Origin of the sequence: Corynebacterium heidelbergense (genome assembly GCF_028609845.1) — a bacterium.
GTDB classification, from domain to species: domain Bacteria; phylum Actinomycetota; class Actinomycetes; order Mycobacteriales; family Mycobacteriaceae; genus Corynebacterium; species Corynebacterium heidelbergense.
In genome coordinates, this window is the sequence record NZ_CP063191.1 from 173,015 (window position 1) to 288,357 (window position 115,343).

General features: G+C 64.6%; 95 protein-coding genes, 1 tRNA gene and 2 riboswitches (2 of these 98 running past the window's edge). Of the genes, 62 read left to right on the forward strand and 34 right to left on the reverse strand.

Annotation, left to right across the window (positions count from 1 at the left end; translation table 11 throughout):
- The 9 genes from CHEID_RS00700 to CHEID_RS00740 form a co-directional block, all read left to right on the forward strand.
- Positions 1 to 185, forward strand: the 3' portion of a protein-coding gene (locus CHEID_RS00700; RefSeq protein WP_238599277.1) for an alpha/beta hydrolase. 724 nt of this gene lie to the left of the window's left edge; only the last 185 of its 909 coding nucleotides appear in the window; its start codon lies off the left edge, out of view; the stop codon is at positions 183 to 185.
- Between the two features lie 398 nt (positions 186 to 583).
- Entirely contained in the window at positions 584 to 2,560 is a 1,977-nt protein-coding gene (locus CHEID_RS00705; RefSeq protein ID WP_112769194.1) for an alpha/beta hydrolase-fold protein, read from the forward strand.
- 147 nt (positions 2,561 to 2,707) lie between these two features.
- A complete protein-coding gene (locus tag CHEID_RS00710) occupies positions 2,708 to 3,268 on the forward strand; it encodes a DUF732 domain-containing protein (RefSeq protein ID WP_146743837.1) in 561 nt (186 codons plus the stop codon).
- A 127-nt stretch (positions 3,269 to 3,395) separates the two neighbouring features.
- Positions 3,396 to 4,331: a cutinase family protein gene (locus tag CHEID_RS00715; protein ID WP_112769192.1), complete on the forward strand. Its 936-nt coding sequence runs from the start codon at positions 3,396 to 3,398 to the stop codon at positions 4,329 to 4,331.
- A 146-nt stretch (positions 4,332 to 4,477) separates the two neighbouring features.
- Entirely contained in the window at positions 4,478 to 6,334 is a 1,857-nt protein-coding gene (locus CHEID_RS00720; protein WP_112769191.1) for a FadD32-like long-chain-fatty-acid--AMP ligase, read from the forward strand.
- A gap of 179 nt (positions 6,335 to 6,513) precedes the next feature.
- Positions 6,514 to 11,655, forward strand: coding sequence for a polyketide synthase Pks13 (gene pks13 / locus CHEID_RS00725; RefSeq protein WP_112769190.1), 5,142 nt, complete (start codon positions 6,514 to 6,516; stop codon positions 11,653 to 11,655).
- A gap of 101 nt (positions 11,656 to 11,756) precedes the next feature.
- Complete coding sequence (locus tag CHEID_RS00730) at positions 11,757 to 13,313, forward strand: acyl-CoA carboxylase subunit beta (RefSeq protein WP_112769198.1); 1,557 nt, start codon at positions 11,757 to 11,759, stop codon at positions 13,311 to 13,313.
- A 323-nt stretch (positions 13,314 to 13,636) separates the two neighbouring features.
- Complete coding sequence (locus tag CHEID_RS00735) at positions 13,637 to 15,370, forward strand: AMP-binding protein (RefSeq protein ID WP_112769189.1); 1,734 nt, start codon at positions 13,637 to 13,639, stop codon at positions 15,368 to 15,370.
- Between the two features lie 184 nt (positions 15,371 to 15,554).
- The gene (locus CHEID_RS00740) at positions 15,555 to 16,376 is read left to right on the forward strand and encodes an SGNH/GDSL hydrolase family protein (protein WP_112769188.1); all 822 of its coding nucleotides are present in this window, start codon (positions 15,555 to 15,557) and stop codon (positions 16,374 to 16,376) included.
- 51 nt (positions 16,377 to 16,427) lie between these two features.
- Here the strand turns inward: CHEID_RS00740 and CHEID_RS00745 are convergent, their stop codons facing one another.
- The 6 genes from CHEID_RS00745 to trmB form a co-directional block, all read right to left on the reverse strand.
- Positions 16,428 to 17,672 (reverse strand): MFS transporter, encoded by a 1,245-nt coding sequence (locus CHEID_RS00745; protein WP_112769187.1) that lies wholly within the window; start codon positions 17,670 to 17,672, stop codon positions 16,428 to 16,430.
- A gap of 98 nt (positions 17,673 to 17,770) precedes the next feature.
- A complete protein-coding gene (locus tag CHEID_RS00750) occupies positions 17,771 to 19,879 on the reverse strand; it encodes a PhoX family protein (protein ID WP_112769186.1) in 2,109 nt (702 codons plus the stop codon).
- 96 nt (positions 19,880 to 19,975) lie between these two features.
- The gene (locus tag CHEID_RS00755) at positions 19,976 to 20,473 is read right to left on the reverse strand and encodes a DUF3054 domain-containing protein (protein WP_238599276.1); all 498 of its coding nucleotides are present in this window, start codon (positions 20,471 to 20,473) and stop codon (positions 19,976 to 19,978) included.
- A 5-nt stretch (positions 20,474 to 20,478) separates the two neighbouring features.
- On the reverse strand, positions 20,479 to 21,540 hold the full coding sequence (locus CHEID_RS00760) for a lysylphosphatidylglycerol synthase transmembrane domain-containing protein (RefSeq protein ID WP_112769184.1): 1,062 nt from the start codon (positions 21,538 to 21,540) through the stop codon (positions 20,479 to 20,481).
- The gene (locus CHEID_RS00765) at positions 21,537 to 23,822 is read right to left on the reverse strand and encodes an MMPL family transporter (RefSeq protein ID WP_112769183.1); all 2,286 of its coding nucleotides are present in this window, start codon (positions 23,820 to 23,822) and stop codon (positions 21,537 to 21,539) included. Before CHEID_RS00765 ends, CHEID_RS00760 begins: the two co-directional genes overlap by 4 nt.
- A 31-nt stretch (positions 23,823 to 23,853) precedes the next feature.
- Positions 23,854 to 24,564, reverse strand: a complete 711-nt coding sequence (trmB, locus tag CHEID_RS00770; RefSeq protein ID WP_238599279.1) for a tRNA (guanosine(46)-N7)-methyltransferase TrmB — start codon at positions 24,562 to 24,564, stop codon at positions 23,854 to 23,856.
- 159 nt (positions 24,565 to 24,723) lie between these two features.
- Here trmB and CHEID_RS00775 point away from each other — a divergent pair, with 159 nt between their 5' ends.
- From CHEID_RS00775 to CHEID_RS00810, 8 genes are all read left to right on the forward strand, one after another.
- On the forward strand, positions 24,724 to 25,737 hold the full coding sequence (locus CHEID_RS00775) for a hypothetical protein (protein ID WP_273661172.1): 1,014 nt from the start codon (positions 24,724 to 24,726) through the stop codon (positions 25,735 to 25,737).
- A 118-nt stretch (positions 25,738 to 25,855) separates the two neighbouring features.
- Positions 25,856 to 26,545, forward strand: a complete 690-nt coding sequence (locus tag CHEID_RS00780) for a DUF6802 family protein (protein ID WP_112770342.1) — start codon at positions 25,856 to 25,858, stop codon at positions 26,543 to 26,545.
- A gap of 100 nt (positions 26,546 to 26,645) precedes the next feature.
- Positions 26,646 to 28,469, forward strand: a complete 1,824-nt coding sequence (locus tag CHEID_RS00785; protein WP_112770341.1) for a phosphoenolpyruvate carboxykinase (GTP) — start codon at positions 26,646 to 26,648, stop codon at positions 28,467 to 28,469.
- Positions 28,470 to 28,884: 415 nt separating this feature from the next.
- Positions 28,885 to 29,616, forward strand: coding sequence for an acetolactate decarboxylase (gene budA, locus CHEID_RS00790; protein ID WP_112770277.1), 732 nt, complete (start codon positions 28,885 to 28,887; stop codon positions 29,614 to 29,616).
- A gap of 7 nt (positions 29,617 to 29,623) precedes the next feature.
- Entirely contained in the window at positions 29,624 to 30,358 is a 735-nt protein-coding gene (locus tag CHEID_RS00795; protein WP_112770278.1) for a glutamine amidotransferase-related protein, read from the forward strand.
- A 95-nt stretch (positions 30,359 to 30,453) separates the two neighbouring features.
- Positions 30,454 to 31,152 (forward strand): type 1 glutamine amidotransferase domain-containing protein, encoded by a 699-nt coding sequence (locus tag CHEID_RS00800; RefSeq protein WP_112770279.1) that lies wholly within the window; start codon positions 30,454 to 30,456, stop codon positions 31,150 to 31,152.
- A 265-nt stretch (positions 31,153 to 31,417) separates the two neighbouring features.
- On the forward strand, positions 31,418 to 31,843 hold the full coding sequence (locus CHEID_RS00805; RefSeq protein WP_112770280.1) for a helix-turn-helix domain-containing protein: 426 nt from the start codon (positions 31,418 to 31,420) through the stop codon (positions 31,841 to 31,843).
- A gap of 46 nt (positions 31,844 to 31,889) precedes the next feature.
- Entirely contained in the window at positions 31,890 to 32,366 is a 477-nt protein-coding gene (locus CHEID_RS00810) for a PIN domain-containing protein (protein ID WP_238599428.1), read from the forward strand.
- Between the two features lie 286 nt (positions 32,367 to 32,652).
- On the opposite strand, the gene CHEID_RS00815 is transcribed toward CHEID_RS00810, so the two are convergent.
- Positions 32,653 to 34,050, reverse strand: coding sequence for a hypothetical protein (locus CHEID_RS00815; protein ID WP_112770281.1), 1,398 nt, complete (start codon positions 34,048 to 34,050; stop codon positions 32,653 to 32,655).
- A 456-nt stretch (positions 34,051 to 34,506) separates the two neighbouring features.
- Between CHEID_RS00815 and CHEID_RS00820 the strand changes: the two genes are divergently transcribed.
- The 5 genes from CHEID_RS00820 to CHEID_RS00840 all read left to right on the forward strand — a co-directional run bounded on the left by CHEID_RS00820 (position 34,507) and on the right by CHEID_RS00840 (position 38,574).
- The gene (locus CHEID_RS00820) at positions 34,507 to 35,982 is read left to right on the forward strand and encodes a YeeE/YedE thiosulfate transporter family protein (protein WP_112769788.1); all 1,476 of its coding nucleotides are present in this window, start codon (positions 34,507 to 34,509) and stop codon (positions 35,980 to 35,982) included.
- Between the two features lie 189 nt (positions 35,983 to 36,171).
- On the forward strand, positions 36,172 to 37,044 hold the full coding sequence (locus CHEID_RS00825) for a prenyltransferase (protein ID WP_112769789.1): 873 nt from the start codon (positions 36,172 to 36,174) through the stop codon (positions 37,042 to 37,044).
- Positions 37,045 to 37,068: 24 nt separating this feature from the next.
- Positions 37,069 to 37,932, forward strand: a complete 864-nt coding sequence (locus CHEID_RS00830) for a glycosyltransferase family A protein (RefSeq protein WP_112769790.1) — start codon at positions 37,069 to 37,071, stop codon at positions 37,930 to 37,932.
- On the forward strand, positions 37,929 to 38,264 hold the full coding sequence (locus tag CHEID_RS00835) for a lycopene cyclase domain-containing protein (RefSeq protein WP_112769791.1): 336 nt from the start codon (positions 37,929 to 37,931) through the stop codon (positions 38,262 to 38,264). The genes CHEID_RS00830 and CHEID_RS00835 overlap by 4 nt, the downstream gene beginning before the upstream one ends.
- A complete protein-coding gene (locus CHEID_RS00840) occupies positions 38,257 to 38,574 on the forward strand; it encodes a lycopene cyclase domain-containing protein (RefSeq protein WP_112769792.1) in 318 nt (105 codons plus the stop codon). Before CHEID_RS00835 ends, CHEID_RS00840 begins: the two co-directional genes overlap by 8 nt.
- A gap of 37 nt (positions 38,575 to 38,611) precedes the next feature.
- Here CHEID_RS00840 and CHEID_RS00845 read toward each other — a convergent pair whose 3' ends face one another.
- The 5 genes from CHEID_RS00845 to CHEID_RS00865 form a co-directional block, all read right to left on the reverse strand.
- Entirely contained in the window at positions 38,612 to 40,921 is a 2,310-nt protein-coding gene (locus CHEID_RS00845) for a 3-hydroxyacyl-CoA dehydrogenase NAD-binding domain-containing protein (protein ID WP_273661177.1), read from the reverse strand.
- Positions 40,922 to 40,988: 67 nt separating this feature from the next.
- Positions 40,989 to 42,218, reverse strand: coding sequence for an acetyl-CoA C-acetyltransferase (locus tag CHEID_RS00850; protein ID WP_112769794.1), 1,230 nt, complete (start codon positions 42,216 to 42,218; stop codon positions 40,989 to 40,991).
- A 175-nt stretch (positions 42,219 to 42,393) separates the two neighbouring features.
- Complete coding sequence (gene pgfA / locus CHEID_RS00855; RefSeq protein WP_112769795.1) at positions 42,394 to 43,620, reverse strand: cell envelope lipid trafficking protein PgfA; 1,227 nt, start codon at positions 43,618 to 43,620, stop codon at positions 42,394 to 42,396.
- Entirely contained in the window at positions 43,620 to 43,877 is a 258-nt protein-coding gene (locus CHEID_RS00860; protein ID WP_181645927.1) for a hypothetical protein, read from the reverse strand. The genes pgfA and CHEID_RS00860 overlap by 1 nt, the downstream gene beginning before the upstream one ends.
- The gene (locus CHEID_RS00865; RefSeq protein WP_112769796.1) at positions 43,877 to 44,356 is read right to left on the reverse strand and encodes a universal stress protein; all 480 of its coding nucleotides are present in this window, start codon (positions 44,354 to 44,356) and stop codon (positions 43,877 to 43,879) included. The genes CHEID_RS00860 and CHEID_RS00865 overlap by 1 nt, the downstream gene beginning before the upstream one ends.
- Before the next feature lie 220 nt (positions 44,357 to 44,576).
- Between CHEID_RS00865 and CHEID_RS00870 the strand changes: the two genes are divergently transcribed.
- The 3 genes from CHEID_RS00870 to CHEID_RS00875 all read left to right on the forward strand — a co-directional run bounded on the left by CHEID_RS00870 (position 44,577) and on the right by CHEID_RS00875 (position 47,593).
- Entirely contained in the window at positions 44,577 to 46,232 is a 1,656-nt protein-coding gene (locus CHEID_RS00870; RefSeq protein WP_112769797.1) for a VanW family protein, read from the forward strand.
- 192 nt (positions 46,233 to 46,424) lie between these two features.
- Complete coding sequence (locus CHEID_RS10515; protein ID WP_369126449.1) at positions 46,425 to 46,694, forward strand: hypothetical protein; 270 nt, start codon at positions 46,425 to 46,427, stop codon at positions 46,692 to 46,694.
- 461 nt (positions 46,695 to 47,155) lie between these two features.
- Positions 47,156 to 47,593, forward strand: coding sequence for a DUF4143 domain-containing protein (locus CHEID_RS00875; protein ID WP_202973260.1), 438 nt, complete (start codon positions 47,156 to 47,158; stop codon positions 47,591 to 47,593).
- Positions 47,594 to 47,714: 121 nt separating this feature from the next.
- Here CHEID_RS00875 and CHEID_RS00880 read toward each other — a convergent pair whose 3' ends face one another.
- Positions 47,715 to 48,305, reverse strand: a complete 591-nt coding sequence (locus CHEID_RS00880; protein ID WP_112769798.1) for a hypothetical protein — start codon at positions 48,303 to 48,305, stop codon at positions 47,715 to 47,717.
- A 177-nt stretch (positions 48,306 to 48,482) separates the two neighbouring features.
- Positions 48,483 to 49,424: an Abi family protein gene (locus CHEID_RS00885; RefSeq protein ID WP_112769799.1), complete on the reverse strand. Its 942-nt coding sequence runs from the start codon at positions 49,422 to 49,424 to the stop codon at positions 48,483 to 48,485.
- Between the two features lie 455 nt (positions 49,425 to 49,879).
- Between CHEID_RS00885 and CHEID_RS00890 the strand changes: the two genes are divergently transcribed.
- Positions 49,880 to 50,482 (forward strand): hypothetical protein, encoded by a 603-nt coding sequence (locus CHEID_RS00890; RefSeq protein WP_146743870.1) that lies wholly within the window; start codon positions 49,880 to 49,882, stop codon positions 50,480 to 50,482.
- A gap of 53 nt (positions 50,483 to 50,535) precedes the next feature.
- Here the strand turns inward: CHEID_RS00890 and CHEID_RS00895 are convergent, their stop codons facing one another.
- The 7 genes from CHEID_RS00895 to CHEID_RS00925 all read right to left on the reverse strand — a co-directional run bounded on the left by CHEID_RS00895 (position 50,536) and on the right by CHEID_RS00925 (position 56,681).
- Positions 50,536 to 52,071, reverse strand: coding sequence for a serine/threonine-protein kinase (locus tag CHEID_RS00895; protein ID WP_273661180.1), 1,536 nt, complete (start codon positions 52,069 to 52,071; stop codon positions 50,536 to 50,538).
- A 92-nt stretch (positions 52,072 to 52,163) separates the two neighbouring features.
- Positions 52,164 to 52,832 carry a hypothetical protein gene (locus CHEID_RS00900; RefSeq protein WP_112769877.1) on the reverse strand — a complete coding sequence of 223 codons (669 nt, stop codon included), beginning with the start codon at positions 52,830 to 52,832 and terminating at the stop codon, positions 52,164 to 52,166.
- A 293-nt stretch (positions 52,833 to 53,125) separates the two neighbouring features.
- Positions 53,126 to 53,704, reverse strand: coding sequence for a hypothetical protein (locus CHEID_RS00905; RefSeq protein WP_112769878.1), 579 nt, complete (start codon positions 53,702 to 53,704; stop codon positions 53,126 to 53,128).
- 10 nt (positions 53,705 to 53,714) lie between these two features.
- Entirely contained in the window at positions 53,715 to 54,461 is a 747-nt protein-coding gene (locus tag CHEID_RS00910) for a hypothetical protein (protein WP_146743876.1), read from the reverse strand.
- 172 nt (positions 54,462 to 54,633) lie between these two features.
- Positions 54,634 to 55,317: a hypothetical protein gene (locus tag CHEID_RS00915; RefSeq protein WP_112769880.1), complete on the reverse strand. Its 684-nt coding sequence runs from the start codon at positions 55,315 to 55,317 to the stop codon at positions 54,634 to 54,636.
- A gap of 110 nt (positions 55,318 to 55,427) precedes the next feature.
- A complete protein-coding gene (locus CHEID_RS00920) occupies positions 55,428 to 56,444 on the reverse strand; it encodes a hypothetical protein (RefSeq protein WP_112769881.1) in 1,017 nt (338 codons plus the stop codon).
- Positions 56,445 to 56,607: 163 nt separating this feature from the next.
- Positions 56,608 to 56,681: transfer RNA gene (locus CHEID_RS00925), tRNA-Gly, on the reverse strand.
- 144 nt (positions 56,682 to 56,825) lie between these two features.
- Between CHEID_RS00925 and dcd the strand changes: the two genes are divergently transcribed.
- The 6 genes from dcd (at position 56,826) to CHEID_RS00955 (ending at position 62,264) form a co-directional block, all read left to right on the forward strand.
- The gene (gene dcd, locus CHEID_RS00930) at positions 56,826 to 57,389 is read left to right on the forward strand and encodes a dCTP deaminase (RefSeq protein ID WP_112769882.1); all 564 of its coding nucleotides are present in this window, start codon (positions 56,826 to 56,828) and stop codon (positions 57,387 to 57,389) included.
- A 34-nt stretch (positions 57,390 to 57,423) separates the two neighbouring features.
- A complete protein-coding gene (locus CHEID_RS00935; RefSeq protein ID WP_112769883.1) occupies positions 57,424 to 58,257 on the forward strand; it encodes an ABC transporter ATP-binding protein in 834 nt (277 codons plus the stop codon).
- A 4-nt stretch (positions 58,258 to 58,261) separates the two neighbouring features.
- The gene (locus CHEID_RS00940) at positions 58,262 to 58,939 is read left to right on the forward strand and encodes an ABC transporter permease (protein WP_238599367.1); all 678 of its coding nucleotides are present in this window, start codon (positions 58,262 to 58,264) and stop codon (positions 58,937 to 58,939) included.
- A gap of 3 nt (positions 58,940 to 58,942) precedes the next feature.
- On the forward strand, positions 58,943 to 59,602 hold the full coding sequence (locus CHEID_RS00945; RefSeq protein WP_112769884.1) for an ABC transporter permease: 660 nt from the start codon (positions 58,943 to 58,945) through the stop codon (positions 59,600 to 59,602).
- A gap of 66 nt (positions 59,603 to 59,668) precedes the next feature.
- Entirely contained in the window at positions 59,669 to 60,724 is a 1,056-nt protein-coding gene (locus tag CHEID_RS00950) for an ABC transporter substrate-binding protein (protein WP_112769885.1), read from the forward strand.
- A gap of 121 nt (positions 60,725 to 60,845) precedes the next feature.
- Positions 60,846 to 62,264, forward strand: coding sequence for a UDP-glucose dehydrogenase family protein (locus CHEID_RS00955; RefSeq protein WP_112769886.1), 1,419 nt, complete (start codon positions 60,846 to 60,848; stop codon positions 62,262 to 62,264).
- On the opposite strand, the gene CHEID_RS00960 is transcribed toward CHEID_RS00955, so the two are convergent.
- The 5 genes from CHEID_RS00960 to CHEID_RS00980 form a co-directional block, all read right to left on the reverse strand.
- Complete coding sequence (locus tag CHEID_RS00960; protein WP_146743877.1) at positions 62,261 to 65,128, reverse strand: hypothetical protein; 2,868 nt, start codon at positions 65,126 to 65,128, stop codon at positions 62,261 to 62,263. The genes CHEID_RS00955 and CHEID_RS00960 overlap by 4 nt on opposite strands.
- Positions 65,129 to 65,283: 155 nt before the next feature.
- Complete coding sequence (locus CHEID_RS00965; protein WP_112769888.1) at positions 65,284 to 66,528, reverse strand: pyridoxal phosphate-dependent aminotransferase; 1,245 nt, start codon at positions 66,526 to 66,528, stop codon at positions 65,284 to 65,286.
- Positions 66,529 to 66,627: 99 nt separating this feature from the next.
- Complete coding sequence (locus CHEID_RS00970; protein ID WP_273661185.1) at positions 66,628 to 67,500, reverse strand: hypothetical protein; 873 nt, start codon at positions 67,498 to 67,500, stop codon at positions 66,628 to 66,630.
- 290 nt (positions 67,501 to 67,790) lie between these two features.
- Entirely contained in the window at positions 67,791 to 71,174 is a 3,384-nt protein-coding gene (locus CHEID_RS00975; RefSeq protein ID WP_112769277.1) for a (Fe-S)-binding protein, read from the reverse strand.
- Positions 71,175 to 71,327: 153 nt separating this feature from the next.
- The gene (locus tag CHEID_RS00980) at positions 71,328 to 72,284 is read right to left on the reverse strand and encodes an alpha/beta hydrolase (RefSeq protein WP_112769278.1); all 957 of its coding nucleotides are present in this window, start codon (positions 72,282 to 72,284) and stop codon (positions 71,328 to 71,330) included.
- 352 nt (positions 72,285 to 72,636) lie between these two features.
- On the opposite strand from CHEID_RS00980, the gene dnaK reads away from it, so the two are divergent.
- Both dnaK and grpE read left to right on the forward strand, forming a co-directional pair.
- Positions 72,637 to 74,493 (forward strand): molecular chaperone DnaK, encoded by a 1,857-nt coding sequence (dnaK, locus tag CHEID_RS00985; RefSeq protein WP_112769279.1) that lies wholly within the window; start codon positions 72,637 to 72,639, stop codon positions 74,491 to 74,493.
- Positions 74,493 to 75,263 carry a nucleotide exchange factor GrpE gene (gene grpE, locus CHEID_RS00990; RefSeq protein WP_112769280.1) on the forward strand — a complete coding sequence of 257 codons (771 nt, stop codon included), beginning with the start codon at positions 74,493 to 74,495 and terminating at the stop codon, positions 75,261 to 75,263. The genes dnaK and grpE overlap by 1 nt, the downstream gene beginning before the upstream one ends.
- A 97-nt stretch (positions 75,264 to 75,360) precedes the next feature.
- On the opposite strand, the gene CHEID_RS00995 is transcribed toward grpE, so the two are convergent.
- Positions 75,361 to 76,482: a hypothetical protein gene (locus CHEID_RS00995; protein WP_146743846.1), complete on the reverse strand. Its 1,122-nt coding sequence runs from the start codon at positions 76,480 to 76,482 to the stop codon at positions 75,361 to 75,363.
- Positions 76,483 to 76,643: 161 nt separating this feature from the next.
- Here CHEID_RS00995 and dnaJ point away from each other — a divergent pair, with 161 nt between their 5' ends.
- Together dnaJ and CHEID_RS01005 are read left to right on the forward strand one after the other, a co-directional pair.
- Positions 76,644 to 77,870, forward strand: a complete 1,227-nt coding sequence (gene dnaJ, locus CHEID_RS01000; protein WP_112769282.1) for a molecular chaperone DnaJ — start codon at positions 76,644 to 76,646, stop codon at positions 77,868 to 77,870.
- 6 nt (positions 77,871 to 77,876) lie between these two features.
- Positions 77,877 to 78,356 carry a heat shock protein transcriptional repressor HspR gene (locus CHEID_RS01005; RefSeq protein WP_112769283.1) on the forward strand — a complete coding sequence of 160 codons (480 nt, stop codon included), beginning with the start codon at positions 77,877 to 77,879 and terminating at the stop codon, positions 78,354 to 78,356.
- A gap of 35 nt (positions 78,357 to 78,391) precedes the next feature.
- Here CHEID_RS01005 and CHEID_RS01010 read toward each other — a convergent pair whose 3' ends face one another.
- Genes CHEID_RS01010 through CHEID_RS01020 form a run of 3 tightly spaced genes read right to left on the reverse strand, consistent with a single transcriptional unit; the run spans position 78,392 to position 81,585 of the window.
- Positions 78,392 to 79,921: a basic amino acid/polyamine antiporter gene (locus tag CHEID_RS01010; RefSeq protein WP_112769284.1), complete on the reverse strand. Its 1,530-nt coding sequence runs from the start codon at positions 79,919 to 79,921 to the stop codon at positions 78,392 to 78,394.
- 10 nt (positions 79,922 to 79,931) lie between these two features.
- Positions 79,932 to 81,185 carry an alpha/beta hydrolase gene (locus tag CHEID_RS01015; RefSeq protein WP_112769285.1) on the reverse strand — a complete coding sequence of 418 codons (1,254 nt, stop codon included), beginning with the start codon at positions 81,183 to 81,185 and terminating at the stop codon, positions 79,932 to 79,934.
- Entirely contained in the window at positions 81,178 to 81,585 is a 408-nt protein-coding gene (locus tag CHEID_RS01020) for a hypothetical protein (RefSeq protein WP_112769286.1), read from the reverse strand. Before CHEID_RS01020 ends, CHEID_RS01015 begins: the two co-directional genes overlap by 8 nt.
- Positions 81,586 to 81,857: 272 nt before the next feature.
- Between CHEID_RS01020 and CHEID_RS01025 the strand changes: the two genes are divergently transcribed.
- The gene (locus CHEID_RS01025; protein ID WP_112769287.1) at positions 81,858 to 82,745 is read left to right on the forward strand and encodes a carbon-nitrogen hydrolase family protein; all 888 of its coding nucleotides are present in this window, start codon (positions 81,858 to 81,860) and stop codon (positions 82,743 to 82,745) included.
- Here CHEID_RS01025 and CHEID_RS01030 read toward each other — a convergent pair.
- Both CHEID_RS01030 and CHEID_RS01035 read right to left on the reverse strand, forming a co-directional pair.
- Positions 82,735 to 83,565 (reverse strand): hypothetical protein, encoded by an 831-nt coding sequence (locus CHEID_RS01030; protein ID WP_238599293.1) that lies wholly within the window; start codon positions 83,563 to 83,565, stop codon positions 82,735 to 82,737. The genes CHEID_RS01025 and CHEID_RS01030 overlap by 11 nt on opposite strands.
- A gap of 15 nt (positions 83,566 to 83,580) precedes the next feature.
- Entirely contained in the window at positions 83,581 to 84,846 is a 1,266-nt protein-coding gene (locus CHEID_RS01035; RefSeq protein ID WP_112769288.1) for a flavohemoprotein, read from the reverse strand.
- A 204-nt stretch (positions 84,847 to 85,050) separates the two neighbouring features.
- On the opposite strand from CHEID_RS01035, the gene clpB reads away from it, so the two are divergent.
- The 22 genes from clpB to CHEID_RS01145 all read left to right on the forward strand — a co-directional run bounded on the left by clpB (position 85,051) and on the right by CHEID_RS01145 (position 110,144).
- Positions 85,051 to 87,654: an ATP-dependent chaperone ClpB gene (gene clpB / locus CHEID_RS01040; protein ID WP_112769289.1), complete on the forward strand. Its 2,604-nt coding sequence runs from the start codon at positions 85,051 to 85,053 to the stop codon at positions 87,652 to 87,654.
- A gap of 106 nt (positions 87,655 to 87,760) precedes the next feature.
- Positions 87,761 to 89,281, forward strand: coding sequence for an acetaldehyde dehydrogenase ExaC (exaC, locus tag CHEID_RS01045; protein WP_112769290.1), 1,521 nt, complete (start codon positions 87,761 to 87,763; stop codon positions 89,279 to 89,281).
- A gap of 166 nt (positions 89,282 to 89,447) precedes the next feature.
- Positions 89,448 to 90,137: a hypothetical protein gene (locus CHEID_RS01050; RefSeq protein ID WP_112769291.1), complete on the forward strand. Its 690-nt coding sequence runs from the start codon at positions 89,448 to 89,450 to the stop codon at positions 90,135 to 90,137.
- A 91-nt stretch (positions 90,138 to 90,228) separates the two neighbouring features.
- Complete coding sequence (locus CHEID_RS01055; protein WP_112769292.1) at positions 90,229 to 91,194, forward strand: ABC transporter ATP-binding protein; 966 nt, start codon at positions 90,229 to 90,231, stop codon at positions 91,192 to 91,194.
- Between the two features lie 94 nt (positions 91,195 to 91,288).
- On the forward strand, positions 91,289 to 92,122 hold the full coding sequence (locus CHEID_RS01060) for an ABC transporter permease (RefSeq protein ID WP_238599294.1): 834 nt from the start codon (positions 91,289 to 91,291) through the stop codon (positions 92,120 to 92,122).
- Between the two features lie 103 nt (positions 92,123 to 92,225).
- Entirely contained in the window at positions 92,226 to 93,386 is a 1,161-nt protein-coding gene (locus CHEID_RS01065) for a sensor histidine kinase (protein ID WP_112769294.1), read from the forward strand.
- 3 nt (positions 93,387 to 93,389) lie between these two features.
- On the forward strand, positions 93,390 to 93,998 hold the full coding sequence (locus tag CHEID_RS01070) for a response regulator transcription factor (RefSeq protein WP_112769295.1): 609 nt from the start codon (positions 93,390 to 93,392) through the stop codon (positions 93,996 to 93,998).
- A 104-nt stretch (positions 93,999 to 94,102) separates the two neighbouring features.
- On the forward strand, positions 94,103 to 94,951 hold the full coding sequence (locus CHEID_RS01075) for a sulfurtransferase (protein WP_273661187.1): 849 nt from the start codon (positions 94,103 to 94,105) through the stop codon (positions 94,949 to 94,951).
- An 11-nt stretch (positions 94,952 to 94,962) separates the two neighbouring features.
- Positions 94,963 to 95,391, forward strand: coding sequence for a hypothetical protein (locus CHEID_RS01080; protein WP_112769773.1), 429 nt, complete (start codon positions 94,963 to 94,965; stop codon positions 95,389 to 95,391).
- 73 nt (positions 95,392 to 95,464) lie between these two features.
- Positions 95,465 to 95,565: riboswitch (glycine riboswitch) on the forward strand.
- A 1-nt stretch (position 95,566) separates the two neighbouring features.
- A riboswitch (glycine riboswitch) is annotated at positions 95,567 to 95,653 on the forward strand.
- 47 nt (positions 95,654 to 95,700) lie between these two features.
- Positions 95,701 to 98,649 carry an aminomethyl-transferring glycine dehydrogenase gene (gene gcvP, locus CHEID_RS01085; RefSeq protein WP_112769774.1) on the forward strand — a complete coding sequence of 983 codons (2,949 nt, stop codon included), beginning with the start codon at positions 95,701 to 95,703 and terminating at the stop codon, positions 98,647 to 98,649.
- Between the two features lie 81 nt (positions 98,650 to 98,730).
- Positions 98,731 to 99,885, forward strand: a complete 1,155-nt coding sequence (gene gcvT, locus CHEID_RS01090) for a glycine cleavage system aminomethyltransferase GcvT (protein WP_112769775.1) — start codon at positions 98,731 to 98,733, stop codon at positions 99,883 to 99,885.
- Between the two features lie 90 nt (positions 99,886 to 99,975).
- Complete coding sequence (gene gcvH / locus CHEID_RS01095; RefSeq protein WP_112769776.1) at positions 99,976 to 100,359, forward strand: glycine cleavage system protein GcvH; 384 nt, start codon at positions 99,976 to 99,978, stop codon at positions 100,357 to 100,359.
- Between the two features lie 120 nt (positions 100,360 to 100,479).
- Positions 100,480 to 101,904: a type III secretion system chaperone family protein gene (locus CHEID_RS01100; protein WP_112769777.1), complete on the forward strand. Its 1,425-nt coding sequence runs from the start codon at positions 100,480 to 100,482 to the stop codon at positions 101,902 to 101,904.
- 76 nt (positions 101,905 to 101,980) lie between these two features.
- Positions 101,981 to 102,916, forward strand: coding sequence for a hypothetical protein (locus CHEID_RS01105; protein WP_112769778.1), 936 nt, complete (start codon positions 101,981 to 101,983; stop codon positions 102,914 to 102,916).
- 44 nt (positions 102,917 to 102,960) lie between these two features.
- Positions 102,961 to 103,491 carry an orotate phosphoribosyltransferase gene (pyrE, locus tag CHEID_RS01110; RefSeq protein ID WP_112769779.1) on the forward strand — a complete coding sequence of 177 codons (531 nt, stop codon included), beginning with the start codon at positions 102,961 to 102,963 and terminating at the stop codon, positions 103,489 to 103,491.
- A 16-nt stretch (positions 103,492 to 103,507) separates the two neighbouring features.
- Positions 103,508 to 104,176 carry a lysoplasmalogenase family protein gene (locus CHEID_RS01115; protein WP_273661189.1) on the forward strand — a complete coding sequence of 223 codons (669 nt, stop codon included), beginning with the start codon at positions 103,508 to 103,510 and terminating at the stop codon, positions 104,174 to 104,176.
- A complete protein-coding gene (locus CHEID_RS01120) occupies positions 104,173 to 104,829 on the forward strand; it encodes a TrmH family RNA methyltransferase (RefSeq protein WP_112769781.1) in 657 nt (218 codons plus the stop codon). The genes CHEID_RS01115 and CHEID_RS01120 overlap by 4 nt, the downstream gene beginning before the upstream one ends.
- Positions 104,830 to 104,960: 131 nt before the next feature.
- A complete protein-coding gene (locus CHEID_RS01125) occupies positions 104,961 to 106,175 on the forward strand; it encodes a glycoside hydrolase family 76 protein (protein WP_238599356.1) in 1,215 nt (404 codons plus the stop codon).
- A gap of 61 nt (positions 106,176 to 106,236) precedes the next feature.
- Positions 106,237 to 107,271: a class II fructose-bisphosphate aldolase gene (gene fbaA / locus CHEID_RS01130; RefSeq protein ID WP_112769782.1), complete on the forward strand. Its 1,035-nt coding sequence runs from the start codon at positions 106,237 to 106,239 to the stop codon at positions 107,269 to 107,271.
- An 8-nt stretch (positions 107,272 to 107,279) separates the two neighbouring features.
- Complete coding sequence (locus CHEID_RS01135) at positions 107,280 to 107,780, forward strand: DUF3151 domain-containing protein (RefSeq protein ID WP_112769783.1); 501 nt, start codon at positions 107,280 to 107,282, stop codon at positions 107,778 to 107,780.
- Entirely contained in the window at positions 107,780 to 108,856 is a 1,077-nt protein-coding gene (locus CHEID_RS01140; RefSeq protein WP_112769784.1) for an endonuclease/exonuclease/phosphatase family protein, read from the forward strand. Before CHEID_RS01135 ends, CHEID_RS01140 begins: the two co-directional genes overlap by 1 nt.
- A 121-nt stretch (positions 108,857 to 108,977) precedes the next feature.
- Positions 108,978 to 110,144: an FUSC family protein gene (locus tag CHEID_RS01145; RefSeq protein ID WP_238599354.1), complete on the forward strand. Its 1,167-nt coding sequence runs from the start codon at positions 108,978 to 108,980 to the stop codon at positions 110,142 to 110,144.
- A gap of 10 nt (positions 110,145 to 110,154) precedes the next feature.
- On the opposite strand, the gene CHEID_RS01150 is transcribed toward CHEID_RS01145, so the two are convergent.
- Positions 110,155 to 112,011: an acyltransferase family protein gene (locus CHEID_RS01150; RefSeq protein WP_238599355.1), complete on the reverse strand. Its 1,857-nt coding sequence runs from the start codon at positions 112,009 to 112,011 to the stop codon at positions 110,155 to 110,157.
- 297 nt (positions 112,012 to 112,308) lie between these two features.
- Between CHEID_RS01150 and CHEID_RS01155 the strand changes: the two genes are divergently transcribed.
- Both CHEID_RS01155 and CHEID_RS01160 read left to right on the forward strand, forming a co-directional pair.
- Positions 112,309 to 113,073: a hypothetical protein gene (locus CHEID_RS01155; protein WP_273661190.1), complete on the forward strand. Its 765-nt coding sequence runs from the start codon at positions 112,309 to 112,311 to the stop codon at positions 113,071 to 113,073.
- A 238-nt stretch (positions 113,074 to 113,311) separates the two neighbouring features.
- Complete coding sequence (locus CHEID_RS01160; RefSeq protein WP_273661191.1) at positions 113,312 to 113,590, forward strand: hypothetical protein; 279 nt, start codon at positions 113,312 to 113,314, stop codon at positions 113,588 to 113,590.
- 98 nt (positions 113,591 to 113,688) lie between these two features.
- On the opposite strand, the gene CHEID_RS01165 is transcribed toward CHEID_RS01160, so the two are convergent.
- Positions 113,689 to 114,585, reverse strand: a complete 897-nt coding sequence (locus tag CHEID_RS01165) for a hypothetical protein (protein WP_112769320.1) — start codon at positions 114,583 to 114,585, stop codon at positions 113,689 to 113,691.
- Positions 114,586 to 114,614: 29 nt separating this feature from the next.
- Here CHEID_RS01165 and CHEID_RS01170 point away from each other — a divergent pair, with 29 nt between their 5' ends.
- Positions 114,615 to 115,343: the 5' portion of an adenylosuccinate synthase gene (locus tag CHEID_RS01170; RefSeq protein WP_112769319.1), read on the forward strand. Its footprint extends 561 nt past the window's final position; 729 of the gene's 1,290 nt are visible here — the first part of the coding sequence; it begins with the start codon at positions 114,615 to 114,617; the stop codon falls past the right edge of the window.

A 115,343-nucleotide genomic window follows, 5' to 3' on the forward strand; every position in this document is an offset into this window, starting at 1 on the left:
CTAGCTATCCGCTGACAGGCGTACACAACTGGCCCTATTGGCGCACTGAACTACAGCGTGCTCGCCCGCAGATACTATCCGCCCTCGATGCTGGCGGGGCTCCCGCCCCCTTTGGGTGCGCCACCGGCTGCCTGGGCTTCTCCGGCCCCGTGAGCATCGGCGAAGCCTTCGCGCCGCAGTCATAGCGCCGGTACTCCAGTCCGATACCGCTCGGAGCGAGTCCTACCGCGAACCGCACCGGAAACCACGCTTGCGTCAAACTCGCGCCAATCCATTACCCCGAACTCTCAACCAAGCATTGAGCTTTGTGGAGTGTCGGGGTTATTCTCTAGCCAAAACCTGTCATACTTGGTTCTTGTAGCACTGGCCTACTCAAAATAAGGCTGTGTGGACCAGAAGCGCGAGGGGAACTCGCTTCTGCCGCAAGTGCGCCGACCGACTGCATCGCTAGACTCTCCAGGGCTGTTGCGCCGTTGAGAACGTAACGTTCAGGAGGGTGGTGGAGGTTGTAAGGGTCAGTGAAACAACCGCCCAGTCACGGCCAGTTGAACTGTGAAGACGTTGATCGAAGGAAAGTGAACGAATGCGCTTGACCGCCACATACTCCCGCTATTCTCGCCGGGCGCGAGCAGCCGCCGTCGCGCTGCCACTATCTCTCGCGCTGGCTGTTCCAATGGCGCCGAGTGCCGGAGCGCAGGCGGGTTCCTCCCGTCCTCCGGGATCTGGTACCGACTACCTGATCCCCGGCAACCCGCCGCCGCGCACCCCGATCAACACAACGGACCAGGATCTACCCGGTTTGCCCCCCGGAGTGGACGTGGAGAAAGTCGAGTGGATCACCGACCGCTGGGCCAACGTCTACATTAAGTCCGTAGCAATGCCCGGTAGTCCGATCAAGGTTCAAATGCTGTTGGCCCGTGACTGGTATTCCCAGCCGAACAAGAGCTTCCCTACAGTGTGGGCCCTCGATGGCCTCCGGGCCCGCGACGATGAATCCGGATGGACGCTGGCAACCAACATCGCCGCCTTCTATGCGGACAAGAACGTCAACGTCGTGCTTCCGGTCGGTGGACAGTCATCCTTCTACTCCGACTGGCAGCAACCGGACAACGGCAAGTTTTATAAGTGGGAGACCTTCCTCACCCGCGAACTCCCCCCGATCCTGGCCAAGGGCTGGCGATCCACCGACCAGCGGGCCATCGTGGGCCTGTCCATGGGTGGTACCGCCGCAGTAAATATTGCCGAGCGGCACCCGGAGATGTTCCAGTTCGTCGGCTCCCTGTCCGGTTACCTGGACACCACCAGCCCGGGTATGCCCCAGGCCATCGGCTACGCCACCAACGACGGCGGTGGATACGACGCCCAGAAGATGTGGGGCCCCTATGGTTCCCAGGACTGGGTGGACCACGATCCCAAGCTCGGCATCGAGCAGCTCAAGGGCAAGACGGTCTACATTTCCAGTGGTAACGGCAACGCCGGTGCCTATGACGCCCCCGGCGTGCTGCCCGGCGTTCCGGCAAACACCACGGGCATGGGCTTGGAGATCATGTCCCGGTTGACTAGCCAGACCTTCGTCAACCGGGCCCAGGGCAAGGGGTTGAACCTCGTTACCGCCTTCCGTCCTTCCGGCACGCACAACTGGCCGTACTGGCAGTTCGAGATGACCCAGGCTTGGCCTCACATTGCGGACTCTTTGAAGCTGGCACCCGAGGACCGGGGCGCGTCATGCGTCGCCGGCGGAGCCATCGGTGCCCGGGCAGGGCAGTTCCGGGATCAGATCGGCGAGTGCATCTCCCCGGAGTACGACGGTGCTCCGAACAAGACCCGCAACGAGCCCGGCAAGATCCAGGATTTCCGCGGTGGGCGTGCGTACTGGTCCCCCGCAACGGATGCGCACTTCTTGTGGGGTCGCATCGGCGCTCGCTACTCAGAGCTGGGTGCCACGACTTCTTGGCTGGGCTACCCCAAGGGCGAGGAGGTGAGCGTTGCCAACGGACGTGGCCGGTACGTTGAGTTCGAGAATGGCAACATTTACTGGACTCCCGAAACCGGTGCCGTTGATGTGAAGAAAGACATCATGGACAAGTGGGGTGAAACTGGTTACGAGAATGGACCGCTCGGTTTCCCAACCGGCCCTGAAAAGGCAGTCGAGGGTGGAGCTGTTCAGCAGTTCGAGAATGGTGTGATCGTTCGAAAGAACGGTGCCCCGGGGCAACCCGCACAGCTCAACTACGTGCAAGGCCTCATCGCCCAGAAGTACATGGAGATTGGCGGCCCGACCAGCCCGCTAGGATTCCCAACCACTGGCGAGCTCAACATCAACGGCGGCAAGTTTAGCCGCTTCGAGAAGGGCTCCATTTACTGGTCCGCGCCGACCGGTGCTCACTACATCCTCAACGGCCCCATCTACGATGCTTGGGGTAAGGAGCAGTGGGAGAACGGCCGATTCGGCTACCCGACCAATGACCAGGCCGGTGTCCCCGGGGGTGAAGAAGTACAGTTCCAGCGCGGGAAGATCCGGTTCATCAACGACCAAATCCAGCTCGACCCGCCGCGCTAAGCCACCCGGGTCCGCAAACGGGGAAGCGGCCGAGCCGCTTCGCGTGGGGGTGTGCTGCCCCGCCCCGTCGCCTGGGAATCAATGGTGCTTCTGCTCCTCGACCAGCTTTAATTAGCCCGATATCGCTCTAGGACGTGTGAACCAATCGTGACTGCCGCATCCCGCCACGCCGATCGACGTACCGCCGCTAAGGCCCTGACTGCTCTTGCCATGGGTGCTTCGCTGTTCCTCGCCGGTTGTGGCGATGGCAGCACGGTAGACAACTCCGCAAGTTCTGTCGCGTCCACTTCGGCGGCCAGCTCCGCAGCGTCCTCCGACTCGGGGAGCGCCAGCGGCTCCCCTGCCGCCCCCGAACAGAACCGTCCCACCGGCGGATCCTCCGACGCGCAGGATGGGTCTGTTTCACAGGTGGAGGCGGCCCCAGGCTCTGCGCCCCGGTCCCCGGAGGAGCGGGATTTTCTTTCCGATCTCCGCCGTGGTGGGGTGGACCTTGGAAAGGTTGAGGGTGCATCTTCTCCGGGCGGCCTAGAGGATCAGATCATCGCTTCTGGCCGCGCTGAGTGCCGTGCCAAGCAGGAGGGGTCCCCGACTATCTTCACCGGCATGGCTGCAGGCCAGCTGCAGGCTCAAGGGGTGATCCCGGATACCGAGTTCGATAAGACCCAAAAGATCCTCATGGATGCCGCGCAAGCGCATCTGTGCCGGTAGATCGTTGGCAATAACCCTGCGCCCGCCGTCCACGGTGGACCGTGATCGCTTACGAATTCGCTGACAAAACCCCCGCACCCTGCCCCGCAGCCCTGAGTTAATCCGGCCAACGGGTAGAACGGAATGCATGAAGAAACTCCTCACCGTCCTCGCCGTGGTGTTTGTGGTCCTAGTCATTCTCGCCGGGGCAGTGCACTGGGCCTCCACCCGCAACGAGCAACCCGCTGCCCCCGGCGGGCAGCCGGCGCCCCCCGGGGAGCAGGCGGCCCCTACCAATCCCCCCGGATGCGTGGATTACGAGGTTGTGGCCATCCCCGGCACCTGGGAATCCCGCGTAGATGACGATCCCAATGCGCCTAAGGCCAACCCCAACTCCCTCATGCTGGGCATCACTGGCCCACTCCAGGCAGAGGTATCCGCGGATCGGGTGAAGGTGTGGACCGTGCCATACACCGCCCAATTCCGAAACTTCAACGCTCAGCAGGAGAAGACTTACGACGAGTCCCGCGACGAGGGCATGCAGAGGGCTTCCGCGGAACTACAGGCCACGCACCAGGCCTGCCCGGGTACGAAATTCGTGTTGATGGGTTTCAGCCAGGGTGCCGTGATCGCCGGTGACCTTTCCAGCAATATTGGCAATGGTCGTGGTCCCGTCCCGGCCGACTCCGTCGCGGGTGTCTCCCTCATCGCCGATGGCCGCCAGGAACTGACAAAGGGCAAGCTGATCGGAAAGCAGGGTATCACCGGCGTGGGAGCGGAAATCGCCCTTGCCCCGGTCGGTGGGCTCATCCAGGGCATCATCCCTGGGGCCACGATGCGCGGCCCCCGCCCGGATGGTTTCGGGGAACTTAACGACCGGGTGAACAACTTCTGTGCACCAGCCGACCTTGTGTGCGACGCTCCGAGGGATGTGGGCAATGCCCTCCAGCGAGCTCAGGACCTGGTTGGAGCGAATGCTGTCCACGCCCAGTACGCCACCAACGGCACGGTGGTCGACGGCCAGACGGTACCGCAGTACGTGCTGGGTTGGGCACGAGATTTGGTCAACCAGCCGCTGCGTTAACGAAACACCGTTAACATTTAGTCGGTTACAACCATAAGTTGACGGTCTTCCCTCAGCGCTACCGCCTGACCCTCCACCTTCACCATTTTCCCCTTACACAACGTCAGCGCCGTAGCCTGTGGGAGTTTGCTCGAAAGGGAGAATGCATGGATATCAGTGCCGCAATGGGGCAGTTCTACGACGAAAAGGGCAACATCGCCGTTCCGGATCAGCTAACGCTGTCCGGCATGTGCGAGATGTTGTACACCATGGCCCAGATGGAGGGCACGGTGGACAGCCCCCTCATGCGGTACTGGGACTACTCCCGATCGCGGGAGGGTGAGCTGCGGGTGTACACCCGCCAGGAAGTTAACACCCGCATCAAGGCCGTGTGTGTGCGCCTGCAGCAGGTTGCCGAGCAGGGGGAGCGGGTGGCGATCCTCGCAAACAACTCCCCAGAGTACGTCTTCGCCTTCCTCGGCGCGATCTACGCCAAGATGGTGCCGGTGCCGCTGTACGACCCGGCGGAGCCGGGCCACGCGGACCACCTGACGGCGGTGCTGGGCTCTGCCCGACCCTCCATTGTGCTCACCAATCAGCGGTCCGCCCGGGCCGTGCGCAGCTTCTTCGCCGATCGCCCTGCCGGGCAGCGTCCCCGGGTAATCCTCGTCGACGCGCTGCCGGATTCGCTCGCGGAGGAGTGGGTGAACCCGATGATGGCGATGCTCGCCGATCCAGAGAGCGCCCCGAAGGCCTCTGACATCGCGTTTTTGCAGTACACCTCCGGTTCCACGCGCACCCCGGCGGGCGTGATCCTGACTCACCGCAGCATAGTCACCAACGTGCTGCAGATCTTCAGCTGCATCAAGCTTGTTCCTCCGCTGCGCCTATCTACTTGGCTGCCTCTGCACCACGACATGGGCATTATCATCGCGGCGTTTGTCACCATCTTGGGTATTCCCTTCGACCTCATGAGCCCGAGAGATTTCATTCAGGACCCGACGCGGTGGGTGCGCCAGCTACGTCGCCTTTACGACGAAGAGCACGTTTACGCCGTTGTGCCAAACTTCGCCCTGGAACTTGCGAGCCGGTACTCGAACCCCGCGGAGGTGGCGGAGCTGAAGGACCTAGACCTTTCCGGCGTAGAAGGCCTCATCAATGGCTCGGAGCCAGTAACCCGTGCCAGCGTGAACCGCTTTCTGGAGGTGTTTGAGCCCTACGGTTTTCGGCGCGATGCCATGCGCCCGTCCTATGGTTTGGCGGAGGCCTCTCTGATTGTTACGACGCCGCAGACCGACTCGCGGCCAGTACTGGCGTGGTTGGATCGCGAGGAGCTGGCCCAGGGAACGGCCCGCAAGGTTGAGCCGGAGGCGGAGGGCGGACTGCCCCTCATCTCGGTGGGCCAGGTGTGCGCCCCGCAGGTGATGGCCATCGTGGACCCAACCACAGGGGAGGAACTGCCGGATGGAACCGTCGGCGAAGTCTGGGCCCGCGGCGACAACATGGCCGCCGGGTATCTGGACCGTGAGGAAGAGACCCAGGCCACCTTCCACAACACCCTGCCCATGGACAAGCGCCTCAAGGAGGGCTCCCGCGCCGGGGATGCCCCGGAGGATACGTGGCTGCGTACCGGGGACCTGGCCGTGGTGGTGGACGGGGAGACCTACATCACGGGTCGGTTGAAGGACCTCATCATCGTGGCCGGGCGCAACCATTACCCGCAGGACCTCGAGGCCACTGCGGAGGCCGCCACCGACCAGGTTGCCCGCGGCGTGATCGCAGCCTTCGCCGTGCCGGGCAAGAACGTTGAGGATCTGATCGTCGTCGCCGAACGGGACGAGACCGCCGACCCAGCACGGGACGAGGAAGCCAAGACCGCCATCCGCGCTGCCATCTCCAAGACCCACGGCGTGCAGCCAGCAGATGTGCGTATTGTGTCCACTGGCGGCATCCCTAGGTCCAGTGCCCACAAGATCGCCCGTCGGGTGACCGCGAAGGCCTACACCCAGGGCAAGTTCGACTAGCCACCAATCGTCACGGGTCCACCGGGGAAGGTGGGAACTTCCGCGAGCCCAGCCCGCGGGAGTCGAGGGCGCCGGGCGCAGAGGTACTAGCATGAACCGGTGGCCGTCAGACCGACGGAAACCCCCTGGGCCACATCCCTCCCCCTAACCCCCATCGCGAGAGGACACATCGAAGACCCATGGCTGACAAGCAGGCACCGCCCACGACCGTCTCGCAGATGCGCGAGTGGTTGCGAACCTGGGTGGCGAATACCACCGGGATCCCCGTCGAAGACGTGGGGGAACACCGCCTGCTTGAGGAATTCGGCCTCTCTTCCCGGGATGTGGTGGTGCTATCCGGCGATTTGGAGCGGCTCACCGGTAAGCGCCTAGACGCCACCGTGGCCTACGAATACAACACAGTCGCGGCCCTGGCGGACTATCTCATCACAGGGGGACAAGGTGTGGGGCGCTCGGCCTTGGCGTCCAACCCCATGGGACAGAACTTAGGGGCCCACACACCGCGCGGGGGGTCGGTGGACCCGGATGACCGGGACATCGCCATCGTCGGCATGGCTGCGCGCTACCCCGGGGCCGAAGACCTCCAGCAGATGTGGGACATGTTGCTGGGATCCCGCGCAGGAATCGGTGATCTGCCTGAGGGGCGCTGGTCGGAATACGAGGGCGACGAGGCAATGCGCCGCCGCATGGCCCAGGCCAGGCTGACCGGGGGATACCTGCCGGACCTGGCGGGATTCGACGCTGAATTCTTCGGCCTCTCCCCAGTGGAGGCCACCAACATGGACCCCCAGCAGCGGATTTTGCTGCAGTTGACGTGGGAGGCACTGGAGCACGCCCACATCCCCGCCAACACGCTGCGCGGCCGGAACGTCGGCGTGTTCGTGGGAACCACCAACAATGATTACGCCATGCTCATCGCGGGGGATTCCGAGCAAGCCCACCCCTACGCGCTGACGGGCAACTCCACGGCGGTTGTAGCCAACCGGCTGTCCTACGTCTTCGACTTCCGCGGGCCCAGTGTGGCGATGGACACTGCCTGTTCCTCCTCGCTGGTGGCCATCCACCACGCCGTGCGGTCCCTGCGCGATGGGGACTCCGCCGTGGCCGTGGCTGCCGGGGTGAACCTGCTGGCCAGCCCCTTTGCAACCGTGGCTTTCTCCGAGCTGGGGGTGCTCAGCCCCACGGGCGCGATCCGAGCGTTCTCGGAGGACGCGGACGGCATCGTGCGCTCGGACGGGGCGGGGGTGGTGATCCTCAAGCGGCTGGGCGATGCCAAGCGCGATGGGGACGACATCTACGCGGTGATCAAGGGCTCCGCGGTGAACTCCGACGGCCGCTCCAACGGCCTGACCGCGCCGAATCCGGACGCGCAGGTGGATGTGCTGCGGGCGGCCTACGCGGACGCCGGCGTGGACCCGGGGACCGTGGACTACGTCGAGGCACACGGCACCGGGACGATCCTGGGGGACCCCATTGAGGCCACCGCTTTGGGTGCGGTGCTCGGGCAGGGTCGGACGGAGCGGGAACCCACCCTGCTGGGCAGCGTGAAGACGAACTTCGGTCATACGGAGGCGGCTGCGGGTGTTGCGGGCGTGATGAAAGTGGCCCTGGCTATGCGGGAGGGCCTGGTGCCGCCCTCCCTGAACTACAGCGGACCCAACCCCTACATCGACTTTGCGGGCCAGCACCTGGAGGTCGTGGAGGATGCCCGGGAATGGCCGGAATATTCGGGTCACCCCGTGGCGGGCGTGTCCGGGTTTGGTTTCGGGGGGACGAACGCGCACGTCGTGATCGTCGCGCCGGATGCTGCTGCACCGAAGACCTCGGCGGATACTGCCGCGCGGGATAGCGAGCGGGAGGATGCCGCGCGGCAGGATCGCCGCCCGGCCTTCTCCCCGGACTCGGGTGCCTCTGCCCTCCTACCCGTCTCCGGCATGCTGCCCTCCCGGCGCCGCGAGGCCGCCGAGAGCGTTCGCGACTGGTTGGCCCAGCACAGCTCTGCGGACTTGGGTGCCGTCGCCCGCACCCTCGCGGGCCGCAATCACGGGCGATCCCGGGGAGTTGTCCTGGCCACCGATCACGACGGTGCGGTAGAGGGCCTCACCCGCCTGGCGGAGGGCCGTACTGGTGAGAGCCGCTCCGGTGATGGCAGCACCGGTGAGGGCCACACCAGTGAGGGCCACCCGGCAACGTTCCCCGCCCTTGCCCTGGCTCAGGACGCCCCCGCCACGATGGGCGCGGTGTGGGTGTTCTCCGGCTTCGGCTCCCAGCACCCGGCGATGGCCACCGAGCTGCTGGCTGCCTCCCCGGCCTTCGCCGATTCGATCGCGGCCATGGACGCGATCGTCACCCGCGAATCCGGCTGGTCCATCCTGGAGAAGATCCGCGCGGGCGACCAGCGCTACGACACCGAATCGGCGCAGGTGGGGATCACCTGCATCCAGATGGCTCTGGTGGATCTGCTGCGCCACATGGGCGTGACCCCGGCCGCCGTTGTGGGCCAGTCCATGGGGGAGATCGCCGCCGCCTACGCCGCGGGCGGGTTGAGCCGCGAGGACGCGCTGCTCGTCGCCTGCCACCGCTCCCGGCTGATGGGGGAGCTGGAGGCCCAGACCCCGGAGGACAAACAGGGGGCCATGGCCGTTGTGGAGCTCAGCGCCGAACAGGTGGAGGAGCTCACCTCCCAGCACGGGGAACTGGCCGGCGTGGAGCCCGCGGTGTTCGCCTCCCCCGGCATGACCACGGTGGGCGGCCCGCGCCCGGCTGTGTCCGCGCTGGTGGAGCGGGTCAGCGAGTCCGGGTCCTTCGCCCGCATGCTCCCGGTCAAGGGGGCCGGGCACACCTCCATGCTGGATCCCATCCTGGGGGAGCTGTCCTTCGAAATCGAGGGCATCGAAGCCCTTCCCCTGCAGGTCCCGCTGTATTCCACGGTAGATCCCGGCCGCGTGTACCAGCCGGGGGAGGTCGCCCACGAGGCCGATTACTTCATTCGCTGCACCCGCCAGCCGGTCCACCTGGAGCAGGCCGTGGGTCAGCAGTTCAAGGAGGGCTACACCACGTTGGTCGAGTTCTCCCCGCACCCGGTGGCCCTCATGCCGGTGCTGCAGGTGGGTGCTGCTCACGGGGTGGTGGAGCCGACGGCGCTGCACCTGCTCAAGCGGGATGAGCCGGACGCCCAGACCGTGTTGCGCGCAGTGGGGCAGCTGTACGTCTGCGGTGCGGACGTGGACTTCACGGCCATCGCCGGGGCAGGGGAGTATGCTCCCGTGCCCGGGGTGCGGTGGCGCAATCAGCACTTCTGGACCCAAGCCCGCCCCGCGGCGCACCGCGATCGGGGGATGATCGGCAACCGGGTGGACCTGCCCGACGGGCGGGTGGCTTTCTCCGTTGCAGCGCAGAAGGTGCCCTCCCTGCTGACTCTGGCCAGCTCTGTCGCCGACGTCCTGGCGGGCGCCGATACCGCCAATGCCGCCGAGACCGCCGGCTCCCCTGTGGTCCGGGAGGCTTCCGGCCTGCCCCCGGCCGGGCAGCTCAGCGTGCTGGCTACCCCCACGGTGGGGGGCTGGGCAATCTCCGTGCATGGTGCTGCCGAGGAGGGCGCGTTCACCCTGGCGGGGGAGGCCTTCATCCCCACCTCCGGGGCATCTGCCCAGTCCGGTGCCGTGGAGTCCGGCGCCGTCGGGGGCGCTGTTTCTTCTTCGATTGGGGACGCCACCTCCCCCAGCGCCTCCACCACCTCCGCTACCAGTCCCACCTCCAGCGGGCCGGAGAGTAGCGAACCCACCTCTTTTGCGGCGAGCGCGGCCGCGGCGGAACCCGGCCGGTGGAGCCCGGAGTCCGGGGAGAGCGTAGGGGATCGCCTGCGGTCCATCATCAGCGAGTCCATGGGATACGACGCCGACGATCTGCCCGGCGAGCTTCCCCTTATCGACCTTGGCCTGGATTCCCTTATGGGAATGCGGATCAAAAACCGCGTGGAGCATGCCTTCAACATCCCCCAATTGCAAGTCCAGGCCCTGCGAGACGGGTCGGTGGACGACGTCATTCGGATGGTGGAGCAGGCCGTCGCGGAGCAGGGTGTTTCGGCGCAGACCGCCGCGGAGCAACCCGCCCCGGCACCGGCCATCACAGATGAGGGCGCAGGTGGACAGGAGCGCGAGGTCCCGGAGGTGGCGTCCCCAAGGAATAACACCGCAGGCCAGCAGCCAGAGACCACCGCCACCGCCAGGGTGGCCCCCCGGGACGCCTCCGAGCGCCTGGCCTTCGGAACCTGGGCGAAGATCACCGGATCCGCGCTGCCGGGGGTGACCGCGCCGCTGCCGGAGATCGACGAACCCACCGCCGCGGCCCTGGCTGAACGCCTGGGGGAGCGCTCCGGGGCGGACATCACCGCCGCCGATGTGCAACGCGCGGGAACACTCGCGGACCTGGCCAGCCTCGTCCGGGACAGCCTGGAAACGGAGGTGGACGGCAACATCCGCGTCCTCCGGGAACGCCGCGACGGCGGGGAGCAACGCCCCAGCCCTGCGGTGTTCGTGTTCCACCCGGCGGGCGGATCCTCGGCAGTATTCCAGCCGCTAGCCCGGCGACTACCCGCCCACGTCCCCGTCTACGGGGTGGAGCGGCGCGAGGGTGCCTTCACCGAACGGGCCGCCAGCTATGTTCCGGACATCCAACGGCTCGCTGCAGGCAAGCCGGTGATCCTCGTGGGCTGGTCCTTCGGCGGTGCGCTGGCGATGGAGGTGGCCCACCAACTGCGCGCGCTGGACGGGGCGACGCCCGTCGAGATCCAGCGGATCGTGTTGTTGGACACCGTGCAGCCACGCCACCCGGCCCCAGACACGCCGGAGGAGATGCACGCCCGCTGGGATCGCTACGCCCAGTTCGCCAACCGCACTTACGGGTTGAACCTCGCCGTGCCCCACGACCTGCTGGACCAACAGGGCGAGCAGGTGATGATGGACATGTTCCAGCAGATGCTCAGCTCCCCGGAACTGGCCGGTGGGCTGGGGCTGCCCGCAGGAGTGCTAGAACACCAGCGAGCCAGCTTCGTGGACAACCGTATCCTGGAGGGCCTGGACTTCACTAGCTGGGAAGACGTCGCCGCGCCGGTGACCCTGTTCCGAGCCAGCAAGATGCACGACGGGGCCATCGAGCTGGAACCGGCCTACCGAGACGTCGCCGAGGACGGCGGGTGGTCCGCCATCGTGGAGGACCTGGAGATCATCCACCTGGATGGGGACCACCTGGCCATCGTGGACGAACCGGACATCGGGACCATCGGAGACGTGATCACCCGCCACATCCAGGCGGGCAGCTAGGGGAGGCCGCGAGGGTGAGTAATACAAGCGCAGATAAGGACAACACGTCCGTGACGGATGAAGGAGCAACTGCCACGTCGGCTGCGGCTGGGGGCGCAGCGCTGGGAGCGGCTGCCGGCTCTACGGCACAGAAGATCGCCGAGCTCAACCGGCGGCTGGAACAGGCCCAGGATCCCGGCTCGGAGAAGGCCAAGGCTAAGCGGGACGAAGCCGGGCTGAGCACCCCCCGGCAGCGCATTGACGCCCTGGTGGACGAGGGCAGCTTCATGGAGATCGGCGCCCTCGGGCAGGCCCCCGGGGACCCCACAGCCCCTTATGGCGACGGCGTGGTCACCGGCTACGGACGAATCAACGGCCGACCCGTCGCGGTGTATGCCCACGACAAATCCGTGTACGGCGGGAGCGTGGGGGAGACCTTTGGCAAAAAGGTGTGCGAGGTCATGGACATGGCCGCCCGCACCGGGTGCCCCATCATCGGCATTAACGATTCCGGCGGTGCCCGCATCCAGGACGCGGTGACATCCCTGGCGATGTACTCGGAGATTGCGAGTCGCCAGATCCCGCTGTCCGGGCAGAGCCCGCAGATCTCCATCCTGTTGGGGCCCTCCGCGGGCGGGGCCGTGTACGCACCGATCATCACGGACTTCGTCATCGCTGTGGAGGGGCGCACCCAGATGTTCGTCACCGGGCCGGCCGTGATCGAGTCCGTGACCGGGGAGAAGATTTCCATGGAGGAGCTCGGTGGGGCCCGGCAGCAGGCCCGCAACGGCAACGTCTCTCACGTCGCGGTCAGCGAGGAGGAGGCCTTCAACTACGTGAAGGACCTCGTGGACTTCCTGCCATCCTCCGCCTTCGACGATCCCCCGGAGTTCTGGGCCCCCGGCGACGAGATCACCGAGCAGGACCTCGAGCTGAACCACGTCATTCCAGATGATCCCAACGCGGGTTACGACATCATGGAGGTGCTCACCCGCATCTTCGATGATGACAACGTGTTGGAGATCCAGGACGATTACGGGCCGAACGTCACCACGGCCTTCGCCCGTATCGACGGCAAAACCGTGGGGGTGGTGGCCAACCAGCCCATGGTCTTGGCGGGGTGCCTGGACGCGGACGCTGCGGAGAAGGCCGCTCGGTTCATTCGCATCTGCGATGCCTACAACATCCCCATCGTCTTCGTCACCGACACCCCCGGTTACATGCCGGGCTCGGAGCAGGAACGCGCGGGCTTAATCCACCGCGGGGCCAAGCTAGCCTTCGCGCTGGCGGAGGCCAGTGTTCCTAAACTCACGGTGATCGTACGAAAAGCCTTCGGTGGGGGTTACGCCGTTATGGGCAGTAAGAACATGGGGGCGGATGTGAACTTCGCCTGGCCCACGGCACAGATCGCCGTCATGGGGGCGGAGGCCGCCGTGCTCATGATGAAGGGCAAGGAGCTGGCCGCGATGCCCCCGGAGAAGCGGTCGGCGGCGAAGAAGATGTTCCTGGACTTCTACAACGCCAACATGACCAGCCCCTATGTCGCCGCCGAGCGGGGCTACCTGGACGGGGTGATCGTGCCCGAGGAGACGCGGGTGCGCCTGCGCCAGGCCCTCCGGCAATTGCGTGGTAAGCGGGTGGTGGACTCGACGAAGAAGCACAACATCCTTCCCATGTAGGTAGTGGGGCCTAGGCCGGCGTCGCATCCATCAGCGGGCGCGGATTGTCTGCGGCCCAAGTCCACTAAGGCACGGCAACACCTTGGGGGGTAGTTCCAGGCGAATGCCCCCAGTTATCCGTAACAAACCCATGAATCGAACAGTTAGTTTGTGTGAAAAATGTGAAGTCGTCCACGCCCAGGGGTCCTGTGCCCTATCGTCAGGCGTTGGAACCACTGATGGTCCGAGCTGAACAACAGCCACAGGTGTACGGTTGCTAGCTCTGAAGTCAAGACCGCTCGAGGGATTATGGGCACCAGCTCAAGAAAGGAGAGTTCTCTAGTATGCTATCGAAGGTGTTGAAGAAAAAAAGGCTGCAAGACGCGTATTACACCCTCGAAGGGCTAGCCGTAGAGGGTTACGCTATACTCACTGGCCTTTGGGGAGTCCTCAATTCGGGCATGGTGGTCCGCACGGGCGGCTTGAAGATGAAAAAGGAACTTGTCGTCACGGTTTTGCGGTATGGTTTCACTGCTGCTCGACAGGTTCGTTACGCCGCGGAAGCCGCGCCAAACAAAGTGGCGATCATCGACGACTTGGGTCAAGTGACATACAAAGAGATGCGCGATGACGTGATGGCTTTGTCTCGATCTCTATGCCAGCAGGGATATGGGAAAGGAACCAATATTGCGGTCATGCTTCGGAATAGTCGCGTGCCGATCTATATGCTTGGCGCTAAAGGCTTCATCGGGGCGAATATCTTCCTGTTCAATGTCGCCGCATCATCGAGCCAACTTGTAAAGTCCATCGAAGAATACGGAATAGACCTCCTTGTACTCGACGAAGAGTTCGTCGAGCTGCTTCCATCGGATTTCGATTACTGCAATGTGATGATCGGTCATGCAGATGATCTTTCCAACCCGCGGACTGATCATCGTGACTGGTTGACTTTTCAGCAACTTATCGAACGAGCTCCCGGATCCGGAGAACAGAAGCTGCCCATCCGGCCGAAAGAAGGGCCAATTACCATCATGAGCTCAGGCACCTCGGGCACTCCGAAGGGAGTTGTCCATCGGGAGCCGATAGCTCCCACACCTGTAGCGGATATCGCGAAAAGAATCCCGTGGCGGTCGGAGATAATCATCCAGCAATCAGCCAGCATTTTCCACTCGTGGGGCTGGGCGAATATCAACATAGCTATGGCCCACAGGGCTACAGTGATTCTGAGGCGCCACTTTAATCCGGAACAAGCAATGGATGATCTCGCGGAGTTTAGACCGGAAGGAATCGTGACCTCCCCGATTTTTATCAAGGAGCAGTTGCGAGTTGCGTTGGATCGCGATAGTGATGTTTCCAGTGTTAAGTTTGTGGTTTCGTCGGGAAACGCGCTACATGCAGATTTGGCAAGTAGCTTAATCGCCAAGTTTGGCCCGATTGTGAGCAATCTTTACGGGTCGACTGAAAACTCTGTATGTACCATTGCTACCGCGGACGACGTCGCGAATAGGCCGGAGACAGTCGGCAAGCCCTTGAGGTGCGTACGGATGAGGGTTTTGGATGACCAGGGGAGAGTCCTACCCCCGAACGTGCCAGGGAAGATTCATTGCAGAGGTGCGATGTCAATGCGTCGGTACGCCCTAGAACGCGACCGAGAAAAGATGGTCGTGAGAAGAGGATTGATGGAAATTGGCGATCGGGGCTTCATCGACGATCGAGGAAATTTGGTCGTTCTCGGTCGCATAGACGACATGATCATCGTCGGCGGAGAGAACGTCTACCCTCGCTCGGTTGAGGAAGCGCTCCACTCGATGCCAGGAATCAGGGATCTTTTTGTCCAGGGAGTGGAGGACGAGGAGACCTTCGCACGGCTGGCGGTGTGGGTAGTCAAGGACGACACCGAGGCAGGGCGCGAGCTGACCAAAGAGTCGGTTCAGCAGTGGGTCCGCAACGAACTCGCGGAGCACTCTGTACCCCGCGACGTGATCTTCATGGAATCCTTGCCTCGTAATCCAACGGGTAAGGTCATGCCACGCAAACTGCCCATGCCGGCAGGTACGAAGAAATCCGCGACGGTCTGAGCAGGAAGAATCCGGATATTCGAGGCCTCTGTGGTCCCGAGGGTAAGATTTTGGCTCTGCCAGACGATATTGGAATCAATGCCCGAGGCGCCAGCGACGGCGAAGGCCCCGTCATATGGGTAACTCGGCGTAGAGAACGGACGGCGGCAACCGGCAGTGGTCGCTACCAATCAGAAAGAAGAACATGAAGAAGTTTTCCAGGATTTTGACTGCGGTTGTCGCTACGGCCACAACTGCTGCGACTACGTTCGCCGCCGCCCCGGCAGCGCAGGCCGCGAGGGGCAACACCGTGCTGTTTGGCGACAGCTACTTCGCCAACACCTCCATCGCCCAGCTCATCGATACTCGGCTCAATGGCGGCCCGCAGTGCATCAGGGGCGACTACCGCGTTGCTACCGAAATCAGCGCACAGTCCGGCGGAACCCAGGTGGATGACTACTCCTGCAACGGGACCCAGCTTTACCTGCCCGGTTACACGCTAGAAAACGAGATTGACCAGGCCATCGCAGACGGCAAGCTGAACGGAAACACGCTAAACGTTCCCATCATGATCGGTGCGAACGACACGTACCGCACCCCCGCCCCGATCGATAACGTCGCCGCTGCGCTGTCCTACGACCGGGCTTTCGACAAGATCAAGAAGGCCGCCCCCGCCGCACGGGTCATCTTTACCTCCTACCCTTCCATCACCAACGACCGCGCCGGGCTGTGTGCCATCCGGATCAACGGCCTGCCCCCGACGGAACTGCCGTTCCCCATCGTGCAGGAGGCCGAGCGCCAGTTGTTCGAGCAGTCCCGGACTGCGGCGGAGCGTCACGCCGGGGCCGGTGCAGTGTTCCTGGACCTGCGTAACCAGACCAAGGGTCATGACACTTGTGCCCCCGGTGGCGAAGCGTGGGTGGCGGGCGTGCTGGATAACCAGACCCCGCAGTACAACTTGACGATGCACATGGCCCACCCGGGCGTGCGCAACGCTGCGCAGCAGATCGTCTCCAAGATGCAGTAGCTGGGGCGCGGCGGCCGTGTCAGCTTACGGCTGGCTAGCCTCCACGCGCCCTCAGGCGCCCGCGTTACCAGCGGGCGCCGTTTTGCGCGCAGCGGCGGAGGCGCGCCGCCACACCCCAGTGGCGAACACAAAGGCAACGGCCGTCAGTCCCGCCAGCCAAGCCACAAAGGTCCCCCACCCGAGCTGGAAGAACTCTCCGGAGAGACCCCCCAGGAAGCAGGAGCCCAGGTAGTAGCTCAGGATGTACGTGCTGGAGGCCTCCGCTCGATCCTTCGTTGCCGCGGCCCCAACCCAGCCACTGGCCACGGAATGCGCGGCGAAAAAGGACGCGGTGAAGAGGAGCGCGGCTATCAGCGTCGTCACCAAAAAGGGCGGCAACAACGCAACCAAGCCCACTACGCTAAGAAGCGTGGAAAGGGCCAGCACCTTCCCGCGCCCCCACTTCTGCACCATCACGCCAGCCCGGGCGGAAGACCACGTGCCGGAGAGGTATAGCAGAAAGGCAAAAGCGGCCAGGGAAGGAGCCAAGCCAAATTCCGAACTTAACCGGTAGCCCAAGTAGTTATATAGGGAAACGAAGGTCCCCATGATGAGGAATGGGATGAGGAAAAGCCGCAGCAAAATCGGGTTGGCGAAATGGCCCTGAAACGCGGCGAGCTCGTGCAAAATGGTGATCTTCTTCGGCCGAAAATTGGCGGATCGGGGGAGAACCCACGCGGTAAGGGCGGCCGTTGCCACAGAAAAGAGCGCGCTCGCGGCGACGGCCACCCGCCAACTGGCGAATTCGAGGAAAACGCCGGGGATGATGCGCCCCAGCAGTCCGCCAATGGTCGTCCCCGCGATGTAGAAACCCATCACCCGCGGCAGGTGTTTGGAGTGGATCTCCTCCGCGAGATAAGTCATCATGACCGCCGGGACACCGGCCACGGCAAGCCCCTGAACAGCGCGGATGGCGATGATGCTGCCCATCCCGGGGGCCACGGCCACCAGAAAGCTCAGCAGGGTGGCAACGAGGACGGAGATCTGCAGAACCCGATAGCGGCCGAAGCGTTCGGAGATGATGCCCACCGGGATCACCGCCAGCGCCAGGCCGCCGGTGGTCGCGGAGACGGAGAGCGCGGCAATGGTGGGGGATACCCCGAAGTCCTGGGAGAGACTAGGTAGGACCGCTTGGGTCACGTACATCGCATTGAAGGATGCCAGCCCGGCACATAGGGCAGCAATCAGCGCCCGTGCATAGCCGGATTTTCCGGAGGCAAGGCCCTTGGGATTGTGCTTTTGGGCTGAAACGGGCATAGCCCCATTGTGGTGAATTGGTGCGCAATCGGGCAAACCGAAAGGGCCTGCCCGCCGAAAGGACCCGCCCAGCAAAGTGGCGGACCCTGCGGTAGGACTTAGGCGCCGATGGTGCCCATGTCGTTCTTCCACGCCACGACGGTGGCGGGGCGGGCCAGGGAGTTGCCGCCATCCGGCCAGTGGGAGGAGGTGCTTTCCACGCTGGCCTCTTCGTCCTCACCGGGGTGCTGCACGTTGACTAGCACGCGCTTTTCGAACACGAGGGGGCCGCAGGTCTCGGCGTCCTTCGGCACGGTGAGGAACTGCTTGGTCATGCCGCGCGCGTTGCCTTCCAGCGCCACGGCGAACAGGCCGTCGTTGGACTCGAGGGCGTTGCCGTCGGTGGCGATCCACAGGTTGCCGAAGCTGTCGAAGGTGACGTTGTCCGGGCAGGAGATCGGGGAGACCTTGCTCTTGTCGAAGCCACCGAAGTAGGTCTCGGCTTCCTTGGGGTCCCCGCAGACCAGCAGGAGGTCCCAGGTGAAGTCCTCCCCGGCGAAGTTGTCGGTGAGCTCCAGTACGAGGCCGTTCTTGTTTTCCTTGATGGGAGCCCATTCGGCGATGTCTGCATCGTCTTTACCGGGGCGGGCGGCACCGCGGTACTTGTTGTTGGTCAGGGCGGCGTAGACCTTGCCGGTCGTGGGGTGTGGCTCGACGTCCTCCGGCCTGTCCATCTTGGTGGCGCCTACCTTGTCGCCAGCCATGCGGGTGAAGACCAGCACCTCTTCGCCGCTCATGCCGTCCACGTGGGATTCCACGGTGCCATCGGCCTTGGAGGTGGCCAGCTTGATCCACTTGCCGGTGCCGTCGTACTTGCCGTCCTCCGGCAGCTTGCCGGACTCCTTGAAGTCGTCGGAGTTGCCCTCGAAGGTGGCCACGTACAGGGTGCCCTGGTCCAGCAGCTTCATGTTCTCTGCCCGGTCCTCGGCGGTATTTCCGGACCGCATCTTGCCGGAGGAAACGAACTTGTAGAGGTACTCGAAGCGGGAATCGTCCCCGGAGTAGGCCACGACGGTGCCGTCTCCGGTGACGTGGATGTTGGCGCCCTCGTGCTTGAAGCGGCCCATGGCGGTGTGCTTCACGGGGGTGGAGTTGGGGTCCCAGGGGTTGATCTCCACCACGTAGTTAAAGCGGTGCGGCTCGTTGGGCTCCTTGGTCACGTCGAAGCGCTTGTCGAAGCGCTCCCACTTGCGGTGGGTTTCGGCGTCCTCGATGCCGTAGCGCTTGTAGCGCTTCTTGGCCTTCTCATCGCTGACCTTTTCGCCCCCGGCGAAGTACTGGTCCACGTTTTCCTCACCGGACAGGATGGTCCCCCAGGGGGTCACGCCGCCGGAGCAGTTGTTGAGTGTGCCGATGACGGTCTGGCCGCTGGGGTCGGAGCTGGTCTTCACCAGGTCCTTGCCAGCCAGGGGTCCGCCGATGCTGAAGGGGGTCTTCATGTGGATGCGCCGGTTGTACTGGCCCATCACGGGCCTGAGGCGGCCGTCCTTGTCGTTGCCCTCCACTTCCACAATGGACAGGCCGTGGCTAGCCCATTCGATGCGGACCTGCTCCTCGGTGGGGTTCTTCGCGTCGTAACCCTTGAACATCTGCTGGGGCGTGGTGTACTCGTGGTTGCTCACGAGCAGGAACTTGTTGTTCTCGCCGGGGATGGGCAGCAGGGCGGCGAAGTCGTTGTTGAAGCCGAACTGCTTTTCGGCGTCCTCCGGCGTCTGCTTGTCCACGGACCACTCGCCGGCCCCCTCCACGACCGGGTCGCCCCACCGGATGACAACGTCGGAGGAGTAACCGTCGGGTACAACGACCTTGTCCTCCTTGTTGGGCTTGACCATGTCGAAGTTCAGGCCCTGCGGCGTGGCGACGTCCTTGCCCGCCGCGGAGGAGGAGGATCCGCTGGCCGCCTCGGAGGAGGATCCCCCGGAGCCCTTGTCATCCGAGCATGCGGCCAGGAAGCTGGCGCCGCCCACGGTGACAACTGCGGCCCCGCCGGCTTGCAGTGCGGCGCGGCGGGAGAAGGCCTTGCTGACGATGTCCCCGAAGTATGGGTTATCGGATTCGTTCGGGATTGGCTTGGAACAGGCATCGCCGCACTTGTACACGCAGGTGCGGTGCGAGCGGCTGGACGTGAAGTCCATGTTCTTCAGCAGGTTGCGGCCAATGAGACCCATGAGTGCTCCTCTTCGTCGCGGCGTCGAGGATCACGCTAGCCAGCCCGTCCTAATTCGCGGTGGCCGTCGGGTGTACTCCGTGTGAACGCTGTGGAATTACCGGTTGCGCCGCAGCAGTGAGGCCCCCAGGCGCCAGCCCAACAGCAGCAGTGCGCTCATTACCCCGGCCACGACGATGAAGGACCAGTGGGGGATCCGGTGGTTGCCGATGCCCCAGATCACCAGCCCAGTCACGAGGGTGGCGGCCCAGATCGTCGCCGCGGAGGAGAGGTCGAACCCGCTGCGTCCGCGTGCCCCGCTGAACCACAGGATGCCCCAGCCCAGCAGCGTTCCGAGCATGAAGGGCCAGGCCGTGTTCAGCCAGCCCAGGACGCTCAGCGGCATCTCGGGGGAGTTGTGCGCGATGCGGGCCATCAGGGCGAAGAGGGCCACAGCGATGAGATCCGCGACCAACGCGACGCCCGGGGCAGGGTGGTGTGCACTGGACCCGGCGGAGCGTTGGGGCCGCGTCCGGTTTTGCGCCTTGGCCGCGGTGCGACTGGTGCCGGCGGTGGGGTGGTGTTGGCTATGGCCGGGGGTGGGGCCCATTGTCATACTCCCTAATTGCTGCTGAGGGTCGTTTTTTCCTTGGGGACGCCACCAACCTCCGCGTTGTCCTCATGCACGCGCGGGGTGGCGAGCTTCGTAGCGAAGAAGACCAGCCAACCAATCGCCACGAGGCCGACGAAGGAGAGCATACGGAAGACGATGACAGCGGCGAATGCCTGGGCGGAGGTCAGCGCGGCGAAGGCCACCAGGGAGCTGGTGAGCGCGAGGTCCACGGGCCCGAGGCCGCCGGGGGTCACCTGGGCTTGCCCCGCGACCTTGGCAGCGATGAAGGACAGCACTACACCCGCGACGGGGGGCTCCCCTCCGATGGACATCACGCAGGCCCATAGGCAGATGATCTCGAAGATCCAATTCCAGAGGGACCAGTTGATAGCCAGGCCCAGGCGGGGTAGAGGCAGGTCCACTGCGGAGAGTTGATCCGCAAAACCGTGCACGGCGGCGGTCCAGCGGTCCTCCGGCCTGCGGCGCCAGCGGTTGATGGCCCGCAACCGGCACAGCAGCCACTGCTCTACGGTCTTGGGGTTGCGTGCACACCAGTTCGTAGCGATGGCTAGCAGAATGAGCACGGCAATAGAGATCGCCAGGGTCACCGGTTTCACCCGCAGCCCCAGGAAATACACCGACCCGAGGGCCAGGATGGCCAAGCCGCCCCCGGATAGCGCACCTGAGATGACCATGTACCAGCTCGCGATTACCGGCGTGGCACCCCACTTAATCTGCTCGCGAAAGATCATCGCGGCGGAGAGTGCGGGCCCACCGGGGAAAGAAGCGGACCAGGCGTTGGCCGCCAGGCCCAACGTGTTCGCCGTCCAGCGGCGAACCTTCACCCCGGCGGAGCGCAGCAGTACCACCATCACCTCCGCCTGTGTGGCCATCGTCAGCGCTTGGGCGATCACTGCGGGAATCAGCCACCGCGGGTCCGCCTGGCGCAATTCCGCCCACCCCTCAGAGATGAAGTGCAGGTGGTTGCGGGCGAAGAAGGCCAGGACGGCGAGGACCGCAAGGGCGAGCGCGATGCGGACGCGACGGCTGCGCAGTGATGGGCGGGTCACTGGTGATGGCGCTCCTCGTCGTAGTCAGGCGCGGGCAAGGCGGCGGGTTCGGGTGCCGGGGGGAGCTCGGGGCGACGCCCCAGCCGCTCCATGAGCTCCTGGAAGGGTACCGCGCCCTCGGTGTGCTCGTGCCGTCCGCCACTGGCGATGGCGACGGGCAGGGTCTCGTTGTGGCCCACCTTTTGGCTGAGGCGGTGGACCCACTGGGGTGCCCACCAGTTGTCTTCCCGCAGGAGGTGCATCACGGCCGGGACTAACAACATGCGAATGATGGTGGCGTCCAGAATAAGGGCAATGACCATCCCGAACGCTATGTATTTCATCATCACAATATTGGAAAAACCGAATGCGCCGCACACCACGATCATGATGAGGGCCGCAGCGGTGATGATGCCGCCAGTGGTCGCCGTGCCGAATCGAATGGACTTATCCGTGCTCAGGCCATGGGCGCGGGCCTCCACCATGCGGGAGACGAGGAAGACCTCGTAGTCCGTGGACAGGCCGAAGATGATCGCCACGATAAGCACCAGCACCGGGCTCATGAGCGGCCCGGCGGTGTACCCGAACAACCCGGAGCCCACCCCATCGACAAACAACAAGGTGAGCATCCCCAAGGTGGCCCCGGCCCCCAGGATGTTCATGATCACGGCCTTCGCCGGGATGATCAGCGAGCCGAAGATGAGGGCCATGAGCACGAAGGACACGGCCACGATGTAGGCGAGCATCCAGGGCAGCTTGTCCACCATGGCCCGCAGGGATTCCACCTCCATGGCCGGGGTGCCCGCGACGAGCACCTGGGTGCCGTCGACACGAATATTCTCCAAGTCGGAGACGACGCGCTCGTAGTCCTTGCGCTCCCCGATGCCGGCGGAAAGCACCGTCACCCCGTCCTTCGTGGGTCGGCTGACCTGGAAGGGGCCCGTAAGGCCGGAGACCTTGTTGGCCTTCTGGTACACCGTGCCCACGGCGCTTTGGCTGCCGGTGATGACCAGCTTGACCGGATCCGTGCGGAACTGGGGGAAGGTCTCGTTGAAGTGCGCCTGGGCCACGCGGGTGGGTTCCTTCGGCGGCAGGTAGGTCTCGTTAATACCGCCGAACTTGATGCCCGCGATGGGCAAGGTCAGCGCAATGAGGCCGGCGACGACGGCGAGGGTGACCAGGCGGGCGTGGCGCATCGCGAAGGTGGGGATCTTGCCCCAGCGGCTGTTCACCACCTCATCCCGGGTGCGCGGGGTGCGCCGCCGCAGGGCCCCCTTGTCGATGTTGGGCCCGAGCAGCGCAAAGATACTGGGCAGTACGGCCACGCTGAGCAGCGCCGCCAGGGCCACGGCGCTCATGGCCCCGAAGGCCACGGACTTGAGGAAGGCCTGCGGGAAGATCAACAACCCAGACAGGGCCACCGCCACCATCGCCGCGGAGAACACCACCGTCTTGCCGGCCGTGGCCGTGGTGTTGCGCACTGCCTGGCGTACGGGCATGTCCTCCGCCATCTCCTCTCGGAACCGGGAGACCATAAACAGCCCGTAGTCGATGGCCAAGCCCAGGCCCAGCAGCGTGACCACGGACTGCGCAAAGACGTTGATCTGGGTGTACTGCGCCAGAATCGCCAGCACGCCCATCGACCCGCCGATGGACAGCACGCCCACCAGCAACGGCATGCAGGCCGCGATGAGCCCGCCGAACACGATGAGCAGCAGCAGCCCCACGGCGGGCAGTGCGAAAATTTCGGCGCGGTGGACGTCCTCCGTCATGCCCTGGTCCAGGCTGTCCGATACGGCGGTGGCGCCCGCAATCTCCACGGTGGCGCCGGGGACGGAAATGCTGCGCAACTCCGGTTCGATGGCCCGGTAGTTGTTCATCACGTCTTCCTTAACTCCGCGCATGCCCAGGGTCGCGAAGGCGGAGGAGCCGTCGGCCGAGGCCATCTGGCGTGGCCCGCCGTCGAAGAAGGACGTCACGGAGGCGATGTTGTCCGGGTGGGCGGCCTGCAGTTCGCGGAGTTGCCGGGTGATGGCGTCCCGAATTCGCGGGTCCATGGCCCCATTGGGCTTGCCGGTGGAGACCAACAGGATCACATCCCCCCGGCTATCACGGCCGAAGGTGTCCTCCTCGATCTGGGCGGCGCGGGTGGATTGGGAGTGCGGGTCGTCCCACCCCTCCTGGCTCATCCGCTGGCCCAACTGGGTGCCGAAGATGGCAAACAGCGCGACGATAGCGGCGATCACCACTATCGGGATTATTTTCCGCCAGCGAAAGGCGATATCGCCCCAAGCACTAAACACTGCTAAATTCGCCTCCTCTCAACATCCTGCCCTATGGGCGCTTTCTCCAAAGGTAGTCCCGAATAATGTGTTCTTTACTCAGGCCCTTGCCTTCGAATTTGGTGAGGACCTGCCGGTCCGTCAGCTGCGGCACCTCCGCCGGCCAGCCGAGGTACTCCAGTTGGGGTTCGCTGGCCACGAGCCCGTCGATCCATTCGGCGTAGTCCGCGTGATCCGTGGCGACGTGAAGCACGCCGCCGGGGCGCAGGCGGGTGGCGATGAGGTGCAGGGTCCCAGTTTGGATGATGCGGCGCTTGTGGTGGCGCGCTTTGGGCCAGGGATCCGGGAAGAAGATGCGCACCCCCGCCAGCGAGTTCGGCGCGAACATGCGGGCCAGAACCTCCACCCCATCGCCTTTGATCATCCGGATGTTAGTGATGCCCCCGCGCACCACCGCGCCGAGGAGCTTGGCCAGGCCCGGGCGGTAGATTTCCACAGCGACAACATTTTTCTCCGCCTCCAGGGGTGCCATGGCAGCGGTGGAGGTGCCGGTGCCGGAGCCGATTTCCACGATGGTGTCGGCTTCGCGCCCAAACCATTCTTGGAGGTCAACGACGCAGTCTTCGGTCTCGGGGAGGTCTGTGCCCAGGTGTGGCCAGTGCTCCTCCCACAGTCGCTGCTGGTTTTCGGTGAGGGTTCCGCGGCGGAAACTGAACCGACCCAGTCGCGGATAGTCGCGTCCGTCGTTAAACTTTGTTTGCAGTGGGCGCCCCGGGGGAGTGGCCGCCGAGTCTGCGGGGGGTTCCGCCGATGGGCTACCGGGGGTGGCGCTGTCAGTCGGCTCCGCTGGCTGGCCGCCGGGGGTAACGCCGTTGTCACTGTGATCCTTCACAGTGACTCATTGTGACATGGGGGAGTACAGGTGAAGACAATTGCCGTGATCGGGCCGGACGCCCATCTCGTGGAGAACATCGCCGCGCGCCTGGTGCGGTGCCGGGCGCTAGCCGGTGGGGGGCCGAAGGATCGGCCGGACGGGGTGGTCGCCGTCGCGCCAGGGTGGGAGGAGTCCGCGGGGGAGATCGTCTCGGCCGTGGTGGGCAACCAGGGCGGGGTGCTGGTGTACACGCCGGGGGAGTGGCCGGCCGGCCCGGGGGTGCATGTGTGCCCCGTGGAGCGCGACTTCCTCGACGAGGGCGACCTGGAGCAGTTGCAGGGCTGGGTGGATGAGCTGTGGGTCGATCGGGTGGCCTGGCAGGCCGGGGCCGCGCGGGCCGATGTGGAGCGCGCGGAGCGGGTGAAGATTTGGGTGCGGTTGCAGGCGCAGAGGGTGGCGTCCCAAATCATCGGAACGCCGCAATTGAACACGCCGACAGATGACGAACCAGCGCCGGAACGGCAGGCCGCGGGGTGGTCGGCGGGGGACGTGAGCAGCCATCGGGGCCGTGGTGAGGGGGATGCCGATGATGGGGTGGGGACGCCAATCCCTCGCGACACCCGAGAGTATGTCCATTGGGCCCATGAGCGATTCGTGTCCCGGATGAGGATTGCCGTGCTGCGGCAGGGAGTGTTGTTCCCGCATGTGGACGTGACTCCGCCGGACGTGGCGGGGATAGGGGAGCCGGGTGCTGGCGTTTCTGGGCGGGCCGGGGCGGCGCTGGTAGGGGCCGTGGGTGCGGTCGCGCTGGGGCTGGGAGTGGGACTCGGGGTCGGGCGCGTGCTTGGGGCGCCTGTGCCGGGGCTGGTGCTGGGGGTGATGCTGGGGCTGGCGGTCGTGGTGCTCCGCGGGCGCATGAGCAAGCGCGGGGCGGCGGAGGTTCACCGGGAGCGGGTGCATCGGGTTCTGCGGGAGCACTGGGCCGTGCTAGCGGGGGAGATCGTGGCGCGCATGCAGATTCCGCGCGTTGCGGCCGGGGATGTGGCGGAGGTGAGGCGTTAGTGCGGGGTGAGCGGGCGGTGACGGGTGACCACGACGGACAACGGGTGAGTGGGCGGTGACGGGTGACCACGACGGGCAACGAGTGAGCGGGAGATAACGGGGAGGAAGGCAAGACGTGATGGATGAGGCAATCGGGCTGGGTGGAGATTGGTGGGACGATCCGAGTGCTGGGCTTGGTTGTGCCGGGTTTGGCGGTGGCGCAGATTTCGGTGGGGATTTCGGTGGGGCAGGGGGTTTCGGTGAGGGCGTCCCTGATCTGCTGGACAAGATCGCCGGGCTCGCTGGGGAACGGCTGGAGATTGCCGACGGCAGCAGCGGAGGGCTCCTGTTCACGGTGGGCGGAGTGGAGTATCAGATCAGCGACTCCGCAGATGGGCAGACGGCGACTTTCGCCGACGACCGGGGCATAACAATCCTCAGCGACCTCGACGGCGATGGAAGGGTGGACTATGTATCCGATGTCACATTCGAGGGGCAGTGGAGCGCCTGGCGGTGGTCAGAGGGCCCCGAGGGTGGCCCGCACGATACCCCGCAGGATGAGTCGGCCCGGGGGTCCCGGCTAGGGTCCTGGGGCTCTCCGGATGCGTGGACTCGCCGCGTGAGCACTCACGATGAGCCCCCCGCCTCCCCCCAGTTGAGGTCCGGCCAGGAGGGCCAGGGGCAGCAGAGGGAGGCCCCCGGGGGCTTTCACCGCGACCCGGCTGGGGATGAGCTGGAGAACCCGGAGGGGGCTGGCGGCTCGGGTTCGGGGCAACACAGCTGGCAGGGGGACCTTTGGGAGTGTGTGGAAAGCGGCAGGTGGGGCTAATCTGAAACTGCTACTTAAAGCTTGTTCCCCATCACTGCTAACCGGGGCTAAAACCGTTTAGGGTGGGGATAAGAGTTACCCAACAGTGAGGGAGATTTAGATGACCATCCGAGGGCTTGTTGGCGAAACACCGACCGACAACCAAAACCTGCTCGAGTGGATTAGCGAGTCCGTGGAACTGTTCCAACCGGACTCCGTGGTCTTCTGCGACGGCTCCGACGAAGAGTGGGAGCGCCTGGCCGATCAACTGGTCGAGGCCGGCACCCTCGTCAAGCTCAACGAGGAGACCCAGCCAAACTCCTTCCTGGCCCGCAGTAACCCGGCCGATGTGGCCCGTGTGGAATCCCGCACCTTCATCTGTTCCAAGAGCGAAGAAGATGCCGGCCCCACGAACAACTGGATGGACCCGGAGAAGATGCGCGCCGAAATGCGTGAACATTTCTCCGGGTCTATGCGTGGGCGGACCATGTACGTGGTCCCCTTCTGCATGGGGCCCATTACGGATCCGGATCCGAAGCTGGGTGTGGAGCTCACGGACTCCCCCTACGTGGTCATGTCCATGCGCATCATGACCCGCATGGGTAAGGAAGCCCTGGACAAGATCGGCAAGGACGGCGAGTTTGTCCACGGCTGGCACTCCGTCGGAGCTCCGCTGGAGCCCGGGCAAGAGGACGTCCCCTGGCCCTGCAATGACACGAAGTACATCACCCACTTCCCCGAGGATCGGGAGATCTGGTCCTACGGCTCCGGGTACGGTGGCAACGCCATCCTGGCGAAGAAGTGCTACGCGCTGCGCATCGCTTCCGTCATGGCCCGTGACGAGGGCTGGATGGCCGAGCACATGCTGATCCTCAAGCTGGTCAGCCCGGAGAAGAAGCCCTACTACATCTGCGCTGCCTTCCCCTCCGCCTGCGGCAAGACCAACCTGGCCATGATCCAGCCCACCATCGAGGGGTGGACGGCGGAGGTCGTCGGCGACGACATCGCCTGGCTCAAGTTCGGTGAGGACGGCCGCCTGTACGCCGTGAACCCGGAGAACGGCTTCTTCGGCGTAGCACCCGGCACCAACTACAGCTCCAACCCCGTTGCCATGCGCACCATGGAGCCGGGCAACACGCTGTACACTAACGTTGGCTACACGGACGATGGCGGCGTGTGGTGGGAAGGCCTGGAGAACAAGCCGGATCACCTCATCGACTGGCTGGGCAACGAGTGGACCCCGGACTCCGACGCGAAGTCCTCCCACCCCAACTCCCGCTACTGCTCCCCGATCGCGCAGTGCCCCGCCGCCGCCCCCGAGTTCAACGACCCGAAGGGCGTGCCGGTCTCCGCGATCTTGTTCGGTGGACGCCGTCCCGACACGGTGCCGCTGGTTACGCAGGCGCACGACTGGAACCACGCCACCTTTATCGGCGCGACGCTGTCCTCCGGCCAGACCGCAGCCGCTGCGGAGGCCGCCGTGGGTTCCTTGCGCCACGACCCGATGGCCATGCTCCCCTTCATCGGTTACAACGCCGGCGATTACTTGCAGCACTGGATTGACATGGGCCGCAAGGGTGGCGACAAGATGCCGGCCGTCTTCCTGGTCAACTGGTTCCGGCGCGGCGAGGACGGGCGCTTCCTGTGGCCCGGGTTCGGCGAGAACTCGCGCGTGCTGAAGTGGATCGTCGACCGCATCGAGGGCAAGGTAGAGGCCGACGAAACCGTCGTGGGCCACACCGCCCGCTTTGAGGATCTCGAGACCGATGGTCTGAAGGAGACCGAGGACGACATCCGCGAGGCCCTGTCCACCAACCCCGCTGATTGGAAGCGGGACCTCGCCGACAACGAGGAGTGGCTGAAGTTCCTCGGCCCCAAGGTGCCCCAGGAAGTGTGGGATGAGTTCAACGCACTGAAGGAGCGCGTCGAGGCCGCGACCGCGTAGGGCGGTGACCGGGCCTGGCGGTGACCGGGCCCGGTGACGGTGCTTGGCGGTGACTGCGTAGGGCGGTGAACGCGCCGGGCGGTGACGGCGCCCCGCTAGAAAGCCCCGCTTTGAGCGGGGCTTTTTGCGTGCCCGCAGCAACTTTCCGGGTGCTGCGATGGTGGACTGGCCGTACTCCGATTGTTCCGGGGGTTGGAGCGCGGGGTGGGTGGGGTGGTCGGGTAGCGCGGTGCGGTCAGTGGGGTCGGTGGGGGGCTGATAGCGCGGTGAGGCCTGGGTGGGGCTGGGTTCTTACCGGTTGGCTGCGGAGGTGCTGGTGGCGGGATGGCGGCGGTTTTCGGCACAAAAGCGGTAAAAACGGTGGCTGCGGTTATGCTGCCGGACCCCGGCGAAAAATTGCGCAACAATGGGCCCCATGACCAAACAACCGGTAACCCGGCACACCATCTTCCAGTACTCCCTCATGTCCGCCCTCCTGGACGGCATTTACGACGGTGAGCTCAGCGTCAACGAGTTGCTAGGGAAAGGCAACTTCGGCATCGGCACGTTCGACGCGCTCGACGGCGAGATGGTCATCCTTGATGGTGAGTGTTTCCGCCTCGACCACACCGGCCGAGCCTCCCGCCCAGACCTCGACAAATGCACTCCCTTCGCCGTGGCCACGAATTTTGTACCCCGCCTCCACCGCAACGCCCCGGTAAACACGACGCGCGAGGCCCTGTCGGAGGTCATCGACGAGATGCTCCCTTCCTCTAATTACATGTACGCCCTCAAAATCACCGGACGATTCTCCAGCGTGCGCACACGGACGGTGGTGAAGCAGGAGCGGCCTTACCGGCCGATGGCGGAGGTGACCGAAGATGATACCGAGCACACATTCGAGAACATTGAGGGCGTGGTGATGGGCTTCCGTACTCCCATCTACGAAAAGGGGATTGGCGTCCCCGGTTGTCACGCGCACTTCCTCGATAAGAAACGCGAGCTCGGTGGCCATGTTCTGGACTTCACGATTGCTGAGGGAACGATCGAGTTATGCGTCGGAACAGATCTGGAGCTCCGGTTACCGCTGACCGGTGAATTTGCCGGAGCGGATTTGGATCCGGACGACCTGGATGAGCAGATCCAAAAGACCGAGGTTAAGGAGTAAGCCCACCGTGCATGTGCATTTCGTTACTCACATGGAATTCGAGCTACCCGGCGCTATTCAGACATGGGCGGCATCCCGGGGGCATAGCATGACGTTCAGCCGCGTTTTCGCGGAGGAACCCCTGCCGCAGGAACGTGATATCGAGGGCATCAACATGCTCGTAGTTATGGGTGGCCCGCAATCTCCATCGACAACGAAAGCAGAGTATCCGTTCTTCGATTCTCCGGCGGAGCAAGAGCTCATGGCACAATGCGTGCGGGCAGGGAAAAAGGTGTTGGGTGTGTGCCTCGGCGCGCAATTGTTGGGGGAAGCGCTCGGAGGGAAAACGGAGCGTAGCCCGCACAAGGAAATTGGCTGTTTTCCGATTAGCCTGACTGAACCCGGCCGGGTGGATCCAATGGTTGCGCATTTTGGAGAGAAGCTGACGGTGGCGCACTGGCACGGGGACATGGTCGGTCTGCCGGAGGGTGCCGTTGTGCTGGCCGGAAGCGAGGGCTGCCCCCGTCAGATCGTGCGTTTTGCACCGCATGCCTATGGTCTGCAGTGCCACATGGAGTTCACCCGGGACCTCGTGGGCCTCATGACGGATGCGGACGAAAACGAACTCCGGGAGGGTGCTGACCTGCCGTTTGTGCAGAGCGCAGAGGAGCTGCACGCTTACGACTACTCCGAGATGAACGCCGCCCTGGAGGGCTTCCTGGACCGATTTGCCGCCGCCAACGGGGCCGAGGAGTTGCTCTGATTGGCGAACAAGATCTGCTGACCGGGAATGTGTCCGGCGCACTGGCGTTGCACGCTGTGTACGTCACCAGTTTCCCCAAGGAGTGAGCACCCCCAATGAGCAAGGTTCTATTTGTTGTTTCTGCTGCAAACGTGTGGACGTTGAAGGACGGTTCGGAATATCCCACCGGTTACTGGGGTGAGGAGCTAGCGGTCCCGCACCGTTTGTTCCGCGAGGCTGGGTGGGATATCACTATCGCTACCCCGGGTGCTGTCGCCCCGACTTTGGACGAAACGAGCATGGGTATTGCGGGTGGTCTGCCGAAGAAGCGGAAGGAAATTCGCGAATACCTGGATTCCATTCAGGTCGAGTTGGACAGCCCCGTGGATTTGGCAGATGTGAATGCGGATGATTTTGATGTTGTTTTCTATCCCGGTGGGCACGGTCCGATGGAGGATTTGTCTCAGGACGCCACCTCCGGCGCGCTCCTGGCGCGCCGCGTAGAGACGAACAAGCCCGTGGGCCTGCTGTGCCATGCCCCGGCGGCGATTCTCGCGGCGAAGAAGGAGGACGGCACCAACGTATTCGCCGGCCGTAGGATGACGGGCTTCTCCAACTTGGAGGAGAAGGCCAACAAGGCCTCCGCCAAAGCGAAGTGGCTGCTAGAGGATGAAATGAAGGCCGCCGGAGTGGACTACAGCTCTGGTGTACCGATGATGAGCCATGTTGTGGAAGATGGCTCGGTTTTCACGGGGCAGAATCCCGCGTCTTCGGAGAAGCTAGCGAAGCGGCTCATTGAGGTTGCCGGAAACTAGGTAACTGAGGTTGCCGGAAACTAGGTAACCCCGTGAGCCGGGTCCCCTGGGGCTCGGGGCCCGCGCAGATCTACTAGAGGTCGGCGACCAAGGGTAGGCCTCGGGAGCTGGACAGGGCAGGGAAGCGGTAGCTGGCACGGGTTTGAGGCAGGCCTACGGCGCTCTCGGCCGCCAACGGTTGCACTTGTAAGTGAAGCGCTGTACGCTTTGACTCGCCAGGGGGAGCTACGCCCGCTTGGCCACGAGTGGCGGAAGGAGCCGGATTATGAACATTCAAACCGGGAACAAGACCATTCTGTTCACTGTCCAAGAGCAAGAAGCAGCCGCCCGCTACATTTCCACCGCAGGTGACCAGCTCTCTAATCTGCAAACCCCGGAAGCCGGACAGCTCCCAGAGGAGCTCAGAGCTGTCGTAATCAATGTTCTAGAAGCCATCCAGCAGGGATCGGCCATCACGGTTTCGTCCGTTCCCAGGGAGGTAACCACTACGACGGCTGCCTCGATGCTGGGTATGAGTCGTCCGACTCTAATGAAGCATGTACGCAATGGGCGGATAGCTGCTCACATGGTGGGTAGCCATCACCGCCTGCTCACAGACGACGTCTTGAAGTTTCAGGCAGAGTTGAAGGAAGAGAAGCGACGGGCGGTCTTCGGGTTGATGGATCTGGAACGCGAGCTAGGCGAAGCTTAAGGTCGGTGCGCGCGACTGGGGCGAACGGCTGCGTTAATCTAAGCGCATGGTGAAGCGCCAGGGGGCTGTAATACTTCCGGACTCCAACGTTTGGGCGTCCGCTACGCTACACAGTTGGTTTGGGTTGATTGCTGCCGAAAGTCTGGGTACGTGGTCGTTTCTTTGGACAGAGGATATCGTGGCGGAGGCGGTTCGAGCTCGGCGTAGGAGGTTCCCCAAATCATCCAGCAGGCAAATGGAAGCCGTCAGAGATCGCCTCGTTGAAGCTTTGGGCTCTGATTCCAGAATCTCCAATTTTCCCCACGACGCCACTGTTGTATACACGGATCCTGACGACGCTCACGTGCACTCGGCTGCGGTCTACGCAGAAGTCGATTACCTTGTGACGGGAAATATCAAACATTTCAGAAATTTGTACCAAAATCCGGGCCGCTGTCCATACGATTTGATGACTCCAGATGAGTGGCTCTGTCTAGCTGCCCAATCTGCTCCCGGTCTCATCGACCGGGTCATTTTGCAATAAGATGTTTACCACCGTAAAGTTACTAAGAGGTTCAATTTGCCAGAGAAATTGGCTAATGCGGGTTGTCCGGATTTTGTCGACTATGTCGCAGTTAGGCTTCAACGGTTGATTTGACCTTCCTCATTCATCACGCAAGCCGCCCTTTTCATCGAGAGTAGTTAGACCTCTTTGTGTCAACCCAGCGCCGTGGGAATTGCGGGCATCGCCGGAGGCGTATCAGGGGCAATTCGGATCAGCGCACCGAGGTGAGATCAAGCTAGGGGGGTTAGGGGCGGGGGCACCGTGACTAGTAGTTGAGTGCATCGATGCGGTCGACCGCGCGAGAGCGGGCCGATCGCAACGTCGCGTAGTCCACAAGGTTGTTGCAGGACAGCGTGTAGTTCCTACTGGAAGCGGGCACCAGTGCCTGGTCTAGCAGCATGAGCCGCACCTCATCCTTGAGTTCGGGCGGGGCAACCGCCGTCAGCGCGGCCAACCACTCCTCCATCTTCCGCACGATGACAAGCGGGGGGTTTCCGGCCGTGGCCACCAGAACTTCTAACACCGACTCCGCCGTCACCCGCACAGACGGGGGAAGGTCCTGCGGAACCCGCGCTTTTCGGACCGCGTCTACTGCCACCCGCGGCAGCCCAGCAGCACTCTTCGTCCGCCAGGGGTACAGCTCCATCCGCAGAACGTGATCCGCCGTGAGGCCGGGGCCGTTGGGGGTTGAGGGGCGGTTGGTGAGGCGAAAGGTGTTGGCGTCGAAAAGACAATCACGATGCCACGTTTCCACGTACCGGTGCCGCAATTCCCAAGACGGCACAACATGTGGATCAGAATGGTCTTGGATAAGCATCCGGTATTGCTGATCGCATAGGTCTATGGCCTCGGCTAGGCCAATGATCTCACGGGGGAACTCGTCGTAGATACTGTGGTATTGCGGGGTATGTAACTCGTTGCGTAGGCGGTTTGCGCATTCGTTAACTTGCGCGATAACAGAACCAAAGCTTCTGTGGATGATAATTGCTCGTCGCAACCATTCGGAGATGGGTTGGGCTCGCGTTAGGGGGCGGACGCGCGAACCATTGCTGGCCGAATTGCGAGAAGCCGTGCCCTGGACGGTCGCATTGATACCGAGCCAGAGGATCCGAGTTTGGTGCAAGGGCACCGGGGGTCGGTCGAAGAATTGCGGGGTGATCCGGTCGATGAGGGTGAGGGGAGTGGGGGCGTCCGGAGGCTGCGGGCGGGTGCGGCTTGGTGCGGGAATGTCCCCGGCCAGCGGCCCCGGGAAAGCTCGGCCGCCCAGGGTGAGTCGGCCGTGTTGGTCCACCTCGGGGAGGTGGCCGCGATCGGTGAACCACTGGGCGTCGAGTGGGTGGATGACTGCGGTGGGGTCTAGGGGAAAAGTGGTGGGACCCTCGGAGTTTGGTGCGCTGTCGGCATCGTCGCCGGTTGTGGGAAGGCAGCGGAAGATGTCCTCGGCGCGAACGTGGGGGCCGAGCCCAGCCAGCGGGTGCGCGGGCGACGGGCCGGTGCGTGGGGGGTGTGCGGGCGACGGGCCGCCGGTCGAGGGGTGTGCGGGCGACGGGCCGTCGGTCGAGGGGTGCGCGTCACCGGAAAAGGCGCCGGTGAGAGTCCAGAATTCCCGGAGTTGCTGGAAAGGGCCCGTGGTGCTCGCGCGGCCCGAGGTGTCGTTTCGCATGTGCCTCGCCAGTGTAGTGATTCCGCTAAGGCGAGGATCCCGCCGACGCCGGGGATGTGCCGGATAGGCGGCAGAGACGCGGCCGCAGGGGAGAGGGAGGTGAGGGGAGAGGGGGCAGAGGAGTGAGGCCGGGCGGCCCGCGAATGCCGAATGCAGACAGATCGGTCTACTGCGACCAGGCATTTCTCTCCGATTCCGCTGTTTTATTTGTCAGCAGGAATAGAAGACCGTAGCTTGGGCCTTCCAGGTAGACAGATCGGTTCACGGTGCTTCTCACGATAGTTGCCCCGTCCAACCCGCCAGTCACCTTCCATCCAGCTCACCCTCCAACCCGCCAGACACCGTCCAACCCGCAACCCGCTCACCCGTCTCCCCACTCACCCACGCCCAACCCGCCAGTCCCCGTGTAACCCCCAACCCACCCCCACTCCACGAGAAAGGCCCCACACCCCCGCCATGATCCTCACCGGCCTCATCCTCGGCGCCGCCCTCGGCTTCGTCATGCAGCGCGGCCGCTTCTGCGTCACCGGCATGATCCGGGACATCTTCACCCTGCGCTCCTGGCGCGGCTTCACGGCCCTGCTCATCGTCATTGCCGTCCACGCTCTCGGCCTCGCGCTGCTCACCTCCACGGGTGTCATCGCCCCCTCCGTCAAGCCCTTCGCCCCTATCGGCGTGGTCCTCGGCAGCTTCGTCTTCGGCCTGGGCATCGTCCTGGCGGGCGGCTGCGCCTCCGGGACGTGGTACCGCTCCGCCGAGGGCTTGGTCGGTAGCTGGATCGCCCTGCTCATGTACGGCCTGTCCGCCGCCGCGATGAAGTACGGCGCCCTATCCTGGCTGCAGAAAGACCTGACCAGTTACCGCTGGAACGTCACGACCCTCCCGGCCCTGCTGAACGTCTCCGCCTGGGTCTTCGCCGTCCCGCTCGCCCTCGGCGCCACCGCCGCGGCGATCCACTACCTGCGCGACGAAGCCTCCCGGCCCGCAGTCGCCCAGTTCACGCCACGCAAATCCGGCATCGCCCACCTGCTTACGGAACGCCCCTGGCACTTTTACCCCACGGCCGTCATCATCGGCGTGCTGGGAACTCTCGCGTGGCCGCTGTCGGCGGCGTCCGGAAGAAACGCGGGCCTGGGAATCACCACACCCAGCGCGGATCTGACCACCTTCCTCACCACCGGCAACACCGCCCGAATCAACTGGGGCGTGATGCTCGTGCTCGGGCTGCTGATCGGGGCGTTTGCCGCGGCGAAGGCCTCCGGCGAGTTCCGGGTGCGCGTGCCCTCGGGTACGCAGGCGGTGCGCAGCGTCGTGGGCGGGGTGTTCATGGGCGTGGGTGCCTCCCTGGCCGGCGGCTGCACGGTGGGCAACGGCATGGTGGAGACCGCCCTGTTCAGCTTCCAGGGGTGGGTGGCCCTCGCCGCCATCGCCGCGGGGGTATGGGTGGCCGCCAAGCTGTGGCTGAAGCCGCAGGGTGCGCAAGGGTCGCTTGTGGCGTCCCCCGGCCCTTCTTCCCTTTCGGACGCCACCCCCACCCAGCGCACCACCGAGGATCTCCTCGGCGGGATTCAGGTGGCACCGGCTGGACTGCTGGGAGGCTCCGGCGGCGTAGGATTGCTGAGTGACAAGCGAGCCCCCGCCGCGCACACCGCGCAGACCCCGCGCGCCCTCGGAAGCACCCCGGAGGGCCGGCGCCAGTTCACGCTGGACACGCTCGGCGCGGTGTGCCCCTTCCCCCTCATCGAAGCGAAAACCGCGATGCAGCAGCTCCGCGACGGCGACGAGCTGGTCATCAACTTCGACTGCACGCAGGCCACGGACGCCATTCCCCGCTGGGCCGCCGAAGACGGCCACGCCGTGCGCAACTTCGAGGCCACCGGGAATGCCGCCGGGTGGACGATCACGCTGGAGAAGGCCGGGGCCGCCCAGTAGGGGGCGCCGACTAGGAGGCGCAGCGGCCACGCTGTAAAGGCCCAGCGGCTGCCCGCCGCATTTCCCCACACCGGCCGCGGCCCGCCCGGTAAGCTGAAGCCTGCTGTTGTGCTCTGTCAAGGATGCGGCAAATTTCCCGCAGGGCGGACGAGACTCATTGCCTCCGTGGCGGAAGGATTATTTACGCACATGACGGGGAAACGTTCCACCCTTCCCATGCTGTTCAGCGTCTCGCGGCCGCTATCGTGGGTTAACACGGCGTATCCATTTGGTGTGGCTTACGCCTTGGTCACGCGGGAAGTGAGCTGGACCCTCATCCTGGGCACTCTCTTCTTCCTCATCCCCTATAACCTGGCGATGTATGGCATCAACGATGTCTTCGACTATGAATCGGACTTAGTGAACCCCCGAAAAGGGGGAGTGGAGGGTGCGGTCGCGCCTCCGGATAATCACCGGACAATCCTTATCGCCTCCGCCGTAGCCACCATTCCCTTCCTCGTCTACTTAGTGGCGGTTGGGAATCTCAGCGCGAACCTGGTTCTGGCGTTCAGCGTGTTCGCGGTCATCGCGTATTCCGCCAAGGGCCTGAGGTTCAAGGAAATCCCCTTTGTGGATTCCGCGACGTCCGCCGTTCACTTCGTGTCCCCGATGGTCTACGCGTTGGTGCTCGCGGATGTGCACTGGTCTGCGCAGCTCGTGGCTGTGTGCGCTGCCTTCTTCTGCTGGTCCATGGCCTCCCAGGCCTTCGGGGCTGTGCAGGATGTGGTGGCGGATCGGGCAGGTGGGCTGCGCTCCATCGCCACCCAAACGAGTGCCGCCTTCACCACGAAATTCTCCGTGGTGATGTATGTACTCAGCGCTGTTTTGCTGTTGCTGTCCCTGCCCTCTGCCCGGATTGTCGCCATTCTCCTGGTGCCCTATATCGCCAACATAGCGCCCTATTGGAATGTGGCGGAGCGAAATGCCGAATCCGCCAACCGAGCATGGCGTCGTTTCTTGTGGCTCAATTACGTCACCGGTGCCCTCATTTCCATGTACATCATCGCCCTGCAGGTCTTTTAGGGGCGAGGCGGAATAGATCCCACTATGTCGCAATCCCAGCCGCACATCTGCGTAGTCATTCCCGTCCTCAATGATGCTCCCCTGCTGCGCACATGCCTGCACGCCCTGGCGAAACAAACCCTCCCCGCGACCCGCATTATCGTCGTGGACAATGGATCCACCGACAACATTCGCGAAGTCACCGAGGCCGCCATTCATCGCGGCCTGCCGTTGAGTGTCATCCAGGAGCCAAAAAAGGGCATTCCCTTCGCCGCGGCTCGCGGATACGATGCCGCCCTCCGCCTCGCCGCCGGTCCCGTTCCTGCCCACTGCCCGTCCGGTCTTTCTTCTTCGTCCTTGGGGACGCCCCCAACCCCGCGCCTCATCATCCTGCGCTGCGATGCCGATAGCACCCCCGCCCCCACGTGGATCGAGCGCCACTGCCGGACCCTCCAAGCCCAGGCCGAGCGGGGATCCCGCCGAATCATCGCCGTCACCGGGGTACCCCAGTTCCCCACCCGACCGGGGTGGCTCGGACGCGCCATCGGCGCGGCGTATATCGGGTCCTATCAACTGTCCTGCGGTTCCGCCCTGGGCCACCCCGCCTTGTACGGGTCGAACTTCGCCATGGATGGGGCCCTGTGGGCCCAGGCCCGTGAGCGGGTGCACTTGAGCAAGTGGGTGCACGACGATTACGACCTGAGCTTCCAGGTACTCCCCGGGCAAACGATCGCCGTGGACTGGGGTAGTGCCATGCCCGTGTCCTGGCGGGCGGCCGTGACGCCCCGGCGAGTGGCCCGGCAGGTGGTGCAGACCTTCGTGACCCTCGGTTACAACTGGCGGGTGGAGAACCCGGGGGAGCGGCTCCGGTCTCGCATGCGTGAGCTGGGGAGGATGGAATCGCGATGAACTGGCTATACCTGCTCAGCGTTGTGGTCAGCGCCGGGTGCATGGCGACCGTGGACCACCGGTGGAAGCTGTGCATGTTTGACGAGCGGTACGGGGTGGGCCGAACCCTGGTCGGGATCGGCGGGATCTTCGTGCTGCTGTTCGCGGCCGATTGCGTGGGCATCCGGTGGGACGTGTTCCACAAGGGGGATTCCCCGTACATGAGCCACGTTCAACTGTTCCCGCACATGCCCCTGGAGGAGATCTTCTTCCTCCTGTTCCTGGGGTACTTCACACTCATCATCGTGAGTGCGGCGGATCGGCTGCTGGGAAGGGAGGGGTCAGATGCCTGAGTATGTTCTTCTGGCCGGCGCGGTGTTGGTGGCGTCCGGAATGATTTTCTGCGTAAGCACCGGAATGTCGGCGGCGCGGCATGGGCACCAGGAATGGAGCAGGCGCGTGCGGGCCGCAGCGGTGGGGGCCGCGGTGCTGCTGGTGATCACCGCAGTGTTCGACAACATCATGATCGGGGTGGGCTTTGTCACCTACCGGGAGGAAGCGCTCGCCGGGCTGCGGCTGGGGTACGTGCCCGTGGAGGATTTTTCTTACTCCATAGCAGCGGCCCTCCTCGCAGCAGCGATGCTGCCGACAAGAAGGGCCTAGCGGGGCTCACCCCCGGGCAGGGGAGCGCCGCGTGGGGTTAGTTCCGCAGGGAGTCCACCGGGGTGAAGCGCTCGCCGTACTTGGCGGCCAGCTCCTCGGCGCGGGCCACGAAACCTGCGACACCGGTGGTGGGGTAGTCCCCGCCATCGGTATCGGCGACTTTGCCCTCAGGCAGCTCAGCCTCGGCGGGGCGGGCGTAATTCCTGATGTACTGGCGGGTGCCACCGGTCCAGGCCGGGAAGCCGATGCCCATGATGGAGCCGATGTTGGCGTCCGCATCGCTGGTCAGCACGCCTTCGTCCAGGCACTTCTGGGTCTCCAGGGCCTCCGCGAAGAGCATGCGCTCGATGAGGTCGATGAGCTTCGGCCCCTCCTGCTTGCCCTGCTGCGGCCGACCGCCGCTACCCGCAGTAGCCAGGCCGGAGCCGGAGGTCGTGGTCTCCGCATCCGGCACGGCGACGGTGCCTGCGCCGAGCTGATCCCACAGGCCGCGCCACAGCCCGGTGCGCTTGCCGTTCTCGTCGTACTCGTAAAAACCCTTGCCCTCCAGCTTGCCGGGGCGATCGTACTCGTCGAGCATCTTGTCCACGAGGCCGGTGACACCGCCATCGTCGACGGACTCGCCGGCGGCCTCCTGGGCGGCCTTCGTTTCCGCGCCGATCTTGCGAGCCAGCTTGAGGTTCAGCTCGTCCTGTAGCTGCAGCGGCGGTGCGGGGTACCCGGCCTGACGGCCAGCGGCCTCGATGACGGCCGGGTCGATGCCCTCCACCAGCATGCGCATCGCCTCGTTAAGGAAGAAGCCGATGACGCGGGAGGTGTAGAAACCGCGGGAATCATTGACCACGATCGGGGTCTTGCGGATCTGCGCGGTGAAGTCCAGAGCCTTTGCCAGCGTGGCCTTGTCGGTCTTCTCACCGGAGATGAGCTCCACGAGCGGCATCTTGTCCACGGGGGAGAAGAAGTGGATGCCGATGAAGTCCCCGGCACGCTTCACGCCCTCCGCCAGGCCAGTGATCGGCAGGGTGGAAGTGTTGGAGCCCAGCACGCAGGTCTCCGGCACGGCGGCCTCGATCTCTGCCCACACCTTGTGCTTGAGCTCGGTGTTCTCGAACACGGCCTCGATGACGATGTCGCAATCGGCGAGGTCCGAGTAGTCCACGGACGGCTTGATCCGGTCCAGCAGGGCCTTGGACTTCTCCTCGGTGGTCTTGCCGCGCTTAACGGCCTTGGCCTCCAGGCCCTCGGAGTAGGACTTGCCCTTCTCCGCAGCCTCCATCTTGATGTCCTTGAGTACGACCTCCATGCCGGCCTTGGCGGCGACGTAGGCAATGCCCGCGCCCATCATGCCGGCGCCGACCATGCCCAGCTTCTTGAACTGGGTGCGCTCGAAGTCGCTGCCGTCCTCCTGCTTGGGGCGGGAACCGCCACCGTTGATGAACTGCAGGTCGAAGAAGAAGGCCTGCATCATGTTCTTCGCGGTGGGGCCGGTGACCAGGTCCACGAAGTAACGGGTCTCAACGGCGGTCGCATCCTCCACCCGCTTGAGCTGCGCGCCCTCCACCGCGGCCTTGAGGATGGCCTTCGGTGCGGGCATGGGGGCGCCCTTGATTTGCTTGGTCACGTTCGCGGGGAAGGACGGCAGGAACTGGGCCAGCGCCGGGGTGGAGGGGGTTCCGCCGGGCATCCGGTAGCCCTTGCGGTCCCAGGGCTGGCTGGCCTCGGGGTCGCTGGCGATCCAGGCGCGAGCGGCATCGAGGAGCTGGTCGGCCGGAACGACCTCGTCGATGAGGCCGGCTTCCTTGGCAGCCTCCGCGCTGAACTGGCGGCCAGTGGCCAGCACCTTCATGAGGGCATCCTGCAGGCCCAGCATCCGCACGGTGCGGGTGATGCCGCCGCCACCGGGGAGCAGGCCCAGGGTGACCTCGGGCAGGCCGAACTTCGCGCCCTTGGTATCCGCGGCGATGCGGTGGTGGGCAGCGAGGGCCACTTCGAGGCCGCCGCCGAGGGCGGTGCCGTTCATCGCGGCGACGAAGGGCACGCCCAGGGTTTCCAGGGTGCGCAGGTTGGCCTTCATGCCGTCGATGGTGCGGGTGAGTTCCGCCGCATCGGCAGGGGTGGCCTTGATCATGGACTTGATGTCCCCACCGGCGAAGAAGCTCTTCTTGGCGCTGGTGAGGATGATGGCCTTTACCTCCCCGGCGGTGACCGCGTCCTGGACCTTCTTTGTGGTCTCGGTGAGGGCCTCCTGGAAGGTGGTGTTCATGGTGTTGACCGGGGCATTCGGGTCATCCATCGTCAGGGTGAGGATGCCGTCCGCGTCGGTCTCCCACGTGAACATGTTGCTCATTGTTTCTCCTGCTTGAAGTTGCTTGCGTGTGCGAGTTGGGAAAGAAGGGGTGGGATGGTGCGACGCGTTAGACGCGCTCGACGATGGTGGCAACGCCCATGCCTGCTGCCACGCAGAGGGTGATCAGCGCGTAGCGCCCGCCAGTGCGGTGCAGCTCGTCGATGGCGGTGCCCGTGATGATGGCGCCGGTGGCACCCAAGGGGTGGCCCATGGCGATGGCGCCGCCGTTGATGTTGAGCTTCTCATCGGGGATGTTCAGGTCCCGCTGGGCGCGCAGGACGACGGAGGAGAAGGCCTCGTTGATCTCCCACACGTCGATGTCCTCCGGGGTCAACCCGGCCTTGTCCAGGGCGGCGCGGGCGGCGGGGGCGGGGGCGGTGAGCATAATCGTGGGCTCCACGCCGGTGGTGGCCACGGAGACGACCCGGGCGCGGGGGGTAAGGTCCATGTCCTGACCGGCCTTCTCGGAACCGATCAGCAGCAGCGCGGCGCCGTCTACGATGCCGGAGGAGTTACCGGCGTGGTGAACGTGGTTGATCCGCTCCACCTGGGGGTACTTGGTCTGCGCGACGGCATCGAAACCGCCCTCCTCCCCGATCATCGCGAAGGCGGGCTTAAGCCCGGACAGGGATTCGACGGTGGTCCCGGGGCGAATCGTCTCGTCGCGGTCCAGGAGGGTCAAACCGTTGCGATCCTTGACGGGGACGACGGTCCGGTCGAACCGGCCCTCCTCCCAGGCCTTGGCGGCGCGCTCGTGGGAGCGGGCGGCGTAGGTGTCCAGGTCCTCCCGGGTCTTGCCATCGAGGGTGGCGATGAGGTCCGCGGAGATGCCCTGCGGGACGAAGTCTGCGGAGAAGTTGAACTCCGGGTCCATGGCCATGGCGCCACCGTCGGAGCTCATAGGCACGCGGGACATGGATTCCACACCGCCGGCGATGACCAGCTCGTCCCAACCAGAGCGCACCTTCTGGGCGGCGAGGTTGAGGGCGGTCAGGCCGGAGGCGCAGTACCGGTTGATCTGCAAGCCGGTGGCGCTGAAGGGTAGGCCAGCGGCGAGGGCGGCGGTGCGGGCGATGTCCATGCCCTGATCCCCTACGGGGGTAACGCAACCGGCGATGACATCCCCGACGCGGTCTTCCTGCAGGCCGGGGTTGCGGTCCCGCAGGGCCTCGATGAGGCCGGTCAGCAGGGAGGCGGGCTTGACGGTGTGCAGGGATCCACCGGCTTTGCCCTTGCCGCGGGGGGTGCGGACGGCGTCGTAAACGAATGCCTCGGGGGCACCAGAAGTACTGGTCATGACAGTCCTAGGTTTCCTAACGTTGTTGGCCTTGGTTCGAACCGATGTACCCGAAGGGCCATCGATGTGTCTCAAATCACTGTACCGAAGGGGTGGGACAAGGCCAGGTGGCGTTAAGCGCCCCTTGGTACGTCACTGTTCACCCTAGCCCCTTGGCAAGCCCGCCAGGGGTGGCTCAACCCGCTATCGGGGGCCTTGGCTCAGTCGCAGATTCCTTGGCCTGGCGCCGCAGCAACCACAGGCCCGCGAGCAGTAGTCCCGCCCCCAAAGCCCCGCAGATAGCAGGGGCGATTACACCGAGGATTCGGGTACTGCGAATCTGTTCCTTGGCGCGGGCCATGTGGTCCCGCTTGGAGGCCTCGTCCCAGCCCGCGGCGAAGTGCAGCGCCGTGCGGGTGGGGTGCGCTAACTCGGTTCGCCGACTATCGGGCTGCGCGAGGTTGCGGGCGTCCTGATCATCCCTGGCATAGAACATCCACGTATCGGAGAAGCTATCCACCACCACCCCGGTAGACGGTTCCACAAACAGCACCCGGTGGACGGTGTAGTAGCGGCTCATCTGTACATCGTTGTCCCCAGAGCTGAGCCCCCAGGATCGCGCGGGCATCGTCATCTTCAACGAGGAGAGCACGGCCTTATCGGATCCGTCCAGGGTCCCGTCCGCGTTGAGCATCGCCTGGACCCGGGGGTAGAGCTCCGTCGGCCCGACGGTCTGCTCGAAGCGGTAGATCTTCTCGCCGTCGCGCTGGAGCTCGCCGACGAATTCCATGGGGTTACTTTCCAGCGTGTGAATGTCGTAGAAGGGGTAGGAGGCGCGGTCCGTGCCCATCGGGAACTGGTATTGCACGCCGTCGCGGACGAAGGGGGACACGGATTCCACCGCGCCGGCCTTGCGCGCCGGGGGGTACAGCTTGAGGGTGCTCACCGGATCCGGAACGGGCATCTGGGTTTCCCGGTCCAGGGTGACGTGGTCCACCGTCGCCGCCACGGGGGAGACGCTTCCATCCGCGTCGCGTTTGCTTGAGGGGTCGGAAAGTTGATCGCCAACTTCTATCGTGACCGTTTTGCTGTCCGAGGGTTGCTGAGCCACCGTGTAGCTGCGGGATTGCAGCATGGCATCGGTGCGGATGAAGCAATCGAGGGGTTTGTTCGGGCCCTGGCACTCTGGCCTACCCGCCGCCCCGGGGACGGGCGCGTTGGCTTCCAGCGCGGCGGAGTCTAGCCACGTGCTGCGGGTGGGGGCGGTGGAGTTCCCCATCATGAGGTTGAGGGGCAGCACCCGCCACGCGGGGACGACGTAGGCCGGCAGGGAGAGGGCCAGCACCAGCGCGGCGACGCCGAGGAAGATGGCGATGAAGGGGCTAGGCCGGCGTTTCGCCCCGGCTGTTGTTGAGCTGCGCATCAGTTCCGCCCCGGGGTCTCTCCGCCCGCGCCCTCTCGGCCGTCGGTGCGGTCGGCGTCTTGGCCGGCGGTGCCGTGGCCGCCTTCCTCGATGCTGCTGCGGCTGTTGGCCACCTCCTGGGCAGACGGGAGGGACGACAAGCTCCCCACGGCACCAATGCCGGCGGCCACCAGGGCCCCGAAAACAGCCCCGGCCAGCCCCGCCTTGATGGCTGGCCGGGTGTACCGGCGGGGGATGCTGCGCGGTTGAAAGGGCATTAGGTCGCGGTTTCCTCGCCAACCGGGGGAACGATGAGGACGGGGCGTCCGGCATTCTTCACAATGCTGTCCGAAACACTGGTCTGCACCAGGCTCTTCCACCCCCGCAGCGCCCGGGTGCCGGTGATAATGACGTCCGCGTTGACCTCCTCCGCGCTATCCACGATGGCGGTCCACACCGCAGTGGCGCACTTCACGAGCAACGGCTTGGCGCTCAGCCCGTGCTCAGTGCACAGTTGGACCCCGTCCGCGCAAGTCGCGCTAGCTTCCTGGTACGCCGGATCCTGCTGTTCATCGAGGTCGCCGTGGGCCGTGCGGGTGCCGTGGCTGCCGTGGCTATTGTGCAGCGGTTCCCACGCGGTGAGGACGAATACCTCGTCCACGCCGAGGACCCCGGCGGCGGTAACGACCGCAGCTCGCGATTCCGCGGACCCGTCGAAGGCAATCAACCCGGTGCTTTTCTGGCCTGTATTGGGCATTGTTGCGCCTTAACCTTTCCAGCACGCGGGTGTTCCTCGATGTAGTCGTAGCGTGCCGTTCCCCTGTGAGGGTATCAAGCCCACGGGACAGGGGTTCTCACCTGCCACTAAGGGCAGACAAACGTGTTCGGGCCCACCCCTAGCCGTTAAACTATGCCCCGTGAGTAAACACGCAAAGCCCCGGGCGCGCCGCAGACGGCGTATTCCGGTGTGGGCTTGGATGCTGGTGGCGCTGGCGGGGCTCGCGGGCATTCTCTACGGCGTGGATTACGTGATGTCCGAGGGCAAGGTCCCCCGGGGCACGTCGGTGGGAAAGGTGGACATTGGGGGTTTGCCGCTGGAGCAGGCGGAGCAGCGGTTGCGCAATCAATTGGGGGAATCGACCCGGGAGCCGGTGGTGGTGAATGCCGGAGATATGTCCAGCACGGTGGACCCGAGCCCTTCCGGTTTGCGCGTGGATTGGCAGCGGACGGTGGAGCAGGCAGGTCGCCAACCACTGAATCCGATTACCCGTGTCCGCTCATTCTTCGAGACCCGCGAGATGGGGATTGTCTCGCAAACCAATGGGATTCTGTTGGACCCGGTGGTTTCCCGGGTGCAGGGGGAGTTGCAGCGCCAGCCGAAGGATGCGGCGTTGAGTGTGGACCCTGCGGGTAAGGCGCATATCGACCCGGATGTGACCGGCCAGGCAGTGCCGATCGATCGGCTGCGCAAGGAGATCGAAGACAATTGGCTCAATACCTCCCACGTCGTGCCGGTGAAGGCGGATATCACCGAGGCGAATCTGCGGGAGGCGGCCGCGCACGATGCGGCGAAGAAGTTCATCGATCCGGCAACGTCGGCCCCATTGGTGTTCAAGGGCCGTGACAACGCCCAGGGGGTTATTCGCCCGGAGGATATGGGCAAGATTCTCACTTTTGTGCCGGACGATAAGTCGCAGAACAAGGCCTTCCGCCCGGAGTGGAATTCCGGTGCGGCGAAGGACATTCTGTCCGCCCAGCTAGCAAGTACGGAGCGGGAATTCCGCAACGCCAGCTTCCAATTCGCCGGTACGGGGTTCACGGTGGTGCCCAGCCAGGATGGGGTGATCATCAAGTGGGATGACACGTTGGGGGACCTGCAGGCCAAAGCGCTAGACACGCAGAAGCGTATGTACGACGTGGTCTACGAGGACAAGAAGGCGGACTACACCACGGAGCAGGCGCAGAAGGCGAATTTCGATACCGTCGTCGGGGAGTTCACCACCGGTGGCTTTTCGGATGCTTCTGGTGTGAATATCCGGCGAGTGGCGGAGCAGGTCAACGGGGCCGTGGTGCTACCGGGGAAGACGTTTAGCCTGAATGGACATACCGGCCCCCGGGGTGCCGCGCAGGGCTATGTGGAATCGGGCATTATTCAGGATGGTCGACCGGGCAAGGCGATTGGCGGTGGCATCTCCCAGTTCGCTACCACGCTATATAACGCCTCCTATTTCGCCGGGATGGACGACGTGGCCCACACGCCGCACTCGTACTACATCTCCCGTTATCCGGCCGGGCGGGAGGCTACGGTGTTCGAAGGCGCCATTGATCTGCAGTTCAAAAATCCCTTTGATACGCCCGTCAAGATTGTCTCTTTTGCGGACGCCAACTCCGTAACAGTGCGCATCTATGGCGTGAAGAATGTGAATGTAGAGTCGCAATCCTCACCCCGCTCTAACCCCACCTCCCCACCACGCCAGACGGTCAACGGCCCGGAATGCGTGCCTTCCAGCGGCATCCCCGGATTCACCATCACAGATACCCGGGTGATGAAGGACCTCGGCGGTAGGGAGATTTCGCGCAAGTCCCGCACGACGGTGTACGACCCGCAGCCGATCATCACCTGCAGCCGCTAGCGGCGCGAATCGGCAACGATACCCCCGCAAATCGGCAACGAGAGGCCCGCGGATCGGCAACCTGCTGGTAGCGATGTTTCCATGGTTGAACCGTTGCTGCCCCGTACTCTTTATCGCCAGGCGGAGGAAATCCTGAGCGATACTCCGATCCTTGTCATCTCTGGGGCCCGTCAAGTGGGGAAAAGTACCATGATGGAGGAGCTTGTGGAGGACATTCCAGGCAGTCGCCGTGTCAATCTGGATAAGGCGGCGGCTAGGGAGGCAGCTGAGGCGGACCCAGACGGTTTTGCGGACCAGTTTCCCGATGGTCTACTTGCGATCGATGAAATCCAACGGGTTCCGAGGTTGCTCCTGTCGATCAAAGCGTCGTTGGAGGTAAACAGGAGTCCCCGGCCGCTTTATTTGCACGGGGTCCCACAATCTCGGTTCCCTGAAGGGGGCGGAGGAGAACCTGGCGGGTAGGGCGGAGACATTACAGTTGCGAGGTTTGAGCCAGGGTGAGATTCAGGGAAGGCGGGAGGATTTTGCTGCTTTCGCCTGGACTCTTGGGGATACTGGACAGCACGTCTCTCTCGACGAGTCGGTGCTTCCCTCTCGCTCGGAATACTTCGAACGCATAGTGTGCCCCTACTTCCCAGAACCGTTCCTTCGGCGGCCTTCCCGGCGTAGCCGCTGGGTAAAGAATTATGCCGAGCGGGTGATCTCGAAGGATGCACAAAACCTACAAACAGTCCAACACCCAGACCGCTTGGCAGACTTATTGCGCTGGATCGCAGCCAATCCGGCAGCCGAATTTGTTTCCGCCCGCGTAGCTCTGGATTTGGATATTCCGAACAGAAGCGTACCCGCCTATCTTAGGGCCTTGGAGGGCGTGTTCATCATCGATCAGCTACCGCGGGGAGCACAACCGCCTTGCAAGGTCAGTGGGCCGCTCCAAGATCGTCTTTCGGGATGCCGGCTTGGCTTCCGAGTTGAGTGGTTTCGATGCTGCTGGTCTGGAGGGTGCGATAGCAAGCCCGCTGACCGGCGGTTTGGTCGAGAATTTTGCAGTGGCCGAACTACTGAAGCAGCAGGCCTGGTCAACGGTGGGGTATTCCGTTTCCCACTTCCGGGATAGAGATGGGCATGAGGTGGACATTGTTCTGGAGAGTCGTCGAGGCGATATCGTCGGCGTGGAAGTCAAAGCCACCACCTCGGTTGGCAGAAACCACTTCAAGGGGCTTCGCTTCCTCCAGGACAAAGTACCTGATCGCTTTCGGGCTGGAATAGTCCTGCATCTTGGCAAGGAGTGCCACCGGTTTGGTCCCGGTTTGTGGGCCTTGCCGCTGGCGAGCCTGTGGTCCAGGAGTCGGGTTGGCTAGGTGGGCTCGTTGATAACGCGGTCGATCTGTTCTGAAGGGGCCACAAACTACTCCGTGATGTGAACGGTTTTGGGTTCCGCACCGGGTTCAGCCATGAGCGCGGGCTCCGTGAGCGTGGTGTTCAGCCGGTAGGGGGCGAAGACCTTATGGGGGATGTTCTCCACAGTGGATGGGCGCACGTTGTACAGGTCGTAGACTGCTTCGATGCGTACCGGAGCGTTGTGAGGTAGGTGGGGGAGTGCTCGGCGTCCTGGATCCGTTTCTCCACGCTGCCCGTGGCGAAGCCAATCTTGTGCAGGTCCGTGATGCTCGTGATATCCGGGTCTTCGCTGAGGTTGCTCAGCACATAGAGGCGACCGGCTAGCGTGTCAGCATGTCCGATTTCGGAGGCATCAATTTGTCCGGCACGGGCCAGCACCTTGCCGTTTTCCTCGTAGAGCCGGATCGCCAGCGACTTGACGAACATCGAAGATTCCGTGCCGTTTTCGAAGATTACCCGCAGCCGTGGCTTGGGTTTACCCGTCGTGTCCAAGGGCGCATCCGGTTCTGGGTCGTGCACTTCGGCCACGAAAACCAGCGAGCCTTTGAGCAGGTAGAACCTGCCCGGCGCTATGGTGCTTTCACCTGCGAAGTCCTCTTCTTTAGGCAGCTCGTCCGGGGACGCTAGGGGTTTGACTTCTTCGAGGAGTCCGTGGTTGTTCAGGCTGGGCATTGGATTGTCATGCGCGTGTACGACGAAAACGTCATTGGTGAACCCGTCAACCTCGGCTTCACCATGGAACAGGCGTGCCAACTCGTAGCTAGACCATCCGACGGGTAGCCAGGCTCCTGCTGGACGCCGAAGAGTATAAGTGCGATCGCTACCGTAAGGACTGAAAGTGGTGGAGAGCTAGTCGTTGCCGGTGAGTAGTTGTGGTGGCATTTCACCGTAGTGGGCTGGATTTGCGATGCCTGCGGCGAGGAGGGCATTGGAGGCGAGTATTGGTTCGACGCGCTTGGCGAGCCAATCCGGCTGGAGACCGGTTTTGGTGGCGACTTGGTCGAGTGCGACAAAAATCTTGTAGATCGAGTGATCGAGGAACGGGCGGTGGTCTCGTTTGGCTCGTCGGGCGATGTTGGGGAGGAGCCCTGGACGGTCGATGACAGCGTGGTTCCACAGTTTCGCGCAGTGGGCGTTGCGATTGCGTAGGTAGACGAATGACCGGACTTGGCTCGGCAGTCTACTTGGAGAAACGTTCATCGATGATGCCATGCCCTCCAGTACTCCGGACTTCCCCGAGGCCTCGATGAGCCTAGACAGGCTTCCAAACGAGAAGGCCTCGACCGCTACCCAGATGGGCATGCGTGCGTACGCCTCTACGCTGTAAGCCTTGCCGGCTTTGATCTCATCGCGGTAGTGAGACACGAAGGTCTCCTTGCTTCGATCCAGGTTCGACAGCGCATGTTCTTCGACACGTTCCTCATCAGGACTAGGAGATTGGGTGAATCCGTCACCTCTAGCGAACGCTCCGACCGCTCCGACACATTGGGCGTAGTAGTAGGCGAACCGGGTCCTCAGGAGAACCTCGATCGGATGGAGGACTTCGTCGCACACCGCAACCAGCTTTTGTTCGGCTTCATAGAGACGCTGGATCACTTCAAAGGATGAATCGTCGAGGAAGCGATTGTTACCCGCCTTTGGGGCGATCTGCCAGTAACGGAAATATCCCGAGAACCGGTAATAGTTTACTCGAGAAAGGAATTCGGCTGCTGATGCGGTGTCTTTGACGGTCAAACCTCGTTCTTGAAGCAATTTGACCTGTTCGTCGTAAGTAAGCCGACGCTTATCCATGAGCTCCCCTGGAAATGAAAGGCCCCGGTCATTTGTGCATTGTCCCTCGCGGGACGAGAGGCCTGACCGGGGATCTATCGGAGACGATGCTACCCCAAGGTGGCCGCCTCGTCAACATCAGGTTTCGAACTCGGTGTGTTCGTCGCAGAGATTCCGCCCACTCCCAATCGGGGTCGAGGTGAACCGAACAGACGTCCCTAGCTGTCCGTGTTCATCCCGGCACTGCAGCGGCGGGTCGGTCTCGTACCTCACGGCAAGACAAGCCAGTGGCCTAGCTCGCCTTCTCTACCATCAACCCGGCTTGTACCCCACCCCCCTGCAGGGGAACGCTCCCCGAACAAGAACTGTTCGTGCTTCATCGGCTTTACACTCGGTTGATGTTGCAGCAGCAGTAAACAGCGAACCGACCACCGCAACTAAGCGAACCGACCACCGCAGCTAAAGGAACCGCGAACATGCATTACAGGAAAATGGCCCTCGGCATTTGCGGTAGCGCTCTCACCGTGTCAACGCTGGCAACCTGCGGCGGCGAGGTCAAGGACGGGCCGGGGTCAAGCTTCACTTCCATGTCCAGCTCCGCCGCTACGTCTTCCCCCGCAGCGGCAGCGCCCGCTGAGCCCAGCCCGTCCACCGGAGGCGGGCAGCAGGCGGCGCCACCAGCGGCCGGTTCGACGGATGTGGCCAAGTTCGACCGGGCCAAGCCCACGGGTGTTTTCCGCCAGCGGTTAGGCCTGACCTCCAAGGATGGGGCGGAGCTTCACTGTCTCAAGATCGACGAGACATTCTGCATCTCCCACACCCGATCACCTTATTGGGCCATCGACGGGCAACGTGCCCCCTACGTCAACCTGCTCACTGGGGAAGCCCGCACGGTCGGGGATGCAGGCATGGAATGGACCAGCAAGGTGGACGAGCTTCGCGCCGGGGAAAAGTGGTCCCTCTCGGAGGATCCAAACGGCGGTGGTTACATCGCCTGGGATGGGGCGAATGTGTACTGGAAGGCCAATGCAAGCAGCCCCACGAAGGTCCTCACGCCCCAAGGGTGGGCCCAGGGATAACCACCCCTCAAACGGCCCCGGCGACAAACTGTCCTGACCAGGCTCCCGCCCAATCAGCACACCGGCAAAGTCAGTTGATCCTTATTGATCTGCGGCCCCGAGATGAGGAAGGCATAACGGCTCAGCGCATCTTCGGGAAGCACGGCGATTGTGTGCAGGGCATTGCCGGGAACGTCCATCACATCCACCGCGCACGTCCCGTTCGACATGTGGGTGGCATTAGCCGTATCGCCGACGACACGATTGCGCCAATCACCGCTGCCATAATCCACGGCCGCGAGCGTGGTGTTGTTTCCGGTGCACAGAATCCGAGCGCGCTCCGAGGGCTGTAACTGGGCGGTTTGGCATTTGGTGTTGTTCCACCCTGTGCCGCGTTGGCGATCGGGAAGCACCTGGGGGAATTCGGAGGCCATGTTCTTTGCTTCTGCGGGCCAGGCAGGGCGGATCACGGTGGGATATGCCACGGCCGCCGCAAGCGCCACTCCAGCCACGGTGCCAGCGGCGATGAGGGGCCGAACCCATTTCCGGCGCTTGGGCGGCGCGGCGAAAGGAACGGCCATCTGTGCCCCGGCCGGGCGTACTGGTGGGAGCGCCGGGCGGGGCGGCTCCATCTTCTGCAGCTCGTCGGCGGGGATGAACGTGGAGGGTGCCGTCGCGGCGCTCGCACGTGCGAGATCCTCCAAGAACGCCGTGGCGGTGGGATGGCGATCCGACGGTTCGTTGCTAAGCGCCCGGGTGAACACGCTTGAAATGGCAGCGGCAGCGGGCGCATCCGCCGGGGCGATTTCGTTGCTACTAACCCCCGGAAAGACCCGGTGAAAGCGCCACGCCTCATCGCTCATAACCGAGCGAAGGGGGCGCAGAGTAAGCAATTCCAGAACCACCAACGCGAAGGCGTATCGGTCCGCACCACTTGAGGAGGACACGGGCGGCGCTTCGGAGAACGTCCCGTGGGCAAAAAGCTCCGGTGCCATGTATTGGTCGGTGCCGATGATGGTCCCGGCGGAGGTCATCCTGGTTTCGTCCTCCGTGAGGCTGATACCGAAATCCGTGAGAACACTCGCGGGGCCCCAACCCTGTTCGAAAGGGATCAGGATATTCCCGGGCTTTACGTCACGGTGGATGATCGGTTTTTCGGCGCTATGGAGGTAGTCCAGGGCCTCGGCGATGGGGCTCAAAAGATGTATGGCTTCGGACGCCGTCAGCCGGTCATTATTCACACTGCGGTTAGCAATCAGTTGAGCCAGGTTGCCACCTTCGATGTAGTCCATCTGGAAGAACGCGAGGCCATTTTCTAACTGACCAGCCCGGTGGACGGAAACAATCGCGTGGTGATGAACGCGAGCAAGAATCCGCATCTCCTGTCGGAAACGCTGGCGCCCGCCCTCGGTGTAGAGGGCTCGTTCGGTGATGACCTTGATGGCGACGGGCCGGTCAAGTTCGTCATCCCACGCTCGGTAGACCACGCCCATCCCGCCCCGCCCGATCACCGTGAAGTTGGATAACTCAAGCGTTTTCGAAAGGGCGGCGATGAGGGGGTCTTGGGGGTCCGGCTCAGAGCCGAGCGGAGCGTGGGGGGTGTTGGTCATCAAGTCTTCTTTTTCCGAGGCTGGTTTGTCCGATGCGGGCAACCCGGGTGGATGCTAGCTGCGTGGATCAGTGCCGGGTTGGACCCTTCCTGCTAGCTCCAGCGATGCTCGTGCTGATCGGCTCCGGCAGCGCCCGAGGCCCAAGGGTTTGACTGTTGCCCCTCTTCAGCTTCCAGCGACCACTTGCGAGGCGCTGGACTAGCCGAGGGGGAGGCCTTCGCGGCCGCCGCACTCCAGCGACCCCCGTCCACGCTGGGTTGAGTCTGCTCAGCGCTCCAGCGCCCTGTCGGAGCGTTAGCCTGGCCAAATCCGGCTCTATTAAAGCCCTTTAGCTGCACGGAGGCGCCCGTAGCGGAACCCAGATACCGCTTGAGCCACTGGAATCCGGGCGCGTTTGTTTGCACGCCAACAACCGTGTTCCACACCAGCATGATCAGGAGGATCAGCACCGCCAGGAACAGGCCGAAACCGACGGATGTTAGGGAATCAACATCGGAATCCCCCAACTCCTTGATCTGAGATGCCACGAGCGGATCGCCTCCGGTGAATAGGCCGGTCAGGCAGTAGAGGAACAGTAGAGAGATAAAAGGTCCGAACACCGTGGGGGTTAGTTGCCGGAGATTTGTCAGCAGCGATAGCGTCAGAGCCGCAAGCACCAGGATGATCACCAACTGGATGGCCAGAATCGGGCCAATCCAGTCACTAGTCGAACCGGATGTTGAGCCAATCGTTTCGCCAAGAACATTGGCGGATCCGGACACACGACAGCCCACATGCCCCAATCCGGAGAGCGAGCAACCCCCATTGGCGGAGTACCCGCCGAAGCCGTTCGACCTGCTTGTACTGACGTCGGCCTTTGTCCAGGGGAGGAGACACGTTAGAAGGTAAAGAAACGACAGCGTTCCGTATACCGCTAGCTGAATTACTGGCTGCCGGAGCCACGAACCTACTGAGTTTCGGGGAGTGGGCGCGGTGGGAGCAAAGTTCATTGCCATGACGGATCCGTTCTATGCGGTGAGTGAGCTAGGTGCCAGGAGGTTCGCAGTGAGCTCCGTTACTTTGCCCGCCGCCCCATGAGCTTTCGAATGTTCCACAAGAGGTTCAAGAAAACGAGCATGGCAGCAGTGTGGGCGGCTGCGAAGAAGCCAGCACTGTAGACGTCGCTCATGCGCCTGTCGTAGGAGTTGAGCCCCAGAGCCACCAGCCTGAACAGCAGGTACAGCCACGGGAGAAGAATGATGCCGTAGCCGATGGTCCACATCAGAGACTGAGATGGGTGCCGATCCTCTTTGACGCCAATGTTGGACATGTTGATCTCAACGCTGGGGTTCTGGGACGACTGCGGCGCTCCGAAGGGCATGGGGTTGGAACGGCTGAGGTCAGTGGAGGCGAGGTTCTTGATCCACTGGATGTCCACATTGGTCGAGCTGTCGGCCAGTGCGGCATCGTAGCTGTCCCGCTTGTACGGGTCCGCGAGAATGGACTTCGCGGTCCGCACCTCATCAACCTGGGGGGAGTTATCCGGTTGCCCACTATTCTTCAGATCGTTGAGGCGTGCCTGGAGGACGCGCTCAATATCCGCAGGTGGGGTATCGCGGTTAAGCTGCAGCGACTCGTAGAGATCGAACTTCATGTCTGTTTCCTTAATCGAATGATTCTGGTTGGTCGAGCTTGAAGTGGAACTCCGTCAATTCGACCTGGGAGAGTTCCGCCCCGCTAGAGTTCTCGACAGAGATTTTCTTCGGGCTTATCACTATGACAGTTCCGCCATCGGAAATTGTTCGGTAGCTGCCCTCGGTTCCAGAGGCGATGTCCCGTTCTGCCTCACCGCCCTTGTACAGGCCCCGGTAGTACAGACCGCCGTTCGCACCGACCCGGCAGACGACTGCGCGGTCGGTGCCGTTGCTGGCCGCATACACCCACTGGTCGTCCGCATTGCAATGGGCGCCCGATATTCCAACCCAGCCGCCGGGGCTGATTTGGTCATCGGTGGTATCCATACCGGCTCCGAACTCATCCAGTGAGCCTGGTCGATTAGGGGCCGGGGCTGGGGCCGCTTGGACGTTCGGGCTAGGAACATTGGGGGCAGGTGAAGGGGCCGGCGCGGCGCTGGAGGAGCTAGACGCCGTAGTGCTAGCCGGTGCGGCCTGGAAGGTTGGCTGGGCCATTTCGTTCGGCTGAGCGCCGTGGTCTCGGCTCTGCCACCAGAAGTAACCGAGGATGGCTAGGACCACCGTGAGGGCGACGGACACGCCCACGATGAAGATGCGCTTTGCCAGTCCACCTTGCTTCGGAGCGTTGCCGCCAGGGAATGGATTGCCCAGACCGCTCGGCCGCGCATCAAACTGGGTGGGGGGTTCGATATTCGATCCCCAACCTTGTCCTGTCATCTGGCCACTTCGCTTTCCGGTCGTCTTTAGCGGCGAATATTCTTGCTACCCGCCAGAAGTAGAGTAAAGCTACCGGGCATTGCAATACCACCGAAGCGGGGAAGCCTCCCTAAGACACCCATTTCAGGGGTAGCTCGATCGAACAGCAGAAGTTGCGAGGGCTGCGCAAAAACTACATGCGGTCCCAGTAGCGACGATGCTCGGCTGCGAAGCGGGCCAACTGGATACGACGAGACAGAGCCGGACCTGGCCCGCTGTGCGAAAACTCCGCAAACCCGTTTTCCGCGAGCTTTCGGCACAAGTAGTCAATCTTCGTATTGACCTTCTTCTGCGACCAGTCCAGTGTGTCCTGCAATTGCCTCACCGTAGGAATGTCGTCATTTCCCGCCCCAGCCCGGCGCACCAGAGGCGCGGCCAAGGCCCGGAGTAGTGCGGCCTGTTCCGCGTTGGGGGAGAACTGGCCCGCCGTCATCGGCGCGGTATGCACCGGCTGCGCCAAGGGCACATCCACTGCACGGGTCAAGGTGACATGCAATTCATAGGTGGTTTCTGGCGTCTGGAATACAAGGGCAGAACGATGTGCCGGAAGCGGGCTAGAGGCGCCGGGCCCCAACCGCATATGGGCCAAAGCACCCGCCTGGCGGCTTTCGATCTGAACCGGAACGCGATTGCCCCTGTTCGCCACCATCCACGTGCCGTTCGCGTACCAAATCTCCAAAAGAACGCGATGCATGTATCGATCATCCGCGCCGACCGGTATACGGGCGGCACGGCCAATCGTGGTGGACTCACCCGGTTGCAGAGTCCACCGCCCACCGACCAGGTCGTCGATGATGACAAGGTCAGGGGACTTCATGGAAGATCATCTCCTCGATAGGGGAACGGAGCTGCCTGCTGCCTCCCCGGTTATTGCCGGGGTGGGGAGGCACGGAGGGTTAGGTGGGAAGGGGAAGAGGGGCGGCGGTTCTACTTGCCGCCGAAACCCTGTTGATTCTGCGGGCCAAACGGCGGCTGGTCGGGCTGGCCGAATGGCGGCTGGTTACCTCCCGGGGTAAAGCCCTGCTGGCTACCGAAACCCTGCTGACCGCCGAAGGGGCCGGGCTGCGCAGCGGCGTTCTGGTGCCCCCGCGGTCCCGTCGTACCGCCCGGCACCGGAGCCCCAGCCGGAATGTTCAGTGCCTTGCGTAGGCCCGGGCCGAAACCGGGGCTCTGGAAGACTGCGGCGAGCAACAGAGCCGTAGCGATCGTGAGCAAACCCAGCAGGATAGCAAGGATGGCGCCGATGCCCGGGCTTGTATTCACGGTGGGATGGGTGCTACCGATGGACAGGCCCTTATCCGCGCCCCGGGTCAGCTTGTCCATGCTGCCAACCATTGCATAGACCGCGAAGACGACTTCCACGAGGCCAGCGGCAAGCAGAAACTGCGGGGCCAGTTTACGAAGCTGGGTGAAGGCCGCGACAATGGCCGCAATGAACAGGACCAGCACCGCGATCTGCATCGCCATAAAGAAGGTGTAGGAATCCGTGCTGGTCTCGCTGATGCTCGTCGGGCTTCCCGCGCCACCACCGAGGAGTTCCCCAAAACCGCCGGTATCCATCGAACCACTCGTCAGGCACTTCACCGAACCAAAGCCGTTCATGCTGCAGTCGGAGCTAACGTGCATCTCGGCGACCAGGAAACCACCATCGAACTTGACGGTGGCCTGTACCCACTTCAAGAACCCGGTGAGCAGCGTCAGCGCCCCAAGAACAGCCATGGCGATGGTGGGCAGCAGGGGGTTCCTGGCCATTGCATCCGCAGCGTTGGCGAAAAAGCCGCCGCCGGAGCTCTTCTGGGTCGGCTGCCCGTACTGCTGCTGGCCATATTGCTGCTGCCCGAACGGTTGGGAACCGTACTGGTTCGGACCGCCGAGCTGATTTGGGCCGGACTGCGGGGAATTCCATGGCCCCGAGTTAGGCACCGGGGGTTGCACGTTGTTCATGGGGCGCGGCGTCCTTTCTACCTAGGGATTTCCTGAAGGTTTGATACGGATACTCAAGATAGATGTATCAGGGGGTGCGCGCGACCGGAACAGCAGATATAGCCGGAGCCCTGGGGTGGACCCTAGGGCATAGAAAAGGCGCAGCCGGGGCTGCGCCAGAGAGTGGAGCCGATGACGGGAATCGAACCCGCGCCGCCTGCTTGGGAAGCAGGAGTTCTACCATTGAACTACATCGGCAGTGGCGCTCACTCTACTACGGGTGTATCGCAGGGTGAAAAACGGGCCGGTCAGCCGTGCTGCGAGCTCGCCTCCACATTGGCACCCGGATGCGCGGCGCCCGGCACCCGAAGGCGCGGCACCGGGCGCGCTAAGCTAAGCGGCGTGCTTCTCTCCGACCGTGACCTCCGAGCCGCCATCGCCTCCGGTGACCTGCGCATCGAACCGCACACCGATGACCTCATCCAGCCGTCCAGCGTGGACGTGCGCCTGGACCGGCTGTTTCGGGTTTTCAACAACTCCCGGTACACCCACATCGACCCGAAGCTCCCGCAGGAGGAACTGACCACCGAGGTGGAGGTGGACGGCGAAGATCCCTTCATCCTCCACCCCGGGGAGTTCGTCCTCGGCGCCACGCTGGAGCGGTTCTCCATCCCCGCCCACCTGGCCGGCCGGCTGGAGGGAAAGTCCTCCCTGGGGCGGCTCGGTCTGCTTACGCACTCGACCGCGGGCTTCATCGACCCCGGCTTTAGCGGGCACATCACCCTAGAACTTTCCAACACTGCGAATCTTCCGATTGCCCTGTACCCGGGCATGAAAATCGGCCAGCTCGCCCTCTTCAGGCTGACGAGCCCTGCCGAAGCCCCCTATGGCACAGGTACCCTTGGATCGAAATACCAAGGCCAGCGTGGACCCACCCCGTCCAAGGCCTATTTGAATTTCATCTAATAAAGCCTGCGCACGCAGGTGGGAAGCCCACAGCGTGATCACATTCGAGGACGTTTCCGTCCACTACCCCGGCACCGCCGCGCCGGCTGTCAAAAGCTTCGATTTTGAGGTCCCGTCCGGCAGCATCACCACCTTGCTGGGAAGCTCCGGCTGCGGCAAGACCACGCTGCTGAAGTGCATCAACCGCCTTGTCACCCCCACGGGGGGCAGGGTCCTCATCGACGGTGAGGACGTCGCGGACAAAGACCCGGTAAAGCTGCGCCGCTCGATCGGCTACGTGCTGCAGAATTCTGGTCTGCTGCCCCACCGGACGGTCCTGGACAACATTGCCACCGTCCTGCGGCTCAATGGCGTGGCAAAAAGCGAAGCCGCCGAGCGTGCCCTAGGGGCTGCGGAACTGGTGAACCTGTACCCGGAGCTGCTCGACCGCTACCCGCGCCAACTCTCCGGCGGCCAGCAGCAGCGCGTGAGCGTGGCCCGCGCCCTGGCGGCCGACCCCAACATCCTGCTTATGGACGAACCCTTCGGCGCCGTGGACCCCATCGTCCGCCGCTCCCTGCAGGAACAGCTCCTCGACCTGCAGGCCCGCCTGGGCAAAACCATCGTGCTCGTGACCCACGATGTCTCGGAGGCCATGACGCTGGGTGACCAGGTAGCCCTCCTCGCCGAGGGTGGGGAGCTCGCCCAGAGCGGCACTCCCCAGGAGTTGGCCGCCCACCCGGCCAACGATTTCGTCCGGGATTTCCTCGGTTTCCATAACCGAAATCTCACCGTGCGCAGTATCGATGGTGCAGAACTGGTGGTCGACGCACGCGGCGCTGTGGTGGGTGTGCTTGGGGGCGTCCCCAATAAACAGGGCGGCGAGTAACCGCATGTCCAACATCATCAATTTCGAGTGGATCACAACGAACTGGGATGTGATCCTGGATTTGGCGATCGCTCATGCGGGGCTGGCGATACCCGCCATTGTGGGCACGTTTATCCTCGCTGTTCCCATTGGCTGGCTGGCCCATCGGGCGGGGCAATCGCGCCGCTGGCGGCCGGCCCGTGCGTCCATCATCTTGTTGACGGGCGTGCTTTTTGGCATTCCCTCCCTGGCGTTATTCGTGTTGCTTCCGGTTATTTTGGGCACATCCATTCTCAGCTCTTTGAATGTGGTCATTGCTCTGCTTATCTATGGCGTGGCCCTGCAAACCCGGGTCGTCGCCGAGGGGTTCGACGCCAACGACAACCGCGCCACCGAAGCCGCCGACGCATTGGGATACTCCCGCGCCCGCAGGTTTTGGGCAGTGGACCTGCCCCTTGCTGGTCCCTCCATCCTGGCGGGAATGCGGGTGGTCAGCGCCTCCACTATCAGCTTGGTGTCCGTGGGAACGCTCATCGGGGTGGGCAGCTTAGGGGACTTGCTCACCGCGGGTTTCCAGCGCAACTTCCCCACCCAGATTCTCGTCGGGATCCTGGCCACCGTGGCCCTCGCAATTCTTTTTGATCTAGCCCTCGTCCTGGTGGGCAGACTCGTCATGCCCTGGCGCACGAAAGCGGGGCTATAGACCATGATTCAACACGCTTTCGGATTGCTCACCGACCCCTCCGCGTGGGGTGGGCCCACCGGTTTCGGTCAGCGCATTGCCGAACACCTGTGGCTTAGCCTCATTGCCCTTATCCCGGCGATTCTCATCGGTGTTCCCCTCGGGGCCGCGATTGGGCACACGGGTAAGGGCCGGGGACTTGCAGTGGGGACCACGGGGGCCATGCGGGCCCTGCCCTCCCTGGGGCTGCTCACCGTTCTCGCGTTGCTGATTCCCAGTGGTATTGCCAACGCGTGGATCCCCTCCACCATCGTGCTGCTCATTTTGGCAATACCGCCCATTCTGGCGGGAACCTATTCCGGCATCGAGGCCATTGGCCAGGATATCGTTCAGGCCTCCCGGGCCATCGGCCACACAGAATTGCAAACGCTAGGTAAAGTTGAGATGCCGCTGGCCGGAGCGTCCATCGTCGATGGAATCCGGTCCGCCACCCTGCAGGTCATCGCCACCACGACGATCTGCGCCTACCTGGGAACCGGTGGGCTGGGCCGACTACTCATCGATGGCCTGGCCACCCGCAACTATCCGCAGGTTGTCGCCGGGGCCGTCCTGGTCATCGGCGTGGTCGTGGCGGTCGAGCTCATTCTGCTTGGGCTGGTCTACCTGCTGCGCAGGCGCCGCTGAACGATTTCGGCCCTGAATCCGGGCATAAAGAAGAACTGCCCATAACCCAACGCAAGGACTATTGCTATGAGAATTACCCCTCGCACCCACACCAGCCACACCGCCGGGGTTGCCAACCGGGCCCCGCATTCCGGAGCGGAAACCGGGCAGGCCCGTGGCAAAGCCCTGCGTTCCCTTTCCCTCAGCGCGGCGATATTCCTTCTCGCCGGTTCCGCCGCAGCGTGCGGAAACAACGATCCCCTGCAGGAAAACACGCAAAACGATGCCTCTACGGTGACCGTGGGTTCCGCCAACTTCCCCGAAAGCCAAATCATCGCCGAGCTGTACAGCCAGGCCATTGCGGATGAGGGTGTGGAAACCAAGATCAACGGCGGCATCGGCGCGCGCGATGTGTACCTATCCGCCCTGGAAAAGGGCGATATCGATATCGTCCCGGAATACACCGGCAATCTCGCGCAGTACTACGCCAAGAATGCGGGCAAGCAAGACCTGCTAGCCCCCGGCGCTACCGCGCAGCAGGTGGAAGATGCAGTGCGCCAGGTGTTGCCGCAAAAGCTGGAGGCCGGCAAGCCGGCGGAGGCCGAATCGAAAGACGCCTACCGGGTAACGAAAGAAACAGCAGACAAATACGGCCTGGTTTCCCTTGGGGATCTAGCCAAGATGAGCCAGTCGACGAACATCAACATCGGCGGCAACCCGGAGTTGGCACAGCGGCCCTATGGTCCGGAGGGGTTGTCCAGCGTGTACGGCATCGATAAGGGCAAGCTGAAGGTCACGCCCATTTCCGATGGTGGCGGGCCCCTGACCGTCGCCGCGCTGCAGGATAAGACGGTGCAGGTCGCGGATATCTACTCCACGTCGCCGGTATTGGATCGGGACGGCAATAAAGTGGATGTGGTGACGCTGCAAGATCCCAAGAACCTCATCCTCGCCCAAAACGTTCTGCCCGTGATGCGCCAAGGGGGCCTAGACGATAGGGCTAGGAAGGCGATCACGGAAGTGCAGGAGAAACTAACCACCGAGGATCTGCTGGCGATGAATGAGCGCAATGTGGGCAAGGAAAAGGCGGAGCCGTCGAAGATCGCCAAGGATTGGCTGGAGGAAAAGGGCCTCACGAAGTAGCCGGGGTTCGCCCCGGATGCGAGCCCGCGGCCGCCGGTCCGGCGGCGACTAAGCCCGCGGCCACCGCCCTGACACTTTCAGGTCACACCCAGTTAACCTGCAGTCGGTATATTCGCCTCTTATGCAGATGACGGTTTTCGGTACTGGGTACCTTGGGGCCACCCATGCGGCATGCATGGCGGAGCTGGGCCACAACGTGTTGGGCGTGGACGTAGACGAGGCGAAAATCGCCTCCCTGACCAAGGGCGAGGTGCCCTTCTTCGAACCCGGCCTCCAGGACATCCTCACCCGCAACATCCAGGCCGGTCGCCTGCGCTTTACCACCGATTACCGGGAAGCCGCCGAGTTCGCCAACGTCCACTTCATCGGCGTGGGCACGCCCCAGAAGAAGGGCTCCAACGCCGCAGATACGCGCTACGTCAAGGCCGTCATCGACGACCTCGTTCCCCTCCTCAGCGGCGATCACCTCATCCTCGGTAAATCCACTGTGCCCGTCGGGACCGCGGCGTCCTTACAAAAAAGGGCCAAAAAACTCTTGCGGACGCCACCTAACCGCGCGCCGCACCACGACGAGACAGCAGAGAATACCGATTCGCCGGCCGCACCCGCCACGGTAGAGATTGCGTGGAACCCGGAGTTCCTCCGCGAGGGCCACGCGGTGGAGGACACGCTGCGCCCGGATCGCATCGTCCTGGGCGTGCGCGCGAAGAACAGCCGGGCGGAGGAGGTAGCCCGCGAGGTCTACGCCTCCGCACTGGCGGAAGGCACCCCCTTCCTGGTCATGGATCGCCCCACCGCGGAGCTTGTGAAAGTTTCTGCCAACGCCTTCTTGGCCACCAAGATCAGCTTTATCAACGCGGTCTCCGAGGTCTGCGAGATCACCGGCGGGGACGTCACCGCGCTGGCAGACGCGATCGGTTACGACGAGCGAATTGGCCGCAAGTTCCTGGGCGCCGGCCTGGGCTTCGGCGGCGGCTGTCTGCCCAAAGACATTCGGGCTTTCATGGCGCGGGCCGGCGAGCTCGGCGCGGATCAGGCGCTGACGTTCCTCCGAGAAGTGGATGCCATCAACATGCGCCGCCGCGAAAAGATGGTGGAGCTGGCCCGCCGCGTCCTCGGCGGTTCCCTCATCGGGTCCAACGTCACCGTGTTGGGGGCGGCCTTCAAGCCCGATTCGGACGACGTCCGCGATTCCCCCGCGCTCTCCGTGGCCGGTTCGCTATCCCTGGCCGGGGCGAACGTGACGGTCTACGACCCGAAGGCGATGAAGAACGCTAAGAAGATCTTCCCCACGCTGAACTACCCCAACTCCCTGGAAGAGGCCCTGCGCGGCGCGGATGTCGTCGCAGTGGCAACCGAGTGGAAAGAGTTCCGGGAGCTGGACCCCGCCCGCGCCCTCGACCTCATCGGGGCCGGAGCGCCGGCCGAGGAGGGGCAGCAGGACCGGCCCGCCCCGGCCGTCATCGACGGTCGCAACTGCCTGGACCGCGCCACCTGGGAAGCAGCGGGGTGGCGTTACCTGGCCCTCGGCGTGGGCTAGGGGTTAATCCCGCACTCCCGTAGGATCCGCTGCCACTGCTCCGTGCGCACATCCCCGTACATGCGGTGGTCAAGATCGATGGCGGAGAGCACCTGGTTGACCAGCTGGGGATCCGAGGTTTCCACGGCCTGCTGTAGGGCACTTTCGACGATCATCGTCGCATGACTGCGCGCCTGCGGATTGCGGTCGCCGAACATGAGGATGGCCTGCATCAGGAGCATCCGCAGATACGGGGAGAGCAATGGCCCCCGCTGCTCGGCCGGCAACTCGGCCAGCATCGGGCGGATCCGCGCGTTTGCCCACCCCGCAAAGTAGGCCAACAGGTCCACCGGGTGGCCGATCTCCAAATCGCTCCACTTGCTGGCGGTGGAGGTCACCGCGTCCGCCAGCGTCTCCACGACCTCGTCGGAAGGCTGCTCCTCCCAAGCCCGGGATGCCGCCTGGTCCAACTGGGCCACGGCTTCCCGGTGCTGCGGCTCGAACACCTCCGGGGTCATGTACACGCTCTTCAACAGGGCCCCGCCTCGCGCGACCACATTGGCCTTGGGGAAGGCGGCGTAGCACTCCAGGGGGTACCTTTCCTCCAAACCGACCGCTGCGGCGACCAAGCCGTGTTCCATGCACGAGTGGTAGTACGATGCGGCGCAGTGATGCCGCAGCTCCTCATCCTCGGATTCTTCGGCGAGGTTGAGGGCGCGCAGGCGGAGCAGGTCCGCACTGTGGAAGTTTCGCAGCTGGTCCAGGTCCGTGGCCCGCTGGGTGACGACCCGCGCCCGGAAGCCGTGGCCCTCGGGCCCTTCGGAATCCTCGCTGCGCTGCTCCAAGCTGTGCAGCAGGGCCAGGATGTTGAAGTACATGTGCAGCGGTCGGCTCATCATGGAAGTCTGCAGCGCAATCTCCCCGCCGACGAGTTCATCCGGCATCGCCACATAGGTACCGCTGACCATATTGAGCATGTAGGGCAGGGCGGACGGCAGGAACTCAGCCACGGCAGGCAGCATCACCGAAGTCTGCTGAAACCCGACTAGCGGGCAGATCGTCAACAGCGGCCGCACTCCGCGAAGGGCTAGGACAAGATGCTCTGCGGAGACGAATTTCTGGCTGAACGCCAAGGCCACCATCACGTAAACCTCGGCCACGCGCCGATCCTCGGCGGGCCGCTGCAGGAGGTCGCTGATCAAACTGTCGAGGACGACGGGATCGGGATCCTCCAAATTGACCTCGGCAACCCGTTCCCGCACCCAGTGCAGCGCTTGCACCTCCGGGTGGTCCAGGTCAGCTCTGCTCCCCGCTGTCTCACTGTTCAGGGCGAGGATGTGCTCCAAGAACCGGTCCCCGGGGAAGGCGCCTCCCGGCGCCAGCTCGCGGGAGAGGTATGCCGTGAGCTCCCGCCGGAAGTGGGCACCATTGTCCGTGGTGGTCCCCAGCATCCCATGCAGCGGGAGGGCGACTGCCGCGAGCTCCTCCCGGGTCACCTGTTTCAGGCTGTCCTGCCAGTCGTACCCCGCCATCATGTGCGGGGGATTGGTCATCCATTTACTTGCCGTGGGGGGTAGGGCGAACAGCGCGGGGGTGATGCCCTCGGGCAAGTCCGCCGCCCGTGGCAGCGGGGGGACCACGAACAATCCCGTGGCCTCCTTCACCACGGGCTCAACGTGGACGGAGGTGCCCCCGGGGATCCGGTCCTTGAGGATGTGATCCTGGTTCACCGTGTACCCGTTGCGCTCGTCGATCTGGCGGGCGCGGATGAGGGCGAGCCGCTCGGCGGTCTCCGCCGCTGCGGCGATGGTCGTGTCCTCCGGGCGCCAGTGCGGACCCAACGGGGAGATGCCCAGGCCAAGGAAGGGTTGGTCCCCGAAGCCCTGCTCTACCGCCGCCCGCAGCGGTTTAACTAGCTCGGTGGCCGCCGCCCCCACGTCGTGGCCCAGCGGAGGAACGTCGCTAGCGGCGCAGATGAGAAGCTGGCCGTTAAGAAGGGCAAGCCCGGCATCCGGCTCCCCGGCGCGCAGCAGGTACTCCGCGAGCAGCAGACCACTGCTCACCCCCTCGGGGGCGCCCAAGGTCACGCCCGCCACCTCCATCACCCGGCGGCCGGTGACCTCCGGGTCCACGTGGCCCAGCAAGGGAATGAGGGATTCCGCCTGCATCAGCGCGGGCATCGTCTGTATCTGCGGGCGGCCGTCTAAAAGGGACACGAGGTGTGCCATCAAGGGAAAGTCGTGGCGCTCCCAGGCGTTCATCGCTCGCGCATCGATGCCGCTGTACCACTTCGCTATGGCATCGGCGTCCCCATCCTCGGGAAACGGCGGCGGGGGAAATGCCTCCCCGATTTTCCACCCCCGCTCCAACTGCCCGGTCGCCTGGCAATACACCAGCGCTCGCTCGGCGATCTGGGCCTCACTGACCCCATGGGTGCGTTGCATATCCTCCACGCACTCCTGCAGCGCATCGAGGGAGGCCATCGGAATGGAGTGATCGTGGCCGTACATCGCGGGGAAGTCCGTGAAGGCCACCGCGAACAGGTCCGGCAGGGGATTGCCGGCGGCGTCCAGAAGCGGCTGGTCACCGCGGCCGCTGTTCACCGCCGTCGGCTCGGCGGGGAAGGTGGCCGCGTCCTGCCGGTGCTTCTGCCACAGCCAGGGGACCAGGGCCACCGCTTCCTGCGCATCCACCGCGCCTGGCAAAGCGGCTAGCTGCAGCTTCAGGGCGTACTCGTGGGGTTCACTGCCCGCTACCTGCGGGAGGGTTTGGCGGATCATGCCCGCCATATGGCGCGCCGATTCCGCTTTTTCCAACAGCCCTTCCACTAGCGCGGCGGGTGGGATGTGCCGGACGGTGTGATCGCCCTGGGGTGTAACAGACATCAGGTGAACCTTCTGGGTCGGTTAACAGGGGGGACTAGGCGGTGGGGAAAGAGGAGCAAAAGGGGCGACCAACACAACCGGCACGGTTGGCGCGGTCGGCGCAGTCGGCGTGACCGTCACAACCGGGGAGATCAAGGCAACCGGTGCGACCCGAGCTACTGCCGGTAACTGGCCAGGAAGTTGCCCAGCCGCTCGATCGCGTCGGCCAGATCACGGGCCCACGGCAGCGTGACGATGCGGAAGTGGTCCGGCGTGGGCCAGTTGAAACCGGTGCCCTGGACCAGGTGGATCTTCTCCGCCCGGAGCAGGTCAAACATGAATTTCTCGTCGTCGTGGATCTCGTGCACATTCGGATCCAGCCGGGGGAACGCATACAGCGCGCCCATCGGCTTCACGCAGCTCACGCCCGGAATCTCGTTCAACTTCTCGTACGCCACGTTGCGCTGCTCCAGCAGCCGCCCGCCCGGCAGCACCAACTGGTCGATGGACTGCTTGCCGGACACGGCCACCTGGATGCCGTACTGGGCGGGCACGTTCGGGCACAACCGCGTCCCCGCCAGCAAGTCCAGGCCCTCGATGAACCCCTCCGCGTGGCGCTTCGGGCCGGTGAGCACCATCCAGCCACTGCGGTAACCGGCCACGCGATACGCCTTCGACAGTCCGTTGTAGGTCACGCACAACAGGTCGGGGCACAGTGTTGCCACGCTGATGTGATTGGCCCCGTCATACAAAATTTTGTCGTAGATCTCGTCGGCGAGGATGAGCAGAGAGTGCTCGCGGGCCACGTCGACAATCTGCTCCAAAATCTCCTTCGAGTACACAGCACCCGTCGGATTATTCGGGTTGATCACCACAATGGCTTTCGTGCGCTGGGTGATCTTCGCCTTGATGTCCTCGATGGAGGGATACCAGTTATCCTCCTCGTCACACAGGTAGTGCACCGGTTTGCCGCCGGACAGGGACGTAGAGGCCGTCCACAGCGGGTAATCGGGGGAGGGGATGAGGACCTCGTCGCCGTCGTTGAGCAGCGCCTGCATCGTCATGGTGATCAGCTCGGACACGCCGTTGCCGAGGTAAACGTCCTCTACATCGAAGCGGGGGAAGTCAGCGATGACCTCGTAGCGGGCGTAGATGGCGCGCCGGGCGGAGATGATGCCCTTCGAAGTGCAATAACCCTGCGCGTTCGGGAGCGCAGCGATCATGTCCCGCATGATCACGTCCGGGGCCTCGAAACCGAACACTGCGGGGTTGCCGGTGTTCAGCTTGAGCACGCGGTGGCCGTCCGCCTCCATGCGCTCGGCCTCCGCGTTCACCGGTCCGCGGATTTCGTAGAGGACGTTCTGCAGCTTGGTCGATTGATCCAAAGTCCGCAGCTCACTGGGGCGCTTGGGGGTACTCATTCTTCAACATGGTGCCATCTTGGGGCCGTGGTCGCCACCGTTGCGGCGGGGGAGGGGGGCACCGGGCTGTAGGTGAGAATCAGCGCTGGGTGGGGTGTTTTACCGGGGTGCCGGGTTCGTGCCGCCGCCCGTGCCGGGGCCGGTGGTTCCTCCGCCGGTGCCGCCGCCGGTACCCGGGTTTGCGGGGGCATTGCCGTTGCCCGTGGGGGCGGTGCCCTGGGTGGGCTGAGCGGTGGCGCCGCCGCCTGTTCCGGTGCTTGGAGCGGGGCCGATGGGCTCGGCCGACGGTGCTGGGGGCTGCGGGGCGGGGTTGTTCGGCGTGGGGGTGGCTGGCGGGGCTGTCGTGGCCTGGGATTGGGTGGACCGGGACTGCGTGGTGGCGCGCCCGCCCCCGGTGTAGCCGGAGTAACCGCTGCCGCTGCTGCCCGAGTTGCCCTGGGAACGATCGCCGGGGTTGATGTTGTCGTATTTCCCGGTCGTGGTCGCGGCAGGGTAGCTGGGGGTAATGACGCCCCGGTTCGCAGTGGCGGCGTTTCCCGTCTGCGTGCCCTGCATGATCAGCATGGCCACGATGGCCGCGAGGAGCGATAACGCCGCGACAGTGGCCACCGCCCACTGCCAGAACGGCATCTTGCGGTATACACCGCGGGCTCGGGAGCGCATGGATCGATCCTCCTCCGCTTCGGTGACCTGCGCGTCTGCGGCGGCTCCATCTGCTTCGGGTTCGGCTACGGCGGCGGGGTCCACGGTGGCGCGGTTGATGGCGGCGGGGTCATCGGCAGCGTGGTCGATAGTGGCCCCGCCGTGCGAGGCGAAGTCCTCGTCGAAGTAGGGTTCGCTGCCGGAACGGTGGGGTAGGTCGCCAGTCCCGCTGCGCCCGGTGGCCGCGGCTAGGTTGCTGCCGTGGTCTCGTGGTGCGGCTGCGTGCCCGGTCGGCTCCGGGTTAGCGTGCGGGTCTGCCTGTCGGTCCATCTACTCGCCTTCGTCGTCACGCCGCATGTACGTCGGTTGGGTGGGGTACCCGGGGTCCTCGTCCTGCTTTCCGGAGGAGGGTCTGGGTGCCCACAGCGGCGGCATCTGTGAGTTCTCTTTAGTCTATCCGGCACCGCTGTTCAAACCTAGGTGGGTGCGTTTTCGGTCTGTGGGGGGTTGGGGTGTCTTTCTTGCGGACGCCAAAACCCCCGCGCCGGTAAAACGCGGGGGTTCTGGTTGGGCGGTCCGGTGGCCCTTGCGAGCCAGGGGTATGACCCGCCTAGGGGCCGTTAGCGACCGGGGGCACCGGGTGCGCCGGGGGCACCGGGTGCGCCCGGAGTGTTACGGGCCAGCTTGATGGGACCACTGTCAGCGTTGTCAGCCTTCGGCTGCTCGGCCTTGGCCTCCGCCTCCGGCTTGGCCTCCGCCTCCGGCTGGGCGGCTGCGGGGGCATTGGGCACGCTATCGCTGCCAGTCGTGTCTGCCTTCTCAGCGCCCTCAGCGGATTCGGACGGTTCAGCCGGTTCTGCCGCCGGGGCTGCGGTTTCAGAAGGAGCAGCCTTCGGTGCCGCCGGTGCAGAGCGAGCGGCAGGCGCAGAGGGGGCAGAAGGAGCCGCGGGCGCGGACGGAGCAGACGGCGCGGCAGGGGCAGCCTTCGGTGCTGCAGGGGCAGCCGGGGCTCCCGGAGCAGCAGCCGTGGGTGCACCCGGAGCGGTGGCGGAGAGCTTGATCTTTCCGCCTTCCTCGGTAGCAGTTGCCGAGGCTCTCTTGTCCTCGTCAGCAGGCGCGGAGGGATCGGCCGGAGCACCTGGAGCACCTGGAGCAGCAGGGGCGCCAGCACCCGGAGCCTTGGGAGCGCCCGGTGCGGCCGGTGCGCCAGGAGCCTTGGGAGCGCCCGGTGCGGCCGGTGCGCCAGGAGCCTTGGGAGCGCCCGGTGCCCCAGGAGCCTTGGGGGCACCTGGAGCAGTAGGGGCGCCAGCACCCGGAGCCTTGGGAGCACCCGGTGCAGCAGGGGCGCCGGCACCCGGAGCCTTAGGAGCACCCGGTGCAGCAGGAGCGGCCGGGGGCTTGGGAGCGCCAGGTGCGCTCGGTGCGGCCGGAGCACCTGCTGCGGGGGCCTTCGGCGCACCCGGAGCGGCGGGGGCCTTCGGCGCACCCGGAGCGGCGGGGGCCTTCGGCGCACCCGGTGCAGCAGCGGCGCCAGCAGCAGCACCCGCGGCGGCTCCACCAGCAGCGGCAGCCTTCTCCGCGTCTGCCTTCTTCTTGGCAGCGGCTTCCTCCGCCTTGCGCTTCTTCTCCGCCTCGGCGCGGCGCTTGGCTTCTTCCTCTGCCTTGCGCTCTGCTTCCTCGCGGGCCAGCTTCTCCTCGTCAACCCAACCGCGCTCCGGTGCTACCAGGAACTCCGGGGACTTGGGGGCGGGCAGCTTGCCATCCACCAGGATGGACTCGCGGAACATCTGGGAGATATCCAGGACCTGGGTGCGCTCGTTCTTGTCCTCGATATCGGCCTGGCGGTTGTTCACGCCGTCGGTGAGCATCGTCTTACAGAAGGGGCAACCGATCGCGATCGCTTCCGATCCGGTGGCCAGGGCCTCATCCGTGCGGTTGAGGTTGATGCGCGTGCCGATGTTCTCTTCCATCCACATCCGGGCACCGCCAGCACCACAGCAGAAGCCGTTGTTCTGGTTGCGGGGCATCTCCACCAGGTTCGCGCCGGAGGCTCCGATGAGCTCGCGGGGAGCCTCGAAGACCTTGTTGTGGCGGCCCAGGAAGCAGGGGTCGTGGTAGGTGACCTTGCGCCCGCTCTGGGGAGCGTTGACCGGCTCCAAGCGACCCTCACGGATCAACTTGTTCAGCAGCTGGGTGTGGTGGACAACCTCGTAGTTACCACCCAGCTCCGGGTACTCGTTGCGCAGCGCGTTGAAGCAGTGCGCACACGTCACCACGATCTTGCGCTGCTTCGGGGGCACGCCTTCGAAGGCCTCATCGAGGATCTCGATGTTCTGCTCGGCCAGCATCTGGAACAGGAACTCGTTGCCGGCGCGGCGGGCGGAGTCACCGGTACAGCCCTCGCTCTCACCCAGCACGGCGAACTTCACGCCGGCGGTGTACAGCAGGTCCGCGACTGCGCGGGTGGTTTTCAGGGCGTTATCGTCAAACACACCAGCACAACCGACCCAGAAGAGGTACTCGGTGTCGTCGAAGTTTTCGATGTCCACGCCGTAGACCGGAACATCCACACCGTCGGCCTTGGCCTTCTCGATCCACTCGGAGCGCTTGTTGTTGTTCTGGCCCCAGGGGTTGCCCTTGTTCTCCAGGTTCTTGAACAACCCAGCCAGCTCGCTGGGGAACTCGGAATCGACGAGCACCTGGTAGCGACGCATGTCAATGATGTGGTCGATGTGCTCGATGTCCACCGGGCACTGCTCCACGCAGGCGCCACAGTTGGTGCAGGACCACAGCACGTCGGGGTCGATCACGCCCATCTCGCCGGCACCCACGAGCTGCAGCAGCGGCAGGTTGGAGTGAGCGTCGATCGCCGGATCATCCTCGTTGGGCATATCCGCGGTGGAGAACAGGTCGGGATCGGCCTCATCCCCGTTACGGGCGGCCTTGAGGTAGGGGGCGGAGTCGATCGCGTGGTTGCGCAGATCCATGATCAGCAGCTTGGGGCTCAGCGGCTTCTCCGTGTGCCACGCGGGGCACTGCTCCTGGCACCGACCACACTCGGTGCAGGAGGTGAAGTCCATCCAGCCCTTCCACGTGAACTCGTCGATCTTGCCCACGCCGATGTAGTCCTCGTCCGGATCGGCGTTTTCCATCGTCAGGGCGCGGCCCTTGGAGGTCATGGGCTTCGCGGCGCCGAGGGCGTTGCGGCCATCGGAGTTGCGCTTGAGGAAGATGTTGAAGAACGCCATGAAGCGGTGCCAGGCCACGCCCCAGCGCAGGTGCTGGCCAACCATGTACAGCCAGATCATGCCGGACAGCAGCTTGATCATCGCGAAGACGGAGACCAGAACGGCTGAGGCCGGCAGGATCTTTGCCAGGTTCATGGTGAGGAAGTCCGTGTACCAGTGACCGCCTTCATAGCTGGCGAAAGTGGAGATGCGGGAGGCCTTAACAAGGATCATGCCGAGACCCTCAATGAGGACCACGGCTTCCACGAAGTACGCGGCGCGGGCATTGGACCCGTAGAACCGGGCCTTGCGCTCCTGGTCGCCGATGCGCTGGCGGATGATGATGAGCACGATGATGCCCACGACCGTGCCGATGCCCAGCAGCTCGTCGATGAAGTGGTACAGGCCGGTATCGCCGATGAGCGGCCAACCGCCGCTGGGGTCGAAGATCTGGATGTAGGCCTCAAACCACACGACGAAGCCGAGTAGGAAGCCCACCATGACCAGCCAGTGGGCTATCGCCACCTTGGGCTTCTTGGCCATCTTGGTGTGGCCTAGTACCTCGCGAATGAGGTTAACCAGGCGGCCCAGTGGGTTGTCCAGACGGCTCAGGGCCGGCTGGCCAAGGCGGATCATCTGGTAGATGTTGATGGCCCCGCGGATGAAGAACACCCAGGCCGGGATAGAAAGCAGAGCGCCGATGATGCCCATGGGGATGGTGACGTCCCATGGGATGTCTTGTCTCATCAACTTGTCGCCTTCGGCGAGCAGGTCCATGGAGTACTCCTCGTAAGTTCAGCCGGCGTGCAGCCGAACGCTAAAAAACTATGTACCTGGGCAGATTATCAGTTGTCAGCCTGCCGTTAATAGTTGCCGAGAAGCTTGCCGACCTGCCTATTTAGGCCATAATCGTGTTGCGAAAATCATTACCTATCGCTGGTTGATGAGATCCACTATCCGCCGCCGGTCCCGCCGGGACTCCGCCGTCGCGGACAGGTGGTACATGTGAAAGCCGCCGGGCACCTCCACCAGCTCTGCGGCCAGCCCCGCTCGCCGGATTGCGGCGATGAAATCTTGGGTGTCCGGCAGGGAAAGATCCCGGTCCCCGCAGAAGGCCGTCACGGTGGTTTTCCGTTGTTGTTCTTGGGTGATTAAGGACGCCATTCCCGCGCCCTTCTTCCACCCGGTCGCCGGATTAATAGTGGGGTCCGCGAAAGCTGCGGGGTCACCCCCAGCCCACTGCCGCCCGGCTGGCCGCAGCCCCGCGCTGGACAACTTGGGGTCCCGCTGCTCGTAGCGGGACATCCGGGGGTTACCCAACTCCAGGTCCAACCAAGGGGCGTTGAGGATGAGGTGGGCGGGTGTGGCGTGAATCCCAAACAGCAGGGCCCCCACCGCCAGCGCTCCTCCTGCGGACTCCCCGAGGATCGAGACGTTCTCCTCCCCATGGTCGGCGACGAGCTCCCGATAGGTGTGCTGGACCAGGGCGATGGCTTCCGGTGCGCTGTGCTCCGGCACTAGCCCGTAGATGGGCACCTCCACCCGCACCCCGGAATCCGCAATCTGGTCGATGAAGTTCCAGGCGGGTGGGCGGATGGTGTTGCTGAAGCCCCCTGCATGGAGGTAGAGGCAGGCCCGGGCCGCGGTCTGGTTCGGGGCAAGCTCGCCCAGCGGCGCGAGGTTGGTCCCCGCGTTGAGCGCGAAGGCCAGGGGGGCCACCGAGTAGACGGGAAACCCGCAGACCTCTCGGGTGCTCACGGATTGGTGCTGCCGCAACGTGTGGGGCGGCTCCGGGTTGGTGTGGGGCTTAGCCGGGGAGGAGCTGCGCTGGGCGCGCCGGGTTTCCTGGGCGAGTTTCGCTGCCGCGAGGGTCATCGAGAGGCTCATGTCTTCCCAATCTAGCGCCGCGAAGGGGTCGGCGGCGCGGGGAATTGCGGGAGCTGGGAGGGCACCTGGGGGCGGGGCCTATGGTGGACGAGCGCAGCAAAATTGAGCCGACCGGGAACAACTTTGAGCTGCGGGGAGTTACATCAGACGTGACAAGGTTGCGCGGCGCAGGCTCAACTCGGGTTGACGTTGCGCGCAAATTCGGGATACTTGGATCTAGTCACAGGCTCAACTTCCCCCGAGTGGGAATGAAAGTTGAGCCTAGAGCGCTAAAGTATGTGCGGCGCCCGGTAGAGGTGGCGTCGTAAAGAAAGAAGACAACAACCAACCCCACAGAAAAAGGAGAACATCCATGGGACGTGCAGTCGGCATTGACTTGGGAACCACCAACTCCGTGGTCTCCGTCCTTGAAGGCGGCGAAGCAACCGTCATCGCCAACTCCGAAGGCTCCCGGACCACCCCATCCGTCGTCGCCTTCGCCAAGAACGGTGAGGTCCTCGTCGGCCAATCGGCCAAGAACCAGGCCGTCACCAACGTGGACCGGACCATCCGCTCCGTCAAGCGCCACATCGGCGCCGACTGGAACGTCGAGATCGACGGCAAGAAGTACACCGCGCAGGAAATCTCCGCCCGCACCCTCATGAAGCTCAAGCGGGACGCTGAGAGCTACCTGGGCGAGGACGTCACGGACGCCGTGATCACCGTTCCGGCCTACTTCAACGACGCTCAGCGCCAGGCCACCAAGGACGCCGGCCAGATCGCCGGCCTGAACGTCCTGCGCATCGTCAACGAGCCCACCGCAGCCGCCCTGGCCTACGGCCTGGAAAAGGGCGACAAGGAACAGACCATCCTCGTGTTTGACCTCGGCGGCGGCACCTTCGACGTCTCCCTGCTGGAAATCGGCGACGGCGTGGTGGAAGTGCGCGCTACCTCCGGCGACAACCAGCTCGGCGGCGACGATTGGGACCAGCGCATCGTCGACTGGCTGGTGGAGAAGTTCAAGAGCCAAAACGGCATCGACCTGACCAAGGACAAGATGGCCCTGCAGCGCCTGCGCGAAGCAGCGGAAAAGGCCAAGATTGAGCTGTCCTCCTCCCAGCAGGCCACCATCAACCTGCCCTACATCACCGTGGACAGCGAAAAGAACCCGCTGTTCCTCGACGAGACCCTCTCCCGCACCGAGTTCCAGCGCATCACCCAGGACCTCGTGGACCGGACCAAGAAGCCCTTCCAGTCCGTGCTCAAGGACGCGGAGGTTTCCGTCTCCGACATCGACCACGTTGTGCTTGTCGGCGGATCCACCCGTATGCCCGCCGTCACCGACCTGGTCAAGGAGCTCACCGGCGGCAAGGAGCCCAACAAGGGCGTGAACCCCGACGAGGTCGTCGCCGTCGGCGCTGCCCTCCAGGCCGGCGTGCTGCGCGGCGAGGTTAAGGACGTGCTGCTGCTGGACGTCACCCCGCTGTCCCTCGGCATCGAGACCAAGGGCGGCGTGATGACCAAGCTCATCGAGCGGAACACCACCATCCCCACCAAGCGCTCCGAGACCTTCACCACCGCCGAGGACAACCAGCCCAGCGTGCAGATCCAGGTCTTCCAGGGCGAGCGCGAAATGGCCCAGCACAACAAGCTGCTCGGCTCCTTCGAGCTCGGCGGGATCGCACCCGCACCCCGCGGCCTGCCGCAGATCGAGGTCACCTTCGACATCGACGCCAACGGCATCGTCCACGTGACCGCCAAGGACAAGGGCACCGGCAAGGAAAACACCATCAAGATCCAGGACGGCTCCGGCCTCTCCCAGGAAGAGATCGACCAGATGGTCAAGGACGCCGAGGCCCACGCCGAGGAGGACAAGAAGCGCCGCGAAGAGCAGGAAGTGCGCAACTCCGCCGAGTCCATGGCCTACCAGACCCGCAAGTTCGTCGAGGACAACAAGGACAAGGTCTCCGAGGACATCCAGACGAAGGTGGAAGAGGCCGCCAAGAACGTCGACGAAGCCCTCAAGGGCAGCGACGTGGAGGCCATCAAGGATGCCGTGGAGAAGCTCTCCGCCGAATCCCAGGAGATGGGCAAGGCCATCTACGAGGCCGAAGCTGCCAAGGCGCAGTCCGGTGAAGGTGCCGACGCCGCCAACGGCGAAGGTGCGAAGAACACCGATCCCAACGTGGTCGACGCCGAGGTTGTCGACGAGGAGGATGACAAGAAGTAATGGCTGACAGCGACTGGACCGTCAACCCCGGGGCCCCCTCCCAAACCGATGAGGAGGCAGCCCGCGACGCCGACGTGGACGCCCAAGCCGGGGATGACGACGCAAGCGAAGCCTCCATCGAGGCAGACATCGACGCCGCCGTCAACGACGTGCTCACCGGGGACGCTGAAGGCGATGCCGAGGCAGCGGCCCAGGCGCGGGCAGACGCCGCAGAATGGGACTCCATCGACGACGCCGCCGACCTGATTGACGGCACCGAAGCGGAGGTCGCCGACATCACTGCGGCCGGTGGCGCTGAGGCACCGGGTGTCGGCTCCGGTGAGGCAGGGTCCGGTGACGCTGAAGCTGGTGACGCCGCGCTGCAGGCAGAACTGGCCGAGCGCACGGAGGACCTGAAACGCGTCAGCGCGGAGTACGCCAACTACCGCCGCCGCGTGGAACGGGACCGGGCCGGGGTGATCTCCGGCGCGAAGGCGGACCTCGCCGCCGCGCTGCTGCCCGCCCTCGACGACCTGCAACTCGCCGAATCCCACGGGGACCTCACCGGCCCGCTCAAGGCGGTCTCGGAGAAGCTCAACGCGGCCCTGGCCAGCGCGAAGGTGGAAGCCTTCGGGGCCGAGGGTGAAGAGTTCAACCCCGACCTGCACGAGGCGGTGCAGGATACCTCCAGCGGAGAGGACAAGGTGCTCGGCACCGTCCTGCGCAAGGGGTACCGGCTCGGCGACCGCGTACTGCGCACCGCGATGGTGATCATCGCGGACCCCAGCTAGACCGCGCTGCTAGGGCGCGGGGGCCGGGTCTTGGCCTGGTCGGCGCTGGCCCCTAGCCGGGCCGCCGGGCCGCGCAGCGCTGGCCCGCGCCTCGGCCCTAGAGCACCGGCCCCTCTGGCCCCTCCGGCCCATCGTCAAGCCCATCGCTGATCCTCCCCATGAGGTAGGCGTTGGGCTTGATGTGTATCTCCGCCTGCCGGGAGTTGCCCTGCCCCCAGACGACGTTGGTGAAGGTCTCCACCTCGCCCATGTGCATGAGGTGCAGGCGCGGCGAGACCGCGCCCGGCTGCGTGGTGTACAACTCTGCGGCCAGGGAGGCCATGAGCCCGATGGAGTTCATCAGATCGCTGCCGTTCGTCACCTCCCGGGCGATGGTGACGTGCCGGAAAGGCATGGCGAAGATCAGCCCATTAGAGCGGTCCACATGCGGCGCATTGCGTTCGAATAGTTCCTCGAGGAACAGCGGCGCGGAGCCGATGAAGAAGTTAGTCCCCTCCAGCAGCCAGCACTTTTCATCCGGGTTGTCCTTGTTGGGGGCGTATTCGCTGAAGGACATGTCCGAGTCCACGAGCTCCTGCCACAGGTTGCGATAGCCCATCCGGTACAGGTCCTCCACGGGCCCTCGGTCCTCCAGCGCGGGGGTGGTGAGGGATTGAATGGACTGTTCCGTATCCAGCACGAGGCGGATGAAAGCGTCCTCGCTGAAGGGCCGCAGGGGGGAATCTTTCCCGAAATCCTCGTTGCCCTTTTGATCCATCGGCGCCAAACGGACCCGCATCGCGGCGTAGAACTCCGCATCCGGCAGCCGGGGGCTATCCATCGCGGCGACGAGATTGCCGACGAACTCATCGACGGTTTCCGGCATCTCCGCGTCGAAATCGTCGAGTTGGGCGAGCAGGCGCGGCAAATTGTCCAGTCCCATGGTCCGGGTTTGGTTCTCGGAGCGAGCGAATTTCACGCTGTAGTCCTCGAACTCCACGGCGAAACCGCGTTCCTCCAGGCTGCGCCGAAGCTGTTCCTCCATTGCCATGGCTTGGCGCATGGTCAATTCGGTGAACACGGGGTGCGGATCGCCGAGATGGTCCGGCTCCGGCGGTGTTCCCGTTTCTTCATTGTGGACGCCAGGATGCGCGGGTTGGCTCTCCCCGCTGCGGTGGGAGGAGTTCTGCTCGGGGTTTCCGAACATCCGTTGCAGCCAGTTGCGCTTTCGTGGGGTCATGTCTTCCCAGCCTAGTGGGTGGCACTCGGGCCCCTGGCGGGAATAGGGGTGTGCTGGGCCGGTTGAGACAAATGGATTAGAAAAGTTAAGCGCGGTAGACTCAACCACGGTCAACGGCGCAGATGAAGATCGAGAAAAGTAGATCGAGGAGTTAGCAACCTATGGCACAAAAGGAGTGGGCCGAGAAGGACTACTACCGAGACCTTGGGGTGTCCTCCACGGCAGACGTCGACGAGATCAAGAAGGCGTACCGCAAGATCGCGCGGGAAGACCACCCGGATAAAAACCCGGGCGATGCCGCAGCCGAGGAGCGGTTCAAAAAGGCCTCGGAGGCCTACAGCGTGGTGGGCGATAAGGAGAAGCGCGCCGAATACGACGAGCTCAAGCGCCTCGTGGCCGCCGGCGGTGGCTTCGGCGGTTACGGCAACTTCGGGGCGGGCACCACCGCGCCGGGTTATGGCGGCTTCGGCTCCACCGGCTTCGGTGGGAGCGGGGCGGATTTCGACGTTTCCGACCTCTTCGGGGCCGGGGGAGCGAGCAACCTCAACGACGTGTTCGGAGGCATGTTCGGGGGCCGCGGTGCCGGTGGTCGCAGCGGCGGGACGCGAGCGTCCCGCCGTGTCCGGCAGACGCGGGGTGCGGACGTCGAAACGGACATCACCCTGGAGTTCCGGGAAGCGACCAAGGGCGTGACGGTCCCCATTCGGCTGACCAACCCCGCCCCCTGCGTGACGTGCCATGGGTCCGGGGCGAAGCCGGGCACCTCCCCCCAGCGCTGTACGACCTGTTCCGGGAGTGGGCTGGTCAGCGAGAACCGGGGGGCCTTCGGGTTCTCCCGTCCCTGCGAGGACTGCTCCGGCACCGGGACCCGCGTTGAGGAGAAGTGCCAGGACTGTGGCGGAACGGGCCGCAAGACGCGGTCTCGCACGATCACCGTCCGCGTTCCCGCCGGAGTGGTGGACGGGCAGAAAGTCCGCCTGGCCGGACAGGGCGCGGCCGGGGAGCGGGGAGCGCCGGCCGGGGACCTCTTCGTCACCGTTCACGTCACCCCGGACGAGGTATTCTCCCGCTCCGGGGACGACCTCATGCTCACCGTTCCTGTGAGCTACACGGAGCTGGTCCTCGGTGGTGCAGTCACCGTGCCCACCCTGGATTCCAAGGTGCGGGTGCGCATCCCCCAATCCACCCCGGATGGCACGACCCTGCGGGTCCGCGGACGCGGGGTGAACAAGCGCAACGGGGCCAGCGGCGATCTGTTGGTCACAGTGAAGGTGGAGGTACCCAAAAACCTCGACGAAGCCGCGATGAGCACGCTGCGAAAGTACGCCGAGGAGGAAAAGCGGGCTGGTTTCGATCCACGGGCTGGCTGGGAAGGAAATGTGGGGTGATAGCTCATGTCACACGCCAACGGACATGCCGAACCCGCAGGTGAGGACCGGAGCCCAGGTCGCGGCCAGACCGGCAAACGCCATGAGCCCCGGGAGGAAGTGTTTGTGATTTCTGTGGCCGCGGAGATTACGGGCATGCACGCCCAGACCCTACGCACCTACGACCGGATGGGGCTAGTCACCCCGGAGCGCACCCGCGGCGGGGGACGGCGATACAGCCGAGAGGACATCGAACAGCTACAGGAGATTCAGCGGCTCTCCCACGAGGAGGGGGTCAACCTCGCGGGAATTAAAACCATCATCGAGCTGCAAAATAGGGTCAACGAGCTGGAGGAGGATAACGCGGCACTTCGCCAGCGGCTCGCCGAGACGCGCTCGGAGCTGCACCGGGCCAACTCGACGTCAGGGCGCCGCAACCGCGGGGAGATCGTGCACGTGCCCCGCTCCACCGCCGTGGTGCTGTGGGAGCAGCGCCGCCGCCGCTAGCCCCATGCCCCTCGCGTGGAACGGGTAGAGGGGGATCACAGCGCGATGCGCCCGGTGGCCATGAGGAAGATGGCCACCCCGGCCGCGACGACGACCGCGGTGGCAACAAACCATTCGAAGCGATTGAACACCCGACCGCCCCGGTGCAGCCGCGTGAGCACGTACACCGCCAACCCGGGGAGCACCAGCAAAGTTCCCAGCAAGACGAACTTCACGTTGGCGGCATAAATGAGCCACAGGCTGTACCCGAAAGCGACCGCGCCGAGGAGCCCATGGATGCGATTAGTCCGCCGGGCCACCGGTGGCCCGGCGAGGTCGAACTTCGTGCCCGCGTCCGGGTGCGTGAACCCCGCCCCCCGCGTAGCCAGCAACAGCAGGTAGAGGGAGCTGAACAGGTAGGGGACAAGGTACAGCGAGGTGGCCAACTGAACCATCGTCTCGTAGGTGGATTCCCGCAGGTAGAACAGGATGATGGAGGCCTGGATGGCCAGCGTTGAGCACAGTTGGGCGGTGACGGGACCACCACGGGTGTTCAGCCGCCCGATCCGGTACGGCAACAGCCCATCGCGGGCCATGAGCGCGATCGGCTCGGCGCAGAGCATCTGCCAGGAGACGTAGGCCCCGAACACGGAGATGCACAGTCCCACGCTGATGAGGCCCGCACCCCAGGGACCCACGACGGCTTCCAGCACCTGGGCCATCGAGTTGTCCGACATTGCCGCGAGTTGTTCCCGGGGAACCACCCCGTAGCTGAGGAAGCTGACGGCCGTGAGCAAAAAGAACACGGTGACGTACCCCAAGAACGTGGCTAGCGAAACATCCCGCCGCCGCCGGGCCCGCATGGAGTAGGTGGAGGCCCCTTCCACGCCGATGAATGCCCACACCGTGAACAGCATCATGCCCTTGACTTGGTCCGTAATGGAGCTCACGCCAGCAGTGCCGTTCTCCCCGAAGGTCGCGGCGCGTCCCCAGAAATCGGAGGTGAACACCTCCGTTTTAAATCCCACGAAGGTGACGAGGACGAGGAAGGCGCCGATGGGCAGGATCTTGGCCACCGTCGCCACAACGTTGAGGATGGCCGCCTGGCGCACGCCGCGGGCAAGGGTGGCGAAGATGGCCCAGGTCAATGCGGATACCGCCGCTGCCTGAAACAGGCGGTGGGAGCCGTCGAACACGGGCAGGAAGTACCCGAGGCTGGAGAAGAACAGAGTGGCATACCCCACCTGCGCGATGATGGAGCCCAGCCAGTACCCCCAGGCCGAGGCAAAGCCGACGAAGTCGCCCAATCCGGCCCGGACGTAGCTGTACACCCCGGAGTCCAGGTGGGGTTTGCGCAGGGCAAGGGCCTGGAAGACGTAGGCGATGCACAGCATCCCCACCCCGGTGATGCTCCAGCCGATGAACGCTGCGCCGGGGGAGGCGACGTTGGCCACGTTCTGGGGAATCGCGAAGATCCCGGCGCCCACGCAGCTACCCACGATGAGGCTCACCAGGGTGGGCAGTTTTACGGTCCCGAGCTCCGCGGGGCGTGGGCTGGGATGGTCCGCTATGGGTTGGTGTGTCACCTAAGGAAACTTACCGACCCGGCTGCAGGAGTGCCTCCTCCACCTCCGGGTCATAGGGATACGAGCTGTGCGTATCCCTATCCCCCTCGGCCACGATGTGGGTATCCCGCAACCGGTGCCACAAATAACTGCCCCAGGAGGCCCCGCGCGGGGCGGTATCCTCCGCCCCGAACGTCGGCGCCGAGGGGTCCCGGCCGTGGGCACCGTCATCCGGCCAGGTCGTGAGCCCAATGAGGTCCCCCGGCACGTGGATGCTGCGCACCTCCGTACGTCCGTCGGTGGCCTGCGTGTGCAACTGATTGCGGTGCCCGGCCCGCACGCCGGGGCTGCCCAGGAAGGTGACCCGGTCCGCCCCCAGCGGGGCCCCCGGGGACTGGGCCGCCGTGCCGACGACGACGGAGCCGTAGCTGTAGCCAGTGACGTGCAATTGCGCGGTGGGGTTCACCGCCCGCAGATGGTTTTGAAACTCCCGCAGCCTCGGCGCGGCCTCCTCTGCCGCGATCGGCAGTGCAGCGGTGGCGAGGTTCCCTGGAGCCGAATAAGCGTGCCACCCGGCGACGGCGATGGTCTGCCCGTTCGCGGCGGCGTGGTCGACGAGCCGCTGGGCCCAGGCGGCGGTGCGCTCTGCCGCGCCGGGTTCAGAGCTGTGTACGCCGTTGACGATGGTGATGATCTGGTCCGCGCGCTCCAGATCCCCGCTGTACACAACGGGCCCATCCGGGGTCTGTTCGATTCTCGTCTGTGGCCCGAAGCTCGGCGGAGTCCACGGTTGCGCAGTGCCCGCCGCGGGGGCCTCCACATCCCCGACTGTGTGGACAACGGCAGCGCTGGCCGCGTCCACCTGCGCCAGTAGAGTTAGCGCCGCCCGAATGGGACCTTCGATGCTCTTGCGAACCAGCGGTAGGAAGCGGGCCAGGCTGCCGCACAGGGAACCATTGGCGGCGACCTCAATCCCGACCGCTCGAGCTGCGGCCACGGCGGCGCTAATCGTGGTGCGGGCGATCTGCAGTGTGGTGGCGAACGCCGCCCCGGCGTGCCCGCAGCACTCCGCCGCCGCCCCGAGGTTTCCCAGCCGGTTCGTCAGCGCGTCCACCCGGTGCTGCGCCGCTGCGGCCGCATCCCCCTCCCAGCCGTCCAGTCGGGTGTCGTGGGTATCGCGGGCCTGTTGTTGGACCTGCTGGCCGCACTCGGCCATGCACGCCGCGGCACCGCGCGCCACCTCCGGGCGCGCCTGCAGAACCTCCGGAACGGTGAAGCTAGTCACCGGCCCCTCCCTTCTGGTGACTGCCGCCTGAATCGCCAGCTCCATGTGCAATTGCAGCTTCGCCCGAAGTGCCAATCCCGCCGGCAGCGCCAATCCCGCCCTGGAAAGTCCCCGCCGCCGCCTCTTCCGCCGCCACAACGGCCTGGCAATAAACCTCGATGTCCCTCGCCGTCCCCGCCAAGTCGCGCGCATAACCCCGCACACCGTGCGCTACGGCCGGGATCACGGCACCCGCCTCCCGCGCCCAGGACCCTGGCACCGCCCCGACCAGATGGCCCCGGGCATCACCCGCCCGGGCCAAGGTCCCTCCCGTGTCCCCCAGATGCTCGGCCGCCTGGCGATAGGTCACGCAGACCCCCAGGGCCATGTGACCCTCCAACGCGAACTCCCCGCCGCTCACTGCAGTTCCCCTTTTCTTCAGTCAATCCACCGCACCAGCCTTGTCTCGCCCGCGAGCCCCACGGGGAAGTCCCCATCGCCCCCTCGCGGGCCCCCACGGCCGGCTGACCACCGGAGGGCCATCCCACCCGTGTTCCCCCCGGCGCACGTCAATGTAGCGCTGGGTCGGGGGCGTCCAGAAGGAAAGAACACCGGCGCTGTGGAAACCCGCCACCGCACCCCATTGGCCTATACACAGGCAGCCCGGGAGGCATTGCGGTTACCCTGGTTGTCATGCGTATTGCCGTGATCCAGATGATTGCCGAGCCGGATGTCGACGTGAACCTCAACCGCATCCGCAGGTACATCGCCGCCTCCGCAGCAGGTAACGCGGACCTGGTGGTGTTCCCGGAGGCCGCCATGTTCCCCTTCGACTCCGGGCGGTTGGACATGGTGGCCCAGCCGCTGGACGGGCCCTTCGCCACCGCCATCGTGGAGGACGCGAAAAAGCACGGGATCACGGCCGTGGTGGGGATGTTCACGCCCGCGGACACGGTGTACCGCCTTCCCTCGGGGGAGCTGGTGGAGCAGCAGCCGGAGGGGGCTGGGGAGGCCAACCGCTTCCGCCGCGTGTACAACACGCTCCTCGTCGCCGGCCCGGATGTGGTGACCCACTACAACAAGATCCACACCTACGACGCTTTCGGTCACAAGGAATCCGCCACCGTGCGCCCCGGGAACGAGCGGGTGACCTTCGACCTTGGGGGCACCACCGTGGGCTTGGCGACGTGCTACGACATCCGGTTCCCTGGCCACTTCATCGCGCTTGCGGAGGCTGGGGCGAAGGTCATGGTGGTGCCCACGAGCTGGGCGGATGGGCCGGGCAAGCTAGATCAGTGGCATGCCCTCACCGCCGCCCGCGCCCTGGATACGACCAGCTACCTGGTGGGGGCGGGCATGGGTCGGCCGGGGTCGCCGGATCGCTATGGTCAGGCCGATGGGCCCACGGGAATCGGGCACTCCGTCATCGTCGGGCCCAACGGTGCGCGTCTGGCGGAGACCGGGTACGCCGCGCAGGTGCTCACCGTCGATATCGACCCGAACCACGTGGATAAAACCCGGAAGGCCCTGCCCGTGTTGCTCGGGCACAAGAAGGATCTGGAGATCGGTTCTACAGGCTAATTTCAGCTTTGGACGCCAACCTCATGCAGCTATATAGCGTCAGCGCAAAGCCGATGAGGGCCACCGGCCACAGGCCGCGGCGGACGTGATCGCCCAGCCAGCTGATCCCGATGGCGCTGGGGACGATCGTTTCGAAGGCGAAGTTCAAGGCGGCGACGGTCGTGGTTTCCAGCCGGTCCAGGGCCAGGCCGAACACCGTGATGGAGGTGGCGCCGAGGGCTAGCAGGGACCAGGCATAAGGATCCGTGAACCAGGAGGCGAGGCTGGGGTGCTCCGGCAGCAGGCGGGCGCCCACGCCGACGAGGCCGAAGGCGGTGCCCGCGATGATGGCCAGGCTGATGCCGCTGGCGCGCTGGGGGAGGGTGATCCAAGACAGGTAGCTGCCGAGGGCGACGAGTACGACCGAGCCGAGCAGGGCCCAGCCGACCCACCCCGGAACGGCGCGGGAGGGACCCTCCGCCGCGGTGAGGCCCAGGACGATGAGCCCCGCGAGCAGCAGCCACAGGGCCGTTATCTCCCGTCGGCTGAGCTTCTGGTGCAGCACCACAACGGCCAGGATGGCGGTGACCGCCACGGAGGCGGCGATGGTGGATTCCACCAGGAACAGCGGCAATTTCTGCAAGGCCACGGCGGACGCCAGGAACCCCGCGCCGTCTAGGACGAGCCCCGCAGCGTACAGCCATCCGGCTGCGGCGCGGCGCGGCAGCGAGGTGCCCTTGGGGAGGGCGGCCATCCGGGCCACTGCGATTGCCTGGAGAACCGTGGCGGAGCCGTAGGCCAACGCGGCCGCGAGGGCCCCGAGATACGCCAGGATGTGCATTCCTGTGTTGTCTTTCTAATGCCGGTCGTATTGGATCGCGGCGGGGTCCACCCCAGCGCGTTGGAAGGCCTCAGCGGAGTAGGCGATCATCTTCGGTCCGCCGGAGATGAGGACGTCCGCGTCCAGCCACCGGGGGTGATCCCGCACATACTCCACGGCCACGTCCGCTACTCGCCCGTGGCGCAAGGGGAGCTCGTTGAGGGCGGTGCGGGTGGCGGTGTTGTGGGCGCTGCCGGCATCCCCGTGCTCCACGACGGGGACCACGTCCAGCCAGTCCCAGGCCGAGGTGAAACCCTTGAGGCCGGGCAGCTCATATAACTCGTCGGGGCTCTGGGCGCCGTAGAACAACTTGATCTTCGGCTTAGCGGCATGGATGGACAGGTCCAGGATGAGGGCGCGCAAGGCGGCCAAGCCCGTGGACCCGGCGACGAGGATGGCATCGTGTTGGGGGTTGAGCTGCATCTCCCCGTAGGCCTGGGCGACCACCCACACATCCCCCACTTCCGTGTGCCGGACCGCGGCATCAGAGAAGGTCCCCACGCCGCGTATATGGAACTCCGCCAGGCCCTGCTCGTCGAAGGGGATCGCGGGGGAGAGGTATCGCCACACGTCCGGGGTGTAGGGGGTATTGACCTCCACGTACTGGCCGGGCCACCACGGCCGGGGTGGGTCCATTTGCACGCGGACGACGATGACGTCGCTGCAGCGGCGTTCTGCGGCGATGACTTTCGCGGCCACCGTCGCGGGCATGCCGGCGGCCGCATCCTCGGCGGCGCTGACGGCCATGACGTGGCAACACAGGTCCACGGCGTCCGCGAGCTCGCGGGGCATCCGGGCGTGGCGCAGGGGTTCGGCCGCGTCGGCGGCGGCCTCCCACCCCCGGCGGATAGCAAGGGCCAGCGCGCCGTAGTGGGCGTCCTCAATACCGAACTTCCGGAAATCGCGGCCCAGGCTCTGGAGGAATTCGATCTGATCCTCCCCGAGCTCCCCATCGGCGGTGATGCCGGAGGCGAGGAAGCGCAGGGACCGGACGAGGAGACCGCGGGGATCTACCCGGTGGTGGTCGCTGCCGAGTTCCGGTAGGTGCGACCAATCGGCGGGGGTGGAGATCGCTTCTGCTGCGGGGCGACCGGCCAGGGCGGGGCGGTGAATGGCGGCCGGGGCCGGGCCAATGGAGCGGAAGGTGGCGCAGGTGTGGCGGATTGCGGTATCGATTTGGGGTAACGCCAAGGACACGGCAGCGCTGATGCCTGCTTCCGTATCGGTGGAGTGACGTCCCACGTGATCGCGTCCTTTCCTCGGGTTCACGGCCTGCGTCTTGGTGTGCCCTTCGGTGCATAGTAACTCACGGGGACAGGTGCACCAGAGTTGAACAAAATTTCCTGAGTTGAGTGGAACAGACTCAGGCTTGGTGTGGTTGAGTCTGGTGAACTCAACTACACTCAAGACGGAAACGTCGACTCAGAAAGTGGGAAATCGACAAACATGAGCACCTTCACCCCAACCACCATGACCCGCGCCGCCATGCAGGCGGCCCTGCAGGACGCCTCCGCCCGAGGCAACCCGGACATCCGCCCAGCGCACCTGCTTGTCGCGCTGCTCTCGCAAGAGGACTCGATCGCCCTGCCGGTGTTGACCGCAGCGGGCGTGAACGCCCCCAGTGTGCTGGCGCAGGCCAAGTCCCTCGTCGCCGAATACCCCTCGGCCTCCGGATCGAACATGGCCAACCCCCAGTTCAACCGGGATGCCGTCAACGCCATGACCGCCGCGCAAGAGCTGGCCGGGGAGATCGGGGACGCCTACGTATCCACGGAGGTCCTCCTCGCCGGCATCGCCAAGGGCACCTCGGACGCCGCCACGTTGCTCAACAACCTCGGCGGCAGCTTCGACAACCTCAAGGCGGCCTTTGAATCCGTCCGCGGCAACCGGAAGGTCACCACCGAGGAACCCGAGGGGCAGTTCCAGGCGCTGGAGAAGTACTCCACCGACCTCACCGCCCGCGCTCGGGAGGGCAAGATCGACCCCGTCATCGGGCGCGACCAGGAAATCCGCCGCGTTGTGCAGGTGCTGTCCCGGCGCACGAAGAACAACCCCGTACTCATCGGCGAACCCGGTGTGGGGAAAACCGCCATCGTGGAGGGTCTGGCCCGGCGCATCGTGGCCGGGGACGTGCCGGAATCCCTGCGCGGCAAGAAGCTCATCGCCCTGGACCTCGGCTCCATGCTCGCGGGCGCGAAGTACCGCGGTGAATTCGAAGAGCGGCTCAAGGCCGTCCTCGACGAGATCAAGGACTCCGGCGGGGAGGTCGTGACCTTCATCGACGAGCTACACACGATCGTCGGCGCCGGGGCCGGCGGGGACTCCGCCATGGACGCGGGCAACATGATCAAGCCGCTGCTGGCCCGCGGAGAGCTGCGGCTCGTGGGTGCCACGACCCTGGACGAATACCGCAAGTACATCGAGAAGGACGCGGCCCTCGAGCGTCGGTTCCAGCAAGTCTTCGTGGGCGAGCCGACGCCGGAGGACACGATCGGCATCCTGCGCGGCCTCAAGGAGCGTTACGAGGTGCACCACGGCGTGCGGATCCAGGATTCCGCGCTCGTCGCCGCCGCCACGCTGTCCGATCGCTACATCACCAGCAGGTTCCTGCCGGACAAGGCCATCGACCTCGTGGATGAGGCCGCCTCCCGCCTGCGGATGGAGATCGACTCCCGCCCGGAGGAAATCGACAACGCCGAGCGCGTGGTGCGGCGCCTCGAGATCGAGGAGATGGCGCTGGAGAAGGAGACGGACGCCGCCTCCAAGGACCGACTCGAGCTGCTGCGCAGCGAGTTGGCCGATGAGAAGGAGAAGCTGGCCGGGCTTGTGGCCCGCTGGGATAACGAGAAGGCCGGGATCGACTCCCTCCGCGAAATCAAGGAGGAGCTGGACAATCTCCGCCGCGAGTCGGAAATCGCCGAGCGCGATGGCAACTTCGCCAAGGTCGCCGAGCTGCGCTACGGGCGCATCCCGGATGTGGAAAAGCGCCTGGCCGCCGCAGAGGAGTCCGTCGCGGAAGCGCAGGCCAGCGGCGGGGACATGATGCTCACGGAGGAGGTCACCCCGGACACCATTGCGGAGGTGGTCAGCGCCTGGACCGGCATTCCCGCCGGCAAGATGCTCCAGGGCGAATCCGAGAAGCTGCTGGCCATGGAGCTGGCGCTCTCTGCGCGAGTAGTCGGCCAGGATAGCGCCGTCATGGCCGTGTCCGATGCCGTTCGCCGGGCCCGTGCCGGGGTCGCCGATCCTAACCGCCCCACGGGCTCCTTCCTCTTCCTGGGGCCCACGGGTGTGGGCAAGACAGAGCTGGCTAAGGCGCTGGCGGAGTTCCTCTTCGACGATGAGCACGCCATGGTTCGGATCGACATGTCCGAATTCGGCGAGAAGCATTCCGTCGCGCGCCTGGTTGGTGCCCCTCCCGGATATGTCGGTTACGACGCCGGGGGCCAATTGACGGAGGCAGTGCGCCGCCGACCCTACACAGTGGTCCTCTTCGACGAGGTGGAGAAGGCGCACCCCGATGTGTTCGATGTGCTCCTGCAAGTGCTCGACGAGGGACGGTTGACCGACGGCCAGGGCCGCACCGTGGACTTCCGGAACACCATCCTGATCCTCACCTCCAACCTGGGCGCCGGCGGAACCGAAGAGCAGGTCATGGCCGCCGTGAAGGCGGCCTTCAAGCCGGAGTTCGTCAACCGGTTGGACGATGTATTGGTGTTCAAGCCGCTCAGCGAGGAGCAGCTCGAGTCCATCGTCAGCATCCAGATCCGCGGCCTGGCCGATCGGCTCGCCGCCCGACGGTTGACGTTGGACGTCACGGATGCGGCGAAGGCCTGGCTGGCGGAGCGGGGATACGACCCCGCCTATGGTGCCCGTCCGTTGCGCCGACTGATTCAGAAGGCCATCGGCGACGAGCTGGCGCGCAGGCTTTTGGCCGGTGATGTGCGCGACGGCGATACCGTGCGGGTGGATGTCGCCGCCGATGATGCGGACTCGCTGAGCATCGCAGCGGTGGGTGACGACGAGGAGCGTTCTGACGGCGGCGCCTAGGATTTTGGGCTACAGTGTGATCCACAACACATTTGGCCCCAAAATCATTGGGTCCTGACGGGGCACGGGCCAGCGTGGACCCGAGGGAAAGGACTCTCTGTTCGCCATGACTGTCTACGCAGATCCCGGTACGGACGGCGCCATCGTCACCTTCAAGAAGCGCTACGAAAACTACATCGGCGGGCAGCGGGTCCCTCCAGCCAAGAGGCGGTACCTGGACAACGTCACCCCCATCACCGGGGAAGTCTTCTGTCAGGTGCCACGATCGACCGCCGTGGATATCGACAGGGCACTCGACGCGGCTCATTCCGCGAAAGCGGGGTGGGCCGCGACGTGTGTTGCGGACAGAGCCGCAGTGCTGTTGCAGATTGCGGACGTGCTCGAACAGAACCTCGAGAGCCTGGCCGTTGCGGAGAGCTGGGACAACGGCAAGGCCGTGCGCGAGACCCTCGCGGCCGATATTCCGCTGGCCGTCGACCATTTCCGGTACTACGCCGGAGTGATCCGCGCCCAAGAAGATCGGACGTCCCAAATCAGCGACAACCTCGTTGCGTATCACTTCCACGAGCCGCTTGGAGTCGTCGGGCAGATCATCCCATGGAACTTCCCCATCCTCATGGCCGCATGGAAGATCGCCCCTGCCTTAGCAGCCGGAAACTGCATCGTTCTCAAACCAGCCGAACAGACCCCGGCCTCCATCTTGTTGGTCGTGGAACTCATTGAAGACCTCCTCCCCGCCGGGGTGCTGAATGTAGTCAACGGGTTGGGAGAAGAAGCCGGCGCAGCGCTCACGGCGTCCGAAAGAATCGACAAGATTGCATTCACCGGGTCCACCGAGATCGGGAAGGTCATCAACCGGGCCGCCGCAGACAAATTAATTCCGGTTACGCTGGAGCTAGGCGGAAAATCGCCCAGCGTGTTCTTCAAGGACGTTATGGACCTCGACGACGCTTTTCGGCGAAAGTGCGTGGAGGGGCTGGCGATGTTTGCGCTCAACCAGGGGGAAGTGTGTACGTGTCCTTCCCGTGCGTTGGTGCACGGGGATATCGCGGAGGAATTTCTGGATCTTGCCATCGCCAAGGTGCGTGGGATTCGAACCGGAAACCCGCTGGATACCGACGTGATGATGGGTGCGCAGGCATCCCAGGAGCAGATGGACAAGATCACCGGTCATCTCCAATCCGGGCCGGAAGAGGGGGCCGAGGTGCTTACCGGCGGTGGGATAAGCGACATTTCGGAGCGCTCCGGTGGGTTCTATATCGAACCCACCATCTTCAGAGGGACGAATAATATGCGCTTGTTCCAGGAGGAGATCTTTGGTCCGGTGCTAGCCGTCACAACATTCCGCGACTTCGACGAGGCCATTCGGATCGCGAATGACACGGAATACGGCCTGGGAGCTGGAGTGTGGACCCGAAATGGGACCACAGCGTACAAGGCGGGCCGGGCAATCCAATCCGGACGAGTGTGGATTAACAACTACCACTCGTATCCGGCTCACGCTGCCTTCGGCGGGTACAAGAAATCTGGGCTGGGCAGGGAAACGCACCTCATGATGCTGGACCACTACCAGCAGACGAAGAACCTACTGTGGTCCTACGACGACGAACCCACGGGGCTTTTCTAGGGGCCCGTGGGGTGGTGGGTCAGTTGGCCGTCTGCCATTTGACGCCTGATGTGACACAAGCCGCGAAGGCTTGACTGGCAGAGGAAAGACTTGAGACCAGCAAAATAGGTGAACGAAAAGCCGGTGTGCGCCCATGGTGCCTTCGCCCCGATCTACAATCAGTGGAATGAACCGCTCTAAAAGCCACATCTTCGTTCGCGCCCTAGCTTTCGTCGCGTTGCTTTTCCTGGTCTGGGTATCGAGGGATGCTTTGCACGGGGAGCGCTTTGGGGGCCTAGGCCTGAGCTGGTGCGGCATCATCGCGGGGGTTCTGTTCCTCCCAGCTGCGACCCACGCGCACCAACTACCGGCGGCGCGTTTTTCGCTTTACTCGGCTGCGGCGCTGACCGTGCTTTATACGGAACCACAAAGGGTCACTGCCTGGTTGCTCGGGATAATCGCTGTCTTGGTCTTGGTCGGCTGTGTGCTTCCGCAGCGTCGGGGCGGCTCCTCGCAAATACCGCCCGCAGTGGCTAAGGCGATGTGGTGGTATGCGCTGGCGAGTATTCCCGGGGTGTTCCTCATGTTCGAGCCCGTGCTATGGGTCTTACTCATTGGGGCAGCATTCTTTGTCGCCGCCACGAGTTACTACCGCACTTCATTTTGGTGTCGGTTCCTACTGACCCTCGCCAGCGTTGGGTTAACCAGCACCTGGATTGGGGGATTGATGGCCGTCAACGAGCCGTCGTCGATCTACATTTGGCCACTCCTGGCCGTGCCAATGGGGGGTTTGGCGACGTGGCTGGCGGTTGGAAAATTCAGTGGAACCTCCGATGTGGCCTGGCCGGATCCAACCGGTGCCAAGAGCGTCAGATGACAAAAGTCACGTGAAAATTATGAGGTTTCACGGGCGATTTGGTGACGCCTAGCACTGCCCGACTGCGTTCAACCTCGCCACAGTTGAAGGTATGAAGAACGCAGTCGTCAGAGTGAAGAACTTCTCCCGTGCCTACGGCAAGAGCGGGATTAACTGGGCTACCGGTTTGAAGCGCAATTCCACCCTTCGGGACCACATTGCGGTCGATCGGATTAGCTTCACGATCCACCGCGGCGAGTGCTACGGACTGCTGGGGACCAATGGAGCGGGCAAGACGTCCACACTCGAGGTACTGGAGGGGCTTGCCCGGCGGACCGATGGAACCGTGCGGATGCTGGACAAGGATCCCATCGGTGATCGAAAGGTATTGCGACCCCACATGGGCGTGATGCTCCAGCACGGCGGATTGCCCCAGGAACTCACCGTAGCCGAGACCATGCGGATGTGGGCAGGAACATGCTCCTCCCCGCAGCCTGTCGAGCAGGTCCTCGACCAGGTGAAGCTCAACCATCGTGTTACCCACAAGGTCGGCAGCCTGTCCGGAGGTGAGCAGCGCAGACTGGACCTTGCCTGCGCCCTGGTGGGCAACCCGAGCATCCTCTTCCTGGACGAACCCACCACCGGGTTGGACCCCGAATCGCGCCAAAACACGTGGAACCTACTGCTAGAGCTCAAGCAGCAAGGTGTCACTATGGTTCTCACCACCCATTACTTGGAAGAAGCGGAGCACTTGTGCGACCGCATCGCGATCATGCACCAGGGACGGATCGAGGTGGAGGGGACCCTCAGTGAATTGGTCTCCACAGTCCCAGCCGAGATTCGGTTTGACCTGAATGCGCCGGCTACCCCGCTGCCCGAGCTCCCCGGCACCTCCGTCCTCCAAGACGGAACCCGTTTAGTCATCCGGACCCCCGAGCTCCAGCGGCACTGCCTGCAGGTGCTGTCTTGGGCAGATTCACAGGGGATCCAACTGCTGAACTTTGCCGCTCAACCGGCCAGTTTAGACAACGTCTTTCTCAACATCGCGGGGAAAACCGCGTCCCATGCCCACATGTAATCGCGCAGCCCCCGGCTCTTTTGTCGGGCAGGGATCGGGAGCGGGCAGTCGCAATTTAATTCGTAAACACCTGAGGAGGAAAACCGTGAAAACCATGCCGTATGATCCGGCGCCCGCTGGGACCGCCGCCGCTGGGACCGCCCCCGCTCCGATCAGCGCGGGGCGCAAGAATTCTGCCGCGGGGAGATTTCGGTCCCTCGCCAGAGCCGAATGGCTCCAATTCCGCCGGAACCGGGTGATGATCTTTCTGCTACTAACTACGTGCATTGGCCTGCCGGTCTTCGTCTTCACGCAGTTGAATGGCGGAGCTGATCCGGCCACACGGGCGGTGCGCAATGCCGCAACGTTCGACGTCATGCTAATCTTGGCGGGGGTCAACGTCTTGTTCTATTCGATCCTGAGCATGGCGACTACCAGGCGCGATGAGGGCGTGTTGAAGCGGTTGCGCACGGGGGAGGCCCGGGATGTCGAGATTCTGGCGGCGTTGTGCACACCGGGAGCGACAATCGTGGTGGGCGTGGCGCTCGCGCTCGGTGTCGGCTGCGCGGTCGTGAGCGGACAAACCCCCGCCAACGCGCTCTTTCTGGTGGCGGGCACCCTGGGCTTCATCGTTGTGGCCGGTTCGCTGGCGCTCCTTACCTCCGCGGTCACTAAGAATGCTGAGGCGTCCCAAGTGACGTCTCTGCCGGTGTACCTTCTGGCGATCGGATCCATGGGCGTTTACCGTGGGATGCTCCCGGAATGGGCGCAGGACTTGGCCAAGAACAATCCCTTCGGCAACTGCGTTGATTTGGTCTACCACGGTTGGGGCGCCGCTTCCGAGGGGATGTCCGCCGGTGGATGGGAGGCGCTGATTAAGCTCGCCGTGTGGTGCATGATCCTGGGGGTAGCCGCCAGGTACTACATGCGGTGGGAGACGCACCGGTAATCATCCGTTGATTTGGTGGTGCCGGGACCCTGCCCGCCCCCGTCAGTTCACTCCCCGCGAATGTCCGCAGCCAACCCCGCCACACAACCGAGGTTTAACGCTCGTGAAGTCCATCCTCCCGGCCAGTTCCACGGCGCGGTACGCGCTGATGACGCGCACCTCCCTCCAGGTCAGTTACGCGTGCTTCTTCCTGGTTTTCGCTGTCGTGTTCTATGACGGTTATCAAAGCAAGTACACGGCGACCGAGGGATTGTTCCCTCTACTTGTGTCCATGGGCGCCATGGTGGCGGCCACCTTGCTGGGGTTGGTGGAGTTCGGCATAGCCCCGCGACTGCACGTAGATAAACCGGCCAACAACCCCAGGCGGTTCCTTGGGAGCATGGCACTATGCGCCGCAATCATCGCCGTGGGCCTCTTCGCCCTGACCGTGGGCAGTGAGGTGTGGCGGGTCGCCGGTTACTACTCGGCGGTGTGGTCGGCAATCACCCTGGGCTTCGCTTTTATCCCATGGTTATCGCACAAGTGGTGGTGGTGGCTAGGCCTGGCGGTAATCATCACCGTGTTCTGCCGCCGATGGGGCCTGTGGCCACCTCTGATCGGCGTGTTGAGTTCCACCCCAACGACGCTGCTCTCGGCATGGGGTATGGACGTCATCCGAGAACTCGAAAGATCCCGCAGATTGGAAGCGAGCCTCAGAGTCTCCGAAGAACGCCTGCGTATTGCCCAGGAGCTCCACGACACGATGGGCCAGCACCTGGCGGCGATTTCCGTTAAGGCCGAACTCGCTAAGGCCCTGGCGCAGCGGGATGACAGCCGGTTCTTAGATGAGATCAAAGCCATTCAGCAGTTGGCTGCAACATCCACGGCCGAAATGCGGCAGGTGGTTCAGGGTTATCGCGAAATTGATCTATCGGTTGAGTGGTATCGGTCCATCGAATTGTTGAAGCAGGCGGGGATCGAGGTCTGCGCTGAAGGGTCGCCGACGGCTGTGCCGCAGCGGTTCCATGTTCTCGCTGCCTGGTTCATCCGGGAAGCGGCCACCAACGTCCTGCGCCATTCACAAGCTACCCACACGAAGTTCCGGGTTTCCGAAAAGGAGATCTCCGTGTACAACGACGGTGCACACCTCCCGGTGGGTCCACCGGGTGGGTTGGACTCAATTCGCCGCCGGGGTGAGGCCCTCGGCACTACCGTTACGCTGCAGCGGGACCCTCGGGGCACCTTCCTTGTCACCCTGGGCCTGCCTGAACAAAGAGAGGCCTAAACCATGCCGATCCGGGTCGCTATCGCCGACGACGAGGAGCTAATAGCCAGCTCGCTAGGCACGCTGCTGTCCCTCGAAGAGGATATCGATCTGGTGCGAACCTGCAGCTCCGGGGAGGAACTGGTGGCGTGGTGCGCCACTCACCCCGTGGACGTGTGTGTCGTGGACTTCCAGATGGGTGGCATGGACGGGGTAGACACGGCGAAGCGGCTGCGAGCTCAGAACGAAAACGCCGCGGTCATGATCGTGACCAGCCACGCCCGGCCCCGGGGGCTTAAACGCGCGCTGCGGGCCGGTGTTCGCGGGTTCCTGCCCAAGACCGCGAGTGCTGAGGAATTCGCCGCGGCGGTCCGGACGGTTTACGGGGGGCGGCGTCATATAGATCCAGACGTTGCCGCAGCCGCCATAGACGCCGGAGAATCACCGCTCACCGACAGGGAGACGGAGCTACTGGAACTGGCGGGGCGGGGTAATTCGGTGGACGAGCTCGCCGCAAGCGTGCGACTGGCACCCGGAACCGTGCGGAACTACCTCAGCTCGGCAATGGCAAAACTCGGCGCGGCCAACCGGTTCGACGCCTACCAGCGCGCCCGGGAACGCGGCTGGCTCTGACTCTCGGCGGACCCGCGCGGCATGCAACGGGCACCGAAACTCTGGGCAAACGCTACGCAACGCACCGGGCCCCACCCACTTTTCCGCCACTAAGCTAGGGACCCATGAGCCACCTGCTGTCCCCCTTCATCTCGGGGGAAGAACTCCTCGCCGCCTACAACCGCGGCGAGCGCATGACCATCATCGATTCCCACTGGGCGAAGTCCGAGAACAGCGCATGGGAAGCCTATGCGGGGCAGCACATCCCCGGCGCCATGTTCTGTAACCCCCTTCAACACCTCGCGGCCATTCCCACCCGGGAGTACGGGCGAAACCCCCTGCCGAGCGTCAAGGACCTGCAGAAGAGCTTCGACGACTGGGGCGTGAAACAGGACCGGCAGGTCGTGATCTACGATGCGGGCTCCAACCTCTACGCCGCCCGGGCCTGGTGGGTGTTCCGGTGGGCAGGGGTGGACAACGTGCGGATCCTCAACGGGGGGACGAAGGCGTGGGAGGCCGCCGGCGGGGACGTGGCCGGGGGCATCGGTGCGCTGCGGGGGCGGGGGGACGTCACCGTCAAACCGGGCAGCATGCCGCAGCTATTCATCGACGACGTGGAGAGTTTCGCGGAGCACCATCTGCTCGTGGATGCCCGCGAGAATTCTCGGTTCACCGGGAAGAAGGAGCAGTTCGATCACCAGGCCGGTCATATTCCCGGTGCCGTCAATATTCCGGTCAAGGAATTTCAGGACGCCAATGGCACGATCGCTGGGCCCGAAACCGTTCGCGACGTGCTAAGCCGCCACGGGATCACGGACGGGCGTAGCGTGGCGGTCTACTCCGGCTCCGGGCTGCACTCCTCCCTGTTCCTGGCGGTGATGGAATACGCGGGGATTTACGGGGCCCGCAACTTCATTGGCGGCTGGTCGCAGTGGTCGGCCATCCCCACCAAACCGATCGTTCGGGGGGAGTAAACTCCCGGAACATGTCCCGTCGCATCCTGTGCCTGCTGTGCGTGGTGTGGATGCTGCTGGCCGTCACTGGCTTGCCGCGGGTGATCGGTAGCGTGGCTGTCCACCAGATTGCCGCAACGTACTTCCTCATACTGCTGGCACTACAGGCGCTGCCCTTGTTGATGACGCATCACGGTACCTATGGGCACAGGCTGCACCCAGTCAACGTGTTCTACGGGGCGATGGCGCTCGCGGGCATAGTGGGCACCTTGCTGCTGGCCCTGGCCTTCGGCATCGGGGGAGGGCCCGGGTTGACGATCATCGCGGGGGCCCTGCTGTTCACCGGGGTGGTGGGGTCCGCGGTCTTGGCGTTCTTCGCCACCCCGTGGAGGGATTGGACTTTCCCACAGCGGGAGCGCGAATACCTAGCGCGGTTCGGGGGACCGGATCGCAGGAGGTGAGTCCTGCTCTGCCTAGGGATCTGTCCCATTCGCCCGCTATCATTGGTCGCAACAACTTCACAACACGCCGCTATCAGCCACGGTGGGAGAGGCCCGGACGTTTCAGCGCCGGCCGCCGACGGAGCAAACTCCTCCCCGAGCCAATCTCTCAGGCCCCCGTACCGCCGTGGCAAGGCAACTCTGGAAAGACCCGCGCGCCGTCGTCCGCGCGCGAGCGCCGAAGGAGCACAAACTCTCAGGTACCGAAGACAGAGCGGGGAGGAACGTTTCGACGCGCCCGACGGACCCGAAAAGAAAGTTCCTCAGCCCATGGCTTCAGCTCACGATGTTTTTGCCACCCGCCATATCGGCCCAAATCCCGCCGATACCAGGGAGATCCTGTCCAGCCTTGGTTTCGACACCGCCGCCGACCTGGCGGACGCAGCCATCCCCCGCAGCATCAAGCAGCAGGGCCCCATCGGGCTTCCCCCAGCCCTCGACGAGGTGGAAACCCTCGCCGCTCTCCGGCGCTTCGCCGCTAAGAACGTCACTAAGAAACAACTGATCGGGGCCGGGTACTACGACACCATCACCCCCGCAGTGATCCGCCGCAACGTCGTGGAAAACCCGGCGTGGTACACGGCCTACACGCCCTACCAACCGGAAATCTCCCAGGGTCGGCTCGAGGCCCTTCTCAACTTCCAGACCGCGGTGCAGGATCTGACGGGGCTCAGCACCGCCGGCGCATCCCTCCTCGACGAAGCTACCGCCGTGGCCGAAGCCGTCCAGATGATGGCCCGGGCCAACACCAAGGCAGCCAAGGCCGGGGGCGTGGTCCTGCTCGATGCCGCGCTCCACCAGCAGTCCCTGTCCGTCACGCTGGCGCGGGCGGAAGCGGCGGGCATCCCGGTGGAGATCGTGGACGTCAACGAAGACACGGAACTACCGGAGAACCTCGTGGGCGCCGTCATCTCCAACCCCGGCAGCACCGGCCTCGTCCGCGACATCTCCGGCACCATCGAAGCAATCAAGTCCGCCGGCGGCCTCGTCACGGTGGCGTGCGACCTCATGGCCCAGGTCCTTGTGGCCTCCCCGGGTTCCCTCGGGGCGGACATCGCCGTTGGATCCGCGCAGCGGTTTGGCGTCCCTCTCTTCTACGGCGGCCCCCACGCTGCATTCATGGCCTGCACGGACAACATGCAACGCAAGATGCCCGGGCGCATCGTGGGTGTGTCCAAGGATGCAGAGGGCGCCCCGGCCTACCGCCTAGCCCTACAGACCCGCGAACAGCACATCCGCCGGGACAAGGCGACCTCCAACATCTGCACCGCCCAGGCGCTCCTCGCCGTTATCGCCGGCTTCTACGCCGTCTGGCACGGCCCCGCCGGCCTGCGCACCATCGCCACCGCCATTCACGCCCGCGCCGTCGCCCTGGCAGTTGGGCTCTCCGAAGCGGGCCTGACCCTCGCCCACGACACCTTCTTCGATACCGTCACCGTGGACGCCTCCCGCCTCGGCGGATCGGACGCCGCCCTGGCCGCAGCCTGCGACGCGGGTTACAACCTGCGGCGGGTCGACGACACCTTCGTGGGCATCTCCGTGGGCGAATCCACCACGGACGCGGACATCGCCGAAATCATCCGGGTTCTCGCCGGTGAGCACACCACGGTGCACTCCGAAGGCTTCGACCTAACCCAGGGGCCGCTCGGCGAGACCGGGGTGCTGCGGGAGGACAAGATCCTTACCCACCCCATCTTCACCACCCTCACCTCCGAGACACAGATGATGCGTTACCTGCGGATGCTCGCAGATCGCGACCTTGCCCTCGATCGCACGATGATTCCCCTCGGCTCCTGCACCATGAAGCTCAACGCCGCTGTGTCCATGGAGCCCATCACCTGGCCCGAATTCGCCGGCATCCACCCCCACGTCCCGGTCGAGCAAGCCGCCGGGTGGCTGGAACTCATCGCCGATCTCGAGGAGCGGCTGGCAAAGATTACGGGATACGCGCGGGTATCCGTGCAGCCCAACGCCGGCTCCCAGGGCGAATTCTCCGGCCTGCTCGCCATCGCCCGCTACCACCGGGCCAACGGTGATTCGCAGCGCACCAAGATCCTCATCCCCACCTCCGCGCACGGCACCAACGCCGCCTCCGCCGCCCTGGCCGGCCTGAAGGTCGTTGCCGTGAAGTCCGCCGAGGACGGGTCCATTGACCTGGATGACCTGGACAATCAACTGGACAAGCACGGTGCCGAGATCGCGGGCATCATGATCACCTACCCCTCCACCCACGGGGTGTACGAGGAGCAGGTCCGCACCGTCTGCGACAAGGTCCACGCCGCAGGGGGACAGGTCTACATCGACGGGGCCAACCTCAACGCCCTCGTCGGCCTGGCCCAGCCCGGTGAGTTCGGCGGGGACGTATCCCACCTCAACCTGCACAAGACCTTCACCATCCCCCACGGCGGCGGCGGCCCCGGCGTGGGCCCGGTCTGCGTGGCGGAACACCTTGCCCCCTTCCTGCCCTCCGATCCCACTGCGGATCTGTCCGACAACGTGGATGCCGCTGGCCAGCCAGTATCTGCCGCGAAGTACGGCTCCGCCGGGGTGCTGCCCATCACCTGGGCCTACATCGCGATGATGGGCGACGAAGGGCTCACCGAGGCCTCCCGCATGGCCCTGGTCAACGCCAACTACGTCTCCCAGCAGTCAGAGGACTACTTCCCCACGCTGTACAAGGGTGAAAACGGGCTGGTCGCCCACGAGTGCATCCTGGATCTGCGCCAACTAACTAAGCGCTCCGGCATCACCGCGGAGGATGTGACCAAGCGGCTCATGGACTACGGATTTCACGCACCCACCCTTGCCTTCCCCGTCGCCGGCACCCTCATGGTGGAGCCCACCGAATCCGAGGACAAGGGGGAACTGGACCGGTTCATCGAGGCCATGCGCAGCATCCACGCCGAGATCACGGAAGTACTAGAGGGGAAGGTGGCCGCCGAGGATTCCGTGCTGCGTCATGCCCCCTTCACCGCCTACTCCGTCACCCGGGATGATTTTGAGGACGCCATCAGCAGCGGCCACTTCAGCAGATCCCAAGCGGCCTTCCCAGTCCCCGGGCTACGCCACACGAAGTACTTCCCGCCCGTGCGCCGCATCGACAACGCCTACGGGGATCGCAACCTCGTGTGCAGTTGCCCCCAGATCGACGAATACGCCATCAACGGGGAGGAAGCTGGCAAGGACACCGAGTACACCGGCGGGCCGATGGCCACCTAGCCGCCCCCGCTTCGCGTGCCCCCTTCTCCGCCAACCGCGCCCTCCGATTCCCTATCCTTCGAAAGGTCAGTGATCTCCCCCATGACTGCCTCCCCCAAGCGCACCGCGCTCTACGACGTCCACGCCTCCCTCGGTGCCCGCTTCACCGACTTCGGTGGCTGGGACATGCCCCTGAAGTACACCAGCGAGCTCGACGAGCACCGCGCCGTCCGCGAGAAGGTGGGCGTGTTCGACCTCTCCCACATGGGGGAGGTGCGCGTCACCGGCCCGCAAGCCGCGAAATTCCTCGATCATGCCCTCATCTCCAAGCTCTCCGCCGTGAAGGTGGGCAAGGCCAAGTACTCCATGATCTGCCAGGAAGACGGCGGCATCATTGACGACCTCATCACCTACCGCCTCGCCGACGAAGAGTTCCTCGTCGTCCCCAACGCCGGGAACGTCCCCGCTGTCGCCGAGGCCCTGCAGCAGCGGGCGGAGGCCTTCGACGTCACGGTGGCCAACGAATCCGAACAGACCTCCATGGTTGCCGTTCAGGGCCCGCAGGCCGTGGCCGTCATGCGGGAGATCGTGGACAACGTCGTGGAGGCGCCGGAGGCCTCGGGTGCCGGCTCCACGGTTGCTGAAGCCATCGAGGGGTTGAACTACTACGCCGCCTTCCGCGGGGTCACCGCCGGCCAGCCGGCCCTCATCGCCCGTACCGGATACACCGGTGAGGATGGCTTCGAGATCATCGTGCACAACGACGGTGCCGCCGACGTGTGGGCTGCCGCCCTTGCCACGGCTCGCTCCCACGAGGGGCTGCCCTGCGGCCTGGCCAGCCGGGACACCCTGCGCCTGGAGGCCGGCATGCCCCTGTACGGCAATGAGCTGTCCCGGGAACTCACCCCAGTGGACGCCGGACTGGGCATCCTCGCCGCAACCAAGTCCAAGCCCGAGTTCGTGGGCCGGGAGGCAATCCTCGCGGCCAAGGAACAGGGCACCCAGCAGGTCCTCATCGGGCTGTCCGGTCAGGGCCGCCGCGCCGCCCGGTCCGGTTACCCGGTGCACCTCAGCGGTGGGGATCAGATCGGCAGCGTCACGTCCGGGGCCCTATCGCCCACGCTCGGGCACCCGGTCGCGATGGCCTACGTCTCGAAGGGGGCTGTGGAAACCGGCGCCACTGTGGAAGTGGATATCCGCGGCAAGCGCCAGCCCTTCACGGTAGTGGAGCTGCCCTTCTACTCCCGCGAGAAGTAAGCCCCTTTCCCCGTCGCATCCAGCCCCGGGTCGTGGTTCCGGCGCTGGTATAAAGTTAACGAATCCCAACAACCCCCCATTGGAGAAGCAATGACCGCGCTGCCCACCGACTACCAGTACTCCGAAGAGCACGAGTGGATCAACGCCTCCGCCGTCGCAGCAGGTGACACCGTTCGTGTTGGCATCACCCACATCGCCGCCGAGGCGCTGGGCGAAATCGTCTACGTGGACCTACCCGAGGTGGATACCGAGGTAGAGGCCGGCGAGGCCTTCGGCGAGGTGGAATCCACCAAGTCCGTCTCCGACATCTACGCTCCCGTCTCCGGCAAGATCACCGCCGTCAACGAGGCCCTGGAGGACAACGCCGGGCTGATCAACGAGGACCCGTACAACGAGGGTTGGTTGTACGAGGTAGAGGTCACGGAGCCCGGCGATCTCATGGACGCGGAAGCCTACGCTGCCGCTAACGAGTAGCGCGGCCCCGCGCGGCGGGCTAGGTGGGTGGCTGTGAACGGTTCTCTCATTATTTTGGTTGCGGGCGTGGCATTGCTCCTCGCCGCGGCCGGGTTATTGTGGCGGTCTGGATCACGGACGATGCCATCTCCCGCGCGCCCGAAACAACCTGACAATCGGCCAGTCACATCCTCCCGCAAACGCCGCCGAAAGACCTGGGCCGCCGCCCACGAAGCGGAATTCGCCCGGGAGGATAAAGAGCTGCCCCGGCAGTGGCCGAGCAGCATTATCACCGCCGTAGACCCGGAGCACACGGCCCCCGCCCGCGACGTGGTCAGCGGATTCTTCGAGGGCCACCCCCTTCACATCGCCGACGTGGGCGCGGGCACCCTCATGGCCATGCGGCGTGCGCAGGCCTCCGACGTGTCGGTGCACTACTCCCGACAAGAGGCGGTACCGGCGGGAATGCGCCGTTCCGAGCTGTTGGATCAGCCCCCGTACTTCGGCTACACCACCGATGTACGGGCCCTGGACCGCATGTTGGATTCCCGGGTGGAGGATGGCCTAGCAGCACTATCCGAGGTTGTCTCGGATGTCGTGTGGGGGGATCAGTGGCTCGTGTTACGGGTCTCGCGCCGCCTCGAGTTGAGCGTGTGGGACGCGATTGTGCCCCACATGGTGGTGCTCGCGGATGCTGCGATGGTGCTCCCGCCCACCACTACGACCACTGTCGTGGACCGCGAGCTCGCGGATCCCACCCGGCCACTGTTCCTCACGGACGTGCACATCGATCCGCCGGCCGCCCGCTCCGGCGAACAGCCCCAAGAACCTGCCGAGGCGGAGCGGGCGGGCGCTCCCCGCTCCTTCCTGCGGGCCGTAGCGGATGCGCCTGCGGGGGACAGGCCGTTGGGGGCCGAGGCTTTGGGGGACAGGCCGTTGGGGGCCGAGTCTGCCGGGCAGGGATTCGCCGGGGAGCCTGCTGCAGCAGCGGAGTCAGCGCAGCCAGTCACGGACGCCACGAGCACGGGCTCTGTGCGCCAGAATGACCAGGCCAGTGGGGGGAGAGCTGCCGCCTCCGAGGCGGGGGACTCCTCCGCGCAGGGGGCCGCAGAGGATAACACTCGGCCGGACGTCACCAGGCCCGTCGACCCCCCGGAGTTCCCCAGCCGTTTTACCGCCCGCGCCGAGGGGAACACCGGGCACTTCGCCTCTTCCCGCATCGGCGACGATCTGGACACGCAACACCCCGAGATCCCCTCCATCGGGGAGGACCCTGACCACATCGACAGCCGGAACGCCGCAGGACAGCCCCGCGTCTATCGGGGAGAAGACACGGAGGCGACGATCTTCCAGGACGGGGAGAGTAGTGCCGTCCAACTCAGTCCCACCGCGGTGCGCCGGCGCTCCGAGGGGCAGCGGATGCGGGGAGGTCGGCACCGTGCCCCGGAGGCACGTCACGCCCGCCCCCGGCCCATCGAGCCGGTGGAGATCGAAGAGGACATCGAGACGGTGGATGGGGAGATAGTGCCACCGAGTAATCGGGGAGACCTCCCCGAACAGGGGTAATGCGATTCACACTGGGTCGGCTGAAGCTGCAAGACTGAACAACTAAACATTCCGACTAGTGGAAAAGAGCCGCTCCATGGGAAAGCACCGCCTGGAAAAACGCCGCCTGCACACGTTCCCGCGCCGGAGAACCGCAGTCGCTACGGCCGCCGCGGCAGCCGCCGCCACAATGCTCGGCGCTCCCCTCGCCGACGCGGCCCCCACGCCCATCACGCAGAACGGCATGATCCCGGCCCCGCCGCGCACGCAGATCTCCTTCCAGAACAGCGTGACCGGATTCCACGCGGGGACCGCCAACGAGAACGAGTCTCGCCCGGGTCTGTCTATCGTGAAGATGTACATCGCAGACTATGTCTTCGCCCACGGCACCCCGGAGGACCAGGCCCAGGCCACTCAGATGCTGCGTTTCTCCGACGACCGTATCGCCAGCCAGCTCTACGCCAAGTACCCCAATTCCATCAACGACACGGCAGGTGCCTACGGCCTTAATCGGACCCACGGTGCCGCCCACTGGGGCAACTCCACTACCTCCACCGCCGATAGCGTGCGCTACCTGGAGGCCAAGAAGCACCAGAACCCCTCCGACCCGGTTTTGCTCGCCCTGGCCTCCGCCAGTCCCGTCGCCGCCGATGGCTACCGCCAGGATTACGGCACCGCCACCCTGCCCGGCGTGCTGGGCACGAAGTTCGGCTGGTCCGATGACCGCTCCAGCATCAACGCCACCGCGTCGTATGGTTCGGATTTCTCCGTCGCCGCCTCCACGTACGGTAATGCTCAGCAGTTGACGAACGACGTTCAGACAGCGTTCGCCCCGGCGCCGGGTAGCGCTGTGCCGGGCCTGGCCCCGGGGCTCGCGCCGGGTATGGTGGATTACCCGGCCCGCCAGGCCGCCGCCAACGCCCTGGGCAGCATCCCGGGCAGCTCCGCCTCTCAACCGGCAGCCCAGCCATTGTTGGATGCGATCCCCCAGAGCGTCCCGGTGCCAGCGCCGTTGCGGCCGCTTCTGCCCTAGAGTCCGCCCGCCCCCCCTGTGGAAAGGTCCCCTGCGAGTAAGCCATGAGTGACAAATCCCGTCTCGCCGAATTGGTCAAGGAACTTGCCGTGGTGCATGGCAGGGTCACCCTCTCCTCCGGGAAGCAGGCCGATTACTACGTGGACCTGCGGCGGGCGACCCTGCACCACGAGGCCGCCCCGCTCATCGGCAAGCTGCTGCGGGAGCTCACGGCGGACTGGGAGTACGACCACGTCGGCGGCCTGACCCTCGGCGCGGACCCGGTGGCCACTGCGGTGATGCACGCCGGCGGCGACATCGATGCGTTTGTCGTGCGCAAGGAAGCAAAGAAGCACGGTATGCAGCGGCGCATCGAGGGCCCGAGCATTGAGGGCAAGCGGGTGCTCATCGTGGAGGACACGACCACCACTGGCAACTCACCCCTCACGGCCGTGGCCGCAGCGCGGGAAGCTGGGGCGACCGTCGTGGGCGTGGCGACTGTGGTGGACCGGGATACCGGCGCCAAGGACGTCATCGAGGCAGAGGGCGTGGAGTACCGCTCCCTTCTGGGATTGGCTGACATGGGCCTGGCCTAATGGCCATAATTGCAACATGTTTGGATCAGCAAAGCTTTCTCCTTTTGCCCACCCTCTGCGCACTGCCTACCTGACCGCCGGGGCAGCTTCGGCCGTCGCCGCAGCCATTCCGAGCGATCGTGTCACGAAGGTGGTGAAGCCGACGTTGATGCCGCTCCTGGCGGCGGATGCGATTCGTCGCCGAGCGCCATTGTCGGCCACCCTCGGCCTCCTCGGGGGCCTGGCGGGGGACGTCATCCTCATGGGCAAGGACTCCCGCAGCCCGAGCCCGCAGACCCGGGCGGCCAACCTCAACAAGGGGGCCGCAGCGTTCACCCTGAACCAGGTTGCCTACCACGTGGCCCTGGCCAAGGCAGGCGCCCGCATTCGTAAACTCCCCGCGCTAGCCCGGTTGCCCATTTGGGTCGGTGGTGCGGGTATCGCCGCCGCCCTGCTGCCGAAGGGACTGCCCGCGGCTGCCGGATATGGTGCGGCTTTGGCGCTGACCTCCACTCTGGCGCACGACGCCAACCCCACCGCCGCTCTCGGCGGGAACCTTTTCATCCTGTCCGACGGGCTTATTCTGCAGCGGCTGACTTTGCTGAAGAAGTTCCCCCGCCTGGATGCCCTCACCGATGGCGCCGTCATGGCCACCTACGTGTTGGCCCAACTCTTCCTCGTGGACGGAATGTGCAAGAAGGTATGACATTAGGCCCCACTGAATGGCAAGCGCGCCGTATTGGCGTCCAAAAATGGGAAGAAGAGCACCCCGGCATCCCGCGCCCGAATGACCCGCGCCTGGACCCAGAACTGCTGGACAACGGTGATACCCGCAATGTGGTGGACGCCTATCGATATTGGACCCGGGAAGCGATTGTCGCGGATATTGATTCGCGGCGTCATGCCCTGCACATTGCGATCGAGAATTTCGAAAACGACGCGAATATCGGCACCGTTGTGCGCACCGCCAATGCTTTTGCGGTGGATACGGTGCATATTGTGGGCCGTCGGCGGTGGAATCGGCGCGGTGCCATGGTCACCGATCGTTACCAGCATTTGATGCATCACGACGCCACCAACACCGTGTTCGAATACGCCCGCTCCCAGAGCCTCAGTGTGGTCGCAGTGGACAACACACCGGGGTGCGTGCCCCTGGAAACCGCGCAATTGCCCCGGCGTTGCATGCTGCTGTTCGGGCAGGAGGGCCCGGGGGTGACCCAGGATGCCCAGGAGCTGGCGGAAATGACCGTGAGCATCGCCCAGTTCGGCTCCACCCGATCCATCAACGCGGGGGTGGCGGCGGGGATCGCGATGCACACCTGGATCCGGCAGCACGCGGACCTTTCCCGGGCCTGGTAGAGGGCGACGACCCGTGTTTGTTCGGGCAGTGACCGCCAGGGGCTACCGGTTTGTATTCCCGGGGGCCTAGCAACCGGTTTCGCCCACCGGGTGAATGCGGTACATAGCACGAAGATTGTTCATCGGGCATGATGGTTCCCGTGCCAAGCATCACACCGGAACACTGGGATCACCGCGCTGACCTAAGCGAACAGGCCATCATGGACCGGCACGCCAGCACAGTATGGGCCGTGCCGCGCACCAACCTGGGCGTTATCGCCTGGCCGCCGACCGGTCGCGACAAACTGTTCGTGCGGTGGCACTACTGGTGGCAGGCGCACTACCTGGATTGCCAAGTGGACGCGGCCGAACGCCGCTGCACCGGCGCCCGGATCACGACGATCAACCGGACCATCCGGGGCATGCGGGTGCGGAACATGGGCAAGTTCTCCCGCAACAACTACTACGACGACAAGGCTTGGCTCGCCCTCGCCCTGTGGCGCGTGGAACAACTGGGCGGATGCTCCACCAAGGCACGCCACCAGCTCGAGGTAAAGGACCGCCGGAAGGAGCTGGAGGAGAACATTTTGGCCGGGGTGGATAGTCTCACCGGTGTGCTTCCCTGGCGGGGGCAGGAGACCTTCTACAACGTGCCCACCAACGGGCCCGCCGCGATCATGGCCGCGCGGACCGGGCGGCTGAACCTCGCCGCCCAACTGACGGATTGGGTCTTCGACAATCTCATCAACGAATACGGGCTGGTCATGGATGGGCTGCGCATGCGGATGCACGGGCGGGAGAACGTCACCGCCCTGTACTCCTACTGCCAGGGCGTGATGCTGGGGGCGTGCACGGAGCTGGCGGTTGCCCAGCGGGCTGCGGAAGGGGTAGCGGATCAGGACCTTTCGGATGTGGGGATGCGTTACATCACCCGCACCATCGGTCTGGTTTCCGCGGTGCACGAGGAGATGGCCAACCGGCTCGGGGTGATCGACTGGACCTCCTCCGGCGGGGACGGCGGCCTGTTCAACGGGATCCTCGTGCGCTACCTGGCGCTCGTGGCGGAGAAGCTGCCGGAGGTCGGGGCGGCCGCGCTGCAAGCCAAGCGGCTGGCGAAGAAGATGGTCCTCGCCACCGCCGAATCCGCCTGGCGGCACCGCTTGGAAGTCGACGGCCTGCCCGTGTTCCCCAGCAACTGGGCCGCCGACGCGGTGCTGCCGCAGGCCGGAGGGCTGGTTGGGGCCACCATCGCCGGAGCCGTGGCCAGCTCCGACATCGCCGAACGGGACCTGTCGGTGCAACTGTCCGGATGGATGCTCATGGAAGCCGCCGCCCGCGTTTCGGGGGTGGATCTCACAGCGAAGTGAGGGTTTTGGGGGCATACTGGGATCAGTACTGACTATCACCGTTTTCAACTGGAGGCTCCCTGTGCCTATCGCAACCCCCGACATCTACCGCGACATGCTGGACAAGGCGAAGGAGGGCGGATACGCATATCCCGCGATCAACTGCACCTCCTCCGAGACGATCAACGCAGCGCTGAAGGGCTTCGCAGACGCCGAGTCCGACGGCATCATCCAGTTCTCCACCGGCGGCGCTGAATTCGGCTCCGGCCTCAACGTCAAGAACATGGTCGCCGGAGCCACCGCCCTGGCCGCCTTCGCCCACGAGGCCGCCAAGCACTACGGCGTCAACGTTGCCCTGCACACGGACCACTGCCAGAAGGAAAAGCTGGACGGCTACGTCCGCCCGCTGATGGAGATCTCCCGCAAGCGGGTGGAGGCAGGCGAAAACCCGCTGTTCCAGTCCCACATGTGGGACGGCTCCGCCATCCCCATCGACGAAAACCTGGAGATCGCCCAGGGCCTGCTCGCCGACGCCGCAGCCGCCAAGATTGTGCTGGAAGTGGAAATCGGCGTGGTCGGCGGTGAAGAGGACGGTGTGGAAGCCAAGGCCGGGGACAACCTGTACACCACCGAAGAGGACTTCGAGAAGACCGTGGACGCCCTCGGCGTAGGCGAGAAGGGCCGCTACCTGCTGGCCGCAACCTTCGGGAACGTCCACGGCGTGTACAAGCCGGGCAACGTGAAGCTGCGCCCGGAGGTGCTGGAGATGGGCCAGCGCGTCGCCGAGCGGAAGCTGGGCCAGTCCGAGGGCTCCAACCCCTTCGACTTCGTGTTCCACGGGGGATCCGGATCCGAAAAGGAAAAGATCGAGCAGGCGCTAGGTTATGGCGTTATCAAGATGAATGTGGACACGGATACCCAGTACGCATTCACCAACCCCATCGCGCGCCACATGTTCTCCAACTACGACGGCGTGTTCAAGATCGACGGGGAAGTGGGCAACAAGAAGGTCTACGACCCGCGCTCCTACCTGAAGAAGGCCGAGGAGGGCATGTCCGTTCGTGTCGTGGAGGCCTGCCAGGACCTGCACTCCGCCGGCACCTCCGTGTCCAAGTAGGGCGAGGAATGGCAGACGGACAAAACGAGCCGCAGGAGCAGCCTCGGCGCAGCCGCGACCTCTTCGGCGCCGAGCGCCCGGAAGTGCGGTTGCCCCACGCTTTCGCCAGCGCCGTGAATGTCGGTGATGGCGCGGCGGAGCCCGGGACGCATAAGACGCACGAGACCGCCGAGCGGCTGGAGCAGCTCGCCGCGGAGAACCTCAAGGACTCCGGGGTGTGGGCAGCTCTCGCGTTGCGCCTGTTGGACGAAGGCCAGCCCGTGCAGGCCTATGCCTGTGCCCGCACCGGATACCACCGTGGCCTGGACGCGCTGCGCGCCAACGGTTGGCGCGGAACCGGCCCGGTGCCCTGGGAACACGAGGCGAACCGGGGCGTACTCAGTGCGATCGGCGCGCTGGTGCGTACGGCCCACGCGCTACGGGAAGAAGACGAGGTCATCCGCTGCCTCAACCTGCTGCATGATTGCGATCCGCGTGCGGCCGAGGCGCTGGGCGTGGCACAACTGTAGTGCCGAAGCAGACGCGAGGCGGCGTGGCCGCCCGGATCGTGCTGGGCTCGTGCGCCTGCCTGGCTGGGGCCGTGTGGCTCTCCACCACGCTGTGGCCCCTTCGGCCCACGGGCGCATGGCCGCTGGTAGCCGAGCTGCAAGCGAGTGCCTTCCTAGGTGGGGTAGTACTGGCTGTGGGGGTGACGCTCCTGCTGAGCTTGCACCGCCGGTTTTGGCCTGCGGTGGTGCTGGCGGCCATAGTCGGTTTGGTAGGTGTGGTTCTTTGTGTGGCCGTACCGCGTGTCCCTGTGCCGTCGAAGAGCGTGGAGGAACGCGAGACTTCGGCTACGGCGCAGGAGGCGCGACAGGACGCGAGGACTGTGCGCGTCATGGCCGCCAACACCTTCTTCCAGGGGGCGGACGATCAGCAGCTCGCGGCGGTGATCAAGCGCGTGCGCCCAGACGTGGTCTTCCTTAGTGAGACGGACCAGGAGGAGGCCTCCACTGTCGCCGCGGCTACGGGGATGACCTCTCTGACACCAGTAGACCCAGGTGGTTCTGGGCCGCCGGGACGCAAGGGCCCTGCCGGGGTGGCCACGCTCGCGAGCCCCGCGTACCTTGCCCGGACCGGTGGGCTGGCTCAGCTCGTACCAGGTGTGACACAGTTCCAACTCCCGCAGCTCACGGTATTCCCGGGGACGGTGAATCAGGTGCGGTTAGTGGGTGTGCACAGCGTCGCGCCGACGGGCCCGGCAAGGGAGCAATGGCTAAGCGATATCGCGCGCCTCCGGCAGTGGGTGACCGGGCACCACGTGGATGGACAAGGGGTCGGCGGGCAGGAACCGCCGGGAAAGCAGCCATTGGTGATGGCGGGTGATTTCAATTCCACGCGCTGGCATCCAGGGTTCCGGGCGCTGCTGTCGGAGGCCGGTCTACACTCCTGCACCGGATACCTGGCGCATCGGCCGACATGGCCCGCGACCAGCCCCGCGTTTCGCTTGGACCACGTTTTGACGACCGGTCGATGCCTGGGTGGGGGAGCGGAACAGATCAAAGGGAGCGATCACCTGGCTGTCTGGGCGGACGTCACAACCTAGGACGCGGTGCGACTTCTCGCGGTGGCGGCACCCGGCAGAAGCACCCCGGCACGGCGGCACCGCACCGGGGCGGCACCCCCTCCCGCGCCAGGGTCGGGCGTCGTAGGCCACAATGGTCACTATGCAACGCCCCGGAGTCCGCGCCGCCGCAGCCAGCCTGCGGCGCATCGCGCCTATCCGGGGTCTCGTCCGGGTCCGGGAAACCCTTGTCTTCGCGCTGCAGTGCGCTATCGCCGCGGGCCTGGCCTTCTGGGTCGCGGTGAACATCTTCGGCCACACCCAGGCCTTCTTCGCCCCGATTGCGGCCGTCCTCTCGCTTGGTGTCAACGGTGGGAAGCGTGCCCGTCGTAGCTTCGAGCTAGTGTTGGGGGCCACCGTGGGGGTGGCAATCGGGGACTCCCTCATCTCAGTGATCGGCGGCGGTTATTGGCAGGTGTCCCTCGTGGTCTTTGCCGCTATCCTCGCCGGGACCTTTGTGGACCGGGCGGGCATGGTGGCCATCCAGGCGGCCAGCACAAGTGTGCTGATCGCCACCATCCTGCCGCCGGGTTCCTCCGGGGCTTTCAACCGTGCCATCGACGCCCTCATCGGAGGGGTGATCGGCCTCATCGTTTTGGCGGTGGTGCCAAATTCCCCGCTGCGGGCCGCCCGACGGGAAATTAGCGCGCTGATCTCCAAGGCCTCGTTGGTGTTGGACGATGTGGCTACCGGAATGGAGCAGGGGGATGGGCGCGCCATCGCCATTGCCCTGCAAGAAGCGCGCGGGACCCAGACGTCCGTAAACGCCATGCTGGACCAGGCGCAAGGGGGATCCGAGATGGTCTCCATCTCCCCGATGTATTGGACCGCCCGCCGCCATTCAAAGTCCATGACGCGCATCCTGGTACCGGTAGACAACGTCATGCGCAACGCCCGGGTGCTGGCGCGGCGGGCGGAGATTCTGGTCGAGGACGAAGTAGCAGTCCGCCCCGAACTCATCTTGCTGATCCGGGACATTTCCAACGAACTGGGGCACCTGGGAGCGCTGTACGCGATCGGCGGCACCCGGGGGACGCGCGCGGAGGCGGTGGAGATCCCGGAGATCGTACGAAACTTTCAGCGCATCGGGGCGAATGCGTCCTTAGCCTCAGCCGATGGCACGGGGCTTTCCGGCACGGTGGTGCTGGCGCAGTGCCGTTCGATCATCGTCGATGCGCTGCAGGTATGCGGTTACTCGCGGGCGTCGGCCATGGCGTGCCTGGTGCCTACGGTGGATCGCCCGTGGATCCCGCCGGAGGTCATGGGGTAGGGGTTCTCCGCTATACCCCGCAGGCGCCAACTGTGTTGTGCTTGCCCGCCTTCCAGTCCTCCAGCGCATTCTTCACTGCCGTGGCGTACATCGTGGCCCCCTCCGGGGTGGGGTGAATCGCGTCTTCGCGGAGGTTCTCCGGGTGGCTCTTGGCGGCGTGGCACCAATCTGCGACGTACACGTTGTCGCGGGCTTTTGCGGCGGCCAGGACCTCCGCCTCCGCTTCGGGCATCCAGTAACGGTCGCCATAGGGCAGAACAAGCACGATGACGCGGTCGGGGCCGACGTCGTCAAGAACCTCATCGAGGAGACCCGGATGCGCACCCGAAGAGGCGCCATTGGTGCCGAAACCAAGGACAACAAAGGGGTCTAGGGTGCCATTCGCCTTCATCTCATCGATGATGGCGGGGGCTGCCTGATAGTGCCGGGAAACCGCACCGTCAACGTAAATCCCGGGGAATTGCTGCTGCAGGGCACCCGTGGAGGCCAGCATGACGGAATCGCCGATGGCAGAGATCTTGTCGCCGGTGGGCATCTCCCGCTTCCCCAGCTCAGCCTGTTGGGCCTCCTCCGCTTTCTGGGCAGCGGACTTCGCAGCGTTGATGGTTTCGAGGTCTTGTTCCAGTTTGGTCCTTTGGGGCGCGTGCGGAATGGAGACGATAAGAGCGGCGATGATGCCCACTGCCGCCACCACGGTTCCTAAGCGGCGCAGAATAGGTGCGCCACTGCCCAACGCGGAACGCAGGCAGGCCCGGTAACCGCGCCGATGGATCGGGGTTTCGATATATTTGAAGGACCAGTGCGCGAGCGGAAGGGAAATCGCAAGGGCCAGCAGACCCAACAGGGGGGTGTGGAACAGTTTGATCGAGTGCGTTAGCTCTCTGAGGAGCACCACAATGGGCCAGTGCCACAAGTACAGGGAATAGGAAATACGGCCCAACCAGCGCAGCGGCCGCATCTCGAAGAATTGCTTCATCGGGAGAACGCCGCGCACGAGGAAGTACAAAACGGAGGTGGCCAGCAGGGAGGCCAAGAGCAGTCCGCCCCGGTAGGTCCAGGCAGAGGTGTCCGGGAGGATGAACAACAGGGCGATCAGGCCGGGCAGTACCAGCATGGCGGCAAGGCTTAGGCCGATGCGGCGGAGAATGCGGCGCTTATGGAACTCGGGCCAGGTATCGGCGTCTACGTTCGGCGAATCGCTGGTCAACCACAGGGCCAGGGCAGCGCCTAGCAGCAGGCCGAAAGCGTGGGTGTCGGTCCCGTAATAGACCCGGGTTGGGTCCACCTTGGGGTCGTAGTTGATGACCATCCAGAGGAAGGAAGCCAGGGCACCACCGACAACGATCATCCGCAGTTGCTTGGGCTTGATCTTCAGTTTGCTAAGCAGGATAAGCAGGAGGGGCCAGATCAGGTAGAACTGCTCCTCGATAGCCAGTGACCAGTAGTGGGCAAAGACCCGGACCCCGGCATCGGTGAAGTAGGAATTGGCATCCGCGAGCTGTGTCCAGTTGCTGACGAACAGCAGGGCCCCGAGAAACTGGAAGTTGAGGTGTACGGCCGAATCCCCGCCGATAAAACCTGCAGCAATGGTTCCGATGAACAGGACGAATAAGGCAGCGGGGACTATGCGCCGTAAACGCCGGAGCCAGAATTCCCCCACGTTGATTTTTCCCGTGGTTGCCCGTTCCCGTACCAGCAGGGAAGTGATGAGGAAGCCGGAGATAACGAAGAAGACGTCAACCCCCAGATAACCCCCTCGCATGAAGTTGCCGAAAAAGTGGTAGATCACCACGGCCAACACGGCGAGTCCGCGCAGGCCATCAATCCCCGGCACCCTCCTGAACTTGAACCCCTGCCTACGGATCACCAGTTCACGCCCTGCCTTCACTCGATCGACGATGCTTGGATAAAGCGAATTGCCTTTCGCAATGTTCGCCGCGCCGCGGAACGTCGGCGCAGATCTGCCAGAATTTCAATGTTCCACACCTTACGGGACGTCCCCCTCCCCGCACGTTTTGCCTGTGAGATTCAAAGAAAGTTCCCCACAGATGTGCTGCCGGAGGTGGCGTGCGGGTATCGGGGCCCCCGGGGCGCCCGTAAGAAACGAATGTATCTTCCGCACAGGTCATGTGGCAGCGCATCGGGGGCCTTAACCTCTGGAGATATGAGACACTACACCGCTCGCCGTAGCGCTCTCATCGCATCCACCATCACCTCCGCCACCTCCCTCACAGTCCTGTTCGCCTCTTCCCTCCCCGCCGCTGGTGCCGTTCCGGTGTCCTCCACGTTGCCGTTGTCATGTGCTGTGGACGCCGGATCCCTCGGCGGGAAATTCACAACCAACACACAGGCCTCAGTGACCGTGGATTCACCGGAATTCGCGACTGATGGTCAGACCATCACTTTCACCATCACCTTGGGTGACGTCCTCGTCACCTTCGATCAGGTCAGCCAGCTCAATAGTGCCTCCATGGGCAGCAGCGAGGTCCGAGTTGCCGTGAGCCCGAACCTTTCGCTGGTGAATCCGCCTGCGGGAGTAACCCTGGAAAACGGTGAACTCGTCATCCGCGATCAACTGGTTGCCACGCTCGACGAGCCCGCGAAGACGGTAAAGATCAGCTCGCCGGTCCAGAACCTCACGTTCCAGGCCACCCACGACGGGCCGGTGGCCTTCTCCACGGTGACCCAGACCGTGAAGGGCACGATCAACGCTCAGGCCACAGCGGTTTTCTTCCCCATCTCCCTGAGCATGGTGGCCGATTGCTTCACCACCCCCGGCGTATCGCTGAAGAAGCCGAGTGGGACGACACCGCCACCATCACCGTGGGCCTGCCCGGCGCTCGCTCCAACAACAAGGCCGCGGATACGGGCAACTACTCCGGCACCATCGAGGGTGCTGAACACAGCGTTAGCGACCCGCTTGTCGTGACTCCCGGTCAGACGGTGACCGTGGAAGGCACCATGACGACGAGTACGGGTCGTTACTACGAGCAAGGTTTGAACCCACCGGCCGGGGTGAACTATGTGGACGGCAGTGCCAACATCCTCGGCGATAGCCGGTATGCCGTCACCACCCGGGGCACGACCTTCACTCCGCCCGGGCGCGGATATAACGACCCGAAATGGGGGCAGTCCGGCAACCCCGATGTGACCCCGGGGTACGTGGGTTGCACAACACTTCTTCCTACTCCGCCGGTAACGGCTCTCGCACGGTGCACGCCCAGTTCGCCGTCCCGGCGGACCTGGCGCCCGGGACTTACGTCTTTGAGTTTGGGACTTACAAGTATGTTGCCAGCCTAGAGACGATGGTGCCCCTCGACGGAACGGCCTTCAAGGTGGTGGACTCCAACCCGCCGCAGCTTTCGGATCGCATCAAGCCTGCACCGGAACCCACCCCCACTCCCGCTCCCCCCCCCCGCCGGCAGCGCGGGAAGCTCGGGAAGTAGCGATTGGATCAACTCCGCCGGGCAGTCCTCCTCCACCATTCTGGGCTAGGTGTTGGATTGGCTGCGCCGATACAGGATGGCGTAGCGCGCTAGCTCCTTTAGTTCCGCACGAAATGCCCGTCCCGTAAGTGCCGATAGAAGGTCACGGCCTTCAACGGCCGGGGGTGCTCCACACCGTCGCGAACCAGCCGTATCTCCTGCCCACCTGCCTGGAGCGCCCGCCCCTGCAGCACGGTGGGGGCATAGCTGGGCGTCACCGGCGCGCGCCACCGCCCAAAAAGCCCCCTGAGCGGCCGCGGCGGAAGCTGCACTGCGGCCAGCCCCGGTCGGCCGGTCGTCGGAACCATGCGTACACCGGGGGCTGCGCCGCGCTCGGCCCCGCGTCTGCCACCGGCCCGACTGTTCTCGGCGTGCGAATACAGCACTTCGGAATCCACGATCACTTCTCCCACTAGCGGATGTTCGCCGAGCCCTGTCACCTCTGCGGCGCCAAGCGTGACCACGCCATGGTCGTCGCGAATCACGGCGGTCGGTTTGGCGGGGGCGGTCAGCGCAAAGTCGAGCCCGTCACGCCCCCCGCCTATCCGCGCACCGGTGACTCCCCCGGCTCCGCCGCCAGCGAAGCCCTGAAGCCCCCACACCGTCGCGATCGACGAGCCCGCCTCCACCGGCGCATACCCCAGCTCCACCCACATCGCGTCAATCCGCATCAGCTTCGTCGCCACCGCCGCCAGCGCCGCGTCCGTCCCCAGGACCACAGCCCTCACCGGCTCACTCGTACGGTGCGGCGCGGGGGCCGGTTCCCCTTGATGCGCCACCTCCGGGCTGCGTGCCAATTCCTCCAAGCTCTTGGGGACGCTAACAACAAAGCGCTCGGTAATGGCGTCCAAAAATTGCAGATCACGGCGCCCTGGAACAGCAGGCAGCGGGCGGATCTCGTCGGCCCTCACCCCAGATGGCGGCTGTATTCCGCAGCACAGCAGCAAGGTGAACATTTCCGGAAGTCTAGTACTATGACAGGCCTATGGCAGCAATTATTGTGGTCGGCGCCCAGTGGGGCGATGAAGGCAAAGGAAAGGCCACCGACATCCTGGGTGGTCACGTGGATTACGTGGTCAAACCCAACGGGGGGAACAACGCGGGGCACACCGTGGTCGTCGGCGGGGAGAAGTACGAACTAAAGCTCCTGCCCGCAGGTGTGCTCTCCGAAAACGCTACGCCGGTGATTGGCAACGGGTGCGTGGTGAACCTGGAAGCGCTGTTCGAGGAGATCGATGGGCTGGAAGCACGCGGCGCGAACGCCTCCCGGCTGCGGGTCTCCGCCAACGCGCAACTAGTGGCGCCCTATCACGTGGCTATCGACCGGGTTGCCGAGCGGTTCCTGGGCAAACGGGCCATCGGTACCACCGGGCGCGGTATCGGCCCGACCTACGCAGATAAGGTTAGCCGCGTTGGTATCCGCGCACAGGACCTGCTGGACGAATCCATCCTGCGGCAAAAGGTGGAATCTGCGCTGGACCAGAAGAACCAGATGCTGGTCAAGATGTACAACCGCCGCGCCGTGGACCCGGAAGAGGTGGTGCAGTACTTCCTCGGCCACGCGGAACGGCTGGCCCCCATGCTCATCGACTCCTCCCTTGAACTGAACAAGGCGCTGGACGAGGGCAAACACGTGCTCATGGAGGGCGGGCAGGCCACGATGCTGGACGTGGACCACGGCACCTACCCCTTCGTTACCTCCTCCAACCCCACC

Coding starts and splice junctions, on each gene's coding strand:
- CHEID_RS00705 (WP_112769194.1), top strand. CDS start 584: ATGCGCTTGACCGCCACATACTCCCGCTATTCTCGCCGGGCGCGAGCA.
- CHEID_RS00715 (WP_112769192.1), top strand. CDS start 3,396: ATGAAGAAACTCCTCACCGTCCTCGCCGTGGTGTTTGTGGTCCTAGTC.
- CHEID_RS00720 (WP_112769191.1), top strand. CDS start 4,478: ATGGATATCAGTGCCGCAATGGGGCAGTTCTACGACGAAAAGGGCAAC.
- pks13 (WP_112769190.1), top strand. CDS start 6,514: ATGGCTGACAAGCAGGCACCGCCCACGACCGTCTCGCAGATGCGCGAG.
- CHEID_RS00735 (WP_112769189.1), top strand. CDS start 13,637: ATGCTATCGAAGGTGTTGAAGAAAAAAAGGCTGCAAGACGCGTATTAC.
- CHEID_RS00740 (WP_112769188.1), top strand. CDS start 15,555: ATGAAGAAGTTTTCCAGGATTTTGACTGCGGTTGTCGCTACGGCCACA.
- CHEID_RS00745 (WP_112769187.1), bottom strand. CDS start 17,672: ATGCCCGTTTCAGCCCAAAAGCACAATCCCAAGGGCCTTGCCTCCGGA.
- CHEID_RS00750 (WP_112769186.1), bottom strand. CDS start 19,879: ATGGGTCTCATTGGCCGCAACCTGCTGAAGAACATGGACTTCACGTCC.
- CHEID_RS00755 (WP_238599276.1), bottom strand. CDS start 20,473: ATGACAATGGGCCCCACCCCCGGCCATAGCCAACACCACCCCACCGCC.
- CHEID_RS00780 (WP_112770342.1), top strand. CDS start 25,856: ATGGATGAGGCAATCGGGCTGGGTGGAGATTGGTGGGACGATCCGAGT.
- CHEID_RS00785 (WP_112770341.1), top strand. CDS start 26,646: ATGACCATCCGAGGGCTTGTTGGCGAAACACCGACCGACAACCAAAAC.
- budA (WP_112770277.1), top strand. CDS start 28,885: ATGACCAAACAACCGGTAACCCGGCACACCATCTTCCAGTACTCCCTC.
- CHEID_RS00800 (WP_112770279.1), top strand. CDS start 30,454: ATGAGCAAGGTTCTATTTGTTGTTTCTGCTGCAAACGTGTGGACGTTG.
- CHEID_RS00805 (WP_112770280.1), top strand. CDS start 31,418: ATGAACATTCAAACCGGGAACAAGACCATTCTGTTCACTGTCCAAGAG.
- CHEID_RS00810 (WP_238599428.1), top strand. CDS start 31,890: ATGGTGAAGCGCCAGGGGGCTGTAATACTTCCGGACTCCAACGTTTGG.
- CHEID_RS00815 (WP_112770281.1), bottom strand. CDS start 34,050: ATGCGAAACGACACCTCGGGCCGCGCGAGCACCACGGGCCCTTTCCAG.
- CHEID_RS00820 (WP_112769788.1), top strand. CDS start 34,507: ATGATCCTCACCGGCCTCATCCTCGGCGCCGCCCTCGGCTTCGTCATG.
- CHEID_RS00825 (WP_112769789.1), top strand. CDS start 36,172: ATGACGGGGAAACGTTCCACCCTTCCCATGCTGTTCAGCGTCTCGCGG.
- CHEID_RS00830 (WP_112769790.1), top strand. CDS start 37,069: ATGTCGCAATCCCAGCCGCACATCTGCGTAGTCATTCCCGTCCTCAAT.
- CHEID_RS00835 (WP_112769791.1), top strand. CDS start 37,929: ATGAACTGGCTATACCTGCTCAGCGTTGTGGTCAGCGCCGGGTGCATG.
- CHEID_RS00840 (WP_112769792.1), top strand. CDS start 38,257: ATGCCTGAGTATGTTCTTCTGGCCGGCGCGGTGTTGGTGGCGTCCGGA.
- CHEID_RS00845 (WP_273661177.1), bottom strand. CDS start 40,921: ATGAGCAACATGTTCACGTGGGAGACCGACGCGGACGGCATCCTCACC.
- CHEID_RS00850 (WP_112769794.1), bottom strand. CDS start 42,218: ATGACCAGTACTTCTGGTGCCCCCGAGGCATTCGTTTACGACGCCGTC.
- pgfA (WP_112769795.1), bottom strand. CDS start 43,620: ATGCGCAGCTCAACAACAGCCGGGGCGAAACGCCGGCCTAGCCCCTTC.
- CHEID_RS00860 (WP_181645927.1), bottom strand. CDS start 43,877: ATGCCCTTTCAACCGCGCAGCATCCCCCGCCGGTACACCCGGCCAGCC.
- CHEID_RS00865 (WP_112769796.1), bottom strand. CDS start 44,356: ATGCCCAATACAGGCCAGAAAAGCACCGGGTTGATTGCCTTCGACGGG.
- CHEID_RS00870 (WP_112769797.1), top strand. CDS start 44,577: ATGCTGGTGGCGCTGGCGGGGCTCGCGGGCATTCTCTACGGCGTGGAT.
- CHEID_RS10515 (WP_369126449.1), top strand. CDS start 46,425: ATGGAGGAGCTTGTGGAGGACATTCCAGGCAGTCGCCGTGTCAATCTG.
- CHEID_RS00880 (WP_112769798.1), bottom strand. CDS start 48,305: ATGCCCAGCCTGAACAACCACGGACTCCTCGAAGAAGTCAAACCCCTA.
- CHEID_RS00885 (WP_112769799.1), bottom strand. CDS start 49,424: ATGGATAAGCGTCGGCTTACTTACGACGAACAGGTCAAATTGCTTCAA.
- CHEID_RS00890 (WP_146743870.1), top strand. CDS start 49,880: ATGCATTACAGGAAAATGGCCCTCGGCATTTGCGGTAGCGCTCTCACC.
- CHEID_RS00895 (WP_273661180.1), bottom strand. CDS start 52,071: ATGACCAACACCCCCCACGCTCCGCTCGGCTCTGAGCCGGACCCCCAA.
- CHEID_RS00905 (WP_112769878.1), bottom strand. CDS start 53,704: ATGAAGTTCGATCTCTACGAGTCGCTGCAGCTTAACCGCGATACCCCA.
- CHEID_RS00910 (WP_146743876.1), bottom strand. CDS start 54,461: ATGACAGGACAAGGTTGGGGATCGAATATCGAACCCCCCACCCAGTTT.
- CHEID_RS00915 (WP_112769880.1), bottom strand. CDS start 55,317: ATGAAGTCCCCTGACCTTGTCATCATCGACGACCTGGTCGGTGGGCGG.
- CHEID_RS00920 (WP_112769881.1), bottom strand. CDS start 56,444: ATGAACAACGTGCAACCCCCGGTGCCTAACTCGGGGCCATGGAATTCC.
- CHEID_RS00940 (WP_238599367.1), top strand. CDS start 58,262: ATGTCCAACATCATCAATTTCGAGTGGATCACAACGAACTGGGATGTG.
- CHEID_RS00945 (WP_112769884.1), top strand. CDS start 58,943: ATGATTCAACACGCTTTCGGATTGCTCACCGACCCCTCCGCGTGGGGT.
- CHEID_RS00950 (WP_112769885.1), top strand. CDS start 59,669: ATGAGAATTACCCCTCGCACCCACACCAGCCACACCGCCGGGGTTGCC.
- CHEID_RS00955 (WP_112769886.1), top strand. CDS start 60,846: ATGCAGATGACGGTTTTCGGTACTGGGTACCTTGGGGCCACCCATGCG.
- CHEID_RS00960 (WP_146743877.1), bottom strand. CDS start 65,128: ATGTCTGTTACACCCCAGGGCGATCACACCGTCCGGCACATCCCACCC.
- CHEID_RS00965 (WP_112769888.1), bottom strand. CDS start 66,528: ATGAGTACCCCCAAGCGCCCCAGTGAGCTGCGGACTTTGGATCAATCG.
- CHEID_RS00970 (WP_273661185.1), bottom strand. CDS start 67,500: ATGGACCGACAGGCAGACCCGCACGCTAACCCGGAGCCGACCGGGCAC.
- CHEID_RS00975 (WP_112769277.1), bottom strand. CDS start 71,174: ATGGACCTGCTCGCCGAAGGCGACAAGTTGATGAGACAAGACATCCCA.
- CHEID_RS00980 (WP_112769278.1), bottom strand. CDS start 72,284: ATGAGCCTCTCGATGACCCTCGCGGCAGCGAAACTCGCCCAGGAAACC.
- dnaK (WP_112769279.1), top strand. CDS start 72,637: ATGGGACGTGCAGTCGGCATTGACTTGGGAACCACCAACTCCGTGGTC.
- grpE (WP_112769280.1), top strand. CDS start 74,493: ATGGCTGACAGCGACTGGACCGTCAACCCCGGGGCCCCCTCCCAAACC.
- CHEID_RS00995 (WP_146743846.1), bottom strand. CDS start 76,482: ATGACCCCACGAAAGCGCAACTGGCTGCAACGGATGTTCGGAAACCCC.
- dnaJ (WP_112769282.1), top strand. CDS start 76,644: ATGGCACAAAAGGAGTGGGCCGAGAAGGACTACTACCGAGACCTTGGG.
- CHEID_RS01005 (WP_112769283.1), top strand. CDS start 77,877: ATGTCACACGCCAACGGACATGCCGAACCCGCAGGTGAGGACCGGAGC.
- CHEID_RS01025 (WP_112769287.1), top strand. CDS start 81,858: ATGCGTATTGCCGTGATCCAGATGATTGCCGAGCCGGATGTCGACGTG.
- CHEID_RS01030 (WP_238599293.1), bottom strand. CDS start 83,565: ATGCACATCCTGGCGTATCTCGGGGCCCTCGCGGCCGCGTTGGCCTAC.
- clpB (WP_112769289.1), top strand. CDS start 85,051: ATGAGCACCTTCACCCCAACCACCATGACCCGCGCCGCCATGCAGGCG.
- exaC (WP_112769290.1), top strand. CDS start 87,761: ATGACTGTCTACGCAGATCCCGGTACGGACGGCGCCATCGTCACCTTC.
- CHEID_RS01050 (WP_112769291.1), top strand. CDS start 89,448: ATGAACCGCTCTAAAAGCCACATCTTCGTTCGCGCCCTAGCTTTCGTC.
- CHEID_RS01055 (WP_112769292.1), top strand. CDS start 90,229: ATGAAGAACGCAGTCGTCAGAGTGAAGAACTTCTCCCGTGCCTACGGC.
- CHEID_RS01060 (WP_238599294.1), top strand. CDS start 91,289: ATGCCGTATGATCCGGCGCCCGCTGGGACCGCCGCCGCTGGGACCGCC.
- CHEID_RS01070 (WP_112769295.1), top strand. CDS start 93,390: ATGCCGATCCGGGTCGCTATCGCCGACGACGAGGAGCTAATAGCCAGC.
- CHEID_RS01075 (WP_273661187.1), top strand. CDS start 94,103: ATGAGCCACCTGCTGTCCCCCTTCATCTCGGGGGAAGAACTCCTCGCC.
- CHEID_RS01080 (WP_112769773.1), top strand. CDS start 94,963: ATGTCCCGTCGCATCCTGTGCCTGCTGTGCGTGGTGTGGATGCTGCTG.
- gcvP (WP_112769774.1), top strand. CDS start 95,701: ATGGCTTCAGCTCACGATGTTTTTGCCACCCGCCATATCGGCCCAAAT.
- gcvT (WP_112769775.1), top strand. CDS start 98,731: ATGACTGCCTCCCCCAAGCGCACCGCGCTCTACGACGTCCACGCCTCC.
- gcvH (WP_112769776.1), top strand. CDS start 99,976: ATGACCGCGCTGCCCACCGACTACCAGTACTCCGAAGAGCACGAGTGG.
- CHEID_RS01100 (WP_112769777.1), top strand. CDS start 100,480: ATGCCATCTCCCGCGCGCCCGAAACAACCTGACAATCGGCCAGTCACA.
- CHEID_RS01105 (WP_112769778.1), top strand. CDS start 101,981: ATGGGAAAGCACCGCCTGGAAAAACGCCGCCTGCACACGTTCCCGCGC.
- pyrE (WP_112769779.1), top strand. CDS start 102,961: ATGAGTGACAAATCCCGTCTCGCCGAATTGGTCAAGGAACTTGCCGTG.
- CHEID_RS01115 (WP_273661189.1), top strand. CDS start 103,508: ATGTTTGGATCAGCAAAGCTTTCTCCTTTTGCCCACCCTCTGCGCACT.
- CHEID_RS01120 (WP_112769781.1), top strand. CDS start 104,173: ATGACATTAGGCCCCACTGAATGGCAAGCGCGCCGTATTGGCGTCCAA.
- CHEID_RS01125 (WP_238599356.1), top strand. CDS start 104,961: ATGGTTCCCGTGCCAAGCATCACACCGGAACACTGGGATCACCGCGCT.
- CHEID_RS01135 (WP_112769783.1), top strand. CDS start 107,280: ATGGCAGACGGACAAAACGAGCCGCAGGAGCAGCCTCGGCGCAGCCGC.
- CHEID_RS01145 (WP_238599354.1), top strand. CDS start 108,978: ATGCAACGCCCCGGAGTCCGCGCCGCCGCAGCCAGCCTGCGGCGCATC.
- CHEID_RS01155 (WP_273661190.1), top strand. CDS start 112,309: ATGAGACACTACACCGCTCGCCGTAGCGCTCTCATCGCATCCACCATC.
- CHEID_RS01165 (WP_112769320.1), bottom strand. CDS start 114,585: ATGTTCACCTTGCTGCTGTGCTGCGGAATACAGCCGCCATCTGGGGTG.